Genomic DNA, 109,929 nt, shown 5'->3' with positions numbered 1-109,929 from the left:
CAATCGAACGAAATTCTTTTCATGGTGAGTGGAACTATATTATAAAACCCAAAGTAGGCACTTAATTGTTCAAGTTATTTTTACATAACTCCTTAACTATCTCAATAATTTACTTAAATGTCTTAACTTTCCTTGATTTTTCTTTTTAGCTAAGAGAAGATAAGTCTGCAAATGATATAGCGATCGACTTTGGCACTATCTCTTAGGCGATTGCTCTTTAGTTATCTAAAAATATATAATTTTTTTCCAAAGTTTTGCTTTTTTCAGAGAATAATTTAGCTGTCATTTTCCACTACACCTCTGCTGTGAAAAATGATGAACTATGTTAACTTGCAGTCTTGTTTGCATTGCCAATAAGTAGATGGACTTAATGAAATATAAAATACTCTTTTACTGGCTATGGCAGGTATAATGCCCATCTTACAAAAACAATTAGCCTCTTGTGGCGTAGGTATCTCACCTACCCTGTCTTCACTTTATTTATGTCCATCTACTTATCCCGAACTCAGGTTATTTACTAACCAAGACAAGTTGAGTGAGGAATTATATATTGCGATCCGCTACGCTGGGCGGTTACGCCATTACTAAAAATCTCAACCTAGATTTATCAAAGTTCAATTCAACAACACAATGAAAAAGAAGTAAGTGCAATGATTGAGAAAGGTCGGCATATAGCATAAAAGTTAGAAATCATCTAGTTTCTGAGAGTGATGAAACAGGGCGATCGCTATCAGAGAATGTAAGTAAATACAAGGTAGTTAAACCTTAAGTAATAGCAAAAATAATGAAAACAAAAGTTAAATTCTATCAGAATATTGTTGCGTTTAAATATAGTATCGATTATAAAAATACAAGTATCGCTATTTATAGTAATTGACTTGATTATGAGATATCAGGTCGGTGGTAGCCTGAAATATGATGACTCTACATATATTGTCCGCCAAGCAGACGAACAACTTTATACTGGATTAAAAACAGGAAATTTCTGTTATGTCTTCAACTACCACCAAACAGGTCAATCATCTTTACTACACCGGACTGTTCATCGCTTAAAAAAAGAAAATTATATATGCATTTATCTAAATTCATTTTTATTAGGTACTAATCAAATTACACCTACACAATGGTATAAAAGTATTATTTTCAGCCTGTTTCACAAGTTAAATCTAACAGAGCAAATCAACTTTGAAAGTTGGTGGGAGCAACAATCAGAGCTTGCTCCTGTACAACGACTGTATCAATTTGTTGAACAGGTGTTGCTGAGAGAAGTTCAAAATAATCGTATTTTCATCTTTATCGATAATATTAATAGTCTGCTGAGTTTGAATTTCCCGCTCAACGATTTTTTTATCTGGATTCGTTACTGTTATGAGCAGCAAGCACACAACCCAAGTTTTCAACGCTTGGGTTTCGCTTTGTTTGGTGTAGCCAGTCCATCTAGCCTAATTGTTGATCGACATCGAACTCCCTTTAACATTGGTCAAGCAATTAAGTTATCTGACTTTCAATTACATGAAGCTATGCCCCTACTTGAAGGTTTAGAAGAAGTAGTCAGCCACCCACAGGCAATATTGGCGTATATTATTCATTGGACAAGAGGACAGCCATTTCTCACGCAGAAGCTTTGTCAGGTAGTTGTGCAAGTTGCCTTAGAAAGTTATAAGGAAACAATTACCATACCGAACGGTGCTGAAGGATATTGGGTAGAACAATTGGTGCGATCGCGCATTATTCAACATTGGGAATTCCAAGATGAACCTGAACATCTCCGTACTATAAGAGATCGCTTACTTTTTGACGAACACAAAGCAAGAAAGTTATTAAATATTTATCAACGGGTGTTACAAGTAGAGGAATTAAGGAATAGGAACCCGATAGATAATTTGATACCAGCCGATAATAGTGAAGAACAGACAGAACTGTTGCTATCTGGTTTAGTGGAAAATTATAACGGCTATCTGAGAGTTAAAAACCCGATTTACCGGAATGTTTTCACTCCTCAATGGGTATTAAGACAGTTAGAAAATCTTCCCTTTTCTTAGTAGAAGCTAGTAATCAGAATACATCTATTAGATAAGTTCTGCATTGCTTGTCCGAGAAATAAGCATAAGTTATTACCGATTTATAGATTATCTACTCGTCTATCTTTGGATTTTGCTTGTGCATAATTTCTGCCAAGTTTTTAACCAAGTCTTGATTACAAGTAGTTCCACAACTATTAATACTCAATATTTAGAGGTCTAATAAAGCGATAATCTTTTTGCAACATTTATTAAGTAGTAATATTTTATCCAAGTTAAAAATATTACATTATTTAATCACATTTGTACAAATTCAGGTAAATACAAAGACTTCATTTCTTTAGAGGTTTTTGCAAGACAACCATCAAAACACTCAGTAAAAAAGTAGGAAAAGTAGGAAAAGTAGGAAAAGTAGGATAAATAAATAACTGATGACAGTGTTTACGATCAAGCTAGTATAATGTAACTTGTTTGTTAGAGTTCCAATATATCTTAGAGAAGATGAAACAAAAATGTATCAAAGATTGCCACATTAAATTATAGTTTCAGTATGTAAAAAGAAATGTTGCTTGTGACACTCATTTATAACAGCTACTTGGGACAGCCATGTATAAAACTAAACGCGCACGCGGAGTTGTACTAACTTCCACAGGGATTAAACGGTTACAATCAGCAATTCTTTCTGTGGAGATAGTAGAAAATAAAGGCGAACACTTGAGTTTAGAAGAAATAAGCTCGCGCATTCATGTTTCTAGTAGAACTTTGAGTAAATTATGGTCTTTAAGTGAAAGTGTAGATCAAAAAACTATAAAACTCTGCTTTAGCGCTTTTAATCTAGAATTACACAGCGAAGACTACACCATAGTCAACAAAGCAAATGAGACTGAAACATCTGAGTTATTGTCTATTGCAAATATAGAAGAAGATTTATCTCAACGTTCTGAATTAACCTCATTTGTCGAAGAACATTACACACAAACTGAACATATAGAAAATCTTTGGTCATACCCAGATGGCCCCGTACCTTTAGATTCTTACTTTTATATTGAACGTCCTCCACTAGAGAGAAAGGTTTATCGAGAAGTAACTACTAGTGGCTGCGTGATTCGGATTAAGTCCCCCAAACAGATGGGTAAAAGTTCTCTTGTGTTGCGGCTTTGTGCGTTTGCACAGAAACTTGGGTATCAGACTGTGAATGTGAATTGCTACCAATTCGATAGTGAGTGTCTAACTGATTTAAATAAACTGTTGCGTCGTCTTTGCTGGAAAATTGCAACAGGGTTAGGTATTGACCCCAATCTCAAGGAAAAGTGGAATGAAGAAATTGGCTACAACTTGAGTAGCGGCTTCTATTTAGAAAACTATTTGCTCGTTCAATGTCAAAACCCAGTGGTTTTGATATTGAATGAAGTTGACCGTTTTTTTGAATATCCTCACATTTGTCAAGAGTTTTTTGCATTGTTGCGGTCATGGTGTGAGGAAGCACGACACAATCCCAACTGGCAAAAGCTGAGGTTAGTAATGGTTTACTCAACCGAAGACTATATCTCTATGGATATTAATCTTTCTCCTTTTAATATTGGTCTACCTATTCGTCTGAACGATTTTACTCAACCACAAATAGAAGATTTAGCTAGGCGGTATAGTTTAGACTCGTTTAAAGCTAAAGATTTGATCAAACTGATGTCATTAGTAGGAGGACATCCAGCACTAATTCAGATTAGTTTGTACTATCTTAAGTCTCAAGAAATGACCCTGCAAGAAATAATAGAGGAAGCGATCGCCAATGGTGGCATCTACCGCGATCATTTATGGCGACAGCTGATCAAACTGCAAGAAAATCCTAGACTTGCAAAGACCTTTGCTGAAATTCTGGCAGCAAAGCAAGATATTTCTCTTAATCCTATTGACACTTACAAGCTTGAAGGTTTGGGATTAATTCGCTTTGAGGGCGATCGCATCTTACCGCGTTACGGACTCTACCAGGCCTATTTTGCAAAACAGCTATCGACAATTGTTTGATAGAGCAACAGTAAGGCACTCACTCGATATCAAGTACTGCGTAGGCGCAGCCCAACCTAAGCATCGCAGTTTCGTTTCTTGCGCGTTACGGCATTACGTAATAGTTGTGCTAAGTGTAACGAACCAACTACGCCATTGAAGTTTCGATTTTGTCCTTATTATGGCTTTCCTTATATAGCATCTAAAAATTCTGAATATCAAAGCCATCACTGTTGATTTTAGTATTATTTATTACTTTTAACCTGAATTACTCAAGTCAACTCCAACACAATACCTTAGTGCGAAAGTTTTCTTTGAGAATTGTTTCTAAATCTTGGCAAATATTATTTGTATTGCTAGATATTTCTGGGAAGATTTCTAAACATTTAGTGCGTGGTTCAGGAGTTGATAAAATCCAGAAAATTTCTTTAGAAAAATCGTAATTTTAAACTTGATTGCGATAATACATTTAGGTAACTCAAACCTGTTTATCCTAAACTATTAAAGTTACCCGTACTAAACATGAGTAGAGTCAATGACTGCTTCATCACCAGAAAATTTAATCAGCTCATCAAGTACTCATACTTTAGATATAGCTAGGCAAGAGTATCAATATAACTACGTCCATATTCCATCTATTGCGATGCTGGATCGGCTTTCTCTTGCGGAAGAGTTTGCTACTAACTGGTATTTTTTATTAGCCCAGCAGTTACGAGTTGTGTTTATCAATACCTTGATTGTCAACAGAGGCAATCAAGGTTCTAAATCGATTCGTGATGATGTCGAAAGGTTTATTTTAGAAGCCTTGCTCAAGGGAGCAGTACCACTAAAAATCAATATTCTGGCAAGAATCCTGCAAATTATCCCTCAGTTTTTGCTCAAAGGTATATCTAAGGATGTTAGAGAACTCGACGATCTTTTTTATTCTATTTTGAAAGAAAACGGACTTGTAATCCTCAGAGATGCCCTAAATAGGATAATTAACCTTCTATATGAAGGACAGCCGACAGGACATGCAACCAGTCTTAAGGACTACGAAAATTTGTTTCCAGTGATTGGTGTGCCAGCGATCGCTAAAACTCACCAAGAAGATGAAGTATTTGCCTACATGCGAGTGGCTGGCTACAATCCCGTCACGATCGCGCGAGTAACTACTCCAGGCGATCGCTTCCCAGTCACAGACGAACATTACCAAGGAGTAATGGGAACTGACGATTCATTAGCAGCAGCCGGACTTGAAGGCAGACTCTACTTAGCTGACTATAAAATTTTAGATGGTGCGGTCAACGGTACATTCCCACACGAGCAAAAATATCTCTATGCTCCCCTAGCACTGTTTGCCTTACCCAAAGGCTCAGACCCCAACCGTTTATTGCGTCCGATAGCCATTCAATGCGGTCAAACCCCAGGCCCAGATTATCCAATTGTTACCCCTAACTCCGGTAAATACTCTTGGCTTTTTGCCAAAACAATAGTCCAAATAGCAGATGCCAACTACCACGAAGCTGTTACTCACCTAGCAAGAACTCACTTGTTAATTGGTGTTTTTGCGATCGCCACCGCTCGACAATTGCCACTCACCCATCCCCTAAGAATTCTACTGCACCCGCATTTTGACAGCACTTTAGCAATTAACGATGCTGCTCAACGGATTCTCATAGCTCCAGGCGGTGGTGTCGATAGATTACTCTCATCATCAATCGATAACTCTCGCGTTTTAGTAGTGCTAGGCTTGCAAAGCTATGGTTTTAATAGCGCCATCTTACCTAAGCAATTCCAACAGCGCGGTGTAGACGATCCCAACCTCTTGCCTATTTATCCTTACCGGGATGATGCCCTACTAGTCTGGAATGCCATTCATCAATGGGTTGCAGACTACCTAAATCTTTACTACACCACCGATGAAGACATTCAAAAAGACAGAGCATTGCAAGCCTGGGCAGCCGAAATTTCAGCTTACGATGGTGGTCGCATCCCCGATTTTGGCGAAGATGGGGGCATCAAAACGCGCAATTACTTAATTGATGCCACTACGCTGGTTATTTTCACTGCCAGCGCTCAACACGCTGCGGTTAACTTTCCGCAAAAAGATTTTATGGGCTACGCCGCAGCCATACCATTGGCAGGTTATTTACCAGCCTCAACTCTCAAAAGAGAAGTTACTGAGCAAGACTACCTTAATTTGCTCCCTCCCTTAGATCGGGCGCAACGGCAATACAACCTACTCAGCTTATTGGGGTCTGTGTATTACAACAAGCTGGGTGATTATCAGCAAGGATACTTTACAGACCAAAAAGTAAAATCATTGCTACAAGCATTCCAAAGTAATCTTCAGCAGGTAGAAGATACCATCAAGCAACGTAATTTACACCGTCCACCCTATGAGTATCTACTTCCTTCTAAAATTCCTCAGAGCATCAATATCTGAATTAGGGACAAATGACAAATGACTCAAAATAAATACTATGACACTTAAAGATAAAGTCCTCAAAGGTCACGATCGCCAGCTTTGGCTTGCACCTATACTAGCTAAAGTAGGTTACGATACTGCGATCGGCAAGTTTCTCCGCTTGATTTTTTATTACATGGATGCGTCAATCATGCTCAACGCATGGCGAGACTTTCTCTACATCCGTAAGGATAATATTGGAGACAAGTATTTTGCAGTAGACCAAGCAATTATGCATTCCTCTCACTCGCAGGTGAGAGAATTAATGCAAACCCAACCACAACTGCGAGGAAATGATTTAGGCATCATCAGAATATTAGCTCCTAGCTACCTGCTGGATAATCCTCTGAGCTTGGGAACAAACGGTAACGAACACACAGGACTACGTACTGTAATCTTACAAGCCTTACCGGAACCGTCAGGGCAGATAGACTTTTTAGGGAATCTAGTTGAGCAAAGGTTGTTAGAAGCTGCTAAACAAGGCAAATTACACATCGGCAATGATTTGCCAAAGATCATGCTGTCGATTTTGCACCAACTAGTTTTTCAGATATCTTTATCTGAGGAAGAAATCACAGCATCCGATAGTTACATTAAGGGTTTGGCTCTTGCATCCTTGCCTAATTTTATCAGCAAGTATCTGCTGGCAATATTAACAGCGCCAAAAATTCGGCATCGTCAATATTTAATTAAGCGATATAAACAATCAGCTAAATGGGCATCTTACTTTGAAACAGGCGCTCAGTATCAATTGAACGAACACCAAATCGCTAATACCCTTTTTGATATGATTCATATCGCTGGTACTGCCGGCACAAGTGCGCTTTTAGGATCAGTTATTGGTGTTCTCTGCTTGAATAATACTCTCAGAAATGATGTAGTGTCAGAAGTGAATGCAATTTGGAATGGTAAAAAAACTTTAGACTCAGACGCTCTAGAACGGTCAACACTTCTCAATCAAGTGATTCTAGAAACGGCTCGTCTCTATCCACCTGTGCGATTTGTTAGCCAACTTACCACTGAAGCGGGTGAAGTTGAAATTGGAAAACAAAAATGTCCATTCCAAAAAGGTACTCGTTTGCTTGGCTCTATTCTTACAGCTAATCGAGATGCCAATAGATACCAAAATCCAGATGATTTTGACCTCACACGAAATTTTTCAGATATCTTATCTTGGAACGGCGAAGGGCATGAACGAGCCTGTCCTGGTACATCCTTATCAATTGGCTTTATCAAAATTTTCTGTTTACATCTGTTCCACAACTATCAATGGGACTCAATTACAGAAGTCAAATGGGATTTTGAAAAAGTGACTGCCGTTACTCCTAATAATTTAGTACTACAAGGTTTTGCTCAACGACTGTGAGTAAGGGACTTCCAGCCGGGGCGCACAGATTACGCCCCTACTTCTCGTGCGGAATTATAATTTGGTAATTGTTCTGGCTTTTTGAGTTGATTTTACTCTTTTTCTAGTGCAAGATTACTCATCTTCTCTCTTATTCGGTTCTTTACAAATTTAGGTATTCTTTTAGCACAAAGGAAGTAATTACAAATTATATGGCTGAATTAATTGAAAAAAAGCAACTTAATAATATTGCAACCTGGATGATTCCAATCAAAGAAACAAACTTACCATCTGTACTTAAAGGTGTGTTTTTTATGGATGGCAATCCACTGCCAGACACTTGCATTACTATGTACAATTTAGAATGGGATATAGAGAATAGAAATTTGCTTTTACCGATATTGGCCCCGTTACAGTGGACTTTTCATGACTCGATTGCTGGCTGGATATTACTACGTTCAATTCAATGGTTTAAAGTAAGTTACAAAATTAAGTTTGAAGATGAAACTTTGCAACAAGCTCAAATCACACCTGTTTTTCTAGGAATATCAGTTCCAAAATCGATTGTTAGTTTCACAATGTCCCAAGACAACAATTCTCTCAATGGAGATATTTGGCACAGAAAGAACGTTTGGTTCGGCGGACTTTCTCGGGCTGGTGAGTATACTCTCCGTAGGGTTGTTGATAAAGATGGTTGTTATACTCCTGCTTTTAACGATATGCTTACCAGGGTACAAAATGAATGTTTAGTAATTGGACGCCACTCAAATTGATCCGGCTCAGGTTAGTCAGCTAAAGCTTAGAGCCTTATCGCCCTCCATCGCTAACTTTAAACAGAGATTTAATTCTTTTTTGATTTCTGTTTTTGCCGATTTGAAATTGCATTTTTTGTACTCCAAATTCCCAAAGCCAGTAACCCGAATGTGACAGAGGGTTCTGGAACAGAATTAACTCGACGAAATTCAATGGGTGTGGCTACAAGTAAATTGCCTTTCTTGTCAAAAATTTTGTCTAAGGAGTCGATGCTACTTTGCTCAATAGTTATATCAGAAACCACTTTGAAGCCATTATTTGTTATACAGCCATTGGGAGCATTGTTCCCAATGTAGCTGTTCGGTTCCCAAAATAATTGCAGATTACATGTGTTCTTCTCAACATTGTTAATACTAAGCTGTGGCTTAGACTGAGAATGATTGCATAACCCGCGTACAGTATTTTCATTTAAAAAGCTGCTAATACTTAGATTCACAGCCGAATTTCCTTGATTAAAAGAATAAAGGCGTAGCCGCTCAAAACCTGGGCTTTCTTGCTCTAGATAAACGTTCTGTGTTTCAGCCAGAGGATTAGTACCATCCAGTTGTACACTACAACTTGATATAGTAATTAATGGCACAGAGGGGCTATTAGCAACCTGTTGAGCATTATCAAAAAAACCAGTGAACCACTGTGCTACTTGCTGAACCTGTATCTTAATTGGTGGCGCACTGGTATCAGCACGGCTTTGTTGAACAAATGAAAATGTAGTGACTAAGAATGTCAAAATTGATACTTTGAGTAAATGCATAGAGGTTCGGATTCCAACAAGAGCAGATTACAGACTTATGGATAAATAATTTACACCATCAAGCCCATTTTCCGTCATGAAATAATTTTCTTGGCTATTGGCTAATAACCCTCTTATGTCATTTTCCAGATTAAGCAAGTAGTAAATAACTTAAATTATTCCAGATTAGCCACTCAGTTTAATTTTAAAGAGAACCTATAAAGTAGTTAGCTATTATACGCGAATATCAAAAATTCAGTGCTTTCATAGATGAACTCTGCCATTTTGCACATACCCATCTTTTGATGTGCCTGAAGTGATGCTTTGTTGTTTGCATTGATGAACAGTATTCCTTCCCGCTTTGGTAGAAAATCTTTCAACTTAGCAAACATTTCCGCAGCAATACCTTGCCCACGCATCGTTTCATCAACACAAATGGGGCCATATAAGTAAGCATCTTTTGTACCAGAATAGGTTTGTAACATCACCTTTATAATTGGTAGATTAGCAGTTGTCTTTGACCAACTGAGTAAGAATCCTACAACTTGACCATTTTTTCGGGCTACAACGCTCGGCATTTGAGAGATAGTCATCATCACAGCCTCTGGCTCAAGATGACCTAACAACATACCACCATGTTCTGCGTCATTGGCTTGGGCCAACTTGACGATTGCAGTAACATCACTGGGGCTGGCACGGTCAATCACTACATCATTGAGACACATATTTAGTTAATATAAATAGGAGAAAGACTTGGAGCAAAAGAATTTTCTTTTAGAAGAATAACAGAGAATAACGCTTTGGGGAACGCATTGCAGAGGCAACTAAACGTTGGTTTCAATAGCTTTTGATACTTTTATTCGGTTGTAGTACTCTTGTATCTGACACAAATTCAAAGAGTCAAAGTTTCACCAAAGCAGCGATCGCGTGGAACAGGCAGTAAACTACTACTATGCCAAAACTTCTAAAGTGCGTAGGCGTAGGCATCGCTGTCTTTTCTACTAGTAAGAGTGCCCTTCTCATGGGAATACTTTATATATAGTAATTCCAACAAATAGAACTCCTGTAGTATGAGCTACTGTACCAATATTGATTGCCTACGTCCACAAAATTCTGACGATTCTCGTTTTTGCAATAGTTGTGGTCAGGAATTATTACTTAAACAGCGATATCGTCCACTCACGGTCATTGGAAGCGGTGGCTTTGGGAGAACCTTTTTAGCTATTGATGAACATCTTCCAGATCGACCCAAATGTGCAGTTAAACAACTATGTTTTCAAAAAGAAAATACTGAGACTTGGCATAAAGCAGTCAATTTATTTCATCAAGAAGCCCTTCGCCTCAATGAACTAGAACACTCTCAAATACCCAAATTACTAGCGCACTTTGAACAAAATCAAAAATTTTATATCGTTGAAGAATTAGTAGATGGACAAACACTCGCCCAGGAATTACAAAAACAAGGCGTTTTTCAAGAACCGCAAATTTGGGAGATATTAAAAAGTTTATTGCTCACATTACAATTTATCCATTCCCGACAAGTAATCCACCGAGATATTAAACCGGAAAATATTATGCGCCGTTCGGGCCGAGGAGACTTGGTATTAATCGATTTCGGAGTTGCTAAATTCGCCAATAACATGAAGCAACTTCGTACAGGCACAATAGTAGGTAGCCCAGAATATATCGCTCCCGAACAAATGCGAGGAAAGTCATTACCAGCCAGCGATCTTTATAGCTTGGGTGTAACATGTATTTACTTGCTTACCGATGTTTCTCCCTTTGATTTGTTCGATATTGCTAGCGATCGCTGGGTATGGCAAGAACATTTACCAGCAAAGAATACTGTTAGCGTTCACCTTTGTGAAATCTTAGATAAACTTTTACAAAATGCCGTTTCGCAACGCTTCCAATCGGCAACAGAAGTTTTACAGACACTAGAGCAACAACCAAAAAAATTGCTAAATATTTCTAATTATCGTACACTAACTACTATTGATTATACACATTTGCGTGATTTATTAGCAAAAGGAAAATGGGAATTAGCAGATAAAGAAACTTGGGAACTAATGTGTCAAGCCCTAGCAAAGCCTAGAGGTAGCTATATATTTAGTAGCGATATTGAGAAACTTCCCTGTGAAGATTTGCAAATCATTGACCTTTTATGGGTGAATTACAGTCATAAACGCTTTGGTTTTAGCGTACAGACACTTATTTACAAAAACGTGAATGGAGACTATGGAGTTTTTTGTAATCAAGTTGGTTGGCATATATACAATTCTAGTTATGCAAATTCGGAATTCAATTTTAGTCTCAAAGCACCAATCGGTCATTTACCCTCACGTATTTGGATTGGTGGTTCTCAATCGTGGCGCTACCCCGATGCTTTAACTGTAAAATTAGCAGCTTGTGGTATTAGTTAGTTTTGATAATAAGATTACTAATAAACTTCTAGTTCATAGTGAGCGGTTCATCGCTCAAAGCAACGATAATTAGGACTAAAGTCCTCTCTACGAGACGCTATGCGTAGCTTGCTTCCCCAAAGGGGTACACTACAAACTTTAATTTATTTACGTCTAGCTACTTATAATTTAACAGTGAGCTTTGTCGATCGCTCTTCATCTTTATGTCCCAGATATCGCTCCCCCAATCGTTCTATCCACACCTACCTCTCACCGCTCTTGCGCCCATGCAGGATGTGACAAACCTTTGGTTTATGAAGGTGATTGCCCACTACGGCAGCCCTGACTACTTTTTCACCGAATATTTCCGCGTCAATGATACCTCCCGGCTCAATCGTAGCATTTTGGCAGCAATCACCGAAAACGACACAGGTCGTCCCGTTTTTGCGCAAATGATTGGCGAAAGTATTCCAGATTTAGTCAGAACAGCAAAGGAACTCTGCAACTATAATATCGCTGGAGTTGACTTGAACATGGGCTGTCCAGCACCTAGAATCTATCGCAAAAATGTTGGGGGTGGATTGCTGCTCTTGCCGGAAAAAGTGGATCGGATTTTGGGAGAATTGCGGCAAGCAGTTAGCGATCGACCTTTGACGGTCAAAATGCGTGTAGGCTTTGAAAATACAGATAATTTTTACAAAATTCTAGATATCATCAATCGCCACAACATTGATTTGCTGAGTTTGCATGGCCGCACGGTAAAAGATATGTACCACGGGGCAGTGAAATATGATTTGATCGCTGAAGCAGTTAGACGAGTCCATTGTCCAGTGCTTGCTAATGGCAATATCAACTCGGCGACAACTGCTGTTGAAGTGCTTTCTCAAACGGGCGCGGCGGGTGTGATGGTGGGACGTTGGGCAATCGGGAATCCTTGGCTTTTTAATCAAATTCGGCAAGCTTTGCGAAAAGAACCGATCGCACCCGTTCCTTTAGCGGAGGTACGCAACTATATCGATCGTTTATGGCAAACCCCCACAGCAGCAACGATGCCAGAGCGATCGCGCGTCGGCTACCTAAAAATGTTCCTCAACTACATTGCCCTGAGTGTTGACACTGAAGGTCATTTTTTACGATTGATGCGACACACTTCTACTGAGGCAGAATTATTTAACCTGTGCGATCGCGTTCTTCTTACCGATTTGACGAAAACTTTAGCCCTAGCGCCTTCTTTGAGCGTGTGATATCGGGCGTTGTCGATAGACCGAGATTACCCGTTAGGTGGGTTTTAAGGCTAAACGATCGCTTGTCAGAATAGATTTTTGCATATACAGAAAATCCGCTTAGTTACTAAGCGGATTTCAAACTTGTGTTTATTTCAAGTCTTATATAGTGATAATATTTACAGCATTCGGCCTTTTTGCACCACCTTGAATCTCAAATTCAACATTTTGACCCTCATCTAGCGTTTTCAAACCACTGGACTGAATAGCTGAGAAATTAACTAAAACATCTTTAGATCCGTCTGAAGGTGTAATGAAGCCAAATCCTTTGTACTCATCAAAATATTTTACTTGTCCTGTAATGAGCGCGCCGCCTACAATTGCCGCTACTTTCAAATCATCAAGTTCTTCAATTTCTGGAACTTGCAAATTTTTAATTTCTATTGTCTTCATATCTACTAATCTTAATATCAGTTCAATAACAGGCTAACAACAGGCAATAATAAAATCAACAAAAACAGTAAAACATCCTACCTTTCCCACTTTTCCTACTTTGTACGGGAACAAAAATATCCCCGACTTCTTTAAAAAGTCGGGGATATCAAGCTCTCAATTAGAATTACCAAAGCTATTTAATCGCACACAATATCACTCAAATTGCACAAGCGATCGCCCCGATACCACAATAAAACCCACAGAATCAAGCCTCAGAAGCGGCTGGCGAATTCCCTCTAGAATAGCTGCATTTAAAGCAGTTTCTATCTTCAATTCTTCAGCTAATGCATTATCCCAACTTTGCTGGTTTAAACGTAGTCGTAATTGTTCTACTCTATTGGCTAATTTCTTTTCGGCGACTTTAGCACAACTTTGACATAAGTCAATAAAATCGGGACGATTTGAAAGTAATTCCGCAGAAGTGTTACGCATTTCATAGCAAAAATTTTGCCATTTACTAGGGTCAACAAAATCGTCAATAATTCCTAAGCGCTCTTTTGCTAGATTGTAATCTCGTCCTTGATTATTGTTTTTGTCTTTATATGGACGTTGCAGAATACTTAAGAGTGCTTTATCCTCAACAACCCGGATTGGCTGCTTGCGTCCATCAACATAGATAGTTTCTATAATTGGCGGAAATAGAGCATCAACGCGGCGCTGCAAGTTTTTGAATTGAGAATTATCTAGTTTGTTATCTAGTAAAACTTGTTTGGCAGTTCTTAAATTTGCCTCGACTACATAATTGCATTGAAAACCGAACCACTCCTTCCCTTCTTTCGCGTCCCAAGATGCATCAGTGCGCCACAGAGCAAAGGCTTCACCTCGGTCATCCCAATTGATATAGTTCGAGAGTGCTTCGACAAATCCTTCCCCAACTCGAAAGAGTTTAACACCAGCATTTTGGTTTGCTACTCTGCGATTATAAGTACCAAATTGGTCTAGGGAACTCTCAGCAAAACGGTTTTGCAAATCATTTATCGGCACCAATGTCCGCGTTGTTGGTTGATAACGTCGCATCTCTGATGAATCGGGGTTATTCAGTCCTCTGAATCCCAGCGCGTCACAAATCCAGCCTTCAATTGCTCGTTTCATTTCTAGATGACGAGCATCGTAATTGTCTAGCTCTTGAAAATACTCGGTAGCAATTTCATCGTTTGCATCAATTTCATCTAGAGCATTTTGTTCGCTAATTTTGGCTATTTCTGCTTCAATTTGCGCTTGAATTGGTGAAACAATCTTTAACAATCCAGTCGCACCTGATTGAAACAAAACTGTTTCTAATTCTGCGAGTTTCTCATCCACATAAAACTGGAGACTGGCAATTGATTGTTGGAAAATACCAAACCCATCTTTTAATACTTTATACCAAGCATTGTGAGGGCTATCTTCCAAGTAAGGGCCAATCAAGGCACTAGATTGGATGCCAATTTTGCTGCCAATGCGGTCAAGTCTGCCAATTCTCTGCTCTAATTGATTAGGCGACCAAGGCAGGTCAAAATGAATTAACCAATCGGCAAACTGGAGGTTACGCCCTTCTTCTCCAGAGCGATCGCATACTAAAATAAAGCAGTTGGGGTTGTTCTTGAACCGATTTAAGCCTTCCTCAACCTTGTCTGGTGATTCTCCAAATTGATGGCTAGCTATTGTCTCTGCACCAAAGGTATCAGATAAATACCGGACAATTTCGCCACAAGTTTGCACAAAACTGGTAAATACAACAAATTTGGGCAGAATGTCGCCAGTAATTGGTCTCTTGATTCTCTGCTGTATTCTCGTGATGAATTCCTTTTGATTCTTCCGAACGTTTGCGGGAATTTTGAAATAAGTACCTAGCTGATTCAGCAGCACTGTTTTCAAATTTTCCGTTCGTTGTCCATCCTCTTGAGGTTGACGAATAATTTTTAGTAAGGATTGGAGAATCTCTTCTTCCCCTGAGAATTTGGGGGTTGTAGTTAATAGGCGAACATCATCTTCTTTAAATTCCTGGATGAGTTTAGCATGAGGTTTCGCAGTTAACCGCGCCGTAATTACCTGCTCTAAAATGCCTAACCAAGTACCAGCAGCGAGAAATAACAGCAGAAAAACTCGCTGATATGGCTTTTCACCAGGAGCAACACTCCGCCATTGATTGAGGAGTTCGTGGATATCAAGCGATCGCTCGTCTAAATCGTACTCTTCTTTTGGTGTAAAGTTGCGGTCAAATATCACGTCTTCCACCGCAGCACGACGGTTGCGAAGCATTCGGCGGTGTAGTCGATAGATATCACTGACATGGACGCGAATCGCTTGGACGATTTGCTCTTGTTCAGGAGAATTTGCTTGTAAACAATTTTCTAAATCATCCGCCAGTTTCAGTAAATACTTATCCTCAGCCAAGAGGTTTCGCAATTGCTGCAAGTTACTTTTGAGAACCTCTGGTTCTGCACCTTCTTTAAAAGAAAGCAGAAGTTTACCAATTTGCTGACGGCTTTCAACTTTGGTGCGGAAACCTGCTAGATCGCCAATTTTATAGGTTGTCGGGTCGAGCAAGTGCAACATCGCCAGAAAATCCTGCTCGTGATTGAGAACCGGAGTGGCAGATAATAAAAGTAAGCGATCGCTTTTATGAGCAAGTTCTTTGCAAGTCTGAAAACGCTGGCGCACTGTTGCATCCTTAGAGGTTGCCATTGCGGCGATGTGATGAGCTTCATCTAAAATTAAGCAGCCTATCCTTGCTTTCAGGTTGATTTTATGAATATCTTCAACCGCCAGCACCGCTACCCGTTTGCCAAAATGGGAGATGTAAAACTTGTTTTCTAACTCAGTTCGCCATTGTTTGAGCAAATATTGCGGAACTATGACCACCGCACCTTTTTTCGGCTCATCGAGAAGAAATTGACGCAGAATCGCACCCGCTTCGATGGTTTTTCCCAGTCCCACCTCATCTGCTAGCAAGTAGCGTTGAATTGGGTCTTCTAGTACCCGCCTGACTACTTCAACTTGGTGAGGATAAAGATTAATATTTGCCGAAATCAGTCCCGTCATCCCGCGACTCACAGCGCGTTGCTGAGTCAAGGATTTCACGAAAGCCAATCTTTTGTCGTGGAAATAGGGCGTTTCGTGGCCCTTCATCGCCAGAGTTTGGATGGGGTCTGTATTTGGTAGATTACACCGAACGTAAATATCTTCAACAGAAGCGATCGCAGTTTTCTTATCTGGTAAATCAATTTGATACATTTCTGTATCATCATCCCAAATAAAAACTCTGCCCACTATCCACTTATCCTGAGTTTGGGACTTGATATAGCATCGAGCCTGAGGTTCCAGCTTGACTTCAGAGAGCGAACTTAAAGGTAAAGTTTTTTGGAGACGTTGGCCTATAGAGCAGAAATACTCCACGTTTGCATTGGTATCAGATATTTCCGTAACTTTTCCGATACCCAAAGAGTTATTCTGGGACTGTACCAATAAACCAAGCTTAATCATAGATCCAGTCCCCTGAACACACTAAAAGAACCTTCCAGACTAGTTTTTAGCCCATATCTGGCAGTTTTGTCGATCAACATTATAGATAATAACTGGTATTACAGTTTTTGTTAGAGCGATGTCTACGATGGTCACTGAGCGGCTGGTGAGCGGAGTCGAACCATGCTGTACTACTTGCCTACAGCACGCTGCGCGAACGTGGAAGCAAGCTACGCGCAGCGTCTCGTAGAGAAGTGCGGGCTATTCGGCGTCGCTCCATCACAGCCAATTAATAAAATTAGCAATTTTCAGGTAAATACACCACACAGTAGAGGTACAGCATTGTTGTGCTTTTACAACATATACAGTTCAATTAAATGAAAACTGCTGTAAATTCACATTTCTCAGCAAAGTTTTGCCTAAAAGCGTAACGTTGTTAAACGCAGGGTAACACAATGGCATTGCAGGGTATTGCCAAATTAAATTTGCTACGAATTAATGAAATGCTGTACTTAACTGATTATCTGATGTAACAGATTTACGCTTTGGCTTGAGAAGGCCGCGATACAATTAAGATTGTGAACATTTATTTACTATGAAGAAAATTAGAGACAACACAATTAAGTTAAATCAATTTTTAAAGTTGATGGGTATAGTGCCAACAGGAGGCCAAGCCAAGCTGATGATTCAAGGTGGTGATGTCCAAGTAAACGGGATGCTGGAAACTCGACGAGGACGACGACTAGTACCGGGCGATAAAGTGACAATCCAAGGGCAGACTTTAGAAGTGAATTTAAACAACAATGAAGACCCAGATGTAATGATAGATTTAGCCGAGCAAACCGAGTAAAGAAAGTTTATCCCAAAGTTACAAGTTTCTCTTTTGCCTTGTGAGTAATGCTGCAAATTTCCAATAATGTTATTATCCCACAGACTGAGATTGAAATTACTGCGATTCGTTCGCAAGGAGCAGGAGGTCAAAATGTAAATAAGGTTTCTACCGCGATCCACTTGCGCTTCGATATTGCGGCTTCATCATTACCCAATTATTATAAAGAACAGCTTTTAAAGCTCAACGATCGCCGCATTAACCAAGAAGGAGTAGTTGTAATAAAAGCCCAAGAACACCGAAGCCAAGAGAACAATCGCGAGTCAGCCTTGAAACGACTTCAAGAACTCATTCAAAGCGCAGTTGTCGTAACAATCAAACGCAAACCCACTAAACCAACTCGCAGTTCTCAAAGAAAACGCCTTGACCACAAAAGTAAGCGCGCACAGATTAAATCTAACAGAGGACAGGTGACAGATTGTTAATTCATCGATTATTTGTAGAGAACATACATATTATTCAATATGAAAAAAGATGAATAAGACATTACTAAAGATTTTGATGTTTGGGCTTTTAATCTTGTTTATCATCTCTCCCTTTGCGGCCCTTACGGGTTTAATGCTTGTAGTGTTAATTGCGGCATTTTTCTTTTTACTAGGGGACGTGTTTCAAGCAATTATTGGTCGCAACACCGACCCGAAAAAGTCATAAAACCAAAATTCCAAATGAAGATAGGGATTTCCCACCGTTAAGCAACCAACTAGCGCTGTATTGGATTCAACACAGAAGCGCTATATACAGCATTCGTTTTTTAAGTAAATGACGTACACAGATAGGGGCACAACATTGTTGTGTCCTTATACCATTTCTTTGTGAGGCTGCGCCAAATCCTTTTAACTTCTTTCTTTACTTTCTTTGTGTCCAACTCTTACGAGACGCTGCGCGTAGCTTGCTTCCCCGAAGGGGTATGTGGTTCGTTTTTCTTTCTTCTTTCTTCTACTTAAAGATGGTTTAACGCATCTTCATACAGAATTGATATTACAATAATCTGTACCTCACCTTGGCATAGCCTCTGTCTGCGACACGCTGCGCGAACGTAGACAAGTTGCAATCTGCTGTATATGTATCTATTTTAATGAAAAATATCTCTTGTGTTTGGCATAATAATATTTGAAAAACTCGCTATTTTATAAATAAAAACACCTAAAATTCATTTATCTGAGGAGTAATAATTATATTTGCTGAAGATAAACACACTGAGGGCTAGTAGAGCTAAACTAAAGAAAAAGAAAAATTAAAAATTATTAGTCACAATATAATAAGTGTTAGGGAAATGAATTTTTGATAACTTTCATCACAGCCTAAATACTTTTTTGTAGTCAACTTCAAGCAGAATATATAGATGCGGATAATTGGACATATCAACAACAAAAGGTACCACCCATGAGTTCCCGCGCACTGCTGTTAGTAAATCGTCACGCTCGCCAAGGGCAAAAGGGTCTGTCGGAAGCGATTCAAAGTCTGAAAACACTTGGACTTGATTTAATTGAGGAGTCTACAGAAGATCCCAAACATCTTGCTGAAGTTATACTTCGCTATAAGCATAAAGTTGACTTGGTAATTATTGGCGGAGGAGATGGTACTCTAAATGCTGCCGTAGATGCTTTAATTGAAACTCAGTTACCTTTGGGAATCTTGCCTCTGGGAACTGCCAACGATCTAGCGAGAACTTTGGGAATTCCAAATTCCCTCAACGAAGCTTGCAAAATTATTGGAGATGGACATTCACAGCGTATCGACTTGGGTTGTGTGAATGGCAAGCACTTTTTTAACGTTGCCAGTATGGGATTGAGTGTAAAAATTACTCAACGACTTACCAAAGAAGTCAAGCGCCGTTGGGGAGTATTTGCTTATGCTGCCACTGCATTGCAAGTGCTTTTGGAAGCCAGACCTTTTACAGCAGAGATTGCAATCAACGGTGAATTGGTTCGCGTCAAAACAGTGCAAATTGCAGTCGGTAACGGCCGCTATTACGGTGGTGGTATGGCAGTGGCTGACGATGCCACAATAGACGATCAAAGGCTAGACCTTTATAGCTTGGAGATTGAACACTGGTGGCAGGTTATCTTACTACTACCTTCAATGCGACAAGGGCGACACATACATTGGCAGAGTGTACGCTCCCATCAAGGTCAAGAAATAGAGATACGTACTCGCAAACCTCGCGCTATCAATACAGATGGTGAAATCACTACCTACACACCTGCTCATTTTCGGGTTATACCTAAAGCTATAGCTGTTTTTGTACCTCCAGAAAGCAGGAGTTAGGAGTCATTCAATTTTAGATTTTAGATTTTCCTTAAATTCAAAATCTAAAATTGGCAGAGTTTAGAAGTTATTCTCCCTCATCTCCCTCTACTAGAAAGTGGGAACTCGCATCAACTCACGCCAAATGCATCTGAGATTTTCTCAAGATATAAAATCCCTGTTGCAACGCCTAGCTGAACAACCGCTGACTCTAGGCGATATTCTGACAGAAACCTCAGAACGGGGCTTCAGCCTAGTAATTACATTATTAGTTTTGCCTTTTTTGTTTCCTATGCCACCGGGATTAACTGGCCCATTTGGTGGTGCTTGTTTACTGTTGTCAGTACAAATGGTTTTAGGAAGGCGATCGCCTTGGCTACCCAAAAGAATCGCTAACTACAAATTTCCTCGTTCCTTCGCCCAGTTACTTTTGCAAAATTTGGGACGGCTTACCAAAGTTTTTCAAAAAATCGCCCGTCCCCGATTAGCAAAAGTAGCTCAGAATCCTTTAATTTGGCGAATTAATGGGTTTTGTATCTCTTTATTAACAGTATTACTAATATTACCAATCCCGTTTACAAATCCTATCCCGACTATCGGTATTTTACTTTTGACTGTTGCCACGATCGAATCTGATGGTTTATTAATTTGCATCAGCTACGGCATTACTACCCTAATTACCTTGTTGTTTGGATTTATTGGTTATGCATTGTGGTTAGCTCCCAGTTTGCTGCCATCGATATTGAAATAATAAAAGCCTCCAGCTTTTGGCTGAAGGCTGTAAATTCTTAGGGTGCATCTACCATTTATTAATCCGCTTTATTTATTGCCATATCCGGGCAAATTAGACTTTTAAGCAAATTTATTTTATTTCCGAATAAAAAAGTGTCAGCAATAAAAAAGCCTCCAGCTTTTGGCTGAAGGCTGTAAATTTTTAGGGTGCATCTACCATTTATTAATCCGCTTTATTTATTGCCATATCCGGGAAAACTAGACTTTCGATCAAATTTATTTTCTTGGCAAATAAAAAAGCCTTCAACTAAAAGCTGAGGGCTATGATTTAATTAAGGTGCATCTACCATTTATTAATCCGCTTTATTTATTGGCATATCCGGGAAAACTAGACTTTCGATCAAATTTATTTTCTTGCCAAATAAAAAAGTATCAACAATAAAAAAAAGCCCTCAACTAAAAGCTGAAGGCTGTGATTTAATTAAGGTGCATCTACTATTTATATATCCGCTTTAGTTATTGCTGCATCAGGAAGAATTGAAAAAAATGGATGGCTGTGGAATTGATTTCGTTAGCTACAACGGTAGTACTAGTCTCCGAGGATCGCCTTCGGTATTTGACTAGGTAATCATTGACCAACTTCACATTAATTTTACAATTAGCCCTATTTTCCTCTGAATACACAAAGTTTCTGTTAATATCTCTGATTGGATATCCGCAATAGTACGAATTTAGTTTATTAGTTGGGTATATGACTATGAAAGTTAGACACACCCAACTTGATGAAGCGATCGCAATTTCTATTAGCCCTTGCTAGTCTTAGTATTGTCGGGGGGAGCTTTTTTCTGAGAACAACTTTTAGCAGTACTAGCGAGCCTAAAATTATAACTGATACATCACGCTACAAAGAAATTCGTAATCAGCTATGGTCTGAAAATGACCAAATAAAACATTTTCCTAATGAGATTCCCCCTGATGCTAAAGACGTTCGTATTGCTTACTCTCCCAAAGTTTTGCAAGGAAGTAGTTTTTTTCAAATTAGGTTAAAAGAGCCACCAAAGAAGATAGAAAAATTACTTTCACAATACAGAAATAGTGCCAAGCACAAATATCTAGGTGGTGACACAAACGACCACATAAACCAACCTAACGGTGTGCCGACAACTTTCTTCTATACTAGTGATTCTCCTACAGAATCTTTTCCAGCTACTTATGAAATATTGGTATTAAATACAGATGACAAAGGTAGACCTGGCTTTAAGTGGAATCATGGAGATAGCTACGGCGTTGCTATTAATAGTTCCACCTCAGAAATTATCTATTGGTCTGAAAAATGGTAATTAGCAATTCAAATTCATTTTGAATCGCTATGAGAAAAATCATTATTTTTGACATTGGACTTCAGAAAAAATATCTGGATAAGCGGCAATTATACTTTCAGAAAAAACCGCAAGAAGAATCAGTCAATTGGAATGCTGAATTTAGCAAAAATTTCCACAAACTATTTTTTGAGATTGAGATAGCGGTAAATCTGTGTTTCAATTTTTGCAATAGGTTCCATTGTGAAATTCTGAGTACAGAAAACTAACCTTCATTTCAGTACTAAGTAATGCTTTTACCCTTTTTGGTATATCACTTTAGGTAGTTAAAACTTATAGCCAACATCGCTAAAATTTATAAGTGCTTAAAAACTATCTAAATATGTATAATGCCAACTGCTTTAATTACTGGTGCTTCTAGTGGTATTGGTAAAGCCTTTGCCCAGGAACTAGCTGCACGCAAAACAAATCTTGTACTGGTTGCTCGGTCTAAAGACAAACTAAGCGAATTAGCTAAACAACTACAAGAACAACACAACATTCAAGTAGACGTTATAGTTAAAGACCTGACAGAACCTAATGCAGCAGCTAGTGTATTTGATGCCACAAAATCAAAGGGATTAACTATTGACTTATTAATCAACAATGCTGGTTTTGGTTACTATGGCGACTTTGCTGAAGGAGATGGAGAAAAACAAGTCAAAATCGTACAATTAAATATTTTAGCATTAGTAGATTTAACTCATAAGTTTTTACCCTTGATGCGGCAACGTCGTTCTGGAAGTATTATTAACGTATCCTCTATTACCGCATTTCAACCAATACCATATCTTTCTGTTTATGCTGCAAGTAAAGCTTTTATTCTCAGCTTTAGTGAAGCATTATGGGCAGAAAATTATCAGTATGGTGTACGTATTTTAGTCACTTGTCCAGGGCCAATAGAAACAAACTTTTTTGCAGAAGCTAATTTTCCTCCAGCGCTGGCAAGCAGTACAGATAAAATTTATTCTTCCGAAAAAGTGGTTTTGGAATCTTTAGAGGCTTTAGAAAAAGGCTATCCAACTGTTATTAGCTCTGATAGTACCACTCAAATTAGAAGCAAATTATCTCGGCTTGTACCGCGCAAACTTCTACTGAATATGTTAGCGAAACGCTTTAAAACCTAAGTATTAAGTATATATTTAGGAGTAGAGACGCGATGAATCGCGTCTCTACAAAAGTTTGGAGTTAAGAGACGCTACGAATTGCGTCTGTACAAGAGTTTCAAGTTAAATAAACTGATGTATTTAAAACTCCTCACTCCTAACTTTTCACTCCTAACTTATTACATATATCTTGTTAATTGAACTCGGTAACGCTCTTTTTTGGTAACGGCGATTTCGCCAACTTCTAAACGCCCTTTAGAGCGAATGGCGATTAAGTCGCCTGATTTGACTTGAGAACTAGCTTGGGTAACTTCCTTCCAATTGACGCGGACATCACCAGCATCGATGAAATCAACCATTTTGCTGCGGGACATACCAAAACCAGCAGATGCGATCGCATCTAATCTTAAAGAAGCCTCCACAGTAGTTAATTCTTTTTTCTTGGGTTCCCGAACCTTTAATTCAGTTAGCTCAATCTGCTGAGTTTTCACAGGAACCGATCGCACCTGTTTGAGGCTCATTGACAAAAATTCTACCAACTCTGGGGCAACAATCGCCTGCGCCCCTCGTTCTCCCAAGACAATCACATCTCCCGTCTTTTCACGAACAATTCCTGTCCCTAACATTGCGCCTAAAAAGTCGCGGTGAGAGGCGGTATCAAACAGGAAATTACCAGCAATTTCTACAGCTACAAGGCTGACTTGAGATTGCTCTAACGGAAGTTCTGAACGAGCGATCGCTATTCTTTGGCGTTCAGCTTGCGGATATCCACCCCACGCGACTAATTGCACTTCTGTTAATCGGTTAAACACCCGTTGAATTTCTGCCAATTCTGGGGGAGATAGAAAATCTGTCAAAACTACTTCCCAAGTTTTGATGGCTTGCTCCGCTTGATCGATGGCACGAGCTACACTATCTCGATTTTCAACACCTTTTAAAAGTTCTTCTCGTGGCAACATTCTTAAAAATTATGAGTTATTAATTGAGAATTAATCTGCTATAACTATCTTGATTCTAGCTGTAATTCCCATTTCTACAGTTCCTGTCAGATTGGGTTAGCCTTTCTACTGGGCATTTGTTGGCGATCGCAGCGGCTTACGCCATCTCCCAAGAATAGGAAAGTAACTCAAGCCGCTGTGTCGCGATCTGTAAACTATGATTTATTCAATACACAGTATTTGTGTCGGCATAACCTTGGATATTTTCTGGATCGAACTGACGCAATATTTTGGTTGCTTGGCGAGTTAGAGTTTCAGAACCTTCAACGGCAACTAAATATTTACCTGCATCTAAGCGGTTGCGATAAGGTAAAGCATCACCACCACCTATAAGTAAACCGACTCCGCCACCGACAACCACACCACCCATTGCACCACTAGCAGCACCCAGCAGTCCGCCAACAATGTGATTGCCAACTTCACCCGCCCAGGCAAAAGTATCTAAACCAGTAATCAGGCTGAATGTAAAACCTGCAAAAAAGCCAAATGGTATCAGCCAGGTTGCCATCTGTTTTGCTTGTTTTTTAGCTTGGTCTTTAGGGTCAATTAAGCCAAACTCGTCAGCCGTTTTATACCCCCTTCCCAAAATAGTGCTGTTAATGCCTTCTTTTTCTAAAGCTAAGTAAGCAGCTTCGGCTTGAATGCGGTCTGGTAATACGGCAACAAGGTAATTCATTGATTTTACAATTTGTCTAATAGAAGTTTTGCCTTAATTAACAGCGTATCAGTCCTGGTCGATTGAACCTCGCATGACTAGAAGTCACACACCTGAATTACTCCAAGACTTATATCAGAAGTTAGGAGGCTCACATTTTGTACCAAAGCACTGGAAAGACTACACAAACCCAATGAAAGTCTTCCCATAGGCTAGTCTGTCTGCACGCACTAAGGTCAGATTAAGGGTTTTGAAGCCGCTTTGCGTCTATATTTGGGTAGCCGCGATTTTAATCGTAAGATTAAAATGCGGGACGATCGTTAGACCTCTTGCAAAAATCGTTGAATCACCCCTCCCCAACCCTCCCCGTATGTACTGGGGAGGGAGCAAGATTTCAAGTTTCCCCCCAATATATCGGGGGGATTAAGGGGGGTCGATTCGACTTATGCAAGAGGTCTATTTTAGCAAATCTAGTGGCTCACAAAAATTGTTTACGCCTTGCTTGAGGACATATAGCAAAACTGGCGTTGCCAAAATCTTAGGAAATGTTGGCGTTGTTTTTAGATGTTCCATCATCTTCACAAGAGAAGTATTAAGCAAATCTTCTCGATATTCTTGTTCGCAAATGACCACACGCCATTTTCTAGCTAAGGCATCTAACCACTCAGAATTTGCTCTTTCTGGTTGTTGTCCTGCTCGGATAGCTAGCGTCATCGCTGCATCTTCCAAATCTCCATCACAGTCTTCAATTAAATCCAGCGCTTCCATATCGCTAGGATCGTCTGCCAATTGAGAGCGAAACTGTGCAATTTCTTGAGATGTTACTTTAGTCATTAGTCTTTGACAAGGCAAGCGATCGAACACTCAGTTATGTTAGTCCAAATTTGACTATAACGCTTCTCTGTTAAGTCCAATACAGACCTCACAAAAATAACTCCTTCCCTACTACCTCTTAAAGAAACAAGGCAGGAGGCAGGAGGCAGGAGGCAGGAGGCAGAAGGAAAGAGGATTTAACTTGTTTCTTCCATCCATAACGAAAGCGAGCGCGTCCGTAAACAGCTTTTAAGAGAAGCGGAAAAACTTTTGTTACTGGAACAAGGGGAGTAAAATTCTCAGCCTAGTGGTCTATCGCATTAAATTTGAGGGATAAGAGAACGAACCGCGAAGACGCGAAGTACGCGAAGGAAGAAGGAAAGAAGAGAAATTGAAGAATTTATCTACTTGTCAGAATTAATGCGATAGACCACTAGATATAGTAGACTCTTATCCTTTAGCGATCGCTAAATAATTTCTCAAAAATCACAATTTACAATACTGCCTTTTGGACTAAAAAGCCTCATCTTTCCAGTAAATACACTGAATAAATGAGGCTTTTAGCTAGCTTTTATTAGAAATGCTACTAGACTGTGTAATGCCCCGATCGACACAACAGCAGTCAAAAGTACTGATTCAGTTGAGTTTCAGCTAATTAGCGGAATGCTCTGAGGGTAACAGACCGTTGTAACTGAGCTAAAGCGCGGTTGTAATCCAAAATTGCTGTGACTCGATTACCTTCAGCTTGGGTGAGGTCATTTTCAGAGTTAATCACATCAGTTTGAGTACCTACACCAGCTTGGAATCGCAAACGCGCTAAACGTAGAGCTTCCCTGGCTTGTTCTAAAGCGGTATTAGCGGTTTGAACATTCTCCAAACTAGATTGCTGGGTAGAATAGGCTTGTTCTACCTGAAAGCGAATTTGGTTGCGCTGTTCGGCAAATTGAGTTTCTGCGATCGCAATATTAGCTTGCTGTTGAGCTGCTCTTGCTCTTGCTGCTCCGCCATCAAACAAATTTAGGGTTGCCCTAACTCCGAATGAATAACCATCAGTAACGCTGACATTATCATCGAACTGGTCTAGCAGGTCATAGCTAGCGACCAAACTAACTTGAGGCCCCAGTTCCGCAAGAGCTTGCCTGCGCTGTTGCTCGCTAATATTACGTTGTGCTAACTGCTGTTGCAATTCTGGACGATTTTGATAAGCCAACACAATACTTTGTTCTAGGGTTGGGTTCCAAAGACCAGCTAATTGTACAGGGTCAGCGGCACTGATATTTATGGCTTGCGGCAAACTGATCCGAGTTGCTAATTGACGACGGGAAATTGCCTGCTGGGATCTAGCATTAGTTAAATTTTGTTGGGCATTTGCTAAATTCACCTGCGATCGCAACACATCGAACCGCGTACCAACGCCAGCTCGTTCTAAAGATTCTGCATCACGCAAACTAGCTTCAGAGTTCAACACAGCCGCTTGGGCAATCCGTACTTGTTCATCCGCTTGTTGCAAATTGTAGTAGTCTGTGGCAACATTCAAACGGATTGTCTCAGACTGAGTTTCTACAGCCAACTCGTTGAAACGTACTTGTTCTTCAGCCGCTTTGATGCTAGATTGCACTCTCCCAGAAGTGTAGATATTATACGACAGCTGTGCTTGACCAGAAAAAGATGTACTGGGTTGATCTTGGTTAGACAGTAAGCCATTTCGCCCGTTTAATTCGTCCTGAAGCTGACTGCTAGAAGACTGACTACGAGTCAGATCCGTGCTAACTCCCAGAGTGGGCAATAAAGCCGCTTGCGCCTCGCGTAGAGCCGCTTTATTGCGTTCTAGCTCCAATAAGGACACCTGTAGATCGTGATTGTTACGCCGTGCTAACTCCAGAGCCTGTGCCAAAGTAATTGGTTGATTTGCCTGAAGTCTCACTTCCTCCGCTTTGGTGGGAAATTGTAGGGGATTTGAGTTAGGAATCAGGTTCTCTGGAATTTGCACTGCCCCTGACGGTACTGGAGTTACCGTTGTTGGCACAGTGGCAGGTTGCACCGAACCCCCTGGTGCAGGAGTTACAGTTCCTGGCGGAATTAGAGTTGGCGTCGAACCCTCTGGTGTAGGAGTTACAGTTCCTGGCGCAGTGATTGGCGTCGAATCTGTCGGAATCGTGGTATTACTCTGAGCCAAGCGACCACCAATAGCGTTTTGTCGTAAGCAGGTGCTTGAGGTTAGTAGCACAGCCAAGGAGTCAGTTTTGCTTTTGCTTAACTCCTGTGGACACCTCTGCGCTGACAACAGTTTTGCTGCTCCTGCACCTGTGGCTGAAGTTTGTAAAAATGTTTGCAACGGAGTAACAGTATTTATCTTTTGAACCACTGGCTGCTGTGCAGAAGACAGGGACAAAATTTCTTTTTGGACAGAAAGGGGTTTTGAAGTGTAGTTGGGAACTAGTATCTTCTTTAATTTCTGCCCATCAGCGCTTGAATTACTCTGTTTTTGGTTCTTTTGAGCTTGGGAAGAATTAGAGGTAGGTGTCAAACTGAAAAATCTACCTTTATCTTTCTTAAGTAGTTGTTTTATTGGCACAACAGTATTTTCAGCCGTAAATACTGGAATACTGTTATTACTTAAAGGTTTCACACTAAGTTTAGTAAAACCCAAAGCAGGTACTAGGGTTGGAACACTAACATTTGCACTGTTAGACAGTTGCGTATTCATGGTATCCACAACCAAGCCTTGACCATAAGTAGAAGTCAAAACGCTAGGAGAAGATGCCAGTTGTATCCCAGTTAGTTTCGCAGTACCAGCCCAAGCAGGCTGAGTTGTTAAAACTGCTGCCGTTACACCAGGTAAGAAGCTATAAAATAATTGCTGTCCTTTCACCGCATCCCTCACACGAAAATCAATCTAGCGGCAGAAAACCTTTCTTCACCACAGAATATAGCACGATACTAAACTTAGGAAAGAATATACTACGATACTAAATTTAGGGTTCGGAACTCTGTTTGTCTTCAAAACGTCTAACAATGCGAGAAAGTTCCGCCTTTTCATCGATACTAACGCGAGTAGGAGCACCGCTGATAATCCGTTCGTAGTTTCGGAAAGAATCTTTGATTTCGGGCCCGTCAGCAGTAATATTATACTCACGAATTCCTTTATCATGCCAAGACCCGCGCATTTTGAATACGTTAATTGCCCGCGACATTTCTCCGCGAATTTCTACGTATTGTAACATCAGAATTGTATCGGTAATCGTAGAAATATGAGAGTCAGTAATCGAATGCGCTCCTAGAAATTGATCGGTTGTGTTAGTAAAGAAACCAGTAATTTCTTCTTGTTTAGCATAACCTGTCACACCAATTACAAACTGCCGAAATGCATTATTCGTAACTCCTCTAGCTAGTGCTGATAGAGAATCAATAGCAATCCGAGCAGGTTTGAAAATAGCAATTTCTGATTTAATAATTTGTAAGTGGTCTTCTAAACCAGTTGATTCAGGATAGGTACAAATTATTTTGAGTAAACCCTGGTCTTCTAATTCTTCAAAATCAATTCCCCAAGAGGAAGCATTACGAGATAGTTGGGCGCGTGACTCTTCATAAGCAAATAATATCGCCTGTTCTCCATTGAGACAGCCATCTTGAATAAATTTGCTTACTAACAGGGTTTTACCAGTACCTGTGGCTCCTGTTGCTAAAATAATTGAATCTTTAAAGAAACCCCCACCGCACATTTCATCTAAAGTTTTGACACCAGAAGATACCCTGACATTAGAAGAACGTTGAGTCAAGCGCATTGCTCCGAGTGGGAAGATGTTAACTCCTTCATTAGTAATCGTGAAGGGATACTCGCCTTTCATGTGAGTTGTGCCGCGCAATTTGAGAATTTCAATTGTGCGACGGCGGCGTTCTCCTTCTAAAACGTTGCGAACAATTACTACATTATCGGAAACAAATTCTTCCACTCCGAAAGAGGCAACAGGCCCATATTCTTCACTGCGTTCAGTGGTAATTACTGTGGTGACACTTAGTAGTTTGAGACGTGCTACTAGGCGGAAAATTTCGCGTCGCACTACTCCCATCGCTTCATACTGCTGAAATACTGCTGTTATTGAGTCGATTGAAACTCGTTTAGCTTTATATTTGCGGATGGCATATTGCAAGCGCTCAATGAGTGCAGAAAGGTCAAAATTCCCCACGATATCTTGACCTTCTGGATCGGGAGATGCATCAAGAATAAACAACTTGCCTTCTTCAATTAACCGGGGCAAGTTCCAACCAAAAACATGAGCATTTTTAATAATATCACTCGGTGATTCCTCAAAGGTTACAAAGACTCCTGCTTCATCAAAATAGGTAATACCGTTATAGAGAAACTGAAGAGAGAATAAAGTTTTGCCTGTGCCGGATGTGCCACTAATCAAGGTAGTTCTACCAATTGGTAAACCACCATGACTAATATCGTCAAACCCTTCGATCATCGTCCGAATTTTTTCTATACCCCTAATTATTGGTGGTTGTTTTGGTTCTACTTGCTCTTTTTCACTCATTGCTTGATAACAAAAGGATATTAAAACCTGTTTTTTTATTACTAAATTTTAGACTCAATTTTTTATGATTAAAAATTTACTCTTCAAAATCTTCTTCACTCAGTTCTTCATAGAGCAAATCCAATCCAATCAATACTCTTTCTCTATCTGAAAGATCCCCAATAATTTTGCGAACGGGTGGAGGCAAAATTTTAGATAATGTTGGCGTTGCCAAGATTTTATCTTCTTCCGCCAGTTGTGGACTTTTCAATACATCGATAACTTTTAAAGCATAAACACCTTCAAACTCCTGCTCTAAAATATCTTTGAGTGTTTTTAATGCCCGGACTGAATTCGGGGTGTTTCCTGCTACGTAAAGCTTGAGAACGTAGGTTTTTCTGGCTTTATTCATATACTTAATAGCTAGTCATGAACATAAAAATAACAAATGCGATCGCCCTTGGCGTTGGTGCAGCTATCGCATATTGAGAGTAACTAACAGCAGTAGTGTGTTCCAAGTGAAATATACAGCGATAAACTTAATTTATTTAGAAATTGAACTCCTATAGACTTCGCACAAGTGAGCCAAGATATCGATCAACGTTAAGCGGTAATCAAGTAACGTTTCATTGCTCCTTCCTTCTAATTTTAGCTGGTGAGAAAATTCTTCAATTACCTCCATGTGAATTTCGATTATTTGGGGCACAGGAATATTAGCATAAAATATAGCATTGATAAATTTATCAATTTTATCTTTAAGTGTTTTGTCTGTAGTAAAATAATCTATAAGAATCAGGCTATAATCTATTTTAAGCTGTCTTAATAATCCTTGTTTTTCTGCTGGAGTCATCTCCTGAAAGTGCTGCTGGCTTTTTTGCATCTGACTGGCAAATACATAAACGTACTTGCTAGTGTATGCGTTACTTGGATTTCGTGGCAGACAATTTGGTAAATAGTTGATTGTTCCAGAGGTTGTTGCAGCAACAGGTAAGTAGCAAAATTGGGCAATCATTGCGTCGATAAATTGCCCGATCCACGTACTCAATTTGAGGTTGGCTAAGTCAACTGGATTATTTAAGCATTTGTTAACATTAGATTGCAGAATCAATATCGGTAATAACATCTATTCTTGAATATATCTCCTCGATCGCCCTGACCAATAAACGCGGGCTGATAAGTTTGGTTAACGCTTGTAGGGGAATAGTGCTTGTGCAGTCAACTAGTGATTTAACCCCAAAATAACGCTCTATGGGAGCAGATAGTGCTAGGCACTCAACAATCTAGTGGAGCAACTAACTGGTAGAACTTAGTAGGTCTTTGATGATGAGGTATCGTCGCCATAGCAAGACACAGGAGTTAACTCATGATTTACATATCTATGTATATAAATAGATAGATTTATTTTTTTATTTTGCTCCTTGATAAGATACTTAAACGAACTTAAAGGATTGTCGCATTCCAAATCATTATAATTCCTCAAGGTTCTAAAGCGAATCTTTGGGGCCATAATTGTTTTAGCCGTCGCTATCGATGAGGAGTTTAAATACCAGTAAGACACTGGAGAGGCTAGTTGCTAGGAAATGAGAAACGTCGCCTCTTGGAAAAATGCACTCGTTTGCTATTCCCGTGTCCGTTAGGGGAAATCCCGTTGTTTTAATGGCGTTGAAATAACCAGAGTTGCTTATATGAGTCTTCTTAAAGGATATGACTTCGGGCGAAAAGACCATCAACTGGCAGATGGAAATGCCGGAGGGTTCCACAGGAAGAATGACCCCAAAATCCCTATGTTAATGCTAGATTACCCGCTTTATGACTTTCAGGCAACCGTACCTAGCTGCCTCCAAACAAGTTCTCTGGCAGTGGTGTTGGAGATTTTTGAGCAAGAGCAGTGCGATCGCCTGGTAGTAGTAAATCAACAGCAATGTCCCATTGGATTGCTGTATTCTGCCCGTTTAATCCCAAAATTATTAGCACAAAGTGACGATAAAAATCTAAATTTACAACAATCGCTCTCTACCTGGGGTCAAGGTCTAATTGAGCCAATACAGACAATATCAGCTTCTGAGCGTGTAGAGCGATTAAGCTTGCGCTGGTGCGATTCACAAGTCGAAAAACCCCAAAACTTAGATTGGGCGCTGATTGACTCTGAGGGTCGATATTTGGGGCTGCTGGATAGTTCGCGTCTGTTGCGATCGCTAGCTCAAGAACGTATGGCTGGCTTACAAAGGTCTAGCGAGCATCGTCATGAGTATGATGGGAGGCCAAATGAACCCAAGTCCTTAGGACATCAGCCATTAGTACACTTGTTAGAAAGACTGCCTTGGCCTTTGATGTTGCAAACAGGTACTGGCGAGGTGGTAGCGCGAAATCCCGCTTGGTGGCAGCAATTAGGAACCTTAAAAGATCCAGAAGGAGTTAGGCAACAGGTGGAGGCAATACTTGTCCCTAACCGCTCCGAAATAGCAGAATATGCCACCCAACCAGCAATCAACGTTCATCCCAATGGTAGGGAGAATGGGCAGAGTAGTGAAGAAGAACTGATTCAGCAAGAAGCATCAGGTGATGCTGCATACAGCCGATGCTATTTAGATAGTCAAGTGGGTACTTGTACCTGCGTTGTCGAAGTGCAAAATGGTCAAGAGCGAATCTGGCAGTTTGCCAAAATTCCCTTAGATAGTCCTGAATTTAAAGTGATGAGTGCCCAAGAGGAAATTGCACTCAGCACTGATTTGTGGTTGGTTTTAGCTACTGATGTCACCGAACAGCAGCAGCTTTGTAAAGAATTAGCAGCGAAGAATGCCGATTTAATTCAACTCAATCGGTTAAAAGATGAGTTTTTAGCTTGTATTAGTCATGAACTCAAAACTCCTTTAACTGCCGTTTTAGGATTATCGCGCTTGCTCGTGGATCAGCAGTTGGGAGAACTCAACGAGCGTCAAGCCCGTTATGCGGGACTGATTCATCAAAGCGGACGCCACCTGATGAGTGTTGTCAATGACATTTTAGATTTGACCCGGATGGAGACGGGACAAATGGATTTGACGCTGACTCCGGTGAAAATTCAGGCTGTGTGCGATCGCGCCCTATCGGAAGCCAAAGCTATCCACACTCAAACCACCAAAGCGACATCTGCGCCGCCACCTGCAAATGCGCGTTCATCTGCTCCCCAATTCTGTCTTTCCATTGAACTAGGTTTAGATCAGATGGTGGCAGACGAATTGCGCTTACGCCAGATGTTAGTACACCTACTTTCCAACGCCTTTAAATTCACCGAAATATCTGGCGAAATTGGGCTGCGGGTAAGTCGTTGGGAAGGATGGATTGCCTTTACAGTTTGGGATACAGGCATTGGCATTCCCGAACACCAGCAACACTTAATCTTTCAAAAATTCCAACAACTAGAAAATCCCCTCACCCGCCAATTTGAAGGCACTGGTTTAGGGCTAGTATTAACTCGCGCCTTGGCTCGCCTCCACGGAGGAGATGTCAGCTTCTTATCGCGTGAAGGTAAAGGTAGCCAGTTTACCCTACTTCTGCCGCCCAGTCCTCCGAAAACAGGCTTTTCGGAACCAGAGATGGGAATCAGAGAAGAGGAGGAGACACGATACCAACCGACACGGGAAAACTCCGCCGCTCGTCAGCAAGTTAGTACGCCCACACAGCATCATCCTGCGAGTTCGCAACGATTGGTCTTGGTAGTCGAGGCAGTAGCCCGATATATTGAAGACTTGACCGAACAACTCAAAGGTTTAGGATATCGGGTAGTGATTGCGCGATCGGGCACAGAAGCAGTCGAAAAAGCGCGACGCTTGCAACCAATAGCGATATTTTTAAATCCGTTGCTACCCCTGCTATCAGGTTGGGATGTACTGACTTTATTAAAATCTGACACCGCAACCCGTCATATATCTGTAATTGTGACAGCTACGGGAGCCGAAAAGGAGCAAGCATTTGCTAACCGAGCCGATGGTTTCTTAAGTTTGCCAGTAGAGCATCAGGTCTTAGCACCAGTTCTAGAAAAATTATGTGCTGCACAAGTAATATCGCAGATAGGTTTAAATAATAGTGCAATTATCCCAACTAAAACCCCACTGCGAATCCTCCGGTTAGTGAATCCCCAGTTAGAATCGGTCAATCCCCACCCCTCACTTCGAGAACATCGAGTGATTGAAGTAGATGACCTAGATCAGGCAGAACTTTTGGCGCGGGTATGGCAGTTTGATGTCATTTTGTTAGATGTCGAAAGTACCACCGCCCAAATTTATTTGCAACAACTAATTGGACATCCACGTTTAGCAGCCATACCACTGGTGACTTGCGATGTTGCAACTACTTTAATCGCTTCTAAAATACCAGGGCTATCTGTATTTCCTTACTTAACACCATTTGGGAAAGATAACAGCAGTCGCACCGAGAAAACAGATGCTTTACTATCAGTACTAGAAATTGCTTCTGGTATTTGCTGCCCTCCCAATATCTTGGTAGTGGATTTAACAATGCTCCGGGATTTTCCCCAGGTAAGACGTAAGCCAGCGAAGGGTTATCGCACAGAGAAAAATTGCTCAATTAGTAGTGAAACTGCTGAACGGGGGTCTGAGTGGTTCCAAGCTTTAATTCAATACCTCCAAACAGCAGGCTTCAAAGCGGCGATAAGTCCTTGTTGGGCAGAAGTGTTGCAACAGATTCGCCACGAAAGCGTTGACTTACTGCTAATTTGCTTAGGAGAAACCTCTATCCACAAAGATGTACTCAAAGCACTGAAAACGTTAGGAAATTCCCCTTTAAAGTTGCCACCAATTTTGGTACTAAATCAGCGATTAAATCGCTCAGAAACCAGTTTCCAGGATGGAGTAGCCGATCGGGAAATTAACAAGCAGAAGAAGAATGGTTTGGAATCGATAGAAACTGTTGTTGGTGCGATCGCTACCCAAATATTACCGCGATCGATATCAATGGAAGACCTATTAAGCCAGATCAATCAAGCTTTAGCTGTCAATGGTTACAATGGCAAATGTTAATAGAGTCATTAGTCATCGGTCATTAGTTATTCTCAAAGGGCAAATGACTAATGACTAATGGCAATTTATGATATGTCGATTTTTTGATTTTTCATTTTCTTAAAAGGAACTCGAACCAAGTTATAAGCACCCTTGGTTGATAAATTCTTGTAATCATCTGGCTGTAAGTCCATTTTCAAAAACTTTTTCTGTTCCGCCAACAGCAGCACTGAAGAAGGTTTTAGTCCTTTAGCAGCCTGATTTTTAATATGCTCTACAGCCTCTTGGGGAAATTTTAAATAATTTACATGGATGTGGCTGTAAAATACCACACTAGGCTTTTTGAAGCCAAGCATGATCAATTCTTCATTTGGTTGTTTTGCTTCTAGAATGACCGCAGACAATTCCCTTAAGGGTAATTGACGTTCTCGATCGATAAAGAACGAAGCAGGCGTTAAGACAAAAATTACAAACGCCACAAAACCGATTAAGTTAATACCGATAATATAATTCCAGCGGCGACTCAATAATAAACCCGCGACCAAAACAGCAGAAACTAGCCAAATTATACCCGCGATTACTGGTAAACCAGATTGTTCAATTAGTTCGTGGAAGTTACTTATCGCTGGATCGGTACCTAATATGTGGGTGATATTGAGCAGTGCTGTTGCCAGAACTGATAAAAATACTACATTCACCCAACCACTTATTCGCAGCAAAGAGGCGGAGATAGATTGAGTGGGAGAGGGGGAAACAGGAATTGTTGGCCGTGTCTTTGTATCTGAAAAAACGTCGCTCCACAACAGGGCTACCAGGATTGCTGCTGCTGGCATTAAAGGCAATACGTAGCTAGGGAGTTTAGTAACGGCAATGCTAAAAAAGGCAAAGATGCTAGCAAACCAGAACCAGGCAAATAAACCAAATTGCTGAAAACGTTCAAGCGATCGCCAATGCGATCGCTGCCAAAATTTTAGTCTAATTATAGAAGCTGGTAAATACACTGAGTATGGTGCAAAACCCAACAGCACGACTACAAAGTAAAAATACCAAGGTGCTGAGTGACCATTAACTACTTCTGTAAAGCGTTCCAGGTTGTGATAACCAAAAAAGGAGTTAATGTAATTCCAGCCATTGCGCCAAATGACTAAAGCATACCAGGGCACTGACAAAGCGAGAATTATCAGTGTACCTACGAGAAGGTGCATTTCCCGCAACACCTCTCGCACTTTACCCACGTAAAGCAAAAAGGCGGCAACAATTAGCCCCGGCAAAACAATTCCCACTGGCCCTTTGGTCAAAATTGCGCCAGCAATCAGCACATAAAAAGCTAAGTACCACTTATTAGGGAATAGGGCATGGGGCATCCCTTCGGCTTCGCTCAGGGCAAGTGGGGATTGGGCAGAAGAGTGCAGAGGAGAAGAATTTTCCCCCTGCTCCCCTGCTCCCCTGCCCCCCTGCTCCCCTGCCCCCCTGCCCCCCTTCTTCCCTGCGTACCCTAGAAAGAAACATAACAAAGCCGATGCCATGCATCCGGTGAGCAGCATATCAGAGACACCCGTTCTCGCCCAAATAATAGTTTCGGGATTGAGTGCCATGAGTGCGGCGGCGATAAAAGATGTTAAGTAGCGACGAGTAGGACGTGAAACTTGCTCTAATTCGTCTTGTTTAGCCAGATACCACTGGATGGTGTAAAAAGCTAAACAAACTAAGCCGAATGCGGCGATCGCAGAAGGAAGGCGTACTGCCCATTCATTCACGCCAATCAGATGATATGCGATCGCCTGACACCAGTAAATTAAAGCAGGTTTATCGAAACGAGTGTCACCATTGAAAAATGGGGTAATCCAATCACCTGTGACGAACATTTGGCGGGAAGCTTCGGCAAAGAGCGGCTCTGTTTCATCAATTAAGCCAATGTTGCCCAAATTCCACCCAAAAGCCACCCAGCCAACCACCATCAACCACAAAATCGACACAGTTACACTCAGGGCTGGATTTTTTGCTATTTTGTTGAACCACCGATCAACAGTGTGCTTAACACTCAATTTCATTCTCATTTAGTCAATAGTCAACAATCACTAATCAATAGTCGTTGGTTATCTATCTTTTGTTCTTCGGGGTTTTTAATTCAACAATTTTCCTCTATCCATTACTTAACACTTTACCAACTGTAGGGTAAGGATATGAAGAGTGCTGAGTTCCGAGTTCCTCGGCTTAGAGTTAATCTTTCCTCCCGCCCCGAATGGCACTAAGAAAAGCTGAAACCTCCTTGCTGGCAGGGTGTGGGAGGTGTGGGGGGTGTGGGAGGCAATGCAGCGTTCATTGATGTGCAGTTATTCAATTTCTCCTCTTTCTCCCCACCCTCCCCACACCTCCCACACTTCCCACTCTCCCCAAACTCAAAAATCTTGTTATATCAGGGCTTTGCGATTAACAAGCGTGCCATTCCCCCCCCGCCCCTTATCCCCACAATGCCAAGAAGTCTATTGACTCAGCACAAGTTGCCATTCTCTGTTTTGGGAATTCCACTTAGGTAATTGAGTTTCGCCAATAATATAAGGGCCCCAGTAACGACGGGAACCATCTTGTGCAAAAGCAACTAAAACATCTCCCTTTTCCAACTTTAAATTATTCTGAGGTAGAGATAGAACCAGTCCCTTCTCACTACCTTCTTCGGGAGCAAAATCCCAATGTGCCGGTACATCGTAGTGAGTTTGTTTTTTACTAGCTCCTTTTACTACTGACTGTCGTGCCAGTAGAACCAGCCGCACAGGCTGATTTGTTTGATTGCTCATTCGCAAATTCCCTCCTCGATCCTTGGCAATGCTTGTTGATTTATCACGCTCTGCCAAGACAGGATAAGTATTCTCTTTACTGCTATGTTCTACTCGATTGGTTGGGGTAGGTGCTGGAGTAGATACACTAGCGGAAATACCTTTTTCAGGTACGACCGAGGTTGTATGCCACTCTTGAGTTTCTGTTGGCAGTTGTGAAGATGTATCTGGGTTTGTATCTGGGTTGGTGGACTCAAAGGATACGCTCAGTCCAAAGCATCCCACTAGAGCAACAAGCAGTCCCAAACACAAAGCTGTAATACCGACGTTACGATACACTAAAGATTTCATATTGATAGTTATTTAGAAATAAATATTTTGTTTAGGCTTGACCAAATAGTAGCCTATTATCCCAAAAGATAATCACACAAAATAGCCGAATATAGACTTTCCTAAAATTAGGAATACGAATGTATGATAAATATCATTTTGATTAGAAAACATTTGAAGGATATAATCTCTTTGATGTTTGAAAAACAAGAGTTACAGACATCGATTACTTTGGTTTTTAACCGTAAGTATGGATAAAAACAAGATAATTTGATACCTACTTAGCCAATTCATTTGTATAAAAAAAATAAAACTTTCCTGAAACCGTTAGCAGCCTCAACAAGGCGTTCTTTGCTAAACGTCAGATAAATCTAAGTGGTGTATTTTGTCTTCTGATATTAAAAGCACACCTTAACAGGATATTTGGAAAGTACCTGGCGATCTAGCCAGTGCTTAGAGATCCTCCTTCCTAAATCTAGACAAGTCCCTTGTCCTGTTGGGAGATGCTACAAGTAGCTTACTTCCATACATGAATACAAGTCAGACAACCCGCTTAACGAACTAGCTTCCTTAAAAAAGGGGAATTTTGAATCATTTTCCCATTTTTTAAGGCTTGAATGTAGGGATAAAACTAAATATTATTGTTTCCAAACATCTTCTAAGAAACTGTACTTCTCTGAAGATGATAAAATGGTGAAATTTGAATAAACACTGTAATTCCAGTAGATATCTACAATAGTAACAAACAAGCTGATGCTAAAACCAATATCCTTCTTACATTAATATAGATATATTTCAAGATATCTTGACTTTTCCCAGAAGTCCCTTTGATGCAAAACACTCGTCTCAACAACTTGTTCGATGCCATTGCTACACGCTTTGGGCAATGGTTTTTAAATCCTTGGCGACGGCTATCGTTGCTGATAATTAGTTTTTTGTTCGGTTTTTTTCTGGGAAACGCAGCTTCCACCACTGCTGGACAACGGGCAGAATTAGACATTGTAGTAGCTGGTTTTTTAGTACTGTTGACGGAAATTACTAGCAGAATATTTTATAGTCGCAGCTTTTTGGAAAGGCGATCGCTCTTGGTAGACTCACTAAATCTTCTCAAAGTTGGTTTCATCTACAGCCTGTTTCTCGAAGCTTTTAAGCTGGGATCGTAGTCAGATGGAGAATTTATGAATTTGTGGCTGAGTGTTTTGGCAACCAATGGGCTGGGGGAAACTTGGAAGCAGGAAGCAAGAGAAGCAGCGCTGGCAGATCGGTTAAAGGCAAAAGCTTTTGGCATCGCGCCGGAAAATGTTGATGAAATGATCGAAAGGCGATCGCATTTACTAAAATCTGTCTTCCCAGCTTTTAGCGAATTGTGTCAAGCTACTCTCCAAGTACAACCCCAGGAAATGTTACAGGTATTGTGGGACTTGTGGCTGCCTTTGGGGATCAAACTAGCATCGCAGCGCCAACAGTTGGGACACCCCCTGATTCAAGGAATATTGGGAGGACAAGGCACTGGTAAAACCACAATGTCCAAATTTCTCATTTTGATTCTCGATCATTTGGGATACAGGACTGTGAGTTTATCTTTGGATGACTTATATAAAACTTACAGCGATCGCTTGCTTTTGACACAGCAAGATCCCCGCTTAATTTGGCGCGGGCCACCAGGAACTCACGATATAGACTTAGGCTTAAATGTACTAGACCAAATCCGCGAGTTGCAAAGCCCGGTAATGCTTCCCCGCTTTGACAAATCAGCTTATGGAGGTGCTGGCGATCGCACTAATCCCGAAATGGTGGCGGATGTAGATATTGTACTATTTGAAGGTTGGTTTGTGGGTGTGCGACCAATTAACACTGATTTATTTGATACTGCGCCACAGCCAATTGTCACAGATGAAGATAGAGCATTCGCCCGTGAGATGAATCTTCGCCTCCACAATTATCTACCACTGTGGGAGCGATTAGACAGTTTAATTGTGCTGTATCCCACCGATTACCGCTGTTCTTTGGAGTGGCGCAAACAGGCGGAACAACAGATGATTGCTGCGGGGAAATCGGGGATGACTAATTCACAGATAGAGCAATTTGTCAATTATTTTTGGCGATCGCTTCACCCGGAATTATTCATCACGCCGTTGGTAAGAGATGCGATAGCGGTTGATTTAGTGATTGAGATTAATCCCGATCGTAGCTTTGGTCAAGTGTATTGCGATCGCACTTAGAGGTTAGTTCTCAAGCAAATCAGCACTTAAGTCTTTTAGCGAACACGATCTTAAGGGCTACTGGCAACATTTTGGGTTTTCGAGACGCGATAAATCGCCGTCTCTACAAGTGTTTTGGGGTTATCTGAACTGTATTGACATATAACCCTATTTCTACTTTCTTTGTGTAAAGCAAACTTAGATATTGTAACTAAATTGCTATCAATATTTAGCTAAATTAATTTGGGCGTTGCTGAATAAAAGTATGATTTTTTTTTCACGCACAGACGTAGAGAGTAAGAGTTTGATAAATGGAATTTTTAATTTTCATACCTCAATTCAGCAACGCTTTAATTCCTCTGAGTTAAATATATGCAATTAACTCTAACTTGTCGTCCACTCAGAGTTGAAACTTTTGCTCAATAGAATGATTGATGAATCAGTCCATCTCCAAATGGAAGGTTGGCTCCAACTTTAGTTGGAATCCAAATTCAAACCTAAAGAGAATTTTTTGGGGAAAGGTATTGTTATTTCAAGCGCTCTAGTAAACGATCGCCAACTCGCAATGAATTAGCAATAATGGTCAGCGTGGGATTGACGGCGGAACTGGATGGAAAGAAGCTGCCATCGACAACATAGAGATTATCCACGTCATGGGTACGACAATTAAGATCCAGTACAGAGGTTTTTGGGTCTTCTCCAAAAAGACAAGTACCGCATTGATGACCAACCGATTGCAATGGCATCATGTTGCGGGGATAGAGGCTAAATGGAATGCAGTGTTCTGCCCGATCTACTTGCTTGAGAACACCTACCCAGCGTTTAGCTAGGCGATCGCTTGCTTCTAAATTGTTGGGTTTATAGTTTAAGTAAAGGCGCTCTTTTTCTACCCGCACGCGATTCTCAAGATCGGGTAAGTCTTCTGTTTGCAACCACCAGCCAACTGTATGTTCGGCAACTGTTTTCAGTTCTGCCCCTGGTCGTAGTTTTAATAGTGGAGCCAGCAATGCGGGAACTTCGGCGGGTAGCATATCTGCCAATACGTTGCCAGTATTTTGTACCAAGCCCATTGGGTAGGGAAAATCAGATTCGCCCCAATAAAAATCACTAATGGCGATCGTTTTTTGATAAACAGAAAGATTGAGTTTTGTGTTGAGTTGCACCATTGCCATAGAAATATGCTTCATCAGGTTGCGCCCCACCCGATCGGAACTGTTTGCTAATCCGTTGGGATGTTGGTCATTGTGCGATCGCAATAACAATGCTGCTGAGTTAATCGCGCCGCAAGCAACTACAACAATATCACCTGTAAAGAATTGAGTTTCGCCATTAATCTCAGCTTCTACGCGGGTGACTTCTCGACCAGAGGAACTTGTATGTAACCGTGTGACTTTGGCTTCAGTCAGTAAAGTAATGTTTTCATTATGGCGAATTTGTTGAATACAGTTAACTTCAGCATCGGCTTTACCTTGAGTTAAACAAGGAAAGCCATCGCAGGTATCGCAACGAATACACTTCCCCAGGGTTTTATCTACTTCATTAAGTTTCAATCCCAACGGCAGATTAAAGGGATGCAAACCAGCTTCCCTCAGACTGTTAACAAGTTCCTGCATTCGGGGTTCATGGTGTACGGGAGGATAGGGATAAGGTAAACTCCTCGCTGCCTCGGTAGGATCGATACCCCCTTGACCGTGGACATCATAAAGCTGCTCTGCTTGAGTGTAGTACGGTTCAAAGTCTCGGTATTTTAATGGCCATGCAGGTGAAATACCGTCCTTGTGTTCCACCTGCTCAAAATCGCGTTCGCGTAATCGTAACAATGCTGCACCGTAAACTTTGGTATTACCACCAACCCAGTAGTTCATTGCTGGACGGAAGGGTTTATGATTTACGTCATACCACTGCTCTGGAGTGTGATACCGTTCTTTTTGGTAAACTTCCAGCGCACTCCAGTTTTCCTTTTCTCGCGGTAAAAATTTACCTCGTTCCAAAATTAAAATTTTCTTGCCACTGGGTGCAAGATGATAGGCTAAAGTGCCTCCACCCGCCCCAGTGCCGATAATAATCGCATCATAATGAGTGTTCGTTGTCATGATTGTTCTCCTGGAATTGGCAGAGAGTCACTCAAATCGATTTTGCCGTGACGATTGTAGTCACAGCGAAAAATACAGCGTTTATGATTGTTGTGATGCAATTTGGCACACTTAACGGCGCGTTTGCCAAATAAATATTGATATACTCCTGATGCCAGCAACATCCCCGCAGGTGGCACAATTACATATAGCCAAAATGCTGTCCAAATGCGGGCAGGTAAAGCAGAAGCTAGGCTGCGGGCAGGGTTCATGCCAAAGCCAGATAGAGGAGCTTCAAAAAAAACGTAAAGCATTACCAGAAATCCGGCAAATAGCCCTGTAAAACGACTGAGTTTCTGGTTGTTACTACTTAGCAGCACGGTCATCATCATCACAAATGCAATGACTAGTTCGCCCAATAAAGCCACAACCCACCCTGATGTTCCCGGCACAGTGACGATGTAGTTCACAGGTACTTTGGTGAACACTTGACCCAGCAATAATGCCACCAAATAAACCCCAAACAAACCGCCCAAACATTGAAACAGAATGTAAAAAATAGCATCCTGACGCTTGACTTTTCCCAGACGATAGAATGTGAGCGTGACAGCAGGATTCATGTGTGCGCCCGATTGCTTGCCCCAAGGCGAATAAATCAGAGTAATTGCCGTTATTCCCATAACTACACCAATTAAAAATCGGCGCAAATCGCCATTGGGAATTGCTTGATGAATCGGAGAACCAGGATACTGAAATACACAGGTGAATACTCCCGCAGCAATCAGAAATAATGCTAGCTGTGCTGCTTCCATTAAGTATTCTGGTAAATGCTTTCTAAATGTTTCCATGCTGCTCTTGCGCTCGGTGTTCAGCATTTTGGAGAATTAGCGCGGCGACTAATCCTGTCCAGCCTGTTTGATGACTGGCTCCAATACCCGCCCCGTTATCTCCATGAAAGTATTCATGGAATAAAATATAGTTGCGCCAATGGGGATCGGATTGAAATATTTCCAGACCGCCATATACCGGGCGACGACCGGCAGGATCTTGCTCAAAAATCGCAACTAGGCGATGAGAAAGGGCGATCGCTATTTCCTTTAATGTCATTTCTTGCCCGGAACCTGTGGGATATTCCACCTTCAAGCTATCTCCGAAGTAATCATAAAAGCTCCAGAGTGATTCAATAATTAAGTAGTTTACCGGGAACCAAATCGGGCCACGCCAGTTAGAGTTGCCACCAAACAAACCTGTGGTAGATTCGGCGGGTTCGTAACGAACGCAGTAATCATGTTCGCCTGAATGTAAAACATAAGGATCTTTGAGGTGATGCTTGGAGATGGCGCGAATTCCGTAATCACTCAAGAATTCATTCTCGTCGAACATCCGTTGCAGAATACGTTGTAACTTTGTCTTGTAAGCGATCGCTAACAGTCTTCTCGCACCTACCCCCGGTGTTTCCATACAGGCGACATTATCCTTTAAATCTGGGCGATTGCGGATGAACCATTCCATCCGACGCTTGAAGCCTGGAAAACGCTCTAAAGTTTCTAATTCCAGCACTGTGACAGCGTGAAGGGGAATCAACCCAACCATTGAGCGCACTTTGACGGGAAATTGCCGTCCATCGGGTAAACGCAGTGCATCGTAGTAAAAGCCGTCTTCTTCATTCCACAGCGAAATATCTGAATTCCCAATACCGTCAATGGCATCAGCAATGTAGAGAAAATGCTCGAAGAACTTGCTGGCAATGTCTTCGTAGGTAGAATCTTCTTTAGCGAGTTCCAGGGCGATCGCTAGCATATTTAAACAGTACATTCCCATCCAGCTTGTACCATCTGCTTGATTTAGATGGCCGCCTGTAGGTAGTTCATTGCTGCGGTCAAATACTCCGATGTTGTCCAGCCCCAAAAATCCACCCTGAAATACGTTTTTACCTTCTATATCTTTGCGATTTACCCACCAAGTAAAATTCAGCAACAGCTTGTGAAAGACCTTTTCTAGAAAAGCGCGATCGGCTTTTTTGCAAGACTTCTGCTCGATTTGATAAACCCGCAAAGCTGCCCACGCCTGCACGGGGGGATTAACATCACCAAATGCCCATTCGTAAGCAGGTAATTGACCATTGGGCTGCATATACCATTCTCGTGTCAAGCGGTCAAGCTGCAACTTAGCAAAACTTGGATCGATGACAGCTAAGGGAATCAAGTGAAATGCTAAATCCCAAGCAGCAAACCAAGGGTATTCCCACTTGTCTGGCATCGAGAGGATATCTTCGCTGAACAGAGAAATCCACTCATGGTTGCGTCCAGCCTGTCGTTCCGGTGGAGGTGGTGGTTGTTGGGGATCGCCCTTGAGCCAGTCATTGACGACATAGTTATAATACTGCTTGCTCCATAGCAAGCCGGCAAAGGCTTGACGTTGAATATTGCGCTCATCTTCTGACACGGGAAAGGGAGAAATGCCCTGATAAAATTCATCAGCTTCAGCAATACGTGTCTGGAAAATTGTGTCAAAATCTTTGCCAAAAGGATCTGTCAGAGTTTGCACATCACTCAACCGCAAGCGTACAACTTTAGTTTCACCTGGATTGATGGTTAATTTGTAGTGAGAGGCAAACTTTGTACCTATACAGTTGGAATTGACGGCTGCTGTTTTCCCATTCACCAGATAATCATTAATGCCATCTTTGACATAAGGTGAATCATTGGTGGAACCAAATAATCGTTCGTAATTGGTTTCGTTGTCGGTAAACAGGAGTTCTGTATCTCCTTGGCAGTAAAGCCAGCGAGTTCCCAAGTGAGAATTCTCGGCTTCAATTAAACTGAAGTTGGAATCTGAGCTAACCACTTTCATAAAAGGTTTCTCAATTTCGGGATTCCAAGCCCAGATATTCCGAAACCAGAGTGTTGGCAGTAGATGCAGTGTGCTGGCTTCTGAACTGCGATTAGCGATCGCAATTTGAATCAAAATATCTTCCGGTGTGGCTTTGGCATACTCGATAAAAACATCAAAATAACGGTTCTCGGCAAAAATGCCCGTATCAAGTAGCTCAAACTCCGGCTCAAATTTGCTTCTGCGCTGATTTTCTTCTAACAGTTGCGTGTAGGGAAATGCTTGTTGGGGATACTTGTACAAGCATTTCATGTAGGAATGGGTCGGCGTATTGTCAAGATAAAAGTAATACTCTTTAACATCCTCACCGTGATTACCTTCTGTGCCCGTTAGCCCAAACAATCGTTCTTTGAGAATGGGATCGTTGCCATTCCACAGGGCGATCGCAAAACACAAACGTTGCCGACTATCGGAAATACCAGCAATGCCATCTTCGCCCCAACGATAAACACGCGATCGGGCATGATCGTGAGGAAAATAATCCCAAGCAGAACCGTCATGGCTGTAATCTTCCCGCACCGTTCCCCATTGGCGATCGCTGAGATAAGGCCCCCAGCGTTTCCAGTAGGCAACACGTTCTCGATCCTGCTGCAATCTTACTTCTTCTGGAGTCACGTCGCTTCGCTCCGAATTCAAAATGGGAATGGGGAATGGGGAATGGGGATTGCGGACTGGGGACTGGGGACTGGGGACTGGGGACTGGGGACTGGGGACTGGGGACTGGGGACTGGGGATTGGGGATTGGGGACTATAAAAAAGCTTCCCACACTTCCCACACTTCCCACACCTCCCACACTTCCCAACACTCTATTGCTCTTGATAATTCCAGAGCAACCCACCGTCAACAAAAAATGTTGTACCTGTTACATAATCTGACTCAGAAGATGCGAGAAATGCAACTATAGATGCAACATCTCCTGGTTGTCCCAATCTTCCCAAAGGAATGTTTTTCAGGAGCGCCCCTAACTTCTGTGGATCGTTTAAAAGTTTAGTATTTATGGGAGTTTCAATTGCCCCTGGCGCAACATTATTAATATTAATGCCATGAGGAGCCAGTTCTACAGCCAAATTACGGGTGAGCATTTTCAAGCCACCTTTGCTAGCACAGTAAGCAGCAAAGTGCGGAAAAGGTAATTCTTCGTGTACGGAACTAATATTAATAATCTTGCCAGGTTGCTTTCTTTCTAGTAGGTGTTGCACAAATGCTTGTGTGGCAAAGAATATTCCTTTGAGATTCACATTCATGACAGCATCGTAATCGGCTTCAGTCACATCCCAAAAATCGGCGTTTTTTTCAATGCCTGCATTGTTAACCAAAATATCTAGCTTGCCAAAGTGGGAAATACTGTCTGCAATCATGCGCTGCACATCGGCAACCTTACCTGTATCTCCTTGAATTGTAAACCCGTCTACGATATGGCATTGACCACCAGCTGCCTTTACCTTCGACAAGGTTTCTTCCGCCCCTTCAGGATGAGAGCGGTAGTTGATAACAATACTTGCTCCTTCCTGTGCTAGACGAATTGCGATCGCCTGTCCTATCCCTTGACTACTCCCTGTAACCAGTGCAATTTTATCTTTTAGTTTCATATACCTGTTCCAATGACTTTAGTATTGAAAGCGCTCTGTTACATTAAGTCCAGTTAATTAACGATCGTTCGATCTATCTATGCAAAAATCTAAAACTCTTTTCTCCCTGGCTCTCTGCCCACGTGGTATGAATAAGTCTTTCACTGGATATGATACAACACTATAGGATACGACTGGTTTCAGTATCCATGCTCACCTTCATCCTTGAACCAAGCTAGTAGTCTGTCCCATTAATTTTGATAGGTGAATCAAATTTCAATTTCTCTTCTTTCCTTCTTCCTTTGCGTCCTTGGCGTTCTTGGCGGTTCGTTCTCTTACCCCTGAAAATTAATGCGATAGACCACTAGTAGTCTGTCCCAAAAGTTTTGAGAGGTTAGTGATGTTCAGATCCCCGACTTTTTGAAGAAGTCGGGGATCTAGCAGCCCCACAAAATAGAGGCGCAGAGAAGACAAAGAGATGAAGAAGAGAGAGGATTGTTGTATGAGATTTTTGAATGTTTTTTAATTTGGAAGTCCCTTACAACTTGGAAAACAATATATTTAACCCTTCGGTCATCGTGGGATGAGTCAAAATCCCGTCGCGCAGAACGGTGTAGGGCATCTGAGCTTGCATCACCATCTGCACCGTCGAAATCACTTCACCTGCTTCATGACACAACAGGGAACACCCTAAAATCCGACCTGTCTCGGTATCTACAATCGCCTTCAGCAGTCCATCGGTTTGACCGAGTGTTCTTGCTCTGGGAACGGCTGACGCATCAACCTTCGCCACGCGGATGGCATATCCTTGTTGCTGTGCTTCAGTTTCAGTCAAACCCACATGAGCCAGTTCTGGATCGATGAACAGACAGGATGGCACTAAGCGATCGCCTGTACTCCGGTTGCCCCCATCAATTAAATTAGCTTTCACAATACGATAATCGTCGAGCGATATATGAGTGTATTGCGGGCCGCCATTGATATCGCCTAACGCCCAAATTCCGGGTACATTTGTCTCCAGGCGATCGTTGACTTGAATAAATCCGCGTGTATCGGTTGCCACACCAGCAGCAGCTAAATTTAAGCTCTCGATATTGGGCGCACGACCAACGGCGACGAGCAAATGCGACCCCTGGAGGCTGAGGGAGCGATCGCCAACTTGGATTTGCAGGATGGTTTCATTGCCAGTGCGATCGATCCTCAACACTTTCGCCTTTAGCAAGAATTCAATACCATCTTTTTCTAACAGTGTTTGAACGGCGATCGCTATATCTGGATCTTGCTGTGACAGGATTTGCTCACTTTGCCCAATAACAGTAACGCGAGAGCCAAAGCGCCGAAACATCTGGGCAAACTCCAAACCAATATAGCCACTACCGAGAACGATCAGATGTTCAGGCAAGTGTTCTAGCTCCATAATCGACTCACTCGTTAAAAACTCAACTTCTGTGAGTCCGGGAATGGATGGAATTAACGGGCGTGTGCCTGTATTAATAAATAAGCGTTCGGCGGTAAGTAAGCGATTATTTCCCTCAGTCGTCGTTACTGCGATCGTTTTGGGAGCAACAAACCTTGCTTCGGCAACGATCAAGTTGTTATCGAGAGCCGTTTCTAAATTGTGCAAGTTCATTTCACGCATCCCTTGCACAACTGATCGTTTTCGTTGGATCACCTCTGCTAGATCAACGATGGGTGTATTAGCTTTAACCCCATAAGCGGCACTGTTTCGCACTGTGTTTGCTACATTGGCACTCGCCACCATAGTTTTAGTAGGAATGCAGGCAATATTAATGCACCCACCACCAATCATGTTTAAGCTGCGTTCAACCAGAGCGGTTTTACGTCCGTCAGCGACTAGCGCTGGTGCCAGTGTTTTACCCGCCTTGCCGCCGCCGATAATAATATCGTCATAGTGTTGAGTGTCCACTTCCATATCTTTTGAGTTTGATAAGGTGAATACGATGTCTAGAAGGTGTTATGAATTACAGAAAAAACTGGCTGACTAAGAGGGTTTTAGCGATAACGTATTTGCCCTAGTACTGTGTCAATAAATAATTGATGGATAAATTTCCTGTAGAGACGGCGATTTATCGCGTCTCTTTAACCGTCAAAATGAATTATGACAGACCACTAGCTGGGTTTTCAAAAAATGCATCATAACATCCGCGCTTAGGATTCAACTTTTTCTACAAGCTTGCTTCATCAAGATACGCTTGTTTTTATACACCTCTAAAGTTCCAGACTGTGCGTTATCCAACGTGCCATCCCACACCCAATATTCATAAATTCCACTCCGAAACTTATACACTCGAACACCTTCTGTCGCTTGGCTAGTTCCTTTGCCCAAACTTAAATTACCGTTGGGACTGGTCGCGCGATAGAGTAGTTCACCGGAATTATAATTCTGCCAAATATTGATGTTGTACCGACCCTGGCATTTTGTACTCAGGATGAGGCCAGCAGTAGAATCAGCAGAAGCTGGTAAGGAAAAATTAGCTAATATACTGATTGGCAGAGCAAGAAGTAACGTGGATGTTTTCATGAGTGTTGTAAGATTAATGAGTTTGACATTACTGCATTGCTGCAACAACTTCATCTGTAGAAAGAACTGCATTGGCGATATACCCAAAGTTGATCAGTGCTGCCTTGTAGCCGTCGCCCAATTTCGGATGCCGAGGGGCTGCTGTTGCATCCTTAACGACAAGAACCTCAAATCCCTGTTCGAGCAGTTCGCGTAGGTGAGCTTCAACACAAAGATTCGCCAACATTCCGAGTAGAATGACTTTGCTGATGTTGCGTTTACGTAGTTGCAAAACGAGATCGTTGGTTTGCGGCCCGTAGACTTTGTGAGGACTGGCCACAATCGTCTTCCCATCCTCAATGAAGGGCTTATAGCGAGCAAGCCAGTCAGCACCCGATCCCAAGAATCCATCAAGGCTCAACGCGCCACGGCGATCGAACTCCTTAACCTCAAGCATCATTTGCTCTAGGTTGCCGGCAAATTTCCAATTATGATCGGTGGGGTAGTAATAGTGAGGAGAGATAAAAACCTCGAATTCATTCTGCTTTGCGGCTTTGAAGATTCGCTCGATGTTCTCGACGGTATTGTTATCCTTAACACTCTCACCCACCAAATCCCAGGAAACCCCTTTTTCGCTCAAGACATCGTTTTGCGGATCGATGACGACTATTGCGGTGTCATTCTTGTTGATGTTCATGGTTTTCTCCTTGCTTGTTGATTTTCACCGTTCTCTTTCTTAAAAACCATTTGCGATATGCAGCGTTTTCCCAGTGATTCAGAATCAGAATACTTGGTTGCCAGAGCGATCGCTAACTGGTTCTTTAAAAATTCCAGTGCTAACTATTTTCCCTTTCCAGGTCACTTCACGCGGCAATCTGACGTTTACAGAGATGAGTTTCATCAGAATTTTAAATTGGGTCAATAGTTAAGTATTTAAATTGAGTCAACCAATAAGTTAATTAAAGAAGTGCTTGATGGATTAAAGGTGCAATGATAGCGATATTTTTCACCAACTCATCGGAGAGAGAAAATCGCTGTTTCAAGTAATTGGGATCGTTGTAACTCACCCACACCTTGCCGTCAGTCGCTTCCCATGCCAGTATTTTCAGGGGTAAATCCAGGGCGATCGTTGGTTCTGCCACCATCAGGGGAGTTCCGCCTTTCGGGTTGCCAAACAGCAACAACTGCGTCGGAGGTAGGCTAAGTCCGACTTTTTCGGCTTCAGCCTGTTGATCGATGCGGGCAAAAACGGTGATGCCTTTTGCTTGAAGGACGGCTTCTAATCGATCAATGGTTACAGGCACTGAATATTGACTGAGCTGGCTAATGATGCCGTTGTTTGCATTCATAGCAGTGGACTTCTTGTAGGATAAAAACTGGGTGATATGACCGTTGGGCTTTTCAAAGATTGAGGTCAGACAATCCGGGACGATCGTCAGGACGACGACCTAGTATCCAGTGGTATTTGCGATCGCTTTGGTGAATTGGCAGGTCGTTGATGCTGGCAATACGCCATCGCATGAATCCATGTTCATCGAATTCCCAATTCTCATTGCCGTAAGAACGGAACCAGTTGCCGGAATCATCATGCCATTCATAAGCAAATCGGACAGCAATGCGGTTGTCTTGAAAAGCCCAAAGCTCTTTGATTAGACGGTAGTCTAATTCTTTAAGCCACTTACGTGTCAAGAACTGCACGATCGCCTCACGACCAGATAGAAATTCTGAGCGGTTGCGCCAAATGCTATCCGATGTGTAAGCAAGTGATACTAGTTCAGGGTTACGTGTGTTCCAAGCATCTTCTGCGATTCTGACTTTTTGGATGGCGGATTCATTATTGAAAGGCGGCAGGGGTAGTCGAGGATTTTCGGCGTTGGTCATAGTCAGTGTAAAATGGTGATTCTCGTTCCGAGAGGCTTTGCCAACGCCTCAGCATGATTGGATTAAAATTACAGCATATTTCAATTTGGTAAAGACACAAACTAAGTCCCGAAGCCAGGTATAAACCCTGTTTTACTTTTGGATTCTGAATTCGGCTGTAAGTGCGTGGCGGCTGAATTACCTCAAAAGCAGTTAGATGCCCCCGTCGCAACTGCGATTTTTCCGTCTAGTTTTTTGATGATGATTTCCGAGGATCGGGCAGAGTGAACTCCACAGTTTCGCTAGTGATTACTTTGTGCGTGGGGTCAGCTAGTTCGATCAGCACCTTGTGTACGCCAGGTTCCAGTCCGACCAGGATGATCGTTTCCCCACTGGCATCGACAAAGTGCCACGGCGCGTCGTCAACGGTGATGTGGATATGACCGATGCGCGGCGATACTTCAAGGGCACCCTTGCCGAACACCGGCAACACGCGCAGGTTCTCCGTCCGGTACTGGATAAAGACGCGACCCTGTGCTAGCGGTTCGGCAAGCGGTGGATCGACAATCAGCTTGGCTGGAGCTTCGTTTTCGATCGCAATCAATGGTGATGGGCCGCGAATGTCCTTGGCGCTCGGTGTGTGGGTGTTCATAGCGTAAGTACCTGAGAGTAGTTTATATAACGATCCATTTGAAGGTGAAGTGCGCAGAGTCATCGCTCCAGAGAAGCCATTAACGTTTTTTTGATGCGAGTTCCCAGACCGCAGTTGCGAATGCTTTAGGATCTTCCTGGGGCAGGTTATGACCGACGTTTGGAATGACCCGATGCTGACGTTCGCCGCTAAACTTCGCTGCCGTCGATTTCCCATCGGTTGCTGGCACGACACCATCTGCGTCCCCGTCCAGCGCGATCGTCGGCACCGTAATGGTCGGTTGCGCGGCGAGTCGCTGCTCAAGCTCCTCATACATGGGATAGCCGACAGCAAGTCCAAGGCGATGGCGGTAGGAATGAATGACGACCTCCACATAATCGGGGTTGTCGAAGGCGCTGGCGTGTCGATCGAGCGTTGCCTCGTCAAAGTGCCAGTTCGGCGAATTGCGAGTCCAGAGAATCCTCGCAATCTCACGTCTGTTAGCCGTCAGTCCGGCGCGTCCGCGCTCGGTCTGGAAATAGTATTGGTACCAGATACCAGATTCGATCGCGGGTGAAAGTGGCAGCCCTGCTTTGGCAATATCCTGGATTAGGTAGCTATTGACGGACACCAGACCTGTGCATCGTTCAGGCCAGAGAGCCGCAACAACACAAGCAGCTCGTCCACCCCAGTCATAGCCAGCAAGCACAGCACGGTTCAACTGCAATGCATCCATCAAGGCGATCGCATCAACACCGATCGCGGCTTGCTGCCCGGAGCGTGGTGTGGCGCTGTCGAGAAAACGGGTTGATCCATGTCCTCGCAAGTAGGGAACAATCACCCGACATCCGCGTGCAGCAAGCATTGGTGCAACGTCAATGTAGCTATCGATGGAATACGGGAACCCATGCAGCAGCAACACCGGAGATCCATCGCTCGGTCCTGCTTCGTAGTAACCGATGTCGAGGACACCCGCTTTTATCTGCTTGATGGGAGCAAACCTAAATTCAGAACGTTTGGGCTTGTCAAAGCTTGCGTGTGCGGTACCCATGAGTGCCATTTCTGTGAAAATGCTTGCTGCCGCCGTTCCCAGAAAGCGGCGGCGGTTGTGTTTAATTGCTTTGAGCATGGGATTTGTTCATTGAATTGGTGGATGAGGCGATCGGGCGGAACGCAGTGCCCAAAAGCGACGGCGATGATAGTTGATTCTTTCAGACATTTGTTAATCTCTTTGCTTTGATCGTTGACTTCTTCGGACATTCATGTTTCTCCAAGTCGGTGGACTACCGCGCATTCGTGCGTAGCGGGACTGGCAGGAGGTTAGCTTCGGATGTGCTTGCCTGACATCTCGGTGTCACAAAACTTGCTGAAACTCACGATGTTGGCTAACGCACCTTCGGCATTCAAGGCGCGTAATGCGTAAAGACAAAGTCGCGAGCTTTAACGCTCACATGGCAGGAAAAGCAGCTGTGTACCGCTACGTCGGCGGGTTTGCCGTCGTTAATTGAGCGAACCCCCAGCCGCCGGTCGAGGCGTATTTTATTGAGTCCTTGACCATAAACTGAACCCCCTCCTTGGGTGGCCCAGCTACGTAAGATTGGAGGCGGCCAAAAGCTCTGTTGTTTTCCTCCGATGGGACGTAACTCCAGGCGAGCCGGGCAATGATTGTGCCGTCCGGGAACGGAAGCTTCCCTTCCCGGTATGCCTCGATCGCTACATCGTTGCCCAATTTGGCGCGTATATCGTTGAGGTCGCCTTTTTCGCGGGCTACGGAGATCAACGTCCAGTCGCGGTATCCGGGGGGGATTTTGCCTCCGAAGATTGGGGCGGCCGCTCCATCAGCCTGTCGAGAGGGGGGAACCATGCAGACAACCATGCCAGCCACCATTACAACTACAACCAGCAATAAAGCGATCCGTCTCATACAGTGCCTCCTTTTTTTAGCTCTTTGCGTCACCGCGTCTCCCTCTCTGCATCGAATGGCACGCTTGTTAATCGCAAAGCCCTGATATAACAAGATTTTTGAGTGTGGGGAGTGTGGGGAGTGTGGGGGGTAAGACTTCTTCTCCATCCTCCCACACCTCCCACACCTCCCACACCCTGCCAGCAAGGAGGTTTCAGCTTTTCAAGCGTGCCATTCCTCTCTGCATCCTATTGCAGATATTTCTTCAATTGGGCAGCAGCTTGAACAAACAGAGAACGGGTTTGTGGCAGATCGGCTAAGGCAGGAATCAAGTTGCGAAACATATGAGAGGAGGTTGGGAAGCCGTGCAACAGCAGAATTGTCGGATTACTGCGGGAACCAGCTTCTCGGTAAAATATATCTAAACCATCGATCGATACTGTGCGATAAGTGGTCATGCCAGAATGGCACTAAGAAAAGGGAAAATCGTTGAGGCAGCAGGGGTGCAGAGGAGCACAGGAGCAGGGGAGAAAGAAGAAATTTTAGGCATTGCGTTCAGATATTTAGAAATTGCCCTCTGCCCCCCTGCTCCCCTGCCCCTCTGCAATCCCTACGCCGCTTACCTTTTAGCTTAACTTAGTGCCATTCGGTCATGCCATTACTCCTTAGACATTTTGAGCGCTTGTCCAGCAACTTTTGCACTCAATTAGACAGAGACGGGTTGCAGTCGTGAGGCGAGAAATTGAGCGATGTGGTTTGCGATCGCATCGCCTTCTTCTTCTAAGGCAAAATGTCCGGTATCGAGTAAATGCAACTCCACGTCTTTGAGGTCGCGCTTGTAGGGATGAGCGCCTTCTGCGGGGAAGATGTAGTCATTCTTACCCCAAACAATCAGGGTTGGTGGCTGATATTTGCGAAAATACTCCTGCCATTGCGGATACAACGGTGGATTAGTGCCATAGCTATACAGCAGCGCCAGCTGAATCTCATCGTTTCCTGGGCGATCGAGGAAATGTTGATCGATAGTCCAGGTATCAGGGCTGATTGCTTCGAGATTGCGAACACCGTTGGTATATTGCCATTTCGTGGCTTCCAAGGTGACAAGGTGTTTAAGTTTGTCAGCATTCTCAGGCGATCGCTCTTGCCAGTAAGCCTTGATTGGCTCCCAAAAATCGCGCAGACCTTCTTCGTAGGCATTCCCATTTTGAACGATGAGTGCTTCCACTCGCTCTGGATATTTAGCCGCAATCCGATAGCCAATGGGAGCGCCATAATCCATCACGTAAAGGCTATATTTATTGAGATCGATCGCGGTAATAAATTTATCCACTATCTCGGCTAGGCGATCGAATGTGTAGTCAAACTCATTCACGGTTGGCATCGAACTGTTGCCGTAACCTGGATAATCGGGTGCAACCAAATGGAAGCGATCGGCAAGCGCAGATATCAGATTGCGGAACATGTGAGATGAGGTTGGGAAGCCGTGCAACAGTAGAATTGTCGGATTACTGCGGGAACCAGCTTCTCGATAAAAGATATCCAAACCATCGATCGAAACTGTACGATATGTGGTCATGACTTTATTCCTTGTAAGGTTATATAGAGTACTTCTACGCACAACTTTCACGTCGCGCATCTCGTTGAAATGCCAATTAAGGCTACGGTGTACACACAAGTCTCTCGATCTGCACCTTTGATGCATTGCCCTGCATGTTGCATCGATCTGCAAAAATTAACCTACCCTACGTTACGCAGCAACTTTAAAAGACTTGTGCGTACACTGTAGTCTTTACAAGGGGAGGGTTAGGGTGGGATATTTTTGTACCTCACCAACTTAAAGTCTGCTGTATGTTGTTTTGTAATGAGTAAACGTTTAAGGAAACACAAGTATGGAGTCCTCCACAAGCACATTCAAACTTGTGCCATACCACCATCGACAAACAGTTCGATGCCGTTCACAAAGCTGCTGTCATCCGAGGCAAGGAAAAGAACCGCCTTAGCGATTTCGTCCGGTGTGCCGACCCGCCCCAAGGGGATAGTGTCAACTTGGCTGGACACAAATCCCTGTACCTGTTCCTCACTCAATCCCAGGAGATTGTAGCCAGGAGTAGGAACCACACCGGGGCTGATGGCATTGACGCGAATCTTGCGTTCTTTGAGGTCGAGTGTCCAGTTACGGGCAAACGATCGCACAGCGGCTTTAGTTGCGCTGTAAACGCTGAACGCTGGAGTGCCTTGAATGGAAGTGGTCGAAGCATTGAGGACGATCGATGAACCCTCTGGCATCAACGGCAGTGCTTTCTGTACAGTGAAGAGTAAACCTTTGACATTGGTATTAAAGGTCTTATCGAAATGCTCCTCGGTAATCGAGCCGAGTGGGGCAAGTTCGCCGCCTCCAGCGTTAGCGAAGAGGATATCGAGGTGTCCTTTCTCCTGCTTAATCGTAGTGTAAAGGCGATCGATATCTGCAAGATTGGACACATCACTCTGAACAGCAGTGACATTTTTTCCAATTTTCTTCACCGCACCATCAAGTTCGTTTTGACGACGACCAGTGATAAAGACGTAAGCGCCCTCTTCTACGAATCTCTGGGCTGTAGCGAATCCGATTCCACTGTTACCACCTGTGACTAATGCGATCTTACCTGTAAGTTTACCCGCCATAAAACTTCTCCATTTGTGTGAATTTCGCATTGGCATTTGCCTTCAATGCACTGGACAATTACGCAATCTGTCTTCTATGAGAAACTATGAAAATCGCTGAACGATACCGCTTATTTGCTGCGATCGCCTGTCGTAGGCAATGGAATTAGTTTACCCCGTAGCAACAGCCGTACTGTTCCCAGAGCAATACTGCCGATCGCAATATTTGCGCCAACGAATAACAGTATTGCCAGCTTTTCCATCACTCCGGTCATGCCGCGTTCAACTAAGCGCAGGGATGACAGCGATAGGGCGGCAACGCCGAGGGTGAATGCCCAGTAGGAGGCTGCAAAGGGTTGTTGAAACAACCACGGTAGCAGCCGCAATAGAATCAACGCCTGTAAAAGTCCATAGCCAAAGAGGATCTGGGCAAAAGCATCAGGCTGACCACTGGTGATACTCAAATAGGCAACACAGCCAACGACAGGGGGTGCTAGTTGAATGCCCAGCGTTGGACGCAGTGGTTTAGGCAGTTCTTCAAACAAGTACAGCCGATGGATGATGATGGACTCCAGTGCCAGCCACGAAAACAGCCCCGCCCCAAAAAACAACGCGCCCCACTCTCGATAACCGAGCGCACTGGCAACGATCGCACTGACAAAACCACCTGCGACTGTAGGCAGGTAAAGAATGGGTGTGATTGTTTCTGGCTTACGCCCTCCCATCCATAGCTGACCGGAACGATACACGCCAAAACTCAACTGACCAATTGCACCCACAACGAATAACACGACGGCGATCGCATGGGAGTAGGGCGCGATCGCCAATGCCACAAGCACCGTAGATACAGGCACCAACCCGATAAAGCAACACAAAACAGGATGCTCAAACTCAGCTAGGGCATCTGCTCTCGCCCACAGCCATTTGCTGACATAGAGCAGCAACAACACGAGCCAGATTGCAACTGCAAGCAGCATAATTGCTTCGCCAATCCAGGCAGGGAGATGCCAGAGTTTTGCAGCTACTCGCCAGCAACTACCCAATCCCGCTAAACCCAGAATCATGCTGAAAAAGGAAGCAGGAATCGTGATGCGATAATCTTTTAATACGGTAGGCTTTAGACGTGATTTTCTCATGGTCTAGCTTCCTGGCAGCAATAGAGAGATGCAAGCGAGATTCCTCCCCAGAGTGAGTACTTCAGGACTTACGCAAAAATAGCCAAAAAGCTTAATTTATCGAACCGCCAAGACGCCAAGAACGCCAAGAGTTCGTAGAGTTTGCGTAAGTCCTATACTTATCGGAGTGCGAACCAAGATTACCTCATACCGAGGGTAAGGCTCCGGGCGGCCCCAGAATTTCGTCGCCGATCTCGGTGGAAATGCGATCGAACAGCGCCATGTCCGGTGCTTCTGTCTCATCCTGTGTACCAACTGCTGCGATTAGCCGAGCAAAGCCACTCGGCGCAGCAACCACCAACCCGCGAGTTGGCCGATCGCTGAGTGCAGCGACTACATGAGGTGTACCAGCAGGAATCAGGAAGCTTTCACCAGCATTCAACACAACCTTGTTTTCAGCCGCCCAAACCGTGAACTCCCCTTCTAGCACGTAGAGTTGTTCCGAATAGCGCGTATGGCGATGGGGGGGTGTTTGTGTGCCGGGAGGGAAGTAGCCTTCGATCAGATCGTACTGACCTCCGGTAGTCGTGCGATCGGCAATGATGTTGAGGCGAGTGCCAAAAAGCCAGAGAGATTGTGTCATCAGATTTCTCCTGTTGATTAATTGCTTGTGTAATAAGCAGTAATTGTGGCTATGTGGTTAAGAACCAAGAAACTTAATGACTTGCAGTGATAATAGCTGCCATCAACTGCTCAATTTTCCAGCGTTCGCTATACCGAATTCCATTAATAAACAGTGCCGGAGTAGCCGTTACTCCACTGTATAATCCATTTTCAATATCTTCATTGATGCGATCGATGTAGACTTTTTTAGATATATCTTGCAGAAATTGGGAAATATCAAGTCCTAGATTATTGGCATACTCCACGAGATAGCCATTTCCCAACTCTTGTTGATGGCTGAACAGCATTTCATGCATTGGCCAAAATTGACCTTGGACAGCGGCAGCTTCAGCAGCTTCAGCAGCACGTTGAGCATGAGAATGAATCTCTATCTGTGGAAAATGACGGAAGATGAAACACAAATAATTCTCCCCCAAAGAAACACTAAGCTGTTGCCCAATGACTTTAATCAGCCTGTAAACGTCCGCACTTTGAGAACATTCATAGTCCCCATACATCACCAGCACTACTGTGGCATTCAGAACGCCTTTTAGATGATCTTGTGTTGAAGGTGGGACAAATAACAAGCTACGGTCACGGTCAAAACTCACTAATACCTCCGACGGTTGTATGCTCGTCGCCAGCGCTGAATATACAACCCTCTTTTTACTTTCTTTGTGTAAAGTAAACATTGATTGCAAATAAGTTGCAATCAATGTTTGCCTGAACTAAATATATGCAATTCACTCTAACTTGTCGTCCCCTAAAAGTTGAAACTTTTGCTCAATAGAATGATTGATAAATCACTCCATCTCAAAATGGAAGGTTAACTCCAACTTTAGTTGGAATCCACATTATCACTCCCAATAGTTTTCCCAGTCATCTTGGAAGGCTTGCTGTAGCTTTTTCATATAGGCATTAGTTTTGATTTTTACCATCCACAAGTCCACAGGGCTGTTACCACCTTTGCACACGACACCCTCAGCTACGCCATACTTCCCAGCGCGGACATCTTCTACAAATTGTCCGGTGAGTTTGCCCCGATAGACAACGCGGGCGATCGCTAAATCACTAAAATCCTGTACAAACTGTTCCGGCGGAACTATACCGCGATTAGTCTCTACATCAAACAGAATCAGTTGTTTCGGTTCATCGGGTTTGTGCATACCTGCAAAGGAACTAGCACCGAAAAACTCAGTAAAGACGGTGATTTCTGGACTATTATAAATAGGATTTTCCTGAAACAGTTTATCTAACGGGGTCGCAAAAAGCGTTTGAAATATGCTAGGTGCTGCTGACAAGCCTGGATGGGCGGCGTTAAAGTCAGCGATTCCTTTCTCATCGAAATCGAAGCGATCGCGCCGAGTCCCAAATCCGTACCACCCAAGTTCAAATTCCCAAACCCAATGCAGATTAGTCCCGTCGTACTTCTCGAAGGCAATACAGCGCCCGGATGGGTAGTTTTTACTACCAGGAATTTTGGGATACGCTAGCTGAATACGAGGCATAATGTCGATCTTGTATTTATTAGTTGCATTGACCTGCACCTTTATTGCATTGACCTGCACCTTTATTGCATTGACCTGCACCTTTATTGCATTGACCTGCACCTTTGTTGCATCGACCTGCACCTTTATTGCATCGACCTGCACCTTTGTTGCATCGACCTGCAAAAATTAACTTACTTTAGATTATGTAGTAACTTTAAAAGATTTGTGTGTAGATGGTAGCCTTAACAAGCGGGAATTTAATTATATAGATATTTAATTGCAAAATTGATATCACAAATTGACAATTCCTCGTTTAACAGCAATAATCACGGCTTGAGTGCGATCGCTCACTCCCAACTTGCTGAAAATTCGATTAACGTGAGATTTAACGGTGCTTTCACCGATACTCAAGGTAGTGCTAATTTCTAAATTACTCATTCCTTGCGCCATTAAACGAAGTACATCTAGCTCTCGCTCACTCAGTTCTGGATTGCTCATCCTCTGCACCAGTTTTGCCCCTACTTCCGGTGGAATATACTGCTGACCGCGATGAATCGTGCGAATGGCACTCAGAAGTTCGTTGGGTTTAGCATCTTTGAGCAAATATCCTTTAGCACCTGCCTGTAAACCACGATAGATATCTTCATCACCATCGTAGGTTGTCAGCACAACAATTCGAGCAGCAATAAATTCAGCACAAATAGCAGTAATGGCTTCAACTCCTGCCATCTGGGGCATTCGTAAATCCATTAGCGTTACATCTGGTTGGTATTCACGAAAAAGCGCGATCGCCTGTTGTCCATCTTCTGCTTGAGCAATCACCGTCATCTCTGGATCGCGGTTAATGATGGTTGTCAATCCTTGCCTGACAATGGAATGATCGTCAACAATCAGAACCCGAATATTCGTTGATTGGCTCATAATCATTAATAAATTGAAAGTACAAAATTAGAAATTGAGATGTTATATCATGTGCGCTTGATTGCTTATTAAACCCGAAGAACCCCACCCCCGCCAAAGCTATGCTTTGTCTCCCCTCCCCGCTTGCGGCTATGCGTTACCCACATCTTTCTTTACAATCTTGAAACCCATGTTCTATAACCTTCTTAGACATTGAAAATTTAGGTATACTTGACAAATTCGCTTTTAATCTTCTCGCTAAAACTGCGTTTTTATTGAGAATGAACAACGAACGAATCAGGGTTATAAAAACCTGAGTCAATACTCTCGCAAATGTTAAGAAAGATCCGGGTAATGGATAGCCGCTTGCGGGGAGGGGTGTATTGACTGTGGTTAGCATAACTAAACTAATTATGCGGACATGATATTACTACACTTTGCGTTTGTAACGAGTGCATTTTTAATATTCTCACTCTCGATTTACAATGACAACAATTTCTGTTCCTTGCCCAGGTTGGCTCTGAATACTCAGTTGCGCTCCAAGGTGTTCTGCCCGCTCGCTCATTCCCAGCAATCCAAACCCGCCAACAGCTGGAATTGTAGCAACCCCAAAACCCCGTCCGTTGTCTTTAACGCGCAGAATACATTGGGCATTGTCATATACCAACTCAACACGAATTTCCGCAGCATCAGCGTATCTTATGGCGTTGGTTAATGCTTCTTGCCCAATCCGTAGTAAGTTATTTTCAACCTCAGCTGGCAAGGAATAGGCTGTGCCTTTGATTTCGTAGAAGAGAGCGGTATCGGCGGCGGCTCTCATTTGAGTCACAAGGCGATGAAGGGCGCTATGTAAATCGCCCTCCTCCAATAGCTGAGGACGAAGCGCTACCACCGATCGACGCGCCTCAGCAAGTCCGGTTCGTGCCAGTTCATCAATTATTTCCAGGTGTGCCTGTGTCGCTTCTATATCATCCGCTAGCACTTGGGTTGTAGCTCCTACTTGAACAAGAATGCCTGTGAAGGACTGTGCCAGGGTATCGTGAATTTCTCGCGCCATGCGGTTGCGTTCTTCCAGAATTGAGGCGTGTTCGGCTCGTTTTTGTTCGCGCAGTGCAGCGTTTCGCTGTTCGCTAATATCTGTAATTAGACTGTAGAATCCTCTCACTTGAGCATTGCGATCGCAATCGGGGATTAAGGTAGCACTGATGCACCTTTTACCAAAGGAAAAGGGAATTTCTGCTTCCAGGGTTACAGTTTGCCCTTCAAATACTTGATTGATATACGGCTCAAACCGTTGATAAACCGTCTCACCCAGAAGTTCATGAACATACTTGCCCAAAATCTCATCTCGACTACGGCTAAACCAAACCTCATAGGTACGGTTAACAAACTGATAGCGCTGATTTGCATCCACGTAGCTGATAAGAACTGGTAGAGCGTCGGTGATTAGTCGTAATTCTTGTTCGCGTAGGCGAAGCTCGTTGTAGACATCGCGCAGTGCGGCTTCGCTTTTTTGTAAAGCCGCAGTTCGTTCTGCTACCTGTTGCTCTAGAGTGCGGTTGTAATTGGCTAAGAGGTGTTCTGCTTGTTTGCGCTCTGTGATGTCTTGAAAGGCGACGATCGCATAAGCCACATTGCCCTGTTCGTCAAAAACTGGAGTTCCCCACACCTCAATGGGAATGGTGGCGTTGTGTTGGTGAATTTCTACGTCGTCAACCCTGGTGCGATCGCCTTTCAGAGCATGGATGATTGGCAATTTCTCAGTTGCATATATTTGATCTGTTCCCGCCAGATAAAATTGATAAACCTCTGCAATTTGATCCGGCGACACGGCGGGGTCAATCCCTTGGCCCATTAACTCAATTCCCCGTTGATTAGCGTAGTAAGGGCAACCAGTTGCATCCACTATTCCAATTCCCACCGGAACCGCTTCTAGAAATTGAGCCATCTGACTTTCGCTGGTGCGTAGCTTTGAGTAGAGCTTGGCATTTTCGATCGCAATGGCTGCCTGGGTGGATAGCAGATTTAAGACTTGCGATCGCGTAGCGTCTCCGTTGGCGCAGCCTCCCGCAGGGAAGGAGACTCGCTCTGATGTAAATGCTCCAGCCGCTAATTTATTTTCTAGATACAACACGCCCACTAGCTTACCTTGATTGAGCAGAGGCAAACATAAAATTGATTGAGTTTGATTTTGTTGAATATATGGCTCATTAATAAAATTACCTTCACGAGTAGCATCATTTAAGATGACAGATTCATGAGTACGAATAACATAATTAATAATTGATTCAGGGAGATGATTTGCAGTTGGGATAGATTGCAGTACTTGTATATCATAGACATTCTCACCCTCATTGAGTTCACCTGACGCTGCAATCACCCATTTTCCTGAGTTTTCCAAAATCAAAAATCCTGTTTGTGCGCCAGCATTTTCGATTAATATCTTCATTAAGTAACTGAGTAATTTATCCAGTTCAATTTCACTAGAAATCGCAAGGGAAGCTTTAATCACTGCTGCTAAGTCGAAATCGATAGGTGAGTGATTAAAGGTGGTGACAGAAGTTTTGGGGATTGGCACGTAAGCCATGCCCGACGATTGAAGAAATAGCTGGGGATAGCGAGTTTCTAAATCTTTGACTTTCGCATATGCTCCCCATCGTTCATAGCAGTAATGTGCTTCCTTCATGTAAGTTTGGGCGATTTTTTCTCTACTTCTTGCCAGATAATGTTTAGCAGCTAATTCATAAGCTAATGCTTCTTCTTGCAAATACTCGTTGTCTTTAGCTCCTTGAATTGCTTGTTCGTAGAACTCTTCTGCTTCAAACAACTGACCCAAAACTCGTGCAGTCTCTGCTTGCACCAAATGATATTTATGCAAATAATTCATTGGTGCATAACCTGCCCATTGCTTCATTTGCTCCTGGCTAATCGCAACGTTTTTGAGAATTTCCTCTTGCGCTTGAGCGCTGCTTCCAGGAAATATTGCGAGTCTTGCCAGAGAGCTATAGAAGTAATACAAAGGAACGAGGGGTGTTGCAATAACGCGGATCGCATGACTTTTCGCTATGGCTGCGTTCTCAGATGCCTGAGCATACTCAGAAAATAGATAACATAGGATAAGTTTGTTGAGATGTACCAAAAAGAGTAGAACTGCATCTATTTCATGGTGTGGCAGTCTATTTTCCTCGTTGTAGGATTCGCCAACGAGATGGGATGGATTGACAGAGCATCCCATCAAATTTAAAACAGACTGCTGAAATATTTGAGTCCAAGTGAGTGATGTTGTCTGTTTAATTTGATGGATTGCTTCACAGTATGTTGCCATTTCGTGTTCAACCTCTACAAGTTCCTTTCCAACAATAAAGAGTTGGAGGCAGTAAGTGAAAGCGCAATAGGCAGCAAACTCTAAATCTCCAGTTTCCAAACTACTTTGATAAGCTTCCAGGAATGGCTTCGATGTTTCCCTAATATGCTCTTTCCAATGGATGATGAAATTAGTCACCATGAACAATGTTCTAGCTTTAAGTGAATGAATTTTCAGATGGGGTAATAGCCTTAATGCAAGCTGCCCAAACTCATAGCCAGCCTCAATGTTTCCGACCATCCCACAAAGACTTAACCCAAAGTTGGCATAGGCAAAGGGAGACACAAACATATTGCCATACTGAATTGACAAGTTGACCTGTTTAAACACAAGTAAAGATACCAAATCAGGAGCCGCATGATGGGCAGCAAGCGTTATCCTTGAGAGGATTTGCATTGCTGCTAGCTTTTCTGGTTTAGCCATTTCTGGCAATTGGATCAAGTCCTGGATCGGTTTGTTCTCAAAGCGGGATATGATTGCGTCTAATTCAAGCTGAATATCTGACTGACTGAACTTTTCGGGAAAACTAATCCCCAATTTATGCAATACTTGCAATCCAGTATTGATTGCTTTTAATAGGTGGTTTTGGGCGATGTCGGTTTGAATTTTAACTTCGTAAACTTTCACGATGTCGAGAATAGTTTTAGCTTCTTGTAGAACGATCGCCACCCAGTATTCTACCTGTTCAAAATTGCCACACAAGTACTCGATTTCTGTTGTTTCTAAATATAAATCTAATGTCAAGTCATAATTAGTTTGCCAGCTAGAAGCTGCTAGCCAAACTCTTGCTGTGGCTAAATATTTTTGAGCCATACTATAGGCGATCGCGGTCTTTGCTTTCTGTCCTGCGATTAAATTTAATTTAGCAATTTCATTGCGTTCTAGTCGATCTGCGACAAGCTCAATTCCGTGATTAAGATGATCGACAGTTTCAAACAGTCGGTCTGATAGTCGCTCTGGCAAAATTTTTCCAAGGAGATTGCGACCAATTTGTAAATGAACAATTTGTTTTTGCGACTCATCGATTAATGTGTATGAGGCTTGTTGCACGCGATCGTGCAAGAACTTATACTCTTGAATTAACAAGTTTTCATCTAATTCAGATAGTGGTTGAATTAATCCAACTTGTATGGCTGCTAGTAAATATTGAAAAACCGTTTCAGGTGGTTGATCGCAAACAATCGATAGAGTATCTAAATTAAATTCAGCACCAACGCAAGCAGCTAACCGGAGAATTTGCTGTGTATCCTCTGGCAGTTTCTTCAACTTGTGAAGCATCAACTCCACAACATTATCAGTGATATCTTGGGCTTGGATCTGAGCTATGTTCCACTGCCAACTTAAATGTTCAGCATCAAAAGTCAATAAATTTTCGCTATGCAGCATTCTCAAAAATTCACTGACAAAGAAGGGATTGCCCTCAGTTTTACGCAACACCAACTCAGCTAACGGACGAACGGTGTCTGCATTCCGATGTAGCGTCTCGGCAATCAACTCACCCAACGAACCCAGAGTTAATGGTGTTAGGATAATTTCCTGAAGCACTGCCCCTTGTTTTCGCAGTCTCTCTAGCATTAATGCTAATGGATGCGTTGAATTTACTTCATTATCTCGATAGGCTCCAATTAAAAATAGTGATTGGGTTTGCTCATCTAGCAGCATCAACTCGATTAACTTCAGCGTTGCTGAGTCTATCCACTGCAAATCATCTAGGAAGATCGCCAGGGGATGTGATTCTGAACAAAACACCCGCACAAACTGCCCAAAGATTCGATGAAAGCGATTTTGAGCTTCAGTTGCTCCAACGGATGGTACGGGCGACTGCTTGCCGATAATTAATTCAACTTCGGGGATCGCATCAATAATGATTTGTCCGTTGTTTCCCAAGGCTGTAAGTAAGAGCGATCGCCACTGTTGCACTTGTTCGTCTGGTTCACTAAGTAATTGCCGTACCAATTTTTGCAGAGCATTTGCGATCGCACTGTAGGGAATATTGCGCTGAAATTGATCGAATTTACCAGAGATAAAATAGCCGCGCTTTTGGGTAATTGGTTTATAGATTTCCTGCACTAACGCAGATTTACCAATGCCAGCATAGCCAGATACCAACATCATTTCGACTTGGAATTTTGGATTGCCCGCTTGTTCCCTTTGTGAAGTCGTTTCTGAATTGTTTGGTAAAGCCGCGACGCAATTTGACTCTGGACACGCTACGCGAACAAACGCCGCCAGTAACATTGCAACTTCCTTGTCCCGCCCATACAGTTTTTGGGGAATTTGAAACTGATCTGAAACGTCTTGAAGCGCCAGTTGAATGCTAGAGATTTGACCGATTTCTGCTAATTGTTCAGCACAGATTTCTAAATCTGCTTTGATGCCCCAGGCACTCTGATAGCGATTTTCAGCATTTTTCGCCATCAGTTTGAGAATGATATCTGAAACTGGCTTGGGAATCGTTGTATTTATTTCATGAGGCGGAACAGGCTGTTTAGCTATATGACAGTGGACTAGCTCAAGCATGTCCGTTGTGGGAAACGGCAGATATCCAGTTAGCAGTTCGTAAAATGTCACACCAAGGGAGTAAAAATCGGTGCGGTAATCGAGTAAACGGTTCATCCGCCCGGTTTGCTCTGGAGATAAGTATGCGAGTGTCCCTTCTAAAACATGAGGACTTTTGAAAGTCGGATTCGTGCGGTTAAATTGGGTGGCAATCCCAAAGTCAATAATTTTGACAACGCCAGTATCCAGATTGAAGACTATGTTTCCAGGGTTGATATCTTTATGAATCACATTAGCTGTATGGATTCTACCTAGAATGTCTGTGAGAGCGATCGCAAGACTCAAAAATTGGGATAAGGGCATGGGGCAGAAGATATCTGGGCGCTTGTGCATCCATTGCTCTAGGGACTCTCCCCCAAAATCTTCTAAGAGAATGACGAGAGTGCGTTGATAGTCTTGCTGACTGTATGCCTTCACCACTCCCTCCAGATTCAGGGAACGGGTAATTTTATATTCCTGTCTGTAGCGGGTCAGTTCTTGAGGTGAGGGATAATCAAGCTTTAGCATTTTTACCACGATCCCTACTCCATCGTCTCTGATGCCTCGATACACTAGAGAATTAGAACTTTCGTATATCTTGTCTTGGATGGCAATACCAGGTAGAGCAATCATAGAGCTTCTTTGGAGTATAATCTGGCATACCTCAAAATATACAGCAATTCTCACGTTCAGAATAATTACTCACTTCTTCCTCCCATCCAGCATGGGGTTTTAGCATCAGCTTCTACGTTTACAGAACTGCGGGCTTATCACTTTTGTCATCGACTTTTTTATTGGATTCGCCGCAAAATATTAATTAAAATTAAACAACAAATTATAATTGCTAGAAAAAAGGTATAGTTGCTATCCTTATAATTTAAATAATTATATTAATTATCATTCTCTGGATTTTGAGAAATTATTTTTGAAAGTCTCTTCGTGCTTGATAGGATTCATCCAAGCTTCTAATCGGCTAAATGCTTGGGAAGAAAGTAGCGTCAAACATAAATAAACCACCGCTACACCTGCGTAAATCTCAAAAGCCCGATAGTTGTCAGCAACAATTAACTGTCCTTTACGTAGTAATTCTTCAAACCCAATCACAGAAACTAAGCTAGTATCTTTCAACAAACTGATAAACTCATTCCCCAAAGGTGGAATCATCCGCCGGAAAGCTTGAGGAAAAATTACATAACTCATAGTTTGCACAGAACTCAAACCTAATGATTTTGCTGCTTCTGCTTGTCCTGGTTCAATTGATTGAATCCCAGCACGAACCACTTCGGCAATGTATGCAGCGCTATTCAAACTTAAAGCAATTACCCCAGCACTGAGACGATCGAAAGAAAATGTCAAACCAAATTCTTGTAAAATTGCTGGCAAACCAAAGTAAATCATAAAAATTTGCACCAGCAAAGGCGTTCCCCGAAAAAAATCTACATACGCCCTCGCCAACCAACGCACAGGTGCAATATGAGAAAGGCGAACAATACCAATTAAGGAACCGCCAATTAAACCAAACACTACAGAAAGTATCGTCAATTGCAACGTTACCAACGCACCCTGCAATAAGCTTGGGAAAGCTTGCAAAACCACACTAATTGAAGTTAATATTTGAGGTGTCACAGCGTTAGTTTGATTCTCAAATGGTGACTTAGCTGGTAGTGATGGTGGTTCAACTTTAAACCATTTCTGGTAAATTTGGGTATAAGTGCCATTTTTCAACACTCTATCCAAGCCATCATTTATCAATGTCAAATTTGGCGAGTTTTTAGCTGTAGCAATTCCATAAAACTCCTCTGTCAGCAATTTCTGTACTACTTTAATTCCCTGAAGATTGCCTGTATTAATTGCATATAAAGTCACAGGTGCATCATTAATTACCGCATCTACATTACTGTTGAGCAATTCTTGCAAAGCTATGGGTGCAGAATCAAAACTGCGAATTTGTACCCCAGGAATACCTTTAGCCTTTGCAGCCCCAGTTGTGCCAATTTGTACAGCAATTTTTTTATTTTTGAGACTGTCAAAACCAGTAATATTTTGATTATCTGCACGAATTGCGATCGCTAACCCAGCCTTAAAATAAGGACGGGAAAAAGAAATCGTCTTCGCCCTCTCCTCAGTAATCGTAATCGAACTAATAGCCGCATCTACGGTTTTGGCTTGCAAAGCTGGGATAATGCCATCAAAAGGCAGACTTTGAAAGTCAACTTTAAAGTTAGCAGAAGAAGCGATCGCATTCATCAAATCAATGGAAAACCCCTGCAACTCGCCACCTTTTCCTTGAAACTCAAAAGGTGGAAACGCCGGTTCCGTAGCAACCCGCAAAGTTTTCCCCGCGCTAGAGTTCACAGCACAGCCAACCAGTAACAAACAGCTAAACCCTACAACCACACACCAGCGCCCAAAACCAAATTTAACCATATTATTTTCTCTCCCTCTCTGCGCTCTCTGCGCCTCTGCGGTTCGTTAAAAACCTTACAATCAACTCTAGAGCAGCTTGATACAAGTAATGAACAATACCATCCCCGCGATTATTTTTGACAATATCGAAAAAAACTTTGGTTCCCTCAAAGTCCTCAAAGGAATCACCGGCGAAATCAATCGCGGAGAAGTCGTTGCAGTTATTGGTTCCTCCGGTTGTGGTAAAAGTACCCTACTACGCTGCTTCAACCGCCTAGAAACCATTGACAAAGGGCGTTTAATTATCAACGGAATTAACTTATCCCGACCCACTGTCAACTATAACCAACTGCGGCAACTACGAACACAAGTAGGCATGGTTTTCCAACAGTTCAACCTGTTTCCCCATCTCAGCGTCTTAGAAAATATGACACTCGCACCGCGTAAAGTCTTGGGTAAAACACCAAAAGAAAGCGCCCAACTAGCGAGATTATATTTAGAAAAAGTTGGTTTATCTGACAAAGCCTCTGCTTATCCCGAACAACTTTCTGGCGGACAAAAGCAACGAGTAGCGATCGCTCGTAGTTTATGTATGAATCCCCAAATCATGCTATTTGACGAACCCACCAGCGCCCTAGATCCCGAACTCGTCGGCGAAGTTCTGCAAGTGATGCAGCAATTAGCCACAGAAGGCATGACAATGGTAGTTGTCACCCATGAAATGCAATTTGCGCGGGAAGTAGCCCATCAAGTGATATTTTTAGACAAAGGTATTGTGACAGAACAAGGCCCAGCCTATGAAGTGCTGACCAATCCCCAAAGCGATCGCCTACGTATTTTCCTAAGTCGCCTCAACGTTAGATAGTTAAGAGTTAGGAGTTAGGAGTTATAAATTAAAGGCTTCTTTTGCACTCATCACTCATTACTCATTACTCATCACTCATTACTCATTACTCATCACTCATTACTCATTACTCATCACTCATTACTCATTACTCATTACTCATTACTCATCACTCATTAAAGGTACTCGCGCAAAAAATCAAAGGGATCGTCTTCCCAACAAGGTTCAGGTATTAGCCAAAATAAACTACCGCTAATGTCGGCTTCAATTTCATCACCGTCGTCTCTATCAAATAGTTCTATCAAAGCTGTCCAATCACGTTCTCTGAGAGATGTTATCGATGGGGCATATACCTGGAGATTATTTGAGTAATTCACGCGCAAAGTTGTGCTTAACAGCCGTAAAAAGTTAGTATAAAAATTTAGAAATAATCAGATCCTAGCTTTGACTACCGCAGTTAGGAACTTCCAAATAAAAAAATATTCAATTATTGATTGTGGGGTGGGCAACATGAGCGCCCAGTTTATATGGCGGGCAAGATGCCCACCCCACAAGATTGGATAATTTATTTCTTGGAGTTCCCTTATACCAATTCCAAATTCAAAAAGTCTGATTTAATCTGGTTTTTCAGGTTTATATCTATCACATTCTTTTTCAAATGGGTATTAAATAGCTATTTTGATACTATTTAATATGGACTACTCTCATAAGTGTCTCACAATTTAGATAGGACTGCTATAGTATTTATTACATATTACAAGCTGAATTTATTCAGACTGGAAAAATCCTTGAGGCTGAGATTCTACTAATTCCACACCAAAGACTTCCGCAAAAGATTCTGCTATGTAAAAACGCACTTCTTGGCAGGTGATACCTGGAATCAATTCGGCTAAACTGCCTACAGGTTTGTCAGAAATACCGCAGGGGACAATGCGCTCAAAGCCTGTCATATCTGGACAAACATTTAACGCAAAGCCGTGCATAGTAATCCAACGGCTGACTTTAATACCAATTGCTGCAACTTTTCGCCCTTGCAACCAAACGCCAGTAAAAGCCGGAATTCTTTCTCCTTGCAATCCATAAACTGCCAATACACGAATTATTACTTCTTCGAGTTGCCGTAAGTACCAATGGAGGTCTTTACGATAACGTTGCAGATTTAAAATTGGATAGCCTACCAGTTGACCGGGACAATGGTAAGTAACTTCGCCGCCTCGTTCAACTCGATGCACATCATCCTGACCTTTGTCAATATCAAATTTGAGAAAGTCTGAGTTGCTTCCTTGTCCCAAAGTGTAGACAGGAGGATGTTCTAGCAAAATTAACACATCATCTAGACTTGGGTCATGAATGCGCTCAGTCAGAAGCGATCGCTGCCATCCATGAGCTTCCAAGTAAGGCATTAATCCTTGATTATACAGCAAACAAATGTTTTTGTGTGGTTCGCTACTATGGATCATGCCAAAATTCAACCGTATAAAGAACTAAATATATTTCAAGTTACAAGATTAGAATCAACAATTGTCAAGCTTTGCAAAGGATTTTAAAGGAAAGTCAAGGGAACATGCATTAGAAAATACAAAGTGCTAGCTTGAATATACAACCTCAATAGGTTTTAGGAGGAATTCTCTGCAATAAGCATTATGCCAAGACAATAAGGAAGAATGTACTGGCTGATGACTTTAATACCATTGTTTGCATTTCAAACAGAATCAAACTTCCACAAAGCCTTGTATTCTTGAGCAACAGCAAGCAAACCTCAATCGAACACAGAAGGAGCAATTATCAACAGTTCTGTAAGCATTCCTTTAAAGGAAAAGGTAGTCATAAGAGCTACAATTAGATTTCCTCAACTCTTGAGTGCTAATTGGATATACAATTAGACATCAGCGCAGAGATGAGGAAGTAAATCAAGGCTATACTTGACAATTCCTCAGATGCAGCAAGCAAGCTGAGAGACAGCTTAACAGCAGTAAATACAATATAGTTCACAATTTGTTTTGGCGGGAGTAATAAACCTTACCGCAATTTCTTTTCATACAAAGCAAATTCACACATCCAAAATATTCAGTGGGAGAGTATTACATGAAGCTTGTCATCCACGGCAAAAATATTGAAATCACCGATGCGATTCGTGAGTATGTACATCAAAAGATTGAAAAAGCAGTTAGTCACTTTCAAAGCATTACAAATGAAGTGGATGTGCATCTTAGCGTCGCTCGGAATCCCCGAATTAATACAAGACAAGCAGCTGAAGTAACTATTTATGCTAATGGTAGCGTTATTCGTGCCGAGGAAAGCAGCGAAAGTCTATATGCCAGCATTGACTTAGTAGCAGATAAAATTGCTCGTCAACTGCGGAAATATAAAGAACGGCGTCAAGACCAGAAAACTCATGCTCTACCAACAGAAGTTGTTGTTGCAGAGTCGATAGTAACAGATTTAATTGGCGATCGCACCCCCGAATTGCCCAACGAAGTCGTCCGCACCAAATATTTTTCCATGCCGCCGATGACTGTTGCAGAAGCCCTAGAACAACTGCAACTCGTAGGACACGACTTTTATATGTTCCATAATTCTGAAACTGGAGAGATTAATGTAATTTACGAACGTAATCACGGCGGTTATGGCGTCATCCATCCCCGCAATGGTAACGGACATACTAACGGCAAAAATGGCAAGGCAAGCCATACTAATATAGTCATGCCAGAAAAGTCCCATTCTAGTAAGTAGGCACTGGGAATAGGGAGATGAGGGGAGCAGCACTTCGGCTCCCTTCCCTACGGGACGCTACGCGCAGCTTGCTTCCCCGGAGGGGTAAGACTACGCTACCTCGACTCCGGTTCCATCGAGCGACTTGTACTGAGCTTGTCCTGAGCGTAGTCGAAGTAAGTCGAGCTGACTTTTCACGTTATGTGGAAAAGCGCATGAAAAACCTAACCCCCTTCCCGACGCGGGAAGGAGGAAATTCAAAGTCTCTCTCCTAAAAGGAGAGAGATTTAGAGAGAGGTTTTCCATATACCGTGAAAAGTCAGGTAAGTCGAGATGCTCGACACAAGTCAGGGCAAGTCGCTCAGTCACCAGTGAGGAGAAGTTGCAGGAACGCAATTACACCTGAGCATTTTCACTTGATATTGACCTGAAGACTTTATTACGAATTACTTGTTGTACCAAGCTTTTCGCCACTGTTGCATTTGTTTAATCTCTATATCTTGGGCTTTGATAATTTCTTGGGCTAATTTCTTGATTTCAGGGCGTTTAGACTTACTTAAGGCATCTTTTCCCATTGTTACAGCCCCTTCGTGGTGAGGAATCATCGCATTGATAAAGCGCAAATCAAATTCAGCATCGGCTGCACCTAAGTCTTGACTCATCATCATAGTTTGCATCTGGTCAGACGACATCTCCATCATGTGACCCATTTGGCTGTTGTAAGCCATTGGTTTATCTCCCGCCTTGGGATACCAAGCTTGTCGCCACTGCTTCATCTGAGTGATTTCTTGGTTTTGCGATTTGATAATATTGTCTGCTAATTTTTTGATTTCAGGACGTTTTGATTTCTGCTGCGCAACATTCGCCATTTCCACAGCCCCTTGATGGTGCGGTATCATAGCGTCAATAAATCGTAAATCAAAATTAGCATCGGCTGGGCCTAAATCCATTCCCATACTGTGATTCATCATGCCACCACCGTGGTTCATCATCTGCTTGTCTTTAGCATTGGTGGCGGTTTCCTTTGACGCTTGGCTTTGGTTCTGGAAAGCAGTACTAGTACAGCCTGTAATTAACCCACTGGCTGAAGCGATCGCAGTAAAAGTTAGCGCTAAAAAGCCATTCCTTAAAAATAGCAGTTGCATAAATCTTACCTAATATCTTTCTAATTCTAACGATCTAACGATCTAATGAAATTTAGATTAAATCTAAAGATTCCCGACAACTTGTTTTTACAAAGTTGGCGATCTTGTTTCTTATTACACTGATTGCTCATACCTATACTCGTTACATGGAAGATTTATCAGGTTTACTACTGTTCACGCACTAGTATTGCTGGCTCCTTGGTTTTTCTCCTGGGGCGCATTGGGTATAGCTATGTTTCTACACTGGCTATCTGGCAGCATCGGAGTTTGTTTCGGCTACCATCGTCTGTTGAGTCATCGTAGCTTTGTAGAGCAACGAATTATTTGACCACAGCGACAAATTAGAAGTCAAGTTTTTCATACCTGCAAGCTTTACTGGAAACAATACCTTTGCTAAAATTTTCCTAGCCTCTTATTTTGGCAAAGGTATTGCTTGAGTAACAGTTATTAGCCCATACTGCCAAAGAACCATAGACAACAAACTTGGAGTTTGCTTAACATGACGTAAAGCCAAGCTAATAGCAGCAGCAGGAATTGCCAACTACTCTAATAAAAAGTTAATTAATTTCGTGTATTTTCTAGATTTAATAATAAAAATACGCAAAAAATTTGAGGAACTTGTGAGGAAGTGCAAGATTATCTCTTCAATCAAACATCAACATTTATCTGTTCTATCTGTCTAGCGGCTTTATCCCAAAGCTTTGCTGAAGTCTCATCTTGCCAATGAGTTCTCAGATTTTCCGCTTTTTTATGACATATTCGCTCTAACATTTCTAATATTGCGGATAATGTCAATTTATTAATTAATGATTCTAAAATCTCCATATATTCTTTTTGCATGATACTTCCCTCCTTAAGGTCAACTGATATATGCTGACAAAACTAATGTGCCCTCAAACTAGAAATATAAATTAAGATTTGTTGCAGAGCGTAACTAATATTTTGCCACTTTATACACGCAGTTTAGCCTATTTTGAAGACTCAATTTTGGGAATTTATTTGTAATATCATATTCGTATAATTAGTTATGATTTCCTCAAGTCTTGCACCTCATCCCCAGCCCCTCCCCGCTCTTCGGGAGGGGAGACAAAGCATAGCTTTGGCGGGGTGGGGTTCTTGGGATTTAGTAAGTAATCAAGCGGACATTATATAACATAGAAAAAACCTGTTTAGTTCAAATATTTCCTGACAAGTTCCTCAAGTGTTTTATCTAAATTAAAAATAGGGTTGGATAACTAAAAAGTATGAATTGTAATGCGATGGGCTATATTCTACCGGAGGCGATCGCTAGCTGCGCAAGCCCGGATGTCTAGCCAATTGACTATATTCTCACGCAAAAAAACAAAGACGCCAAAATATAATTTTGCGTCTTTGCTTTTTTATCAGAAATCATTCTCAGATTTACTTGTTAGGCTGAGGAGTCATCCGCAGATAAGGTTTGATTTCCTCATAACCTTTGGGGAATTTCTGTTTTAGTACTTCTGGATCTTTCAGTGAGGGGACAATTACAACATCCTCTCCATCTTTCCAGTCAGCTGGTGTCGCCACGCTGTAATTATCAGTCAATTGCAGAGAATCAATCACTCGCAAAAGTTCGTCAAAATTGCGTCCTGTGCTGGGAGGATAGGTGAAACTCAGGCGGAGTTTTTTATTGGGGTCTATTACAAAAACCGATCGCACTGTCACAGCCGCATTAGCATTGGGGTGGATCATGTCGTACAGATCGGCAACCTTGCGATCTGCATCTGCCAAAATCGGGTAGTTAAGAGTGGTGCTTTGAGTTTCTTCAATGTCTCCCACCCAGCCTTTATGGGATTCTACGTCATCAACGCTGAGTGCGATCGCTTTGACATTGCGCTTGTCAAATTCTGGTTTTAGCTTGGCGACTGTGCCAAGTTCTGTTGTACAAACAGGTGTAAAATCAGCAGGGTGAGAGAACAGCACAACCCAGCTGTCACCTGCCCATTGGTAAAAATCGATGTCGCCGTGTGTTGAGGCTTGCGTAAAGTTGGGTACTGTGTCACCTAGACGGAGAGCCATGAGAGATTCCCTGTAGTTAGAAAGGCATATATATTCTAGTATGCTATCATCCCATAAAACCCCCATTCCCCAATCGGGCTTTAGCAGTTTGAAACAAAATTTTAGGTTGTCAGCGCTCTCAGATCAGTGATTAAAAGGAGGTAAAAACTATTGACTAAAGTACACATATATGCTTTGATTTATTATTTTTTCCCTATAGGTTTTTCTTTACATAGAAGATTGCAAATATCAGGGCGATAGCTGACTATAAGCTATTGCACGTCTGGCTTATTGAGTTACAACATTTCCACATTATTGCAAAATTCCGATAATTTTTCTTCGCATTGATGCAATATTATGAGAAATTTATAAGCTATGACAAATTTAATTGTCACAAAACAAGTAATGAGAATAAATATGACAAATATATTTATTATTTTTTGATTTTTAATTAATGATGATAGTAATCATTTTGGTTATTGGTGTTATCCTCAGCACAACTGCAAGTTTTGTTTTTGAAGTTCCTTGGTTGATGCCGATTTTAGGTACTGCTGTTCCCTATTCCCCTTTTCTTGTTACAAGTGCGTCGTCAACAATATAAAAAAAGTGCTTTTTGGTGGATGTTACTGTGGGGAGTGTTGCAGAGTATTGCCGTAATTGTAGCAACTGCGATCGCACCACAAACAGCAGCAAAAGTTATCCTCCGTGGACAGTCATACACTACAGAGATGTTGCACTGGATTCGCACGGGAGAAGGTATGGAAGGAACAATCCGTTTATTTTTACCAGACCATTTATTGCACTACGGAATTTTTTGTATTCTCTGCGTTGTCACCTTAAGTAGTGCGGCATTGATATTCGGCACTTGGATGCTGAACTACATGAATTTTTATGTTGCAGAATTAGTGAAAGGCAGCTATTTTAGGGTGGTATCCTTGGTCACTGCTGCGGATAATCGGGTTTATCGCCACTGGAGTAGCTTTAGCTGCTTTAAGATTAAATCTAGTAACTCACATCAGAGGCGAAGTTCCGAAATCTCCCTTTCCAAAAACTTATATGTTGATTGGGATTGGTTTTGTGATTGCGGATATCGTTGTGAAAGCAGTTCTAGCCCCTATTTGGCAAAAACTGCTATTGTCTGCATTGGGTTAAATTCATTTGTTTGCCAGAATACACAAGATTTAGTATTTCATAAACGATACTTCTCCACCACCACACATATTCATCAGCAGCCACAGTTATAGTATGTGTAGCTAAATTAGCTACATCTAAACCTGGGCAGTACTCTAATGTGACTTTCGTTATCTCCGTATTAGACTCCGAACTAATAGTTAATAATCCATCACCAAGTGATGAGAAGTGCTTATATGGCTTTTTTAGCAAGATAATTTGCTCTAGATACAAGTAACAGTCTAACAGCATATCAACATCATCATCTACCCATAGGTATATACCATCGTTAAATTGATCCAACATTGCCCCAGATAACAATATGCCTTTGTATCCTATATTTAATAGCTTTTCTATTAACTTCCGAGGATTCAAATCTTGCAAATTATGGCTTGGGCGAGGTTTGAAATTTGGTATCACCTGAGCTATTTGAAAATTCATACTGTAAAAATTTCTTATCTATGGGTAAGTCCTAGTTAATTAGGATTGGTTCTGTGATTGCGGATATCGTTGTGAAAGCAGTTCTAGCCCCTATTTGGCAAAAACTGCTATTGCCTGCATTGGGTTAAATTCATTTGTTTGCTAGAATTTTTTGGTACGCTTGGATTGTTTGCTTTGCGATCGCATCCCAGCTAAAATTTTCCAAGGCATACTTTTGGGCGTTTAATCCCCGTCGTTGGCGTTCTGCGGGATTTTCCAAAGCCTCTTGCAGTAATTTTACCAATGCTTGAACATCTGTTGCACCTACCCAACCCGACTCACTATCACGTATCTGTTGACAAATATGCACTTGGTCAGAAATGACTACGGGTACACCTGCAACCATCGCTTCAGCTACAGCAATCCCAAAATTTTCGTAGTAGGAAGGTAAGACAAATAAATCAGCAGCTTGTAGTAAACTAACTTTGAGTTCACCAGTGACAAAGCCAGTAATTGTAGTGTGCGATCGCAATGGTGAATTTTGAATTTGGGATATTATCTTTTGTTCGTAATCTGGATCTTGAGGATTTGTCCCGGCTAAGACAAAATGAAACTTATAACCAACCGCTAACAGCTTCTCTAGCGCCGGAATCAACAAATTCAACCCCTTTTTCGGGTCAATTCGTGACATAAACAGCACTAAAGGTACGTCTTTTGGTAGTTCTAACTGACTACATACATTTTTAATAGAAGATTTACGGGGAATCACACCCAAGGGAATCACCAAATCTGGCGTAGATACTCCAAATCGTTCTGATATTTTAGCTTCTTGGTCGCTAGTAAAATGAATTGCTGCGGCACTAGCTAAATTTTGACGTTCTATAATTGCGACATAAAGCTGTTTTAATTGCTTTTTCTTCTGTAAATCAGCCGGATCGAGAGTACCCAAAGGACGGAAAATATAAGGTAGTTTTTGCTGACGACACACAAGAGCAGCAGCACTAATTATTGGCGAGAATAGAGCATGAATGTGTGCTATGTCAAACTCGTGAGCATGACGTTTTAGCCAGTTTAATAAATCTAGGGAAAATTTGTAGCGACGAAACGGCGCGCAACGAAAGTAAATTATTTCATAGCCATCTTGTTTAATTGGGCGATTTAAAGGAACATCCAGAGGTGTTTGACCATTATCACCATTACTATCAGTTGTGAGAATTGTAACTTCTACTCCCTCTTTTACTAACGCTGGAGCTAATCCTAATACCATTTGACTAGGCCCACCGTAAATTAGAGAAATTGAGGGAACAATTTGTAATATTTTCATTTTTTTGTCATTTGTCATTTGTCCTTCGTCATTTGCCGTTTGTTATTTACTAATGACTAACTCTTTATAAAACTCTAATTGCTGTTTAGCCAAAGCTTTATTTGTATATTGAATCATTGCTTTTTGATAACCCATTTCACCGAGAGTATGAGCAAAATCTGGTTTATCCATTAATTGAACTAAGCAATTAGCAAGAGCTTGAACATCACCTTCAGGAAATACTAAGCCAGTATCACCAATTACATAGGGAATTTCCCCTGAATCAGAACCAATCACAGGAACTTGGCAAGCCATCGCTTCAATTAACACATGACCAAATTGCTCTTTCCAGCCAGCAGAAGTTAAGGTTTTAAACTTGTAAGTTGTTTCGGAAGGTAATACTAAAGTACTCATTAAATTGATATAGCTTGCAACCTCATCATGAGGAACACTTTCTATCAAAATTAATCGTTCTTTCATATTATTTTCTACTGCGATTTTGATTAATTCACTTTGCAACTCTCCTCGTCCCAATAATAGTAATTTCCAACGTTTATTTTTCAAAGTAGCTAAAGCTTGCAAAAGCGTTAACAAACCCTTTTCCTGCACAAAGCGCCCTACAAAACCTACTACAAAATCCTCTTTTTCAATGCCCAACTTAGCTGCTAACTCTGGTTGAGCTTTGGGAGTAAATAAACTTTCATCTACACCCAGTTGTGGCATGATTTTAATTGCCCCTGTATATCCCCGTTGCCGTAAAACCTCTGCTCCATCTTGATTGCCAGAAATAATACCGTGGCTGTGGTTGAGGTTATATTTTTCTAATAGAGAAATTGGCAGTTTCAGTTCATAAGGAAGATTCCACCAGGTAAAAAATAAATTTTTTGCCTTGAGTCCTAATAGCTGATTTAAGGCAATCATTTGAGTATAAGCCAAGGCTCTAGAACCTTGTTCAACTTGGATGATTTGCGGGCGAAATTGTTTTAATAAAGATATCAAATCAGCGCCAAATGTAAGAAGTCCTTGATGATTTTGACTAAAATTAGAAATTGGAACTATTCTAAATCTGCCTTCATCACGGTATTCAGTTTCAATAATTCTGTTTTGTACACCCCCTGGTTTCCAGCGCTTTGGGACTACAACTGTAACTTCAATGTTAGGTTCTAGTTGAGATAAAGCGCGTAATTTCTCACAGTTGAGGTCTACGATATAAGTGTGACTAGCAACTAAGATTTTCATCTATCCTTTGTTATTCACTAATGACTAATGACCAATACTTCTCTTCGAGAGGCTGCACTTCTCTACGAGACGCTACGCGAACGACTACGCTCAGGACAAGCTCAGTACAAGTGACAAATGACTAATAACTAAACTTGTTTATCCAATCGACTGTAAATTTGACCATCGTTCCATAGTGATTGGATGACAGTACCCAAGGCTTTGAAAAAACCCAAAATGTAGAAAATACCGCGAGTGGCAATTTTGATGGGGGAACCGCTTTTGTGACAAGGTGGGCGTCCCAGAACGTGACAGTCAAATAAACGGCCGTATAGGCGTAAAGCTTGAGTTGCAGTCAGGTTTTTCAGCCCCAGTAAGAAATGATTGTGGTAAAAGGTGAGTTGATATTTTAGCGATCGCATACTAATATCATGACAACCCCCTGTTTCTTCGCCTAAATGCACCAAATGGGCCTCTGGGTCGTACCAAATCTTATATCCCGTCTGTCTCACCCGCAAACAAAAATCTGACTCTTCACGTACTGCACTCCCGCCAAACCTCTCATCAAACCTCAATCCATACTTAGTAAAGATTTCGCGGCGGAATGACATATTGCAACCCCTCGCTGTCAGCACTTGTTGGGGTTTGATGGTATGTACCAAATCAATATGATACCAAGCAATTCCTGGGTCCATAGCTTCGGGAGGCAGATATTCAATCTGTAAATCTCCTCCAGAATCACTTAATTTCATTTTGTCAAAGACTCGACCAGCTACAGCCCCCACCTCTGGGTTTTGCACATAATTTTTCGTATGGGCTGCTAACAATCCAGGGGTTAACTGAACATCGTCATCAATAAACAATATTATTTCACCAGAAGCCCTCCGCACAGCATAATTCCGCGCCCCTGGCAAACTTGCCCAATCCAAGCGCAACCATTTTATTTTACCTGCCTCCGCCATCTCTTCTAGGTAGGCTTGAATTTCTGGTTGGTGTTTTGCGGTTTGGTCTACAACTAAAACTTCAAAATTTGGATAGTCCTGTTTTAAGACATCCACAATGCTATCGCGTAGCGCTTCCTCTCGTCCGTAAGTTGCGATAACTACAGTAACTAATGGACAATTATTCATAATTTTTATTAAGTAATTTTACTACTTCTATAATAGCCTTGTAGAAATGAATTTTCATGAAATTCAGTAAGTGGCTATTCCTTTAATTTACATACTGTATTTTCACGGATTCTGAAAAATCTCGCTTCCATGCCTCTCTCTGACTACGAAATTGCTTACCCATCAATAAGTATCATCGAAAAATAAGTTTATGGCGAGAATTTCGAGGTAGGTTTTAAATACTGAGGTCTGTTTTATCTCCAATTATATCTTTGGCCATTTTTATTTCATTTAAATTGTTTTTAGACGTTTTTTCTTGTTTTTTTGCTGAGGGTTGGCATCTTCCTTATCTTGTTTCTCCAGTTCTGGCAACTTAAAAAGAACTCCCGCAAAAAACCAATAATAGGCTGCAACAGGATCGACATCTAGAGGATAGTAATAAGTGTTAGTGCTAATAAACAATATAAACACCCACAAAGCTGCTCCAGAACTACGGAAATTACGGTTCTTTATGGAGCGATAAGTTTTAAAGCCCAGAATTGTTAAACTTGTTACCAAACTCAGAAACGCTAGTAATCCAACAATTCCCACTTCATAAAGTACTTTGGGGTAGTAGGTTTCCACAAGCTTAGTTTGACCCATCACACGGGCAGAGTTGGTTGCTCGTCCTAAGCCGCTTCCCAATGGCCCGTCTACGTTTTTCCAATTTTCTTCAAATTGCTGGATGATAAAATCTTGAGGTGGTGAAGCGTTCCAACGACTGACAAAACTCTCGGTTCTCTCTTGTACGACAACAGGGTTAGTCACCATCGCAATTCCCAGAATGAAGGCAAGTCCCACGCCTATGGGGATAAATCGTTTCAGGTTGCCAAGTTGTCCGGTAAGCAATAGCAAAATCCCGAAGCAGATTGGTACTAAAGCTAAGGCGATTCTCTGTCCAGAGATAACAGCATTGATAAAGACTCCCACTATAGAACCTAAACCGATGATCCGCCATATTGGCGAGGGATCGGTGAAGCCGGTGGCAAAGGTAAAAAAGGTGCTAGAAATTAAGAACCAAGCCCACTGCCAAGGAGCTACAAATGTCCCTGGTAGGCGAATAATCCCTTCTTCGGGACTATATACTAGCGCTCCACCAAAATAACATCGGGCTTCGAGTGTTGCTCTAAATAAGGCATCTCCTTCAAGACCTCTAGTGCCTTGACATACACCAGTTAGTAGTAAAAAATATTGAATAAATCCCAGCGCGCAGCAAATCAGTGTGAGGACAATCTGGAGGCGCAATAAAAATAGAAAATCCCGCTTATCGCGAATTAGATAGTAGGCACAACCAATCAGGGGAACATAGCCTAAAAATACTTTTAGTCCGAGAATTCCCATACCTAATGGTATTTCTGGGGCTGCTTTTTCTAATAGTCCCCCACTAGGCGGGTTAAATTGCTGTCCACCATTGACAAACAACAGTGTTAGCAGACTGCAAGCCAAAACAATATAAAGTGGGATTGTAATACCTTTAGGAATAATTATAGGTAGCCCCTGTTTACGGCAAGTCTGCCAAAGTCCAATTAGCGCTGGAACGTAAAAGGCATCTTTAGCTAATTGGAGTATGGGACTATTACCTAAGTAGTAGGTGACAGTACCTCCCACAGGTATGTAAATAATGAAGGCATATAGGGCTTGGCGCGGATATTTGTAGGAAAGGGACATGACTATTATCCCTAACACGCCAGGGACTGCTGCTTTAATTCCAGCTACGAAAAAAAGTAGAATGCCAACGAAGACACCGCCAAAAATGGCGGTGGTGAGTAAGCTAGTGAGTTCTTTACGTACTTGGGCAGATTTGCGCTTTTGGGCTAACTGTTCTTTGAGGCTAAGGGTAGAAGTTTCCTTTTTAGCCTGCTTTTTCGATTTTTTAGATTGCTGAGATTTTGGTTTAAATTTTGGCATAGTGGCACTGTAGCCTATCAGCCTCGCAAAATACTCCATTATATAGGACTAATATTTGATTTTAAAATACACGTAGGGGCCAGTGCGTTGCGGAGGTTCCCGACGCTCGATTACTTGCTCTCAGCGTTGGCGCAGTCTAAGAAGAGAAGTCCGTTGGTGTACCCTTACAGGGAAGCAAGCTACGCATGGCGTATTACAGACCATTGGTGTCAACTTAAGCTGAAACTCCTTTAAAACCTCGTTTCTAGCCTCGGGCTGGAAATGCTACTCAAAAGCGGCAGAGCCGACAGCAAGAGAGGCTCCGCCTCAAGGACGAGCATCCCCAGTCGGAGACTGGGAACGAGGCAATCTAAAAGCTAGTTCTAGACTTGCTTTCACGTTATAGCAGTTATCAGTTGAGTGAGGTACAAGAACCCCACCCCCAACCCCCTCACCGCAAGCAAGGAGGGGACTATGATGTACCTCATGTGATTAGTAAACGCTATAAGTTGACACCAATGATTGCAGACAAGCCTATTTACAATTCTGATAGTTGATAAATCTCTTTGGATTGCTGTAGATTGTATAATCCGAATTCGTCTCTCAATGATTGATTTAATAATTTACGATTAAAAATGCTAAATCTTAATCTTTTTGAATTTTCAAAAAGATTTTCTCCTGTTGCCAAAATATAAACCGCACCTGGAAATGGTAATGATTTAATGGATTTTCCTTTGTTCTTTAAAATCTCTCTAACTTTAGCGTGGTCTATATAATATTTATAGTATCCGTAGCCACGATTATATTCTGCGGTTTCTGGCAAATCATTCAAATCATATCGAAGAATATTACAAGTACCGCACATTTTATAAAAATTGCTTCTCTTGATATAGATGTAATTATTGCCTTCTTGATATTTATAACCTTTATTTATAAACCATCCATTAGAATCAGGGTGTTGTTGAACAAAATTGGCTAATTTTTCACTCACACAATCGTCAGCATCAACTGTCATAGTGTGAGTGGGATAAAATTGACGAGCATACATCAATCCTTTTAAGATTTTACGGCCTTTGTCTGTGTCTCCTTTGGCTACAGGAGTAGGCTCGTTTGGAGGAGAAAAATCAACTGTAATGTATGTAATATGAGGATGAGTGAATTCTATTTTGGGCTTTTCGTGACAAACAACAATAACGTGAAAGTTTGGTGAGGTTTGATTGCAAACTGATTTAATACATCTTTCAAATAATTGCGTAACACGCTCCCAGGAATTGGAAGCTTGCGCACTTTTGAGTGGGATAACAAAAACAAGCACTGTATTTTATCAGAACAAACAGCTAGGAATCTCGAAGCAAATAATAACACGTTAAGACTGACGCTAAGACCAAATGTCAGTAGATCGAAATAGACAAGAGGCAGAGCCTCTTTTAAATATATTCCCAGCCTGGAGGCTGGGAACAAGAAGACACAAGCCTTTGGGCTTTTCTTAGTGCCATTCGGTTCAAAATGCAAAATCCGAGTAGTATTGGCTTGCGCCTACGCTTGCACTGCACTCTTAAACCACCAACAACGCTCGTTCCTTGAAAAGCAGACTCTAACAGGATTGCGGCAAATTATGTTCCTAAACTCTAATCAACGGCCGATAAGAGGTTGTTTGAAAAGTCCTCTTCTTGGTAGCAAAACGTTCTAGATCCCCCTAAATCCCCCTTAAAAAGGGGGACTTTGATTCCGATTCCCCCCTTTTTAAGGGGGGCTAGGGGGGATCAGTTAGTGCCTAAAATCACAGCCAACTACTTTTCAAACAACCTCTAAGGGTTCTGGAAAACTTTTCGATCTACTGACAGTAACAGAAGTCAATTACCCAATTTCAGGCAATTTGAGTTACTTGCTGATTCACACGAGGACGGCCAAAGCGTTCCCAAGCACTCCCTCCTCGCAAAAATAGCTCTAAAAAGCGCAATGGTTCCCCTGAATCGCCTCTTGACCAACCGGAACTACCAGGAGCAAAAGCTAAGGTTCCTTCAGACACCTTGAAACTGCCATCAGAATACACTGCATCGCTGACCACATCTCCAATTCGGATGGCGATCTTGCTTTGAGGCTCCAAGTTAACTGTATGCGCCCCAATAGTTGTTTTGATGTTGCCGTAGCCATCAATCCAGGCAATGCGATCTGGTGGAACATCTGGGATTTGCTCGCTCTTGAGGCTATCTCCCAGAATGCTAAAATCTTCATTCATAATGGCAGCCGCAGCCGGAGGAAATATATCCCGTGAGCGAAACTGCGATCCACCACGAGAAACGTTGACCACTCGCAACTCCTTTGTATAGTCTTTGATAAAGGAGAGAGTGTAGCCCGCATTCACACCCACGACTTTTACACCATTGGATAGAAGGGCATAAGTTAGCCCTTCACCTTCATTATCTCTACGAGCTTCAGGATCGTCCTGACGAGGCGCACAGTTGTGATAAATTAGGCGATCGCTAGGGCCAGGGTTAAGTCCGAGTTGGGCAATCCAGAATCCCGTTGCCAAGGTACTGAATGCTGGAACCGAAAGCAAATGAATTTGGGCATCGGGAAAAGCCATCAGCAGACGTTGTGTGACTTCTGTAAATGCCGGATCTCCTGTACCGTAGTCTGCAATGACGCAGATAAACATTCTGCTCCTCCTTTTGATGGGGTAATTTGCAATCAACCTAATTCATAATTAGTTAGGACTTACGCAAAAATTGCTAAAAAGCTTAATTTATCGAACCGCCAAGACGCCAAGAGCGCCGAGAATTCGTAGACTGTGCGTAAGTCCTATTAGTAATTATGAATTATTTCGTCATTAGACCTCTTGCAAAAATCGTTGAATCACCCCTCCCCAACCCTCCCCGTATGTATTGGGGAGGGAGCAAGATTTCAAGTTTCCCCTCAATATATCGGGGGATTAAGGGGGGTCGATTCGACTTATGCAAGAGGTCTATTATCTGATTACAAGGTGAAATGAAAAAACGAGTGTTCATTTCACTCCTAATTAATAACGTTAAAGTCTTAATCAACGCAATGAAAACAATCACTTCACTTTTTAGCGAAGAACGCAACCAACTCCAGATAGATATTGATAACACAATCGGCATTGAGCAAATAGTTAAACTGGTTCAAAACCGACTCGATAATCTTGAAAGAATTTACATTGAAAAGCTTAATTTAGCTCAAGTTCGTCTGGCTTCCTTTTTCCTGGATACGCTGCGGCAGTCCATCGCCACTCTAGCTGCGGCTAACTATCTTCAAGTTGCTCCAACAGAACAAAGGCAAATTACTAATACAGGGACAAAGTTTTTTTCCAGCAGATTAATCCTGAAGCTACTACAGGGACTAATTTATATAGGCATCTTAGGTTCGTTGTTTTCTTTAACTAAAACTACCCCAGGTGCTTGGATGGCTATCTTATTAACTTCTCTACTTATAGGATTAGAAATTGTACTTCAACTCGAATTCAATAATCAGCAAAATAATTCTATATCTGAAGAAGTATTGGAATTACCTCAACCGATTCTTAGGGTTGATAGCAAAGTATTTCTAGATTGCCTTGGCGATGCTCTCAACACTATCGACCTAGCAGTAGCTAGAGTAGAAGAAGGGAATAAACATGAAGGCGACTTAGCAATAGAAGAACTGCCAGAGCTATTGAATTTTCTCCAAAGACTAATGGGCGCATCCAAACTTGATAAACCCCAAATGGCTTATGAACTGGCGAAACTTCTGCCACAGATTTTAATGTCTCAGGGAATTAACGCTCAAATTTACCGATCGAATAGCGATCGCGAATATTTTGACTTTGAGCCAAGTATCGACCCCGATACCAAAGAACACGTGACTCTAACGCCGGCTTTGTTAAAGGGCGATCGCTTAATTAGACGCGGTAGGGTAATTGAACCAGCATATTCCTCTGCTAGAGAATAATAGACAATAAGGGTATGGAAATTTTAGAAACAATCGGTTTTGATTTGGGACACGGTGAAACGGCTATAGCTAAAGCGATCGTGGAAAGCATCGAACCTCCCCAGATGCTGGAGATTAATAACAAGAAGAACCAAATTACAGCTCTTGGCTGGCATCCCAAACTCGGTTATCTGGTCGGGGAACAAGCATTAATTCAAGCTGGTGTTACTCAACTGACAATCTCTTTCAAGCAAAAACCCAACAACGATCCCAAATATCGAGAAACAATTAGCACTTTTGTGGCAACCTACTACCGCCTTTTGAAAGAAAGTAACCAACTTGCAGGTGGTGAAGGTAGCTATTTTTACATTGGTTGCCCTTCAGGATGGTCAGTTAGCGATCGCACCGAATACCAAAAGCTACTTCAAGAAGCTGGCATTCCCCAACTAAATGTTGTACCCGAATCGCGGGCCGCTTTCATGCAAGCCAAAGAAGCCGGGAAGTTGGAGTATGACAAACTTGTAGCATCGGTGCTAATTGTCGATATTGGTTCTTCAACCACAGATTTTACTCTGGTTAAGAGCTTAGAAGAAATTCCGATAGATTTCGGGAGTAATACTTTAGGTGCATCCCTAATTGACAAAGCTATTTTTGCCCGGACTCTCGCCAACCACGAACAAAAAGCGTTACTCGAAAAAGTATTTCAGGAATATCCGCATCACCAAGCTCGTTGTGAACTTGCTTGCCGCAAAGCTAAAGAAGATTACTTTTCTAATGAACAGCTATACAGCGATCCTGAATCCTTTGCGCGTGGGTTCGAGTCGATCAACGAACAGATTTATTTTATTCCCCAAGTGAATAAATTGATGATGGAGGAAATTTTAAACCAACCCTTACCGGAACTGGAAAATCATAGTTGGATTAAATCATTTCGCAACTCTTTAAAGGAGGCAAAAGAAAAGCTGGAAAAACTTGAAATCGTGCCGAAACTTGTGCTGATGACTGGCGGTGCATCTCGCATGAAGTTCACGCACGTTCTTTGTCAGGAAATGTTTCCCGAACCAGAAACGCTGCTTCGCCCCGATCCAGAACCGGAACGTTGCATTGCAATGGGTTTAGCACGAGTAGGAAGATGGGATTTGCGTGCTGCTGCTTTTAAGCAAGAAGTGAACAAACTATTTACCTCGAATCAGCTTAAAGGTTTGATTGAAAGGCATATTCCAGAGTTAATCGCATCACTAACTAAGCCTTTGGCGGATGGTTTGATTGTCAACGCAGTTAAACCTGGTTTAAAAGATTGGCAAAAAAACAAAATACGGACTTTAGCCGATTTGGAAACAGCTTTGATCGGTCGAGCAGAACAGTGGCTCAAAAGCGATCGCGCCGTGCAGATAATTAATCATCAATGCGCTTTTTGGTTTAGCAATAAAATCCAACCCGATTTAGCCGCACAAACCGATCCAATCTGTCGAAAGTTTCAGATACCTAGAAGCAGCTTAAGATTCGAGGATAGTATTGACCCAACTTTTGTTAACCCAGAATTACAAATTGGAGATGCTATCCTGGCTGAGACAGTAGCATTTATCGTCAATGTCGTAATTGGTGGAGGCGCTGTGGCTAGCATCATCACTCTCATCCTAACTGGACATTTAACTTGGCCGATTGCACTAGTATATGGGGCTTCGTTGATGGCAGCAGGAATGGAGCTAAATCGTAAGAGTGTTCAAGAAGTAATTAAGACAAATGTAGATGTACCTAGTTGGATGCGTTCTAATTTTTTGAGCGACAAAAAAATTGAGGATATGTGTGAGCAAATAAAGCCTGAGTTAGAGAAAGTTCTTCAAGAACAACTGACAGCAAATCAAGAAGCTTTTGATAAAATGATTGTTAAAGTTGAGCAAGGACTTCAAAACAGCCTTTCCAGCAAGGTTCAATCTTGCATAATTCTGATCCAATAGCGGTAGTTAGTGAGGCACAACAATAACAATTATTCTAAACTTTCTGCTAACTAGGGAATTAAATATGTAAACTGCTCAAAGTCAATGATTCAAACAATAGTTGTATTTAGCATCATTGGGTTGATTCTGATTGGGATTTTAGTCAATCCCGTTCTAGTCAAAAGACGAAGAACCCGTCTTAAACATCGCCCTTTTCCTCCACTGTGGAATGCCATTATTGAAAATAATCTTCCCATTTATCTGTGTCTTTCTCCCGATAAAATCAGACGACTTCAGGGACATATTCAAGTATTCTTAGCAGAAAAGCAATTTATTGGCTGTAGAGGATTACAGGTGACAGAGGAAATTAAACTAACTCTTGCTGCTGTTGCCTGTTTACTTCTATTAAATGAACGTGGACAGTACTTCCCCAGACTTCGTTCAATTCTGGTGTATCCCAATGCTTATTTTGTTCAGGAAACGAATTCCATCGGAAAATATGTTGTTGAGGAAAGGCGTGTAGCAAGACTGGGTGAATCGTGGACAAATGACCAAGTAGTAGTGTCTTGGGAACAGGTGAAACAAGACATTAATAACTGGAGAGATGGACGTAATGTTGTGCTTCATGAATTTGCCCATCAATTAGATCAAGAAGATGGTAAAGCTGAAGGAGTTCCAATACTGCAAAACAACTCAGACTATGCTATTTGGGCAAAGGTAATGACAGAAGAATATCAGCAACTTTGTAATGATGTTCTACAAGGTGCAAAGACGGTAATGGATAGCTATGGTGCAACAAATCCCGCAGAATTTTTCGCCGTAGCAACTGAGACATTCTTTGAAAAACCGCATCAATTGCTGTCTAAGCATCCGGCACTTTATGAGCAACTGCAACGTTACTATCAATTAGATCCTGTGCAATGGGCGTGAAGTGAGTGGGCAAGAATAAATCACATTATGTTCAGTTAATCAACCTTCCTTCAAAATGTTTTACCAATTACGAACTTGTACTGAGTTTCGACTGCGCGGTAATCGAGCGAAGTCGAGATTCAACTACCGCGTAGCCGTTGGCGTGGTAACAGAGGGTAGTCGTACCACTTCGTGGAAGCAAGCTACGCGCAGCGTCTCGTAGAGAAGTGCAGCCTCTCCAAGAGTTGTATTACGAATTAGGTTGCCGAGCGTTCGCGTAGCGTCTCGTAGAGAAGCCGAGGTACGAATTATTTTAACTAGGAGGTTTTCATCGTCAGAATCTTCAAAGCTACTGCTTCAGTGACAGGCATCACTGATAATCGATTTCCTTGTCTGACCAACATTAACTCTTCGGCGCTAAACTTCTCTTTGAGTATTGATAACAAGATGGGGTTAGAAAAAGTCTCAACAAATTCCACTACAACTGTTTGCCAGCGAGGTGATTCAGAACTTGATTTCGGATCGTAGTATTTACTTTCTGGCTCAAACTGGGTCGGGTCAGGAATATCTTTTTTCACTACACGCATTAACCCAGCAATACCGGGAGGATTAGTGCCGGAGTGATAGAAAAAAGCTAAGTCTCCTTCATCCATCAGGCGTAAAAAGTTGCGAGCTTGATAATTGCGAACGCCGTCCCAGATAGTCTCATTCTGCTGTTGAAGGTCAGCAATGCTATAGGCTTCTGGTTCTGATTTCATTAACCAATAATTCATCTACAGAAATTATGTATATACAAAAGCATTTTAATTTTGAGCAGGTAAATAAGTTCGTAGTAAGGGCTTTAGTCCTTATTTTTTAAGCACTAAAGTGCTTACTACAAGCCTTCTCGCACTAGTAAATATTTGACTTAACTACGGTAAGCTATAACGGCATAAAACGGATCTCCTCCAGCTGCACCCAACCACTGTAATAAATTCGGTAATGTTGATTTATGAGCTATAACTTCTGCGGTTGTAAATCCTGGAACTGACGCGAAGTAAGCTTTGACTAATTCTACTCGCTGTGCTTCTGAAGCCTCCCGCCAAGCTTGAATCGCCTTTTCAAAAAACATTCGGTTAGAAAAGCTGATAATTGCAACACCACCGGGTTTCAGAATGCGATAAATTTCGGAAAATACTGCTTCTGGATATTGCATATATTGCACAGATACGCAATTGAGAACAGCATCAAAATCTCCATCTGGTAAAGGGATCTGGGGATTTTCGTTAAGATTTTGCACAAAATAATGATTTAAGCGGGGATTTCGTGCTAATTCCTCAGCGTTGAGTCCGTGTCCCTCCACATGGTCAAACTCTATCTCTTCTGGTAGATGAGACACCCAACTGCTCATCATATCAAAAATGCGGGTGTTGGGTTTGAGGCGATCGCGGTATAAATCCGTTAACTGTTGAATAAATCCTTCATCAACGTGGGTGACGAAGCGAGGATAGGCGTAGAACAGCTTATCGTCTGTGTCATCTAATTTCAGGCGCTGATTCGGTCTTAACTGCATAAATCTCTGTTTTGGAGTACTGTTTCCGAAATTTGCGGCAATTTCAGATATTTTTTCACAAACACTATGTAACATATTTTAATAACAGCAGGATACCTAAATAGCAGCATTCAATTTTTATCAATTCAATGTTATATAAATTACACTTCTTACAGCATATTTGGCGACAAATCCGCTTAGTCGCATCATTACCTTATTTTAGTTTGTTAGTTTGGATATTACCCTTATTACTATTTACTTCTGGACATAATAGCCTGATGGCACATGATGAAGGGCTTTACGCATCACGTGCCCGTCTAATGTTTGATTCTGGTAATTGGATAGCTCCTTGGGAAACAGCACATCATAAAACTCCTGGCCCTTATTGGTTAATTGCCAGTTTTTACAAGCTGTTTGGTATCAGTGATACTAGTGCGCGTCTTCCTAGTATGATTGCTGGCATTTTTAGTTTGTGGCTTGTGTATGAAATTGGCAAAATTATGCTATGCAAAAAATTAGGTTGGCTAGCTGCTGCAATTTTAAGTGTAGAATTTCTCTGGCTGCAATACTCTCGCTTAAGTACACCTGATGTACCGATGGTTCTCTTGGTGCTTTTAGCTATTTTATCTTTAATCAAAACGGAATTGCATCCCAAATACCGCTACTGGTGGAGTTTTCTAGCTGGTTTAAGTTTAGGTTTAGGCTTCTTAGTTAGAAGCTTTATGATTTTTTTGCCAACTATAGCTTTATCACCTTATTTAATTTGGGAACATCGCCGTCATCGTCATCTTACTAACCCAATTTTATATTTAGGTTTTTTCGTAGGTTTAATACCAACCTGTGTTTGGCTGTGGTTAAGCTGGCTGCACTACGGAAATAATAGTTTTGAGGAGTTACTCAAGTTTGTTGTACAACTAGGTTCTGAAGAGCGAAAATATAATGGACTACTATTCTATGTCTGGAATATTCCTATAAACGCATTTCCTTGGGCTTTTTTCGGACTTTTAGGTTTATTTTTGACTCTCCGTCGTCCCATTCCTCGTTACCAGTTAATATTAGTTGGCTTTCCACTTGTTTTATTTATAGAAATTACTATTTTTAGCACTCGTTTATCTCACTATAGTCTTTGCCTTTATCCGTTCATCGCTTTGTTTGCATCTGTGGGTTTAAACTGGCTAGGCAATATTTACCAAATAGGAATTCCCCCACAATTCCCTCTTAAAAAAAGTAAAAAAAAGATATTGAACCTTTTTGCAAGAAATAATCTTCCCCGAAACCTCAGTTATGGCTTGGGTGGATTAGGTGTTTTACTTGTTGTAGCGAGTATTGGCATTTTTAGCTGGGGTAGTTCTGATATCCGCAAGTATGCAAGTATTGGCTTGGCTATGGGCTTGGGTTGGTTAATTTTACCTGTGGTGTGGATTGCTCGTTACCACTTTGACAAAAAGTTTCTCACAGCGCGTTATTGGATTGCAGGTTGGTTAATTCCCTGTTGGCTGGCCTTGGCGGCGATCGGTAGCATTGGTCTGTTAAGTGACTATAACTCTGGTTTAAAAACTTTTTTACAACAAAGTGCGATCGCTTCAATTCTCCAATCTCATCCTACGTACTATGTGGAGATGGACGCTAAAACAAAAGTACTGCTTAATTTCTATCTTCCTACGCGCCCTCAACCAGTAGTCTCTATTTCCCAAGTACCAGCTTTGAGCTATGCTTGGATCTATGCTAACCAGTCTTCTCAATTATCTCGACCTCACCGCATTATCGGCGCTGTCAAAGAGTACCAGTTGATTCAAGTTCTTCCCTAAGACATTATATTCAAGTCTTCGCTACTGCTTTGATACATTCTGTTTTGAGAAGGACTAAATTATCAGTCTCAATAACTGCACAAGAGTTAATTAATGTTGCTAAAACAGGTAGAGCCTTCTGTAAATTTGCGTTCGCTTGTTGTGCCGCTGGCTGATATTGTTGTAGCCAAGTGTTTTTAGTTATATATTCTGGAAGGAATGCAGAACGTTCTAATAACCAAAAAGTTACGTGGTATTTTTGAATAAAGTCTTTAATCTGATTAATATCATCAGTATATTGGGCATTAATAAGGTCAATCATCCGCTGGCGAAATTGAGCGTAATATTTTGTATGGATCGGTAATGCATATTCTTTACCCACCAAAATTGTTCTTTGAGCGAAGATGGGTATGTTATCTGCTTCTTGGGAAGTAGAGGCTATGACAATATTTTGCGGTTGCTTTTGCAAAAAATTATATAATGTTGGGGCTTGACCTGCTAAATAAGGGGTTTTGGGAAAAACTTTTAAGCTACTAGGGTACAAAATGAGTCCTGCACCAAGGATCGTAATAGTCCCTAAGATTAAAATTTGTCTGCCATTTTGTCTCGACCATCGAAATGTAGCATCTAAAATTAAGGTAATAGAGATTGCTGCTGCAAGAGCAAGTACTATCTTAAAAGTATGATGGGTGTAGCGGCTAGGCCAGTGCAGTTTAAAAGCTAAGGCATGGGCAGTAAAAAACATGATTAAACTAGCTATTACTACCTGTAGTAATAGTTTGACTTCATCTTTTACTTGTTTGGTTAGGAGAAAGTGAGACTGGAATTTCAGGATAATTGGTAATAATAAACCCAATAATAGTTGAGGAGGTGCAATTAAAGCAAAAAAACCGCTATCTCTACCATCAAACCAAAAACTAATAAGATTATGACTAAAATACCTGAATCTTCCTCCATCCCAGTACTCTGGCATAGTTCTCGCAACAGCAGCAGTAATTGTCGGGCCAAATTGTGATGATTGAATAGTATAAGGTAAAATTAGGATGCCAGCAGTTATAGTGGCTGCTACAAATAAAATAAAATCTTTTCGGTTATGAGAAATAGTTATCTGCCCATTCTGCCAGCGAAATAATCTCAAAAATAAAATTAATAAATTGATAAAACCTATGATAGGGTATATTAAACATTGAAGCGCAAATACAATTAATATACCAAATACAGAAGAGCGCATTAAATAATATATAAAAGCTAAAACCAGGGGATAAATAAAATCTCTAGGAGTAGCAGAAAATAGGTCATCGTGAAGGCAAAGGCTTTGATTTAAAAGTAAAGAGGCGATAAACCCTGCCATTGGTACTGGTAATATCTCCATACAAACTACAAAGCAATAGCTGGTTGTAATTAGTGCCAGTACTAATGGAAAAATTTTGCCAAATAAAATTGGATCTATATTTAAAGCTGCAATTACTTTATAAACAATACCATACCCAATTGGTGTCACCGACTGAAAATAATCAGCAATTAAATCCCCAGGAAATAAATCTGGGTTAAAGTAACGATAGATCCAAGAAATATATTCCCGTGCATCGTCGCTCACTATATATTTGCTGGTGAAAGCTTGTCGCAGCCCCATAAAAATATAACCAACGGCAAAAATTAGACTGAGACTGTACCAAAAAATAACAGTCAATCTAAATTGATTTTGTCTACTTTTTTGAGTAATAGGTGCTGTTAAAAGTTTTTGTAATTGTGAAATTAGCATTAGGCGCGTCTATGTCTGAATAAATTATGTTAATTAGGAAAATCAAAAGCTTTTTTCAATTTTTATGATTGTACAATCTTCAAGTACTGATCGGTCATTTATAAAGCCAATCATTCTCGCAACGCTCTGTTTTTTACCCAGAACGAAAGGTTATGAAAGCCGAACTGTCTGGATTAAAAGAACAAGTAGCCTCTATTTCGCAAATACCAGTTTTAAGCTATGCTTGGATATATCTGACCAGCCCGCTAAATTACCTCAGTCTTACCGCATTCTTGGTACAGTAAAAGAGTACCAGTTGATTCAAGTTCTTCCCTAAGATAGATGTAAAGTAACTATTGCTAAAAAATATTAATTTAGTTATAATATTACGTACACTAAGTATTTTTCTAAATGGTTTCTACATCTAATCACTCCCCAACCTTAGAGTCGTGGCAGCAAAATCTGGCACCATATAATTTGGGCTACAGAATCAAATTAGTCTCACAACTGCTGAGTCGCAAGTTTACTGAGAGGCTAGAACCCTTTGGACTGACGCCATTTCACTGGTTGGTGTTGTGCTGTCTTTGGCAAGAAGATGGTTTACCTACTTCTAGTATTGGGGACAAACTCAAACAAGTAGGAGGAACTTTAACAGGCGTACTAGATCGGATGGAAGAACGCGGTTTAGTGCGTCGAGAACGCGACACCCAAGATCGGCGCATCTGGCGAATCTGGCTCACGGATGCAGGAAAGGAACTAGAAGCTGTTTTACCGCCAATCGCCGCAGCGGTACGTGATGAAGCAATGGATGGTATTTCTTTTGCCGACCGAGAACTGTTTTCCCAAATATTGAATCGAGCGATCGCTAACCTGTCTTAAAGATGATCCCACAATCACCCGACCGGGGGAGGCAGTGTAAACATTTGTTTTGAGATAATATTACGCATACTAAGGAAATAAGAATTTTTTTCAGGGAATATTACGCATTCTAAATAAACGACTATCAATCAAATATTAGAACGAGTAAGCGAGGTAACAATCATGGGTGCTAATACATCTAACGGACGCAACGGACACAAGAGCATAATTTTAGAAAAAGAAGTGATTCCTGATTTAGAGAGTTTAGAAACTGTTACCGCAGATAGATCCGCAACAGCAGAAGCACCTGTTGTAACTCCTGAGATCGAGAAAGAAGTTCCACCGAAACGCAAAAGACCGACTGGTTTAATTTTGGCTGGATTAGGCGTGGGTGCGATCGCCGCAGGTACTTTTGGTTTTCACTACTGGCAATACGCCTCCACCCACCAAGAAACAGACAACGCCACGGTTGCGGGAAATATTCACCAAGTTAGTAGCCGCATTCCCGGAACAATAAGTGAAGTGCTGGTGAATGACAACCAACTGGTGCAACCGGGACAATTGTTGGTGAAATTAGATCCACGAGACTATCAAAGTAAGGTACAACAAGCACAAGCCGCCCTCGAAAATGCTCGTGGTCAAGCGCAAGCGGCTCAAGCAAATATTGCTTTAAGTTCACAAACCACCACTGGTAAGACAACTCAAGCGCAAGGAGATGTCAGTGGTGCAGTAGCAGCAATTTCTACAGCCCAAGCAGCAGTCCAAGAAGCTCAAGCTGGGATACCAGCAGCGCAAGCAGAAGTCAGACTAGCCGAAGCAGGGATTCCTGCCGCCCAAGCGCAGGTAGCGCAAGCAAATGCGAATTTGGAAAATGCGCAAGCAGATTACAATCGTTACAACCAGTTGTATCAATCAGGTGCGATCGCTCGTCAGCAGCTAGACGCATCTAAGGCCGCTTTTAACGTGGCTACAGCACAAAAAAACGCTGCTCTTCAGGGAGTACAACAAGCCCAAGCCAAGTTAGCCTCCGCCAAAGTTGGTGTTGCCAAAGCCCAGTCTCAGTTAGCACAAGCCCAAGAAAATGTCACCAACGCCCAAGCTAAATTGGCAGCATCTAAGGGAGGATTGCAACAAGCTACCGCAGGCGGACAAGATACCACAGTCAAACGTAGTCAATATGAAGCGGCAAAAGCAGCGATCGCGCAATCAGAAGCATCGCTGAAAGACGCACAATTGCAACTATCTTATGCCAATGTTACCGCCCCCAGTGCTGGACGAGTAGGTAGGAAAAATGTGGAAGTTGGCAACCGAGTCCAATCGGGAACACCATTAATGGCGATCGTGGATAACAACTATTGGGTAGTTGCGAACTTCAAAGAAACTCAACTAGAAAAGATGCGGCCAGGAGAGCCAGTAGAAATCAAGCTGGATAGTTTCCCTCATCACACCTTTATCGGTCGTGTTGATAGTATTTCGCCAGCTTCCGGCGCTCAGTTTGCTTTATTGCCACCGGATAATGCTACAGGTAACTTTACCAAAGTTGTCCAACGCATCCCAGTCAAAGTAGTTTTTGACCAAAAGAGCATTCAAGGATACGAATCGCGGATTACTCCGGGGATGTCTGCGGAAGTTGCAGTAGAAGTCAAGTAATACCAAATTGGCTTAAAACAGATGAAGAACCTCTTTCTACCCATGACATTCTCCTACATCTAAAGAGAGGCGTATAGAGATGAGGTGAGATGATATCTATGAAAGCAGATTGGTATAAAACAAGCCTGAGATGAAAAAATCGCTACTACCTGCATTAAGGTCAAGAAACTACCAGCTGTTTTTTGCTGGGCAAGGTATTTCCCTAATTGGGACGTGGATGACGCAACTTGCCACAATTTGGCTAGTTTATGACTTGACAAAATCCCCATTAATGCTGGGAGTTGTGGGATTTTCTAGTCAAATTCCTAACTTTTTTTTAGCTCCCTTTGGCGGAGTATTTGTAGATCGCTTTTCTCGGTATCGTACTTTAATTGGTACGCAAATCTTGGCGATGATTCAATCGTTAACATTAGCAGCGCTGGCGTTAACTGGAGTGATTGAGGTATGGCACATCATCGCCTTGAGTTTGTTGCAAGGATTTATTAATGCCTTAGATGCGCCAGCCCGCCAAGCTTTTGTGCCAGAATTGGTTGAACGCAGAGAAGATTTAGCCAATGCGATCGCTATTAACTCCACAATGGTTAACGGTGCTAGATTAATTGGCCCTGCGATCGGCGGTTTATTAATTGCTGGCGTTGGAACTGGTTATTGTTTTTTAATTGATGGTTTGAGCTACGTTGCTGTAATCGCCGCTTTATTGGCGATGAAAATTAAACCTTGGAAAAATTCGGTAACTGACGGTAATCCCTTGCAAAAAGTCAAAGAGGGATTTGTATATGCCTTTAGTTTCTCACCGATTCGATCCGTCTTATTGCTATCAGCTTTAGTCAGCCTGATGGGACTGCAAAATACTATTCTCGTCCCCGTTATTGCTGAAGAAGTTCTCAAAGGTGGTGCAGAAAGTTTGGGTTTTTTGATGGCGGCATCTGGAGTTGGAGCCTTAACTGGTGGTATTTATCTAGCTACGCGCCAAACAATCTTAGGAATTGGGAAATTGATTGCTCTAGCTCCAGCAATTTTAGGAACTGGTCTAATTGCCTTTTCTTTATCTAGATTTTTACCACTCTCTTTATTTACAATGTTATTTGTTGGTTTAGGAACAATTCTCCAGATTGCGGCTAGCAACACATTTTTACAAACCATTGTTGAAGACGATAAACGTGGACGATTGATGAGCTTATACACAATGTCATTTTTGGGAATGATTCCCGTAGGTAATTTATTAGGAGGTTTATTAGCAAGTCATATTGGCGCTCCCAATACTTTAATTATTGATGGAATAGCTTGTATTTTAGGGTCAATCATTTTTAGCAGACAGTTGCCTGCTTTAAGGAAAATAATGCGTCCAATTTATGAGCAAAAGGGGATTATTACGACTCAAGAAGTTTAAGATAAATAACCGCAGTTAAATTTATATTTATGTTAATGAGGCTTTCTATAGCAATTATTTTTTAATTTTTAGTGTTGCTTAGTCAAGCTCACGCAGAGGCAGAGAACATATTGGTATAAGATTTAATAATAAACTTTTTTGCTACTTAACCTTGAAACTGGAACAAAGTTATGGCTAATACAGGTGTAATTCGTCAGCAAGGGCAAAATCCTGCTTTACCACCAGAGTATGTACCGCTAAAAACCTGGATTGGTGTATTAGCCAGTATGCTTGGTGCATTTATGGCGGTATTAGATATTCAAATAACTAATGCTTCGCTGCAAGATATTCAAGCAAGTTTAGGAGCAACTCTCGAAGAAGGTTCTTGGATTTCTACCGCGTATCTTGTAGCAGAAATTGTGGTAATTCCTCTAACAGGATGGTTGTCACGAGTATTTTCTCTACAACGTTATTTATTAGTCAACACTGCACTATTTATCTTCTTTTCTATTTGCTGTGGTTGGGCATGGGATCTTAATTCCATGATTTTCTTTCGCGCCTTACAAGGTTTTAGCGGAGGAGTTTTAATTCCCACTGCTATGACAGTTGTCTTAACAACTTTACCCCAATCAAAACAATCAGTTGGACTGGCTGCATTTGGGTTTAGTGCAGTTTTTGCACCTTCAATTGGGCCAACATTAGGAGGTTGGTTAACAGAAAATTTTGGTTGGGAATACAACTTTTATATAAATGTAATTCCAGGGGCATTAATGCTGGCTGGTGTTTGGTACGGAATTAAGCAAGAAAAACCCCAAATCAGTTTACTTAAACAAGGTGACTGGTGGGGAATTATTGCAATGGCTATTGGCTTAGGTTCCCTACAAGTTGTTTTAGAAGAAGGTAGCCGCAAAGATTGGTTTGGTTCAGCATTGATTGTGCGTTTAAGTGTAATTGCGGTAATTTTTTTGGCGATATTTTTCTTTATAGAATTAACTCGTAAACAACCATTTATTGATTTACGGCTTGTACTTAGGCGGAACTTTGGATTAGCCAGTATTGTCAATGTGTCGTTGGGGGTAGGATTGTATGGTTCAATTTATATTTTACCGTTGTATCTCGCTCAAATTCAAAAATACAATGCTCTGCAAATTGGTGAAGTATTAATTTGGGCTGGTATTCCCCAACTGTTTATTATTCCCCTGATACCGAAATTGATGCAACGCATTGACGTGCGTTTCATGGTAGCTTTTGGTGTGACTTTGTTTTCCATCAGTGCATTTATGAACTCTGGAATGACTAATGAAACAGGGTTAGATCAATTACGCTGGTCGCAATTTGTCCGTGCAATGGGACAACCCCTAATTATGGTGCCGCTTAGTTCTATTGCTACTGCTGGTTTGAGTCCGAAAGAAGCAGGTTCGGCAAGTGGTTTATTTAATATGATGCGGAATCTGGGCGGTTCTATCGGAATTGCTTCTTTAGCGACTTTATTAGCAAATAGAGAGCAATTCCACTCGAATAGATTGGGTGATGGAGTATCTTTATATAACCCAGAAACCCAACAGCGAATTGACCAAATGACACAGTATTTTATCAGTCGCGGAGCAGATTTAAGTACAGCCCAAAATCAGGCGATCGCATCTATATCCAATATAGTCCGCAGAGAAGCATTTGTAATGGCTTTTAACGATTGTTTCTACTTTATTGGTATTGCATTATTACTCAGTGGAATTGCTATTTTATTCCTTAAAAAGGTGAAGCCAACTGGTGGCGCTGTCGCTCATTAGATTTATTGTATGAGTTAAAATGTTTGATAAAATTACTAAGGTACAAAAATGGTCATTAGCCAAAGTGAGTACTATATCTCCCCAGAAGAATATCTAGAAGGCGAAAAATTTAGTGAAATCAAACACGAGTATATTGATGGGCAAGTCTACGCAATGGCAGGAGCAAGCGATGCTCATGTAACTGTAGTAGGAAACTTGTTTGTACTGCTGCGAAACCATCTCCGGGGTGGTGGATGCCGTGTCTATATGTTAGATATGAAAGCACAAATTGAGGCCATAAACCGCTATTTTTATCCCGATGTAATGGTGACTTGCGATACACGAGATAAAGAATTTGAATATTTTAAGTGCTATCCTTCCTTAATTGTTGAAGTGCTTTCTGAATCAACCGAAGGCTATGACAGAGGGAAGAAGTTTGCTAGTTATCGACACTTAGAATCACTGCAAGAATATGTGTTAATTTCACCAGACCGAATGAGTGTAGAATGCTTTCGCCGGAATCAAGATGGACAATGGGTACTTTACCCTTATGAAAAAGGGGAAGAAGTGCATTTAGCTAGCGTTGATTTTCGTTGTGCGATCGCAGAAATATATGAAGATGTAATATTGATAGATGAGAATATTTCCTAATCCAACATTTCTGGCTGAATTCCTAAAGCGTTGAGTTGTTCAGCAGAAAGCGATCGCAACTTCTCTGTAATTAAGAGCCTCTTCTGTCGTTCCGTTTCAGCCCTTTGTCGCTCAATCACAGCCCGTTACCCGTTAGCAGTAAATTTCCTTGTGCATCCCACCACCGCAACCAAGGTAACTCTGCATTCTGATAAAATCCCTGCCAAATTCCCAACTCTACCCCCATAGGAGCAATTGGGTAATGTCCCCGTTCATTGGGTTTCATAAGTTGATAAGTAATATCGACTAGACGATACATCTCAACTTGCGCTTTTGCTACTTCATAAATTCCATAATAAGGCACTCGAATTGCCTGCTCATAAACCCACAACTTACCAACATTTCCACCTTCCCCTTGAGATGGCGGCGTTTTATCTCGTTCTTCTGAACCATCTCCAGAGACAAATTCCAACACAATCAAGGGCGCGACATACTCCTTCCACAGCACATAAGAACGCCGCATTTTACCGTTAAGAGTCGGTGGTACATTGGGTACATAAAACCAGTCTGGTGCTTCAGCGCCTTTCTCTGGAGGATCTGTCAATCGCCAGTAGATACCAGAGTCTTGTCCAATACAATATTGACCATCAGGATGAAGTTTTTCTAAAACAGGTTTAATTGAATCTGTTATTAAAATGCTTTGCGGATGCTCCTGAAGATTTTTCACAAATGTACCATCTGAGTCTGGTAACTGGGTGTGGTCAGGTAAAGTTAATGCCGATAGGGAAGTCATAGCTTTAACTGAAGGTTTCTATGATTTTCATTGTAGTGATGTTTTCTATCCCAGAATGGTACATAAACCTTTAAAAGCATTTAAAATATTTTTTTTAAGTATTGTCACTGTTGAAACACCAATCAATAGTGTAATAAATTACAATAAATGATTTTGTGAATTAACTTAAGTTAATTATTAATGGTTATAAGGAATTTATTTAACCTAAAAACGGTGTTGCTGAATCAGAGTATGAATTTACGTTTTTTGCTATAGCTAAACAACGGTTTTTGCGGCTTTGTGTAAAACTAATTGTTATTTGCAATTAGTAATCACTAAAAACTTTTATCAACGGAAATAAAAGCAAAAATATATAGGTACTAAAAATGAGTTGGGAAAACTTAGCAGAAATTGTTGATGGTATTGAAGTACTTCAAACTTATTCTGAAGATGGTTCTGCTCAAAACAATCGAACAGGAGCTGTTTTAGGAGGAAGTGCAGCACTTGCAGCAGGTGTTGCTTTGGGTGCTGCAAGTCTTCCCTTAGCTGTCCCTCTGCTTGTAGCTAGTGGTGTATTTGCTGGGGCAAAAGGTGAGGAAACAGTCAAGAATGCAGCCAAGAGTATAGGGTTTTTATTCGGAGAAGTAGCCAAGGGTATTGGAGGCGTTTTAGATGTATTCAAAAGCGATGAAGATTTTTGCTATCGAGGAGTAGAAAGACTTCAAAATGGATATTACAAGGAAGCTATTGAAGATTTTACTCAAGCTATAACAATTAATCCTAAATGTATCGATGCTTATTTTTTTAGGGGATGTATTCGTTCTGATATGGGTGACTATCAAGGAGCCATCTTAGACTATACCCAAACCATTCAACTAGATTCCGATTATACTGATGCCTATAGGAATCGAGCACACATTTTAGCAGCACAAGGTAACTACAAGAGAGCGGCTTTAGACTTTACTCAATGTATTAGTCTCGATCCTAACGATGCCGACATTTACTTTATGCGGGGTAAGATGTATTTGGAACTAAACGATTATCAAAGCGCAGTTGCAGATTACACCAAAGTCATTGAGATGGACTCTGACTTTGTTGAAGCTTATTTCATACGTGGTTGTATTTATTTAGATTTGGAGAACTACAAAAAAGCTGTTGAGGATTTTACTCTAGTAATTAAGATTAACTCTGAAGATATTAACACTTATTTTCATCTTATTGATGCTTATATTGGGCTAGAAGATTATAGTAATGCAGTAGTATATTTAAATTATTTAATCCAGATTAACCCTAAATCTACAGATGCTTATTTTAAGCGAGGGGATGTTTATGCAGCCCTAAAAAATCACGAGCGTGCAATTACAGACTACTCCCAAGTCATCAAGATGCAGCCCAAATGTACTGATGCTTATTTTAATCGGGGTTATATCAAAAGTGAAAAGGGAGATAAACATGGAGCTATTGCAGATTATAGCCAAGTCATCAAGATTGCTCCTGATTATGCTGATGCCTATGTCGAGCGTGGCTATATGCTTAACGATAAGGGAGATACAAAGAAAGCGATTACAGATTTTCAAGAAGCAATAAAAATTTTCACAAAAAAATCAATGTTAGATGAAGTGAAAATTTTGCAACATGAAATTAGAAAAATTGAGCAAGAAATTCAAAATACTCCTTGGTGGCAAAAGCGGATTTTTTAAAACCATAATTTTACAATCTCAATATCACTTTTATAGCAAAGCAAGCAGAAAGCGGATCGCCAGTAACTCTTTATGATATTGAGTGTGTCTGGCTAACCGCAACTTTACCTTGTATCCTGTTGTTGTCCAGTGAATAATATGATTTTCAGGAAACACTAGGATCTTCAGCAGTTTTGATCTCTTTTAAAATTCGTTCGACTTGGTTAACTTTTTCACCTCTATTCTGTTCTTTGAAAATATTTAAAGCTTTTTCTAAAGAAGATAGCGCCTCATCTTTTTTATTTGTTTGCCACATTGCCAGTGCAAAATTAGTCAGCGCCTCGCCATAATTAGGATTAATTTCCAGAGCTTTTTTATATTCAGTAATGGCTTCTTCCCAGCGACTTTGACTTGCGTAAACCATACCGCTCGCATTATAGGCTAGAGCGTATTTTGGCTGGAGGCGAATGGCTTCTTTATAGGCGCTAATTGCTTCTTCTGATTTCTTTTGCTGAAAAAGCGCATTTCCCAGTTGAAAGTGTCCGAAGGCATCTTCTGGAAATTTTTTAACGAATGTACGTAAATTTTCTTCTGCGTTTTTGAAGTCTCCTTGATTATATAAAGCATTGGCTTGTTGCAGCATCTGCGATCGCTCTGGTGTATCTGTACCTGAAGCTTGTGCTATTTTTTGTGGTTGTCTCTGTGCAGACTGTTCTGGCGAATGCAAAGAAACTTTTCCAGGAACCGCTAACACTAATGGTGATATTCCCATTACAGTGATAATACTCAGCATCATGCAGCTAATAGGTTGAACAAATGCTGATTTGGGTTTGCGCTTCACCTTCATCGCCCTGAATGCCTCAATAATGTTCTATTCTTTATAATAAATTGGGGTGGGTTAACGCGTAATGCATCACGAGACAGACGGTAAGGGCGCATATATGTGCGCCCTTATTAAGCTCATTTGGAATTATTTACACACCTTCTCGTAACTTATCCAACACACCCCGATCTTCTAATGTGGAAGTGTCACCAGATACTTCTTGTCCAGCAGCTAGATTTCGCAGCAAGCGCCGCATAATCTTACCCGATCGCGTTTTGGGCAAAGAGTCTGTAAAGCGAATTTCTCCCGGACGCGCGATCGCACCAATTTCTTTGACAACGTGCAGTTTGAGTTCTTTAATCAGTTCCTCACTTGCCTGATAAGTGCCTTCTAAAGTCACAAAAGCAACTACTTCCTCACCCTTGAGTTCATCCGGTTTACCCACTACCGCCGCTTCTGCAACTGCTGGATGCGAAACTAAGGCTGATTCTACTTCCATTGTACCGAGTCGATGTCCTGATACGTTCAATACGTCATCCACACGACCCATTACCCAAAAGTAGCCGTCTTTATCTTGTCTTGCCCCATCACCAGCAAAGTAAGTATAGTTACCATCTTGAGGTGGAATGTGTTCCCAGTAGGTGCGACGGAAGCGTTCTGGATCGCCGTAGACTGTCCGCATCATTCCTGGCCACGGATGACGCACTGCTAGATAACCGCCTTCGTTATTGGGTACGGTGTTTCCTTCCAAATCTACGACATCTGCAATAATTCCGGGGAAGGGAAGAGTTGCGGAACCGGGTTTGGTGGGGATTGCTCCTGGGAGCGGTGTAATCATGATACCGCCAGTTTCCGTTTGCCACCAAGTATCAACAATTGGACAGCGATCGCCACCAATTACTTTCTGATACCACATCCAAGCTTCTGGGTTAATCGGTTCGCCGACGGTTCCCAGCAAACGCAACGAAGACAAGTTTCGCGCGTTGGGATGTTGTTCTCCCATCTTAATAAATGCCCGAATTGCCGTAGGTGCAGTATAAAAAATATTAACGCCGTATTTTTCAATTACATCCCAGAAACAGCCAGGATTAGAAGCACGGGGCGCACCTTCATACATCACCGTGGTTGCACCATTGGAAAGAGGGCCATAGACAATGTAGCTGTGTCCCGTAATCCAACCTACATCGGCTGTACACCAATATACATCCGTGTCTTGGAGGTCGAATATCCACTTGGTGGTGATATGGGTATACAAATTATAACCAGCAGTTGTATGCACTACGCCCTTCGGTTTGCCCGTGCTGCCAGAAGTGTAGAGGACAAACAGCATATCTTCGCTGTCCATTGGTTCGGCGGGACAATCTGCTGATGCAGCCTTTTGCAAATCATGCCACCAATGATCGCGTCCCCCCAACTGCATATAAGTTTCTTGTCCGGTGCGCTTGACAACGAGGACATTTTCTACACTGGGAACAGCACCATCAGCTAAGGCTTTGTCTACCTGTTCTTTGAGAGGAACGATCGCATCTTTGCGCCAACCACCATCAGCCGTGATTACCAGTTTAGCTTTAACATCGATTAAGCGATCGCGCAAAGCTTCGGCACTAAAACCACCAAATACCACACTGTGTGGTGCACCAATTCTGGCACAGGCTAACATCGCGATCGCAGCTTCGGGAATCATTGGCATATAAATACCAACGCGATCGCCTTTTTGTACGCCTAATTGCTTCAATACATTGGCAAACTGGCAAACTTCCCGGTGCAGTTGGGCGTAAGTTAGGGTACGCGAATCACCTGGTTCTCCTTCCCAAATCAATGCTGCTTTATTTTTGCGCCAGGTTGTCAGATGTCTGTCAAGGCAGTTGTAAGAAATATTCATCTTACCGCCAACGAACCACTTAGCAAAAGGTGGTTGCCAATCTAGTACTGTATCCCATTTTTGGAACCATTCTAATTCTGTTCCAGCCAAATCTGCCCAAAATTGCTGCGGATCGGCTTTGGCTTGCTCGTATAGACGCTGATAGTCATCCAGGCTTTTGATATGGGCATTCTGCGAGAATTCCGAGGCAGGATGAAATAGGCGATTCTCTTGTAAGATTGATTCTATAGTTGGTTGAGACATGATTACATTTAGAAACGGTATTGTTACTGAAAACTATTTTTAGCTTAGTTGTGCTAGACGCTGTTTAGATTTTCGTTAAGCTAGGTAAAAATTGCCGAGTTATTTAGTTTACATTCATTTTCATCTACCAAAAGCAAGCGATCGAGAAATTTAAACTCTCAAGAAACACAGCCTATCGAAGGCTTTTCAACCTGCGGAGGCAGGTTTTGTCTGTGTAGCCGCGACTTCTAGTCGCTTGGTGCAAGATATAAGTAAAGACGTTTTACAACCTATCTACCGGGAATGTTGCAATATTGTAAGTAGTCTTGACAAGCAAAACCTGAAATTATGACGCTTACCGTTGAAGCTAGTAGCTTATCTCTCAACGATGTTCATCGCTTCCTAAAACTGGAAAAGCTTTCTAATGCTTCATTTACAGACTTCTTAACTCTAGAACCACTCTCTGAGTTTGAACAGCAGGATTTATTAAGAATTAGAAACGACTTTGATCGTTACCTAAGCGATCGGAAAATTTCTGAAGGGTTGGTTAAATTTTTAACGATCGCACCCTTAATGCGGTTAGCAGGATTTTACGATGTGCCGATTCGGTTGACAATGGAAGATAGCATTGCGATCGCAGTCGAAGATGAAGACAGAAGAATTACAGGACGGATGGATATTTTAGCAATAAATAATCCCCAAAGTAATATTGCTCCGCCTTTTTGGGTTGTAGTAATTGAAACTAAAAATAGTGCGATTGAAGTGGGTGAGGGTTTACCTCAATTACTCACTTATGCTTTTAAAAGTTTAGATCAACAACCATCGGTTTGGGGTTTGGCAACTAACGGACTGCGTTATCAATTTGTTTATTTAAGACATGACGAACACCCAACTTATCAGTTAATGCCATTATTAAATCTGAATGAATCTCCCGGTGCAATGGAGTTATTGCAAGTTTTCAAAGCTGTCTGCAAGTTACTAAGTTTTTAGTAAATAAATTGCGGAGCGATCGCTGATGTCTGAACCTGCTACTGTAGAATCGATCGCTGACGGTATTTTAGAAGACGAAGTTATTTTTCCTCCTGGTGATATACTGAGTGACGAACCACCCTTGGAAAGCGATCTGCACCGAGAACAAATTGATTTGCTGATTCGCATACTTAAATCGTGGTGGCGAGAGAGACAAGATTTCTATGCTTCTGGCAATTTAACGATTTACTATAGTCCTAACCAGAAAAAATCAGAATATTTCCGCGGCCCAGACTTTTTTGTAGTTTTGGGAACCCAAAAAAAAGACCGTAAGAGTTGGGTAGTTTGGCAAGAAGACGGCAAATATCCCAACTTGATTGTGGAAATTTTGTCAAGTTCAACGACAGCAATTGATAAAGGTTTAAAAAAACAAGTTTACCAAGATACCTTCCGTACACCAGATTATTTCTGGTTCGATCCTGTAACAATGGAACTTCCGGGATTTCATCTAGTTGATGGTAAGTATCAAGAAATCCAAGTAACTACTGATGGACGTTTGTGGAGTCAGCAGTTAGAACTTTATTTGGGAGTTTATGAAGGTAAATTAAGATTCTTCACTACTGAAAATGAATTGATACTATCATCAGAAGAATTGGCCCAACAAGAACGTTTACGTGCCCAACAGGCAGAAGAACGCGCCCAACAAGCAGAGCAAGAAATTGCTCGACTGCGGGAGGTTTTACGTACACAGGGCATCGACCTAGAGAATATTTGATGACATCAGGAAATTAATTAAAGACACTTTCAAGTTAAAATCTAGTTATCAGTGTGTAAAAAAAGCGTAATCTTCTGAAAGTAGGGCATCGTTTGCAAGCAACAGAAATTAAGGATCAGCTAAAGTCCCTTATCGAGCAAGCCTCCTCGATAGATCATAATTTAGCGAGAAGATTAGATGAAATCAATCGTTGGGTAAAAGACATCAAACCAGGTTCCCTGACTGCAAAACCCTTTGTCACTGCCTTTCTACTAGAGGTAATTACGGATTCGACAATTTGGCTGATAATCAAATCCTTACCTTCAGAAGAAGAACAAAAAGCAAAGTTCGATCTGATGACGCCGATTGAGAGATATTGGTATGGTTATTTATTTCCCAAATGGTTTAATGCAAGTGACTCCAAGTTTTATATTTGGAAGCAAAAATTGATGGCAGGCGAATTTAATCAAGTCGATCATGATATCATTAAATCAATAGCCCAAGATATTGTTCAGCGAGAAGGTAGTTTTTGGCAGCGTTATATAGCCGACCTTTCAATGGCAACAGATTTAATTGTTAGTCGTAACAATCAACCACTGTGCATTCAAGTTACCAGTGTTAGTGAAGAACTTAATCATCAAAAGTACGAAGCTTGGCAAAATACACTGCGATCGTGGGAAATCGAGAGGGGGCTGTTCTTAAGTTACAATCCCAAGGATGCTAATTTTGTCAACCAGTTAGTCAACGTGGCCCTGTATAACAGTGATTACCTTTCTGGTGGCAAATATTTAAAATTTTCGTGAATTTTCAGGAATTTGATATTTCAGATTTGTGTTCTAGCCTATATACTTACGTGCTAATTAAAGCTTTTATGGCTAACAAAAGAGAAACTCACTGCAACAATCAAGTAGATACATTTGCTGAAGCTTTAGCAACAGCGCGACAAATGCAGCAGAACTGGCTAACTTACGGGGTTGATTTTGTCAATATTTATGTTGAAGATGTCGATGGAGACTGGCTAGAAACGTGGGGACATGAAGAAATATTAGGTAATTTTCAATTAGATACTATTAAAGAATTTCTGGTAAGTAATGATAGTGTAGCTGTTAGGATAAGAGAGCATTTAGGCGAGCGATCGCTCTTTGATTTTGCAGTAAACTTAGATGAAGTTTGGAGAATTTCTGAAACAGATGACAGGTTATCTGCTGTGGGAAGCTTGTTAGCTGGTGAAGGAAATAATATTGATACAGATTTAGCAAATACTCTGGTGGTAAAGTTGGCAGAGATTTTGTAAAATTTTAATTGCATAGTGGTAAAGTAAATTTTTAATTCAAGGGTTTTGATGTTTTATTTTGGTTGCGATTGGGTGGGATATAGGCGATCGCTTTTCCAGATAAGCTTTAATAATCTTTGGGATGTGCAATCTTTATCACTGTTACTAGCAAGGGTTGATCCTGAATCTGGTAAATAATGCGGTATTCACCGAAACGAACCTTATATAACCGTTCAGTATCCTTCAATGGGTGAGCGTTTTCTGGACGTGGATTTAATGCTAGTTCTTCTAACTTTTGTGCTAGTCGTTGCTGCACCTCTGAGTCCAATTCTGCAATTTTTTGAACAGCTGAAGGTGCTAATGCTACTTGGTAGCTCATATCCCTAGGGCGTGTCATCAATTAGGTAAACTGGAGTCAGTGGTGCTTGGGATGATTAAGCAAATAGAGAAATAATGACTCGACGTTATGCGCTGCGA

General features: G+C 41.7%; 92 protein-coding genes and 2 pseudogenes. 39 read left to right on the top strand and 55 right to left on the bottom strand.

Annotation, left to right across the window (positions count from 1 at the left end; translation table 11 throughout):
- Window positions 1–399: 399 nt before the first annotated feature.
- From V7K84_RS04565 to V7K84_RS04540, 6 genes are all read left to right on the top strand, one after another.
- Window positions 400–588, top strand: a complete 189-nt coding sequence (locus V7K84_RS04565) for a hypothetical protein (RefSeq protein WP_334836679.1) — start codon at window positions 400–402, stop codon at window positions 586–588.
- A gap of 296 nt (window positions 589–884) precedes the next feature.
- Window positions 885–2,042, top strand: a complete 1,158-nt coding sequence (locus tag V7K84_RS04560; protein WP_334836678.1) for an AAA-like domain-containing protein — start codon at window positions 885–887, stop codon at window positions 2,040–2,042.
- A 585-nt stretch (window positions 2,043–2,627) separates the two neighbouring features.
- Window positions 2,628–4,043 carry an AAA-like domain-containing protein gene (locus V7K84_RS04555; RefSeq protein ID WP_334836677.1) on the top strand — a complete coding sequence of 472 codons (1,416 nt, stop codon included), beginning with the start codon at window positions 2,628–2,630 and terminating at the stop codon, window positions 4,041–4,043.
- Window positions 4,044–4,557: 514 nt separating this feature from the next.
- Window positions 4,558–6,450 carry a lipoxygenase family protein gene (locus V7K84_RS04550; protein ID WP_334836676.1) on the top strand — a complete coding sequence of 631 codons (1,893 nt, stop codon included), beginning with the start codon at window positions 4,558–4,560 and terminating at the stop codon, window positions 6,448–6,450.
- A gap of 37 nt (window positions 6,451–6,487) precedes the next feature.
- Window positions 6,488–7,837 (top strand): cytochrome P450, encoded by a 1,350-nt coding sequence (locus V7K84_RS04545; RefSeq protein ID WP_334836675.1) that lies wholly within the window; start codon window positions 6,488–6,490, stop codon window positions 7,835–7,837.
- 191 nt (window positions 7,838–8,028) lie between these two features.
- Window positions 8,029–8,589 (top strand): hypothetical protein, encoded by a 561-nt coding sequence (locus V7K84_RS04540; protein WP_334836674.1) that lies wholly within the window; start codon window positions 8,029–8,031, stop codon window positions 8,587–8,589.
- Window positions 8,590–8,657: 68 nt separating this feature from the next.
- Here the strand turns inward: V7K84_RS04540 and V7K84_RS04535 are convergent, their stop codons facing one another.
- The 3 genes from V7K84_RS04535 to V7K84_RS04525 form a co-directional block, all read right to left on the bottom strand.
- Window positions 8,658–9,380, bottom strand: a complete 723-nt coding sequence (locus V7K84_RS04535; protein ID WP_334836673.1) for a chromophore lyase CpcT/CpeT — start codon at window positions 9,378–9,380, stop codon at window positions 8,658–8,660.
- A gap of 206 nt (window positions 9,381–9,586) precedes the next feature.
- Window positions 9,587–10,084: a GNAT family N-acetyltransferase gene (locus V7K84_RS04530; RefSeq protein ID WP_334836672.1), complete on the bottom strand. Its 498-nt coding sequence runs from the start codon at window positions 10,082–10,084 to the stop codon at window positions 9,587–9,589.
- 175 nt (window positions 10,085–10,259) lie between these two features.
- Window positions 10,260–10,382 (bottom strand): hypothetical protein, encoded by a 123-nt coding sequence (locus V7K84_RS04525; protein ID WP_334836671.1) that lies wholly within the window; start codon window positions 10,380–10,382, stop codon window positions 10,260–10,262.
- A gap of 47 nt (window positions 10,383–10,429) precedes the next feature.
- Between V7K84_RS04525 and V7K84_RS04520 the strand changes: the two genes are divergently transcribed.
- Window positions 10,430–11,782, top strand: coding sequence for a serine/threonine-protein kinase (locus tag V7K84_RS04520; protein WP_334836670.1), 1,353 nt, complete (start codon window positions 10,430–10,432; stop codon window positions 11,780–11,782).
- Window positions 11,783–11,985: 203 nt separating this feature from the next.
- Window positions 11,986–13,005, top strand: coding sequence for a tRNA-dihydrouridine synthase family protein (locus V7K84_RS04515; RefSeq protein ID WP_334836669.1), 1,020 nt, complete (start codon window positions 11,986–11,988; stop codon window positions 13,003–13,005).
- 141 nt (window positions 13,006–13,146) lie between these two features.
- Here V7K84_RS04515 and V7K84_RS04510 read toward each other — a convergent pair whose 3' ends face one another.
- Entirely contained in the window at window positions 13,147–13,437 is a 291-nt protein-coding gene (locus tag V7K84_RS04510; protein WP_442940926.1) for a cold shock domain-containing protein, read from the bottom strand.
- 195 nt (window positions 13,438–13,632) lie between these two features.
- On the bottom strand, window positions 13,633–16,944 hold the full coding sequence (dpdE, locus tag V7K84_RS04505; RefSeq protein ID WP_334836668.1) for a protein DpdE: 3,312 nt from the start codon (window positions 16,942–16,944) through the stop codon (window positions 13,633–13,635).
- 574 nt (window positions 16,945–17,518) lie between these two features.
- Here dpdE and V7K84_RS04500 point away from each other — a divergent pair.
- From V7K84_RS04500 to V7K84_RS04470, 7 genes are all read left to right on the top strand, one after another.
- Window positions 17,519–17,773: an RNA-binding S4 domain-containing protein gene (locus tag V7K84_RS04500; RefSeq protein ID WP_289797304.1), complete on the top strand. Its 255-nt coding sequence runs from the start codon at window positions 17,519–17,521 to the stop codon at window positions 17,771–17,773.
- Between the two features lie 47 nt (window positions 17,774–17,820).
- The gene (gene arfB / locus V7K84_RS04495; RefSeq protein WP_334836667.1) at window positions 17,821–18,237 is read left to right on the top strand and encodes an alternative ribosome rescue aminoacyl-tRNA hydrolase ArfB; all 417 of its coding nucleotides are present in this window, start codon (window positions 17,821–17,823) and stop codon (window positions 18,235–18,237) included.
- Between the two features lie 49 nt (window positions 18,238–18,286).
- The gene (locus V7K84_RS04490; protein WP_334836666.1) at window positions 18,287–18,463 is read left to right on the top strand and encodes a hypothetical protein; all 177 of its coding nucleotides are present in this window, start codon (window positions 18,287–18,289) and stop codon (window positions 18,461–18,463) included.
- A 732-nt stretch (window positions 18,464–19,195) separates the two neighbouring features.
- Complete coding sequence (locus V7K84_RS04485) at window positions 19,196–20,080, top strand: lipid kinase (RefSeq protein WP_334836665.1); 885 nt, start codon at window positions 19,196–19,198, stop codon at window positions 20,078–20,080.
- A gap of 124 nt (window positions 20,081–20,204) precedes the next feature.
- The gene (locus V7K84_RS04480; protein ID WP_334836664.1) at window positions 20,205–20,810 is read left to right on the top strand and encodes an exopolysaccharide biosynthesis protein; all 606 of its coding nucleotides are present in this window, start codon (window positions 20,205–20,207) and stop codon (window positions 20,808–20,810) included.
- Between the two features lie 763 nt (window positions 20,811–21,573).
- On the top strand, window positions 21,574–22,131 hold the full coding sequence (locus V7K84_RS04475) for a hypothetical protein (protein WP_334836663.1): 558 nt from the start codon (window positions 21,574–21,576) through the stop codon (window positions 22,129–22,131).
- Between the two features lie 368 nt (window positions 22,132–22,499).
- Complete coding sequence (locus V7K84_RS04470; RefSeq protein WP_334836662.1) at window positions 22,500–23,276, top strand: SDR family NAD(P)-dependent oxidoreductase; 777 nt, start codon at window positions 22,500–22,502, stop codon at window positions 23,274–23,276.
- Window positions 23,277–23,434: 158 nt separating this feature from the next.
- Here V7K84_RS04470 and V7K84_RS04465 read toward each other — a convergent pair whose 3' ends face one another.
- The 7 genes from V7K84_RS04465 to V7K84_RS04435 all read right to left on the bottom strand — a co-directional run bounded on the left by V7K84_RS04465 (window position 23,435) and on the right by V7K84_RS04435 (window position 31,361).
- Window positions 23,435–24,214, bottom strand: coding sequence for a photosystem II S4 domain protein (locus tag V7K84_RS04465; RefSeq protein ID WP_094347455.1), 780 nt, complete (start codon window positions 24,212–24,214; stop codon window positions 23,435–23,437).
- Between the two features lie 205 nt (window positions 24,215–24,419).
- Window positions 24,420–24,929 carry a hypothetical protein gene (locus V7K84_RS04460; protein WP_289797297.1) on the bottom strand — a complete coding sequence of 170 codons (510 nt, stop codon included), beginning with the start codon at window positions 24,927–24,929 and terminating at the stop codon, window positions 24,420–24,422.
- 435 nt (window positions 24,930–25,364) lie between these two features.
- Window positions 25,365–25,742, bottom strand: a complete 378-nt coding sequence (locus V7K84_RS04455) for a hypothetical protein (RefSeq protein WP_292775463.1) — start codon at window positions 25,740–25,742, stop codon at window positions 25,365–25,367.
- Between the two features lie 634 nt (window positions 25,743–26,376).
- Window positions 26,377–28,593 (bottom strand): TolC family protein, encoded by a 2,217-nt coding sequence (locus V7K84_RS04450; protein ID WP_334836661.1) that lies wholly within the window; start codon window positions 28,591–28,593, stop codon window positions 26,377–26,379.
- A gap of 103 nt (window positions 28,594–28,696) precedes the next feature.
- Entirely contained in the window at window positions 28,697–30,259 is a 1,563-nt protein-coding gene (gene kaiC / locus V7K84_RS04445; RefSeq protein WP_334836660.1) for a circadian clock protein KaiC, read from the bottom strand.
- A 76-nt stretch (window positions 30,260–30,335) separates the two neighbouring features.
- A complete protein-coding gene (gene kaiB, locus V7K84_RS04440) occupies window positions 30,336–30,650 on the bottom strand; it encodes a circadian clock protein KaiB (RefSeq protein ID WP_099099291.1) in 315 nt (104 codons plus the stop codon).
- Window positions 30,651–30,782: 132 nt separating this feature from the next.
- Window positions 30,783–31,361, bottom strand: coding sequence for a KaiA family protein (locus V7K84_RS04435; RefSeq protein WP_334836659.1), 579 nt, complete (start codon window positions 31,359–31,361; stop codon window positions 30,783–30,785).
- Between the two features lie 661 nt (window positions 31,362–32,022).
- Here V7K84_RS04435 and V7K84_RS04430 point away from each other — a divergent pair.
- Window positions 32,023–35,256: a hybrid sensor histidine kinase/response regulator gene (locus tag V7K84_RS04430; RefSeq protein WP_334836681.1), complete on the top strand. Its 3,234-nt coding sequence runs from the start codon at window positions 32,023–32,025 to the stop codon at window positions 35,254–35,256.
- A gap of 65 nt (window positions 35,257–35,321) precedes the next feature.
- Here V7K84_RS04430 and V7K84_RS04425 read toward each other — a convergent pair whose 3' ends face one another.
- Both V7K84_RS04425 and V7K84_RS04420 read right to left on the bottom strand, forming a co-directional pair.
- Window positions 35,322–37,292, bottom strand: a complete 1,971-nt coding sequence (locus V7K84_RS04425) for an ArnT family glycosyltransferase (protein WP_334836658.1) — start codon at window positions 37,290–37,292, stop codon at window positions 35,322–35,324.
- Between the two features lie 426 nt (window positions 37,293–37,718).
- Complete coding sequence (locus V7K84_RS04420; RefSeq protein ID WP_334836657.1) at window positions 37,719–38,360, bottom strand: hypothetical protein; 642 nt, start codon at window positions 38,358–38,360, stop codon at window positions 37,719–37,721.
- Between the two features lie 809 nt (window positions 38,361–39,169).
- Here V7K84_RS04420 and V7K84_RS04415 point away from each other — a divergent pair.
- Window positions 39,170–39,502, top strand: a complete 333-nt coding sequence (locus V7K84_RS04415; RefSeq protein ID WP_334836656.1) for a DUF565 domain-containing protein — start codon at window positions 39,170–39,172, stop codon at window positions 39,500–39,502.
- A 15-nt stretch (window positions 39,503–39,517) separates the two neighbouring features.
- Window positions 39,518–40,561 carry a glycerate kinase gene (locus tag V7K84_RS04410; protein WP_334836655.1) on the top strand — a complete coding sequence of 348 codons (1,044 nt, stop codon included), beginning with the start codon at window positions 39,518–39,520 and terminating at the stop codon, window positions 40,559–40,561.
- A 506-nt stretch (window positions 40,562–41,067) separates the two neighbouring features.
- On the opposite strand, the gene V7K84_RS04405 is transcribed toward V7K84_RS04410, so the two are convergent.
- The 22 genes from V7K84_RS04405 to V7K84_RS04300 all read right to left on the bottom strand — a co-directional run bounded on the left by V7K84_RS04405 (window position 41,068) and on the right by V7K84_RS04300 (window position 69,128).
- Window positions 41,068–42,633 (bottom strand): GMC family oxidoreductase, encoded by a 1,566-nt coding sequence (locus V7K84_RS04405; RefSeq protein WP_334836654.1) that lies wholly within the window; start codon window positions 42,631–42,633, stop codon window positions 41,068–41,070.
- Window positions 42,630–43,460, bottom strand: a complete 831-nt coding sequence (locus V7K84_RS04400) for an MIP/aquaporin family protein (RefSeq protein ID WP_334836653.1) — start codon at window positions 43,458–43,460, stop codon at window positions 42,630–42,632. The genes V7K84_RS04405 and V7K84_RS04400 overlap by 4 nt, the downstream gene beginning before the upstream one ends.
- Complete coding sequence (locus tag V7K84_RS04395; protein WP_334836652.1) at window positions 43,447–46,119, bottom strand: MGH1-like glycoside hydrolase domain-containing protein; 2,673 nt, start codon at window positions 46,117–46,119, stop codon at window positions 43,447–43,449. Before V7K84_RS04395 ends, V7K84_RS04400 begins: the two co-directional genes overlap by 14 nt.
- A gap of 192 nt (window positions 46,120–46,311) precedes the next feature.
- Window positions 46,312–47,094, bottom strand: a complete 783-nt coding sequence (locus V7K84_RS04390; protein ID WP_292725397.1) for a glucose 1-dehydrogenase — start codon at window positions 47,092–47,094, stop codon at window positions 46,312–46,314.
- A gap of 517 nt (window positions 47,095–47,611) precedes the next feature.
- Window positions 47,612–49,006 carry a mercuric reductase gene (locus V7K84_RS04385; RefSeq protein WP_334836651.1) on the bottom strand — a complete coding sequence of 465 codons (1,395 nt, stop codon included), beginning with the start codon at window positions 49,004–49,006 and terminating at the stop codon, window positions 47,612–47,614.
- Between the two features lie 243 nt (window positions 49,007–49,249).
- Complete coding sequence (locus V7K84_RS04380; protein WP_334836650.1) at window positions 49,250–49,615, bottom strand: hypothetical protein; 366 nt, start codon at window positions 49,613–49,615, stop codon at window positions 49,250–49,252.
- Between the two features lie 28 nt (window positions 49,616–49,643).
- Window positions 49,644–50,291 carry a cysteine hydrolase gene (locus V7K84_RS04375; RefSeq protein WP_334836649.1) on the bottom strand — a complete coding sequence of 216 codons (648 nt, stop codon included), beginning with the start codon at window positions 50,289–50,291 and terminating at the stop codon, window positions 49,644–49,646.
- A gap of 262 nt (window positions 50,292–50,553) precedes the next feature.
- Entirely contained in the window at window positions 50,554–50,943 is a 390-nt protein-coding gene (locus V7K84_RS04370; RefSeq protein WP_334836648.1) for a DUF302 domain-containing protein, read from the bottom strand.
- A gap of 52 nt (window positions 50,944–50,995) precedes the next feature.
- Window positions 50,996–51,475 carry a nuclear transport factor 2 family protein gene (locus V7K84_RS04365; RefSeq protein ID WP_334836647.1) on the bottom strand — a complete coding sequence of 160 codons (480 nt, stop codon included), beginning with the start codon at window positions 51,473–51,475 and terminating at the stop codon, window positions 50,996–50,998.
- Between the two features lie 226 nt (window positions 51,476–51,701).
- Window positions 51,702–52,106, bottom strand: coding sequence for a DUF6130 family protein (locus V7K84_RS04360; RefSeq protein ID WP_334836646.1), 405 nt, complete (start codon window positions 52,104–52,106; stop codon window positions 51,702–51,704).
- A 79-nt stretch (window positions 52,107–52,185) separates the two neighbouring features.
- Window positions 52,186–53,214, bottom strand: a complete 1,029-nt coding sequence (locus V7K84_RS04355; RefSeq protein ID WP_334836645.1) for an alpha/beta fold hydrolase — start codon at window positions 53,212–53,214, stop codon at window positions 52,186–52,188.
- A gap of 348 nt (window positions 53,215–53,562) precedes the next feature.
- Window positions 53,563–54,009, bottom strand: coding sequence for a cytochrome P460 family protein (locus V7K84_RS04350; protein ID WP_334836644.1), 447 nt, complete (start codon window positions 54,007–54,009; stop codon window positions 53,563–53,565).
- Between the two features lie 227 nt (window positions 54,010–54,236).
- On the bottom strand, window positions 54,237–54,446 hold the full coding sequence (locus tag V7K84_RS04345; RefSeq protein ID WP_334836643.1) for an alpha/beta fold hydrolase: 210 nt from the start codon (window positions 54,444–54,446) through the stop codon (window positions 54,237–54,239).
- Between the two features lie 248 nt (window positions 54,447–54,694).
- Window positions 54,695–55,564, bottom strand: coding sequence for an alpha/beta fold hydrolase (locus V7K84_RS04340; RefSeq protein WP_334836642.1), 870 nt, complete (start codon window positions 55,562–55,564; stop codon window positions 54,695–54,697).
- 335 nt (window positions 55,565–55,899) lie between these two features.
- The gene (locus V7K84_RS04335; protein ID WP_334836641.1) at window positions 55,900–56,682 is read right to left on the bottom strand and encodes a glucose 1-dehydrogenase; all 783 of its coding nucleotides are present in this window, start codon (window positions 56,680–56,682) and stop codon (window positions 55,900–55,902) included.
- 80 nt (window positions 56,683–56,762) lie between these two features.
- Window positions 56,763–57,767: a dicarboxylate transporter/tellurite-resistance protein TehA gene (gene tehA, locus V7K84_RS04330; protein ID WP_334836640.1), complete on the bottom strand. Its 1,005-nt coding sequence runs from the start codon at window positions 57,765–57,767 to the stop codon at window positions 56,763–56,765.
- Between the two features lie 184 nt (window positions 57,768–57,951).
- Window positions 57,952–58,389: a cupin domain-containing protein gene (locus V7K84_RS04325; RefSeq protein ID WP_334836639.1), complete on the bottom strand. Its 438-nt coding sequence runs from the start codon at window positions 58,387–58,389 to the stop codon at window positions 57,952–57,954.
- Between the two features lie 73 nt (window positions 58,390–58,462).
- Window positions 58,463–59,020, bottom strand: a complete 558-nt coding sequence (locus V7K84_RS04320; RefSeq protein ID WP_334836638.1) for a DsbA family protein — start codon at window positions 59,018–59,020, stop codon at window positions 58,463–58,465.
- Window positions 59,021–59,266: 246 nt separating this feature from the next.
- Window positions 59,267–59,917: an RNA ligase family protein gene (locus V7K84_RS04315; protein WP_334836637.1), complete on the bottom strand. Its 651-nt coding sequence runs from the start codon at window positions 59,915–59,917 to the stop codon at window positions 59,267–59,269.
- 273 nt (window positions 59,918–60,190) lie between these two features.
- The gene (locus V7K84_RS04310) at window positions 60,191–60,820 is read right to left on the bottom strand and encodes a response regulator transcription factor (protein ID WP_334836636.1); all 630 of its coding nucleotides are present in this window, start codon (window positions 60,818–60,820) and stop codon (window positions 60,191–60,193) included.
- A gap of 448 nt (window positions 60,821–61,268) precedes the next feature.
- Window positions 61,269–67,334, bottom strand: a complete 6,066-nt coding sequence (locus V7K84_RS04305) for an AAA family ATPase (protein ID WP_334836635.1) — start codon at window positions 67,332–67,334, stop codon at window positions 61,269–61,271.
- Window positions 67,335–67,598: 264 nt separating this feature from the next.
- Entirely contained in the window at window positions 67,599–69,128 is a 1,530-nt protein-coding gene (locus tag V7K84_RS04300) for an ABC transporter permease subunit (RefSeq protein WP_334836634.1), read from the bottom strand.
- Between the two features lie 88 nt (window positions 69,129–69,216).
- On the opposite strand from V7K84_RS04300, the gene V7K84_RS04295 reads away from it, so the two are divergent.
- Window positions 69,217–69,972, top strand: a complete 756-nt coding sequence (locus V7K84_RS04295) for an amino acid ABC transporter ATP-binding protein (RefSeq protein WP_334836633.1) — start codon at window positions 69,217–69,219, stop codon at window positions 69,970–69,972.
- A gap of 155 nt (window positions 69,973–70,127) precedes the next feature.
- On the opposite strand, the gene V7K84_RS04290 is transcribed toward V7K84_RS04295, so the two are convergent.
- On the bottom strand, window positions 70,128–70,328 hold the full coding sequence (locus V7K84_RS04290) for a hypothetical protein (protein WP_094348136.1): 201 nt from the start codon (window positions 70,326–70,328) through the stop codon (window positions 70,128–70,130).
- 390 nt (window positions 70,329–70,718) lie between these two features.
- Window positions 70,719–71,411 (bottom strand): lipoyl(octanoyl) transferase LipB, encoded by a 693-nt coding sequence (lipB, locus tag V7K84_RS04285; RefSeq protein WP_334836632.1) that lies wholly within the window; start codon window positions 71,409–71,411, stop codon window positions 70,719–70,721.
- Between the two features lie 625 nt (window positions 71,412–72,036).
- Between lipB and hpf the strand changes: the two genes are divergently transcribed.
- A complete protein-coding gene (gene hpf / locus V7K84_RS04280; protein WP_334836631.1) occupies window positions 72,037–72,684 on the top strand; it encodes a ribosome hibernation-promoting factor, HPF/YfiA family in 648 nt (215 codons plus the stop codon).
- A 425-nt stretch (window positions 72,685–73,109) separates the two neighbouring features.
- Here hpf and V7K84_RS04275 read toward each other — a convergent pair whose 3' ends face one another.
- On the bottom strand, window positions 73,110–73,808 hold the full coding sequence (locus tag V7K84_RS04275) for a DUF305 domain-containing protein (RefSeq protein WP_334836630.1): 699 nt from the start codon (window positions 73,806–73,808) through the stop codon (window positions 73,110–73,112).
- A gap of 157 nt (window positions 73,809–73,965) precedes the next feature.
- On the opposite strand from V7K84_RS04275, the pseudogene V7K84_RS04270 reads away from it, so the two are divergent.
- Window positions 73,966–74,115 (top strand): annotated as a pseudogene (locus V7K84_RS04270) (acyl-CoA desaturase); the annotation flags it as partial.
- Between the two features lie 105 nt (window positions 74,116–74,220).
- Here the strand turns inward: V7K84_RS04270 and V7K84_RS04265 are convergent.
- The 3 genes from V7K84_RS04265 to V7K84_RS04255 form a co-directional block, all read right to left on the bottom strand.
- On the bottom strand, window positions 74,221–74,349 hold the full coding sequence (locus V7K84_RS04265; RefSeq protein WP_442940925.1) for a DUF2949 domain-containing protein: 129 nt from the start codon (window positions 74,347–74,349) through the stop codon (window positions 74,221–74,223).
- A gap of 107 nt (window positions 74,350–74,456) precedes the next feature.
- The gene (locus tag V7K84_RS04260) at window positions 74,457–74,648 is read right to left on the bottom strand and encodes a hypothetical protein (protein ID WP_099099305.1); all 192 of its coding nucleotides are present in this window, start codon (window positions 74,646–74,648) and stop codon (window positions 74,457–74,459) included.
- A gap of 561 nt (window positions 74,649–75,209) precedes the next feature.
- Window positions 75,210–75,848: a peroxiredoxin gene (locus tag V7K84_RS04255; RefSeq protein ID WP_094348143.1), complete on the bottom strand. Its 639-nt coding sequence runs from the start codon at window positions 75,846–75,848 to the stop codon at window positions 75,210–75,212.
- A gap of 433 nt (window positions 75,849–76,281) precedes the next feature.
- Here V7K84_RS04255 and V7K84_RS04250 point away from each other — a divergent pair, with 433 nt between their 5' ends.
- Both V7K84_RS04250 and V7K84_RS04245 read left to right on the top strand, forming a co-directional pair.
- Entirely contained in the window at window positions 76,282–76,428 is a 147-nt protein-coding gene (locus V7K84_RS04250) for a hypothetical protein (RefSeq protein ID WP_334836629.1), read from the top strand.
- Window positions 76,409–77,071 (top strand): hypothetical protein, encoded by a 663-nt coding sequence (locus V7K84_RS04245; protein WP_334836628.1) that lies wholly within the window; start codon window positions 76,409–76,411, stop codon window positions 77,069–77,071. Before V7K84_RS04250 ends, V7K84_RS04245 begins: the two co-directional genes overlap by 20 nt.
- A 497-nt stretch (window positions 77,072–77,568) precedes the next feature.
- Here V7K84_RS04245 and hpsP read toward each other — a convergent pair whose 3' ends face one another.
- From hpsP to V7K84_RS04215, 6 genes are all read right to left on the bottom strand, one after another.
- Window positions 77,569–78,741, bottom strand: a complete 1,173-nt coding sequence (gene hpsP / locus V7K84_RS04240; protein WP_334836680.1) for a hormogonium polysaccharide biosynthesis glycosyltransferase HpsP — start codon at window positions 78,739–78,741, stop codon at window positions 77,569–77,571.
- A 42-nt stretch (window positions 78,742–78,783) separates the two neighbouring features.
- On the bottom strand, window positions 78,784–79,959 hold the full coding sequence (hpsO, locus tag V7K84_RS04235) for a hormogonium polysaccharide biosynthesis glycosyltransferase HpsO (RefSeq protein WP_334836627.1): 1,176 nt from the start codon (window positions 79,957–79,959) through the stop codon (window positions 78,784–78,786).
- Window positions 79,960–80,087: 128 nt separating this feature from the next.
- On the bottom strand, window positions 80,088–81,068 hold the full coding sequence (gene hpsN, locus V7K84_RS04230) for a hormogonium polysaccharide biosynthesis glycosyltransferase HpsN (protein WP_334836626.1): 981 nt from the start codon (window positions 81,066–81,068) through the stop codon (window positions 80,088–80,090).
- Window positions 81,069–81,338: 270 nt separating this feature from the next.
- On the bottom strand, window positions 81,339–82,994 hold the full coding sequence (gene hpsL / locus V7K84_RS04225; protein ID WP_334836625.1) for a hormogonium polysaccharide biosynthesis protein HpsL: 1,656 nt from the start codon (window positions 82,992–82,994) through the stop codon (window positions 81,339–81,341).
- A gap of 517 nt (window positions 82,995–83,511) precedes the next feature.
- Window positions 83,512–84,288: a glycosyltransferase family A protein gene (locus V7K84_RS04220; RefSeq protein ID WP_334836624.1), complete on the bottom strand. Its 777-nt coding sequence runs from the start codon at window positions 84,286–84,288 to the stop codon at window positions 83,512–83,514.
- Between the two features lie 552 nt (window positions 84,289–84,840).
- On the bottom strand, window positions 84,841–85,632 hold the full coding sequence (locus V7K84_RS04215; RefSeq protein WP_334836623.1) for an SAM hydrolase/SAM-dependent halogenase family protein: 792 nt from the start codon (window positions 85,630–85,632) through the stop codon (window positions 84,841–84,843).
- Between the two features lie 389 nt (window positions 85,633–86,021).
- On the opposite strand from V7K84_RS04215, the gene V7K84_RS04210 reads away from it, so the two are divergent.
- The 4 genes from V7K84_RS04210 to V7K84_RS04195 all read left to right on the top strand — a co-directional run bounded on the left by V7K84_RS04210 (window position 86,022) and on the right by V7K84_RS04195 (window position 89,969).
- Window positions 86,022–86,921 (top strand): hypothetical protein, encoded by a 900-nt coding sequence (locus V7K84_RS04210; RefSeq protein WP_334836622.1) that lies wholly within the window; start codon window positions 86,022–86,024, stop codon window positions 86,919–86,921.
- Window positions 86,922–86,935: 14 nt separating this feature from the next.
- Entirely contained in the window at window positions 86,936–88,858 is a 1,923-nt protein-coding gene (locus V7K84_RS04205) for an Hsp70 family protein (RefSeq protein WP_334836621.1), read from the top strand.
- 84 nt (window positions 88,859–88,942) lie between these two features.
- Window positions 88,943–89,767 carry a zinc-dependent peptidase gene (locus V7K84_RS04200; RefSeq protein WP_334836620.1) on the top strand — a complete coding sequence of 275 codons (825 nt, stop codon included), beginning with the start codon at window positions 88,943–88,945 and terminating at the stop codon, window positions 89,765–89,767.
- Window positions 89,768–89,822: 55 nt separating this feature from the next.
- Window positions 89,823–89,969: a hypothetical protein gene (locus tag V7K84_RS04195; RefSeq protein WP_334836619.1), complete on the top strand. Its 147-nt coding sequence runs from the start codon at window positions 89,823–89,825 to the stop codon at window positions 89,967–89,969.
- 94 nt (window positions 89,970–90,063) lie between these two features.
- On the opposite strand, the gene V7K84_RS04190 is transcribed toward V7K84_RS04195, so the two are convergent.
- Window positions 90,064–90,519 carry an EVE domain-containing protein gene (locus V7K84_RS04190; protein ID WP_334836618.1) on the bottom strand — a complete coding sequence of 152 codons (456 nt, stop codon included), beginning with the start codon at window positions 90,517–90,519 and terminating at the stop codon, window positions 90,064–90,066.
- A gap of 134 nt (window positions 90,520–90,653) precedes the next feature.
- Window positions 90,654–91,298, bottom strand: a complete 645-nt coding sequence (locus V7K84_RS04185) for a class I SAM-dependent methyltransferase (RefSeq protein WP_334836617.1) — start codon at window positions 91,296–91,298, stop codon at window positions 90,654–90,656.
- A 128-nt stretch (window positions 91,299–91,426) separates the two neighbouring features.
- On the opposite strand from V7K84_RS04185, the gene V7K84_RS04180 reads away from it, so the two are divergent.
- Window positions 91,427–93,085, top strand: a complete 1,659-nt coding sequence (locus tag V7K84_RS04180; protein ID WP_334836616.1) for an ArnT family glycosyltransferase — start codon at window positions 91,427–91,429, stop codon at window positions 93,083–93,085.
- Between the two features lie 10 nt (window positions 93,086–93,095).
- On the opposite strand, the gene V7K84_RS04175 is transcribed toward V7K84_RS04180, so the two are convergent.
- Window positions 93,096–94,754, bottom strand: a complete 1,659-nt coding sequence (locus tag V7K84_RS04175) for a hypothetical protein (RefSeq protein ID WP_334836615.1) — start codon at window positions 94,752–94,754, stop codon at window positions 93,096–93,098.
- Window positions 94,755–94,978: 224 nt separating this feature from the next.
- Between V7K84_RS04175 and V7K84_RS04170 the strand changes: the two genes are divergently transcribed.
- The 6 genes from V7K84_RS04170 (at window position 94,979) to V7K84_RS04145 (ending at window position 101,099) form a co-directional block, all read left to right on the top strand.
- Window positions 94,979–95,110 carry a hypothetical protein gene (locus V7K84_RS04170; protein ID WP_334836614.1) on the top strand — a complete coding sequence of 44 codons (132 nt, stop codon included), beginning with the start codon at window positions 94,979–94,981 and terminating at the stop codon, window positions 95,108–95,110.
- Window positions 95,111–95,216: 106 nt separating this feature from the next.
- On the top strand, window positions 95,217–95,684 hold the full coding sequence (locus V7K84_RS04165; protein ID WP_094348154.1) for a MarR family winged helix-turn-helix transcriptional regulator: 468 nt from the start codon (window positions 95,217–95,219) through the stop codon (window positions 95,682–95,684).
- Window positions 95,685–95,846: 162 nt separating this feature from the next.
- Entirely contained in the window at window positions 95,847–97,313 is a 1,467-nt protein-coding gene (locus V7K84_RS04160; RefSeq protein WP_334836612.1) for an HlyD family secretion protein, read from the top strand.
- Window positions 97,314–97,443: 130 nt separating this feature from the next.
- A complete protein-coding gene (locus V7K84_RS04155) occupies window positions 97,444–98,703 on the top strand; it encodes an MFS transporter (protein ID WP_334836610.1) in 1,260 nt (419 codons plus the stop codon).
- A gap of 170 nt (window positions 98,704–98,873) precedes the next feature.
- Window positions 98,874–100,469: a DHA2 family efflux MFS transporter permease subunit gene (locus tag V7K84_RS04150; RefSeq protein WP_334836608.1), complete on the top strand. Its 1,596-nt coding sequence runs from the start codon at window positions 98,874–98,876 to the stop codon at window positions 100,467–100,469.
- Between the two features lie 48 nt (window positions 100,470–100,517).
- Window positions 100,518–101,099 carry a Uma2 family endonuclease gene (locus tag V7K84_RS04145; protein ID WP_334836607.1) on the top strand — a complete coding sequence of 194 codons (582 nt, stop codon included), beginning with the start codon at window positions 100,518–100,520 and terminating at the stop codon, window positions 101,097–101,099.
- Here V7K84_RS04145 and V7K84_RS04140 read toward each other — a convergent pair.
- Window positions 101,096–101,871 (bottom strand): annotated as a pseudogene (locus V7K84_RS04140) (Uma2 family endonuclease). The gene V7K84_RS04145 and the pseudogene V7K84_RS04140 sit on opposite strands and share 4 nt — an antisense overlap.
- A 365-nt stretch (window positions 101,872–102,236) precedes the next feature.
- Between V7K84_RS04140 and V7K84_RS04135 the strand changes: the two are divergent.
- Entirely contained in the window at window positions 102,237–103,550 is a 1,314-nt protein-coding gene (locus V7K84_RS04135; RefSeq protein WP_334836605.1) for a tetratricopeptide repeat protein, read from the top strand.
- 145 nt (window positions 103,551–103,695) lie between these two features.
- Here V7K84_RS04135 and V7K84_RS04130 read toward each other — a convergent pair whose 3' ends face one another.
- Both V7K84_RS04130 and acs read right to left on the bottom strand, forming a co-directional pair.
- The gene (locus V7K84_RS04130) at window positions 103,696–104,376 is read right to left on the bottom strand and encodes a tetratricopeptide repeat protein (RefSeq protein ID WP_334836602.1); all 681 of its coding nucleotides are present in this window, start codon (window positions 104,374–104,376) and stop codon (window positions 103,696–103,698) included.
- Between the two features lie 127 nt (window positions 104,377–104,503).
- A complete protein-coding gene (gene acs, locus V7K84_RS04125) occupies window positions 104,504–106,477 on the bottom strand; it encodes an acetate--CoA ligase (RefSeq protein ID WP_334836600.1) in 1,974 nt (657 codons plus the stop codon).
- Between the two features lie 327 nt (window positions 106,478–106,804).
- Between acs and V7K84_RS04120 the strand changes: the two genes are divergently transcribed.
- The 4 genes from V7K84_RS04120 (at window position 106,805) to V7K84_RS04105 (ending at window position 109,473) form a co-directional block, all read left to right on the top strand.
- A complete protein-coding gene (locus V7K84_RS04120) occupies window positions 106,805–107,446 on the top strand; it encodes a restriction endonuclease subunit R (protein WP_334836598.1) in 642 nt (213 codons plus the stop codon).
- A 25-nt stretch (window positions 107,447–107,471) separates the two neighbouring features.
- Window positions 107,472–108,200, top strand: coding sequence for a Uma2 family endonuclease (locus V7K84_RS04115; RefSeq protein WP_334836596.1), 729 nt, complete (start codon window positions 107,472–107,474; stop codon window positions 108,198–108,200).
- 92 nt (window positions 108,201–108,292) lie between these two features.
- On the top strand, window positions 108,293–108,982 hold the full coding sequence (locus V7K84_RS04110; protein WP_334836595.1) for a hypothetical protein: 690 nt from the start codon (window positions 108,293–108,295) through the stop codon (window positions 108,980–108,982).
- Between the two features lie 68 nt (window positions 108,983–109,050).
- Window positions 109,051–109,473, top strand: a complete 423-nt coding sequence (locus V7K84_RS04105) for a hypothetical protein (protein WP_334836594.1) — start codon at window positions 109,051–109,053, stop codon at window positions 109,471–109,473.
- A gap of 106 nt (window positions 109,474–109,579) precedes the next feature.
- On the opposite strand, the gene V7K84_RS04100 is transcribed toward V7K84_RS04105, so the two are convergent.
- On the bottom strand, window positions 109,580–109,831 hold the full coding sequence (locus tag V7K84_RS04100) for a type II toxin-antitoxin system RelE family toxin (protein WP_334836593.1): 252 nt from the start codon (window positions 109,829–109,831) through the stop codon (window positions 109,580–109,582).
- Window positions 109,832–109,929: the final 98 nt, after the last annotated feature.

Source organism: Nostoc sp., assembly GCF_036917315.1.
Lineage (GTDB): Bacteria > Cyanobacteriota > Cyanobacteriia > Cyanobacteriales > Nostocaceae > Nostoc.
The sequence above is the reverse complement of the archived record's forward strand: the minus strand, read 5'-3'. Positions and strand labels throughout refer to the sequence as shown.

Bases quoted from the DNA above. Each gene is read 5' to 3' on its own strand.
- V7K84_RS04565 (WP_334836679.1), top strand. From the start codon at position 400: ATGGCAGGTATAATGCCCATCTTACAAAAACAATTAGCCTCTTGTGGC.
- V7K84_RS04560 (WP_334836678.1), top strand. From the start codon at position 885: ATGAGATATCAGGTCGGTGGTAGCCTGAAATATGATGACTCTACATAT.
- V7K84_RS04555 (WP_334836677.1), top strand. From the start codon at position 2,628: ATGTATAAAACTAAACGCGCACGCGGAGTTGTACTAACTTCCACAGGG.
- V7K84_RS04550 (WP_334836676.1), top strand. From the start codon at position 4,558: ATGACTGCTTCATCACCAGAAAATTTAATCAGCTCATCAAGTACTCAT.
- V7K84_RS04545 (WP_334836675.1), top strand. From the start codon at position 6,488: ATGACACTTAAAGATAAAGTCCTCAAAGGTCACGATCGCCAGCTTTGG.
- V7K84_RS04540 (WP_334836674.1), top strand. From the start codon at position 8,029: ATGGCTGAATTAATTGAAAAAAAGCAACTTAATAATATTGCAACCTGG.
- V7K84_RS04535 (WP_334836673.1), bottom strand. From the start codon at position 9,380: ATGCATTTACTCAAAGTATCAATTTTGACATTCTTAGTCACTACATTT.
- V7K84_RS04530 (WP_334836672.1), bottom strand. From the start codon at position 10,084: ATGTGTCTCAATGATGTAGTGATTGACCGTGCCAGCCCCAGTGATGTT.
- V7K84_RS04525 (WP_334836671.1), bottom strand. From the start codon at position 10,382: ATGAGAAGGGCACTCTTACTAGTAGAAAAGACAGCGATGCCTACGCCT.
- V7K84_RS04520 (WP_334836670.1), top strand. From the start codon at position 10,430: ATGAGCTACTGTACCAATATTGATTGCCTACGTCCACAAAATTCTGAC.
- V7K84_RS04515 (WP_334836669.1), top strand. From the start codon at position 11,986: ATGTCCCAGATATCGCTCCCCCAATCGTTCTATCCACACCTACCTCTC.
- V7K84_RS04510 (WP_442940926.1), bottom strand. From the start codon at position 13,437: ATGAAGACAATAGAAATTAAAAATTTGCAAGTTCCAGAAATTGAAGAA.
- dpdE (WP_334836668.1), bottom strand. From the start codon at position 16,944: ATGATTAAGCTTGGTTTATTGGTACAGTCCCAGAATAACTCTTTGGGT.
- V7K84_RS04500 (WP_289797304.1), top strand. From the start codon at position 17,519: ATGAAGAAAATTAGAGACAACACAATTAAGTTAAATCAATTTTTAAAG.
- arfB (WP_334836667.1), top strand. From the start codon at position 17,821: ATGCTGCAAATTTCCAATAATGTTATTATCCCACAGACTGAGATTGAA.
- V7K84_RS04490 (WP_334836666.1), top strand. From the start codon at position 18,287: ATGAATAAGACATTACTAAAGATTTTGATGTTTGGGCTTTTAATCTTG.
- V7K84_RS04485 (WP_334836665.1), top strand. From the start codon at position 19,196: ATGAGTTCCCGCGCACTGCTGTTAGTAAATCGTCACGCTCGCCAAGGG.
- V7K84_RS04480 (WP_334836664.1), top strand. From the start codon at position 20,205: ATGCATCTGAGATTTTCTCAAGATATAAAATCCCTGTTGCAACGCCTA.
- V7K84_RS04475 (WP_334836663.1), top strand. From the start codon at position 21,574: ATGAAGCGATCGCAATTTCTATTAGCCCTTGCTAGTCTTAGTATTGTC.
- V7K84_RS04470 (WP_334836662.1), top strand. From the start codon at position 22,500: ATGCCAACTGCTTTAATTACTGGTGCTTCTAGTGGTATTGGTAAAGCC.
- V7K84_RS04465 (WP_094347455.1), bottom strand. From the start codon at position 24,214: ATGTTGCCACGAGAAGAACTTTTAAAAGGTGTTGAAAATCGAGATAGT.
- V7K84_RS04460 (WP_289797297.1), bottom strand. From the start codon at position 24,929: ATGAATTACCTTGTTGCCGTATTACCAGACCGCATTCAAGCCGAAGCT.
- V7K84_RS04455 (WP_292775463.1), bottom strand. From the start codon at position 25,742: ATGACTAAAGTAACATCTCAAGAAATTGCACAGTTTCGCTCTCAATTG.
- kaiC (WP_334836660.1), bottom strand. From the start codon at position 30,259: ATGAGTGAAAAAGAGCAAGTAGAACCAAAACAACCACCAATAATTAGG.
- kaiB (WP_099099291.1), bottom strand. From the start codon at position 30,650: ATGAATAAAGCCAGAAAAACCTACGTTCTCAAGCTTTACGTAGCAGGA.
- V7K84_RS04435 (WP_334836659.1), bottom strand. From the start codon at position 31,361: ATGTTATTACCGATATTGATTCTGCAATCTAATGTTAACAAATGCTTA.
- V7K84_RS04430 (WP_334836681.1), top strand. From the start codon at position 32,023: ATGTTAATGCTAGATTACCCGCTTTATGACTTTCAGGCAACCGTACCT.
- V7K84_RS04425 (WP_334836658.1), bottom strand. From the start codon at position 37,292: ATGAGAATGAAATTGAGTGTTAAGCACACTGTTGATCGGTGGTTCAAC.
- V7K84_RS04420 (WP_334836657.1), bottom strand. From the start codon at position 38,360: ATGAAATCTTTAGTGTATCGTAACGTCGGTATTACAGCTTTGTGTTTG.
- V7K84_RS04415 (WP_334836656.1), top strand. From the start codon at position 39,170: ATGCAAAACACTCGTCTCAACAACTTGTTCGATGCCATTGCTACACGC.
- V7K84_RS04410 (WP_334836655.1), top strand. From the start codon at position 39,518: ATGAATTTGTGGCTGAGTGTTTTGGCAACCAATGGGCTGGGGGAAACT.
- V7K84_RS04405 (WP_334836654.1), bottom strand. From the start codon at position 42,633: ATGACAACGAACACTCATTATGATGCGATTATTATCGGCACTGGGGCG.
- V7K84_RS04400 (WP_334836653.1), bottom strand. From the start codon at position 43,460: ATGGAAACATTTAGAAAGCATTTACCAGAATACTTAATGGAAGCAGCA.
- V7K84_RS04390 (WP_292725397.1), bottom strand. From the start codon at position 47,094: ATGAAACTAAAAGATAAAATTGCACTGGTTACAGGGAGTAGTCAAGGG.
- V7K84_RS04385 (WP_334836651.1), bottom strand. From the start codon at position 49,006: ATGGAAGTGGACACTCAACACTATGACGATATTATTATCGGCGGCGGC.
- V7K84_RS04380 (WP_334836650.1), bottom strand. From the start codon at position 49,615: ATGAAAACATCCACGTTACTTCTTGCTCTGCCAATCAGTATATTAGCT.
- V7K84_RS04375 (WP_334836649.1), bottom strand. From the start codon at position 50,291: ATGAACATCAACAAGAATGACACCGCAATAGTCGTCATCGATCCGCAA.
- V7K84_RS04370 (WP_334836648.1), bottom strand. From the start codon at position 50,943: ATGAATGCAAACAACGGCATCATTAGCCAGCTCAGTCAATATTCAGTG.
- V7K84_RS04365 (WP_334836647.1), bottom strand. From the start codon at position 51,475: ATGACCAACGCCGAAAATCCTCGACTACCCCTGCCGCCTTTCAATAAT.
- V7K84_RS04360 (WP_334836646.1), bottom strand. From the start codon at position 52,106: ATGAACACCCACACACCGAGCGCCAAGGACATTCGCGGCCCATCACCA.
- V7K84_RS04355 (WP_334836645.1), bottom strand. From the start codon at position 53,214: ATGCTCAAAGCAATTAAACACAACCGCCGCCGCTTTCTGGGAACGGCG.
- V7K84_RS04350 (WP_334836644.1), bottom strand. From the start codon at position 54,009: ATGAGACGGATCGCTTTATTGCTGGTTGTAGTTGTAATGGTGGCTGGC.
- V7K84_RS04345 (WP_334836643.1), bottom strand. From the start codon at position 54,446: ATGACCACTTATCGCACAGTATCGATCGATGGTTTAGATATATTTTAC.
- V7K84_RS04340 (WP_334836642.1), bottom strand. From the start codon at position 55,564: ATGACCACATATCGTACAGTTTCGATCGATGGTTTGGATATCTTTTAT.
- V7K84_RS04335 (WP_334836641.1), bottom strand. From the start codon at position 56,682: ATGCGAAATTCACACAAATGGAGAAGTTTTATGGCGGGTAAACTTACA.
- tehA (WP_334836640.1), bottom strand. From the start codon at position 57,767: ATGAGAAAATCACGTCTAAAGCCTACCGTATTAAAAGATTATCGCATC.
- V7K84_RS04325 (WP_334836639.1), bottom strand. From the start codon at position 58,389: ATGACACAATCTCTCTGGCTTTTTGGCACTCGCCTCAACATCATTGCC.
- V7K84_RS04315 (WP_334836637.1), bottom strand. From the start codon at position 59,917: ATGCCTCGTATTCAGCTAGCGTATCCCAAAATTCCTGGTAGTAAAAAC.
- V7K84_RS04310 (WP_334836636.1), bottom strand. From the start codon at position 60,820: ATGAGCCAATCAACGAATATTCGGGTTCTGATTGTTGACGATCATTCC.
- V7K84_RS04305 (WP_334836635.1), bottom strand. From the start codon at position 67,334: ATGATTGCTCTACCTGGTATTGCCATCCAAGACAAGATATACGAAAGT.
- V7K84_RS04300 (WP_334836634.1), bottom strand. From the start codon at position 69,128: ATGGTTAAATTTGGTTTTGGGCGCTGGTGTGTGGTTGTAGGGTTTAGC.
- V7K84_RS04295 (WP_334836633.1), top strand. From the start codon at position 69,217: ATGAACAATACCATCCCCGCGATTATTTTTGACAATATCGAAAAAAAC.
- lipB (WP_334836632.1), bottom strand. From the start codon at position 71,411: ATGATCCATAGTAGCGAACCACACAAAAACATTTGTTTGCTGTATAAT.
- hpf (WP_334836631.1), top strand. From the start codon at position 72,037: ATGAAGCTTGTCATCCACGGCAAAAATATTGAAATCACCGATGCGATT.
- V7K84_RS04275 (WP_334836630.1), bottom strand. From the start codon at position 73,808: ATGCAACTGCTATTTTTAAGGAATGGCTTTTTAGCGCTAACTTTTACT.
- V7K84_RS04260 (WP_099099305.1), bottom strand. From the start codon at position 74,648: ATGCAAAAAGAATATATGGAGATTTTAGAATCATTAATTAATAAATTG.
- V7K84_RS04255 (WP_094348143.1), bottom strand. From the start codon at position 75,848: ATGGCTCTCCGTCTAGGTGACACAGTACCCAACTTTACGCAAGCCTCA.
- V7K84_RS04250 (WP_334836629.1), top strand. From the start codon at position 76,282: ATGATGATAGTAATCATTTTGGTTATTGGTGTTATCCTCAGCACAACT.
- hpsP (WP_334836680.1), bottom strand. From the start codon at position 78,741: ATGAAAATATTACAAATTGTTCCCTCAATTTCTCTAATTTACGGTGGG.
- hpsO (WP_334836627.1), bottom strand. From the start codon at position 79,959: ATGAAAATCTTAGTTGCTAGTCACACTTATATCGTAGACCTCAACTGT.
- hpsN (WP_334836626.1), bottom strand. From the start codon at position 81,068: ATGAATAATTGTCCATTAGTTACTGTAGTTATCGCAACTTACGGACGA.
- hpsL (WP_334836625.1), bottom strand. From the start codon at position 82,994: ATGCCAAAATTTAAACCAAAATCTCAGCAATCTAAAAAATCGAAAAAG.
- V7K84_RS04215 (WP_334836623.1), bottom strand. From the start codon at position 85,632: ATGTTTATCTGCGTCATTGCAGACTACGGTACAGGAGATCCGGCATTT.
- V7K84_RS04210 (WP_334836622.1), top strand. From the start codon at position 86,022: ATGAAAACAATCACTTCACTTTTTAGCGAAGAACGCAACCAACTCCAG.
- V7K84_RS04205 (WP_334836621.1), top strand. From the start codon at position 86,936: ATGGAAATTTTAGAAACAATCGGTTTTGATTTGGGACACGGTGAAACG.
- V7K84_RS04200 (WP_334836620.1), top strand. From the start codon at position 88,943: ATGATTCAAACAATAGTTGTATTTAGCATCATTGGGTTGATTCTGATT.
- V7K84_RS04195 (WP_334836619.1), top strand. From the start codon at position 89,823: ATGTTTTACCAATTACGAACTTGTACTGAGTTTCGACTGCGCGGTAAT.
- V7K84_RS04190 (WP_334836618.1), bottom strand. From the start codon at position 90,519: ATGAATTATTGGTTAATGAAATCAGAACCAGAAGCCTATAGCATTGCT.
- V7K84_RS04185 (WP_334836617.1), bottom strand. From the start codon at position 91,298: ATGCAGTTAAGACCGAATCAGCGCCTGAAATTAGATGACACAGACGAT.
- V7K84_RS04180 (WP_334836616.1), top strand. From the start codon at position 91,427: ATGTTATATAAATTACACTTCTTACAGCATATTTGGCGACAAATCCGC.
- V7K84_RS04170 (WP_334836614.1), top strand. From the start codon at position 94,979: ATGAAAGCCGAACTGTCTGGATTAAAAGAACAAGTAGCCTCTATTTCG.
- V7K84_RS04165 (WP_094348154.1), top strand. From the start codon at position 95,217: ATGGTTTCTACATCTAATCACTCCCCAACCTTAGAGTCGTGGCAGCAA.
- V7K84_RS04160 (WP_334836612.1), top strand. From the start codon at position 95,847: ATGGGTGCTAATACATCTAACGGACGCAACGGACACAAGAGCATAATT.
- V7K84_RS04155 (WP_334836610.1), top strand. From the start codon at position 97,444: ATGAAAAAATCGCTACTACCTGCATTAAGGTCAAGAAACTACCAGCTG.
- V7K84_RS04150 (WP_334836608.1), top strand. From the start codon at position 98,874: ATGGCTAATACAGGTGTAATTCGTCAGCAAGGGCAAAATCCTGCTTTA.
- V7K84_RS04145 (WP_334836607.1), top strand. From the start codon at position 100,518: ATGGTCATTAGCCAAAGTGAGTACTATATCTCCCCAGAAGAATATCTA.
- V7K84_RS04135 (WP_334836605.1), top strand. From the start codon at position 102,237: ATGAGTTGGGAAAACTTAGCAGAAATTGTTGATGGTATTGAAGTACTT.
- V7K84_RS04130 (WP_334836602.1), bottom strand. From the start codon at position 104,376: ATGAAGGTGAAGCGCAAACCCAAATCAGCATTTGTTCAACCTATTAGC.
- acs (WP_334836600.1), bottom strand. From the start codon at position 106,477: ATGTCTCAACCAACTATAGAATCAATCTTACAAGAGAATCGCCTATTT.
- V7K84_RS04120 (WP_334836598.1), top strand. From the start codon at position 106,805: ATGACGCTTACCGTTGAAGCTAGTAGCTTATCTCTCAACGATGTTCAT.
- V7K84_RS04115 (WP_334836596.1), top strand. From the start codon at position 107,472: ATGTCTGAACCTGCTACTGTAGAATCGATCGCTGACGGTATTTTAGAA.
- V7K84_RS04105 (WP_334836594.1), top strand. From the start codon at position 109,051: ATGGCTAACAAAAGAGAAACTCACTGCAACAATCAAGTAGATACATTT.
- V7K84_RS04100 (WP_334836593.1), bottom strand. From the start codon at position 109,831: ATGAGCTACCAAGTAGCATTAGCACCTTCAGCTGTTCAAAAAATTGCA.